This is a genomic window from Sphingobacterium pedocola (assembly GCF_015209965.1).
Taxonomy (GTDB): domain Bacteria; phylum Bacteroidota; class Bacteroidia; order Sphingobacteriales; family Sphingobacteriaceae; genus Sphingobacterium; species Sphingobacterium pedocola.
In genome coordinates this window covers 420,837-536,179 of sequence record NZ_MU158691.1, presented here as the reverse complement: position 1 = coordinate 536,179, position 115,343 = coordinate 420,837, and the positions used below count along the sequence as shown (strand labels likewise).

106 protein-coding genes (2 of these 106 cut by a window edge) are annotated in these 115,343 nt (G+C 39.1%); 55 read left to right on the top strand and 51 right to left on the bottom strand.

Annotated features, from left to right (window positions below; translation table 11 throughout):
- Window positions 1-303 carry the 5' portion of a DUF3276 family protein gene (locus C4F40_RS18240; RefSeq protein WP_196940844.1) on the bottom strand. It extends 36 nt beyond the left edge of the window, so 303 of the gene's 339 nt are visible here — the first part of the coding sequence; its start codon is at window positions 301-303; its stop codon lies off the left edge, out of view.
- Between the two features lie 245 nt (window positions 304-548).
- Between C4F40_RS18240 and C4F40_RS18235 the strand changes: the two genes are divergently transcribed.
- The 7 genes from C4F40_RS18235 to C4F40_RS18205 all read left to right on the top strand — a co-directional run bounded on the left by C4F40_RS18235 (window position 549) and on the right by C4F40_RS18205 (window position 8,290).
- Window positions 549-1,427, top strand: coding sequence for a LiaF transmembrane domain-containing protein (locus C4F40_RS18235; RefSeq protein ID WP_196940843.1), 879 nt, complete (start codon window positions 549-551; stop codon window positions 1,425-1,427).
- A gap of 275 nt (window positions 1,428-1,702) precedes the next feature.
- Window positions 1,703-2,485: a sensor histidine kinase gene (locus tag C4F40_RS18230; RefSeq protein WP_231390124.1), complete on the top strand. Its 783-nt coding sequence runs from the start codon at window positions 1,703-1,705 to the stop codon at window positions 2,483-2,485.
- Window positions 2,478-3,215, top strand: a complete 738-nt coding sequence (locus C4F40_RS18225) for a LytR/AlgR family response regulator transcription factor (RefSeq protein ID WP_196940841.1) — start codon at window positions 2,478-2,480, stop codon at window positions 3,213-3,215. The genes C4F40_RS18230 and C4F40_RS18225 overlap by 8 nt, the downstream gene beginning before the upstream one ends.
- 25 nt (window positions 3,216-3,240) lie before the next feature.
- Window positions 3,241-4,671 (top strand): serine hydrolase domain-containing protein, encoded by a 1,431-nt coding sequence (locus tag C4F40_RS18220; RefSeq protein ID WP_196940840.1) that lies wholly within the window; start codon window positions 3,241-3,243, stop codon window positions 4,669-4,671.
- 140 nt (window positions 4,672-4,811) lie between these two features.
- On the top strand, window positions 4,812-5,387 hold the full coding sequence (gene purN / locus C4F40_RS18215) for a phosphoribosylglycinamide formyltransferase (protein ID WP_196940839.1): 576 nt from the start codon (window positions 4,812-4,814) through the stop codon (window positions 5,385-5,387).
- Window positions 5,388-5,500: 113 nt separating this feature from the next.
- The gene (gene purH / locus C4F40_RS18210; RefSeq protein WP_196940838.1) at window positions 5,501-7,027 is read left to right on the top strand and encodes a bifunctional phosphoribosylaminoimidazolecarboxamide formyltransferase/IMP cyclohydrolase; all 1,527 of its coding nucleotides are present in this window, start codon (window positions 5,501-5,503) and stop codon (window positions 7,025-7,027) included.
- A gap of 189 nt (window positions 7,028-7,216) precedes the next feature.
- Complete coding sequence (locus C4F40_RS18205; RefSeq protein WP_196940837.1) at window positions 7,217-8,290, top strand: fatty acid desaturase family protein; 1,074 nt, start codon at window positions 7,217-7,219, stop codon at window positions 8,288-8,290.
- Window positions 8,291-8,383: 93 nt separating this feature from the next.
- Here C4F40_RS18205 and C4F40_RS18200 read toward each other — a convergent pair whose 3' ends face one another.
- Window positions 8,384-8,812 carry a cold-shock protein gene (locus C4F40_RS18200; RefSeq protein WP_231390123.1) on the bottom strand — a complete coding sequence of 143 codons (429 nt, stop codon included), beginning with the start codon at window positions 8,810-8,812 and terminating at the stop codon, window positions 8,384-8,386.
- Between the two features lie 263 nt (window positions 8,813-9,075).
- Here C4F40_RS18200 and C4F40_RS18195 point away from each other — a divergent pair, with 263 nt between their 5' ends.
- A complete protein-coding gene (locus C4F40_RS18195) occupies window positions 9,076-9,267 on the top strand; it encodes a cold-shock protein (protein WP_136821091.1) in 192 nt (63 codons plus the stop codon).
- A gap of 622 nt (window positions 9,268-9,889) precedes the next feature.
- On the opposite strand, the gene C4F40_RS18190 is transcribed toward C4F40_RS18195, so the two are convergent.
- Entirely contained in the window at window positions 9,890-11,377 is a 1,488-nt protein-coding gene (locus C4F40_RS18190) for an alanine/glycine:cation symporter family protein (RefSeq protein ID WP_196940836.1), read from the bottom strand.
- A gap of 148 nt (window positions 11,378-11,525) precedes the next feature.
- Here C4F40_RS18190 and C4F40_RS18185 point away from each other — a divergent pair, with 148 nt between their 5' ends.
- The gene (locus C4F40_RS18185; RefSeq protein ID WP_196940835.1) at window positions 11,526-13,157 is read left to right on the top strand and encodes an ABC-F family ATP-binding cassette domain-containing protein; all 1,632 of its coding nucleotides are present in this window, start codon (window positions 11,526-11,528) and stop codon (window positions 13,155-13,157) included.
- A gap of 235 nt (window positions 13,158-13,392) precedes the next feature.
- Complete coding sequence (locus C4F40_RS18180; protein ID WP_196940834.1) at window positions 13,393-13,926, top strand: YceI family protein; 534 nt, start codon at window positions 13,393-13,395, stop codon at window positions 13,924-13,926.
- A 26-nt stretch (window positions 13,927-13,952) separates the two neighbouring features.
- On the opposite strand, the gene C4F40_RS18175 is transcribed toward C4F40_RS18180, so the two are convergent.
- The 3 genes from C4F40_RS18175 to C4F40_RS18165 form a co-directional block, all read right to left on the bottom strand.
- Complete coding sequence (locus C4F40_RS18175; protein WP_196940833.1) at window positions 13,953-15,275, bottom strand: hypothetical protein; 1,323 nt, start codon at window positions 15,273-15,275, stop codon at window positions 13,953-13,955.
- 14 nt (window positions 15,276-15,289) lie between these two features.
- Complete coding sequence (locus C4F40_RS18170; protein ID WP_196940832.1) at window positions 15,290-17,329, bottom strand: hypothetical protein; 2,040 nt, start codon at window positions 17,327-17,329, stop codon at window positions 15,290-15,292.
- A gap of 142 nt (window positions 17,330-17,471) precedes the next feature.
- Entirely contained in the window at window positions 17,472-18,146 is a 675-nt protein-coding gene (locus tag C4F40_RS18165; protein ID WP_196940831.1) for a hypothetical protein, read from the bottom strand.
- A gap of 202 nt (window positions 18,147-18,348) precedes the next feature.
- On the opposite strand from C4F40_RS18165, the gene C4F40_RS18160 reads away from it, so the two are divergent.
- The 3 genes from C4F40_RS18160 (at window position 18,349) to C4F40_RS18150 (ending at window position 21,366) form a co-directional block, all read left to right on the top strand.
- Entirely contained in the window at window positions 18,349-19,098 is a 750-nt protein-coding gene (locus C4F40_RS18160; protein ID WP_196940830.1) for a 5'-nucleotidase C-terminal domain-containing protein, read from the top strand.
- Window positions 19,073-20,035: a bifunctional metallophosphatase/5'-nucleotidase gene (locus C4F40_RS18155; protein WP_196940829.1), complete on the top strand. Its 963-nt coding sequence runs from the start codon at window positions 19,073-19,075 to the stop codon at window positions 20,033-20,035. The genes C4F40_RS18160 and C4F40_RS18155 overlap by 26 nt, the downstream gene beginning before the upstream one ends.
- Window positions 20,036-20,151: 116 nt before the next feature.
- Window positions 20,152-21,366 carry an MFS transporter gene (locus tag C4F40_RS18150; RefSeq protein ID WP_196940828.1) on the top strand — a complete coding sequence of 405 codons (1,215 nt, stop codon included), beginning with the start codon at window positions 20,152-20,154 and terminating at the stop codon, window positions 21,364-21,366.
- 12 nt (window positions 21,367-21,378) lie between these two features.
- Here the strand turns inward: C4F40_RS18150 and recR are convergent, their stop codons facing one another.
- The gene (gene recR, locus C4F40_RS18145) at window positions 21,379-21,993 is read right to left on the bottom strand and encodes a recombination mediator RecR (RefSeq protein ID WP_196940827.1); all 615 of its coding nucleotides are present in this window, start codon (window positions 21,991-21,993) and stop codon (window positions 21,379-21,381) included.
- A 124-nt stretch (window positions 21,994-22,117) separates the two neighbouring features.
- Here recR and C4F40_RS18140 point away from each other — a divergent pair, with 124 nt between their 5' ends.
- Together C4F40_RS18140 and C4F40_RS18135 are read left to right on the top strand one after the other, a co-directional pair.
- Entirely contained in the window at window positions 22,118-22,822 is a 705-nt protein-coding gene (locus C4F40_RS18140; RefSeq protein ID WP_196940826.1) for an LOG family protein, read from the top strand.
- A 148-nt stretch (window positions 22,823-22,970) separates the two neighbouring features.
- Entirely contained in the window at window positions 22,971-23,195 is a 225-nt protein-coding gene (locus tag C4F40_RS18135; RefSeq protein WP_196940825.1) for a hypothetical protein, read from the top strand.
- A gap of 183 nt (window positions 23,196-23,378) precedes the next feature.
- On the opposite strand, the gene C4F40_RS18130 is transcribed toward C4F40_RS18135, so the two are convergent.
- The 4 genes from C4F40_RS18130 to C4F40_RS18115 all read right to left on the bottom strand — a co-directional run bounded on the left by C4F40_RS18130 (window position 23,379) and on the right by C4F40_RS18115 (window position 30,126).
- Entirely contained in the window at window positions 23,379-26,051 is a 2,673-nt protein-coding gene (locus C4F40_RS18130; RefSeq protein ID WP_196940824.1) for a TonB-dependent receptor, read from the bottom strand.
- Between the two features lie 247 nt (window positions 26,052-26,298).
- Window positions 26,299-26,940 (bottom strand): MgtC/SapB family protein, encoded by a 642-nt coding sequence (locus tag C4F40_RS18125; protein WP_196940823.1) that lies wholly within the window; start codon window positions 26,938-26,940, stop codon window positions 26,299-26,301.
- Between the two features lie 11 nt (window positions 26,941-26,951).
- Window positions 26,952-29,333, bottom strand: coding sequence for an endonuclease MutS2 (locus tag C4F40_RS18120; RefSeq protein ID WP_196940822.1), 2,382 nt, complete (start codon window positions 29,331-29,333; stop codon window positions 26,952-26,954).
- Between the two features lie 4 nt (window positions 29,334-29,337).
- A complete protein-coding gene (locus C4F40_RS18115; RefSeq protein WP_262894835.1) occupies window positions 29,338-30,126 on the bottom strand; it encodes a DUF4296 domain-containing protein in 789 nt (262 codons plus the stop codon).
- On the opposite strand from C4F40_RS18115, the gene C4F40_RS18110 reads away from it, so the two are divergent.
- The 9 genes from C4F40_RS18110 to C4F40_RS18070 all read left to right on the top strand — a co-directional run bounded on the left by C4F40_RS18110 (window position 30,038) and on the right by C4F40_RS18070 (window position 40,218).
- Window positions 30,038-30,247 carry a hypothetical protein gene (locus tag C4F40_RS18110; protein WP_196940820.1) on the top strand — a complete coding sequence of 70 codons (210 nt, stop codon included), beginning with the start codon at window positions 30,038-30,040 and terminating at the stop codon, window positions 30,245-30,247. The two genes, C4F40_RS18115 and C4F40_RS18110, sit on opposite strands and share 89 nt — an antisense overlap.
- A gap of 74 nt (window positions 30,248-30,321) precedes the next feature.
- Window positions 30,322-31,011, top strand: a complete 690-nt coding sequence (locus tag C4F40_RS18105; protein WP_196940819.1) for a YggS family pyridoxal phosphate-dependent enzyme — start codon at window positions 30,322-30,324, stop codon at window positions 31,009-31,011.
- The gene (locus tag C4F40_RS18100; protein ID WP_196940818.1) at window positions 31,012-31,836 is read left to right on the top strand and encodes an RsiV family protein; all 825 of its coding nucleotides are present in this window, start codon (window positions 31,012-31,014) and stop codon (window positions 31,834-31,836) included.
- A gap of 30 nt (window positions 31,837-31,866) precedes the next feature.
- The gene (locus tag C4F40_RS18095; RefSeq protein WP_196940817.1) at window positions 31,867-33,135 is read left to right on the top strand and encodes an aspartate kinase; all 1,269 of its coding nucleotides are present in this window, start codon (window positions 31,867-31,869) and stop codon (window positions 33,133-33,135) included.
- Window positions 33,128-34,312: a THUMP-like domain-containing protein gene (locus C4F40_RS18090; protein ID WP_196940816.1), complete on the top strand. Its 1,185-nt coding sequence runs from the start codon at window positions 33,128-33,130 to the stop codon at window positions 34,310-34,312. The genes C4F40_RS18095 and C4F40_RS18090 overlap by 8 nt, the downstream gene beginning before the upstream one ends.
- Window positions 34,313-34,462: 150 nt before the next feature.
- A complete protein-coding gene (locus C4F40_RS18085; RefSeq protein WP_196940815.1) occupies window positions 34,463-35,458 on the top strand; it encodes an LLM class flavin-dependent oxidoreductase in 996 nt (331 codons plus the stop codon).
- A 578-nt stretch (window positions 35,459-36,036) separates the two neighbouring features.
- Window positions 36,037-37,017, top strand: a complete 981-nt coding sequence (gene sbnA / locus C4F40_RS18080; RefSeq protein WP_196940814.1) for a 2,3-diaminopropionate biosynthesis protein SbnA — start codon at window positions 36,037-36,039, stop codon at window positions 37,015-37,017.
- A complete protein-coding gene (locus C4F40_RS18075) occupies window positions 37,014-38,825 on the top strand; it encodes an FAD/NAD(P)-binding protein (protein WP_196940813.1) in 1,812 nt (603 codons plus the stop codon). Before sbnA ends, C4F40_RS18075 begins: the two co-directional genes overlap by 4 nt.
- Window positions 38,806-40,218, top strand: coding sequence for a type III PLP-dependent enzyme domain-containing protein (locus C4F40_RS18070; RefSeq protein WP_196940812.1), 1,413 nt, complete (start codon window positions 38,806-38,808; stop codon window positions 40,216-40,218). Before C4F40_RS18075 ends, C4F40_RS18070 begins: the two co-directional genes overlap by 20 nt.
- A 6-nt stretch (window positions 40,219-40,224) precedes the next feature.
- Here the strand turns inward: C4F40_RS18070 and C4F40_RS18065 are convergent, their stop codons facing one another.
- The 3 genes from C4F40_RS18065 to C4F40_RS18055 form a co-directional block, all read right to left on the bottom strand.
- On the bottom strand, window positions 40,225-41,304 hold the full coding sequence (locus C4F40_RS18065; RefSeq protein ID WP_196940811.1) for an acyl-CoA dehydrogenase family protein: 1,080 nt from the start codon (window positions 41,302-41,304) through the stop codon (window positions 40,225-40,227).
- Window positions 41,305-41,310: 6 nt separating this feature from the next.
- Entirely contained in the window at window positions 41,311-41,916 is a 606-nt protein-coding gene (pnuC, locus tag C4F40_RS18060; RefSeq protein ID WP_196940810.1) for a nicotinamide riboside transporter PnuC, read from the bottom strand.
- A 173-nt stretch (window positions 41,917-42,089) separates the two neighbouring features.
- Window positions 42,090-43,583: a malate:quinone oxidoreductase gene (locus C4F40_RS18055; protein ID WP_196940809.1), complete on the bottom strand. Its 1,494-nt coding sequence runs from the start codon at window positions 43,581-43,583 to the stop codon at window positions 42,090-42,092.
- Between the two features lie 274 nt (window positions 43,584-43,857).
- Between C4F40_RS18055 and fabG the strand changes: the two genes are divergently transcribed.
- On the top strand, window positions 43,858-44,601 hold the full coding sequence (gene fabG, locus C4F40_RS18050) for a 3-oxoacyl-[acyl-carrier-protein] reductase (RefSeq protein ID WP_196940808.1): 744 nt from the start codon (window positions 43,858-43,860) through the stop codon (window positions 44,599-44,601).
- Window positions 44,602-44,662: 61 nt separating this feature from the next.
- Window positions 44,663-45,637 carry a LuxE/PaaK family acyltransferase gene (locus C4F40_RS18045; protein ID WP_196940807.1) on the top strand — a complete coding sequence of 325 codons (975 nt, stop codon included), beginning with the start codon at window positions 44,663-44,665 and terminating at the stop codon, window positions 45,635-45,637.
- Window positions 45,638-45,667: 30 nt separating this feature from the next.
- Here C4F40_RS18045 and ypfJ read toward each other — a convergent pair whose 3' ends face one another.
- Window positions 45,668-46,534, bottom strand: coding sequence for a KPN_02809 family neutral zinc metallopeptidase (ypfJ, locus tag C4F40_RS18040; RefSeq protein WP_196940806.1), 867 nt, complete (start codon window positions 46,532-46,534; stop codon window positions 45,668-45,670).
- A 647-nt stretch (window positions 46,535-47,181) separates the two neighbouring features.
- On the opposite strand from ypfJ, the gene C4F40_RS18035 reads away from it, so the two are divergent.
- Window positions 47,182-47,760 (top strand): PhnA domain-containing protein, encoded by a 579-nt coding sequence (locus tag C4F40_RS18035; protein WP_196940805.1) that lies wholly within the window; start codon window positions 47,182-47,184, stop codon window positions 47,758-47,760.
- A 39-nt stretch (window positions 47,761-47,799) separates the two neighbouring features.
- Here the strand turns inward: C4F40_RS18035 and C4F40_RS18030 are convergent, their stop codons facing one another.
- Window positions 47,800-48,795: a polysaccharide deacetylase family protein gene (locus C4F40_RS18030; RefSeq protein WP_231390122.1), complete on the bottom strand. Its 996-nt coding sequence runs from the start codon at window positions 48,793-48,795 to the stop codon at window positions 47,800-47,802.
- 328 nt (window positions 48,796-49,123) lie between these two features.
- On the opposite strand from C4F40_RS18030, the gene C4F40_RS18025 reads away from it, so the two are divergent.
- The 3 genes from C4F40_RS18025 to metQ are packed head-to-tail and all read left to right on the top strand — an operon-like array spanning window position 49,124 to window position 51,413.
- The gene (locus tag C4F40_RS18025; RefSeq protein ID WP_196940804.1) at window positions 49,124-49,870 is read left to right on the top strand and encodes a methionine ABC transporter ATP-binding protein; all 747 of its coding nucleotides are present in this window, start codon (window positions 49,124-49,126) and stop codon (window positions 49,868-49,870) included.
- A gap of 20 nt (window positions 49,871-49,890) precedes the next feature.
- Window positions 49,891-50,547, top strand: coding sequence for a methionine ABC transporter permease MetI (locus C4F40_RS18020; RefSeq protein ID WP_196940803.1), 657 nt, complete (start codon window positions 49,891-49,893; stop codon window positions 50,545-50,547).
- A 59-nt stretch (window positions 50,548-50,606) separates the two neighbouring features.
- Window positions 50,607-51,413 carry a methionine ABC transporter substrate-binding lipoprotein MetQ gene (gene metQ / locus C4F40_RS18015; protein ID WP_196940802.1) on the top strand — a complete coding sequence of 269 codons (807 nt, stop codon included), beginning with the start codon at window positions 50,607-50,609 and terminating at the stop codon, window positions 51,411-51,413.
- 586 nt (window positions 51,414-51,999) lie between these two features.
- On the opposite strand, the gene C4F40_RS18010 is transcribed toward metQ, so the two are convergent.
- The 5 genes from C4F40_RS18010 to C4F40_RS17995 form a co-directional block, all read right to left on the bottom strand.
- Window positions 52,000-53,112, bottom strand: coding sequence for a Gfo/Idh/MocA family protein (locus tag C4F40_RS18010; protein ID WP_196940801.1), 1,113 nt, complete (start codon window positions 53,110-53,112; stop codon window positions 52,000-52,002).
- Window positions 53,113-53,249: 137 nt separating this feature from the next.
- Window positions 53,250-55,130, bottom strand: a complete 1,881-nt coding sequence (locus C4F40_RS18005; protein ID WP_449325345.1) for an alpha-glucuronidase — start codon at window positions 55,128-55,130, stop codon at window positions 53,250-53,252.
- A 64-nt stretch (window positions 55,131-55,194) separates the two neighbouring features.
- Entirely contained in the window at window positions 55,195-55,302 is a 108-nt protein-coding gene (locus C4F40_RS21820) for a hypothetical protein (protein ID WP_390881659.1), read from the bottom strand.
- Between the two features lie 31 nt (window positions 55,303-55,333).
- Window positions 55,334-56,737: an MFS transporter gene (locus C4F40_RS18000; protein WP_196940799.1), complete on the bottom strand. Its 1,404-nt coding sequence runs from the start codon at window positions 56,735-56,737 to the stop codon at window positions 55,334-55,336.
- A 54-nt stretch (window positions 56,738-56,791) separates the two neighbouring features.
- Entirely contained in the window at window positions 56,792-59,284 is a 2,493-nt protein-coding gene (locus C4F40_RS17995) for a glycosyl hydrolase 115 family protein (protein WP_196940798.1), read from the bottom strand.
- Window positions 59,285-59,629: 345 nt separating this feature from the next.
- On the opposite strand from C4F40_RS17995, the gene C4F40_RS17990 reads away from it, so the two are divergent.
- Window positions 59,630-60,796 (top strand): BaiN/RdsA family NAD(P)/FAD-dependent oxidoreductase, encoded by a 1,167-nt coding sequence (locus C4F40_RS17990; protein WP_196940797.1) that lies wholly within the window; start codon window positions 59,630-59,632, stop codon window positions 60,794-60,796.
- A 77-nt stretch (window positions 60,797-60,873) separates the two neighbouring features.
- Complete coding sequence (locus C4F40_RS17985; protein ID WP_196940796.1) at window positions 60,874-61,182, top strand: DUF4342 domain-containing protein; 309 nt, start codon at window positions 60,874-60,876, stop codon at window positions 61,180-61,182.
- A gap of 67 nt (window positions 61,183-61,249) precedes the next feature.
- Here the strand turns inward: C4F40_RS17985 and C4F40_RS17980 are convergent, their stop codons facing one another.
- The 4 genes from C4F40_RS17980 to C4F40_RS17965 all read right to left on the bottom strand — a co-directional run bounded on the left by C4F40_RS17980 (window position 61,250) and on the right by C4F40_RS17965 (window position 64,100).
- Entirely contained in the window at window positions 61,250-62,053 is an 804-nt protein-coding gene (locus C4F40_RS17980; RefSeq protein ID WP_196940795.1) for a M48 family metallopeptidase, read from the bottom strand.
- 62 nt (window positions 62,054-62,115) lie between these two features.
- Window positions 62,116-62,766, bottom strand: coding sequence for a glycerol-3-phosphate 1-O-acyltransferase PlsY (plsY, locus tag C4F40_RS17975; protein ID WP_196940794.1), 651 nt, complete (start codon window positions 62,764-62,766; stop codon window positions 62,116-62,118).
- A gap of 16 nt (window positions 62,767-62,782) precedes the next feature.
- Entirely contained in the window at window positions 62,783-63,640 is an 858-nt protein-coding gene (nadC, locus tag C4F40_RS17970) for a carboxylating nicotinate-nucleotide diphosphorylase (protein ID WP_196940793.1), read from the bottom strand.
- A gap of 79 nt (window positions 63,641-63,719) precedes the next feature.
- Complete coding sequence (locus C4F40_RS17965) at window positions 63,720-64,100, bottom strand: DUF4783 domain-containing protein (RefSeq protein ID WP_196940792.1); 381 nt, start codon at window positions 64,098-64,100, stop codon at window positions 63,720-63,722.
- Between the two features lie 176 nt (window positions 64,101-64,276).
- On the opposite strand from C4F40_RS17965, the gene gpmI reads away from it, so the two are divergent.
- On the top strand, window positions 64,277-65,812 hold the full coding sequence (gene gpmI, locus C4F40_RS17960; RefSeq protein WP_231390121.1) for a 2,3-bisphosphoglycerate-independent phosphoglycerate mutase: 1,536 nt from the start codon (window positions 64,277-64,279) through the stop codon (window positions 65,810-65,812).
- Window positions 65,813-65,828: 16 nt separating this feature from the next.
- Complete coding sequence (locus tag C4F40_RS17955; RefSeq protein ID WP_196940790.1) at window positions 65,829-66,353, top strand: hypothetical protein; 525 nt, start codon at window positions 65,829-65,831, stop codon at window positions 66,351-66,353.
- 35 nt (window positions 66,354-66,388) lie between these two features.
- Here C4F40_RS17955 and C4F40_RS17950 read toward each other — a convergent pair whose 3' ends face one another.
- The 3 genes from C4F40_RS17950 to C4F40_RS17940 all read right to left on the bottom strand — a co-directional run bounded on the left by C4F40_RS17950 (window position 66,389) and on the right by C4F40_RS17940 (window position 68,693).
- Window positions 66,389-67,156, bottom strand: a complete 768-nt coding sequence (locus tag C4F40_RS17950) for a TerC family protein (protein WP_196940789.1) — start codon at window positions 67,154-67,156, stop codon at window positions 66,389-66,391.
- 83 nt (window positions 67,157-67,239) lie between these two features.
- Window positions 67,240-67,770: an adenine phosphoribosyltransferase gene (locus tag C4F40_RS17945; protein WP_196940788.1), complete on the bottom strand. Its 531-nt coding sequence runs from the start codon at window positions 67,768-67,770 to the stop codon at window positions 67,240-67,242.
- 8 nt (window positions 67,771-67,778) lie between these two features.
- Window positions 67,779-68,693: a ComEA family DNA-binding protein gene (locus C4F40_RS17940; RefSeq protein ID WP_196940787.1), complete on the bottom strand. Its 915-nt coding sequence runs from the start codon at window positions 68,691-68,693 to the stop codon at window positions 67,779-67,781.
- A 93-nt stretch (window positions 68,694-68,786) separates the two neighbouring features.
- Here C4F40_RS17940 and C4F40_RS17935 point away from each other — a divergent pair, with 93 nt between their 5' ends.
- Complete coding sequence (locus tag C4F40_RS17935) at window positions 68,787-69,395, top strand: polysaccharide deacetylase family protein (protein ID WP_196940786.1); 609 nt, start codon at window positions 68,787-68,789, stop codon at window positions 69,393-69,395.
- Here C4F40_RS17935 and C4F40_RS17930 read toward each other — a convergent pair.
- The 6 genes from C4F40_RS17930 to C4F40_RS17905 all read right to left on the bottom strand — a co-directional run bounded on the left by C4F40_RS17930 (window position 69,390) and on the right by C4F40_RS17905 (window position 77,948).
- Window positions 69,390-70,178: a DUF4249 domain-containing protein gene (locus C4F40_RS17930; RefSeq protein WP_196940785.1), complete on the bottom strand. Its 789-nt coding sequence runs from the start codon at window positions 70,176-70,178 to the stop codon at window positions 69,390-69,392. The genes C4F40_RS17935 and C4F40_RS17930 overlap by 6 nt on opposite strands.
- A gap of 3 nt (window positions 70,179-70,181) precedes the next feature.
- Window positions 70,182-72,500, bottom strand: coding sequence for a TonB-dependent receptor (locus tag C4F40_RS17925; RefSeq protein ID WP_196940784.1), 2,319 nt, complete (start codon window positions 72,498-72,500; stop codon window positions 70,182-70,184).
- Window positions 72,501-72,534: 34 nt separating this feature from the next.
- Entirely contained in the window at window positions 72,535-73,341 is an 807-nt protein-coding gene (locus C4F40_RS17920; RefSeq protein WP_196940783.1) for an alpha/beta hydrolase, read from the bottom strand.
- A 68-nt stretch (window positions 73,342-73,409) separates the two neighbouring features.
- Window positions 73,410-74,282 carry a hypothetical protein gene (locus C4F40_RS17915; RefSeq protein ID WP_196940782.1) on the bottom strand — a complete coding sequence of 291 codons (873 nt, stop codon included), beginning with the start codon at window positions 74,280-74,282 and terminating at the stop codon, window positions 73,410-73,412.
- Window positions 74,283-74,354: 72 nt separating this feature from the next.
- Window positions 74,355-74,981, bottom strand: coding sequence for a hypothetical protein (locus C4F40_RS17910; RefSeq protein WP_196940781.1), 627 nt, complete (start codon window positions 74,979-74,981; stop codon window positions 74,355-74,357).
- Window positions 74,982-75,026: 45 nt separating this feature from the next.
- Complete coding sequence (locus tag C4F40_RS17905; RefSeq protein ID WP_313785823.1) at window positions 75,027-77,948, bottom strand: FAD-binding and (Fe-S)-binding domain-containing protein; 2,922 nt, start codon at window positions 77,946-77,948, stop codon at window positions 75,027-75,029.
- Window positions 77,949-78,206: 258 nt separating this feature from the next.
- Between C4F40_RS17905 and C4F40_RS17900 the strand changes: the two genes are divergently transcribed.
- Window positions 78,207-78,686, top strand: a complete 480-nt coding sequence (locus C4F40_RS17900) for an Lrp/AsnC family transcriptional regulator (RefSeq protein WP_196940780.1) — start codon at window positions 78,207-78,209, stop codon at window positions 78,684-78,686.
- Between the two features lies 1 nt (window position 78,687).
- A complete protein-coding gene (locus C4F40_RS17895; protein WP_196940779.1) occupies window positions 78,688-79,761 on the top strand; it encodes an EamA family transporter in 1,074 nt (357 codons plus the stop codon).
- 2 nt (window positions 79,762-79,763) lie between these two features.
- Here C4F40_RS17895 and C4F40_RS17890 read toward each other — a convergent pair whose 3' ends face one another.
- From C4F40_RS17890 to C4F40_RS17875, 4 genes are all read right to left on the bottom strand, one after another.
- Window positions 79,764-80,285: a hypothetical protein gene (locus tag C4F40_RS17890; protein WP_231390120.1), complete on the bottom strand. Its 522-nt coding sequence runs from the start codon at window positions 80,283-80,285 to the stop codon at window positions 79,764-79,766.
- Window positions 80,286-80,420: 135 nt separating this feature from the next.
- A complete protein-coding gene (locus C4F40_RS17885; RefSeq protein WP_231390119.1) occupies window positions 80,421-81,587 on the bottom strand; it encodes a serine hydrolase domain-containing protein in 1,167 nt (388 codons plus the stop codon).
- Window positions 81,588-81,596: 9 nt separating this feature from the next.
- Complete coding sequence (locus tag C4F40_RS17880; RefSeq protein WP_196940777.1) at window positions 81,597-82,325, bottom strand: DUF3307 domain-containing protein; 729 nt, start codon at window positions 82,323-82,325, stop codon at window positions 81,597-81,599.
- Window positions 82,319-82,924: a hypothetical protein gene (locus C4F40_RS17875; RefSeq protein ID WP_196940776.1), complete on the bottom strand. Its 606-nt coding sequence runs from the start codon at window positions 82,922-82,924 to the stop codon at window positions 82,319-82,321. Before C4F40_RS17875 ends, C4F40_RS17880 begins: the two co-directional genes overlap by 7 nt.
- 158 nt (window positions 82,925-83,082) lie before the next feature.
- Between C4F40_RS17875 and C4F40_RS17870 the strand changes: the two genes are divergently transcribed.
- Window positions 83,083-83,961 carry a PPK2 family polyphosphate kinase gene (locus C4F40_RS17870; RefSeq protein ID WP_196940775.1) on the top strand — a complete coding sequence of 293 codons (879 nt, stop codon included), beginning with the start codon at window positions 83,083-83,085 and terminating at the stop codon, window positions 83,959-83,961.
- 52 nt (window positions 83,962-84,013) lie between these two features.
- Here the strand turns inward: C4F40_RS17870 and C4F40_RS17865 are convergent, their stop codons facing one another.
- Window positions 84,014-85,045 (bottom strand): quinone-dependent dihydroorotate dehydrogenase, encoded by a 1,032-nt coding sequence (locus tag C4F40_RS17865; RefSeq protein ID WP_196940774.1) that lies wholly within the window; start codon window positions 85,043-85,045, stop codon window positions 84,014-84,016.
- A 51-nt stretch (window positions 85,046-85,096) separates the two neighbouring features.
- Between C4F40_RS17865 and C4F40_RS17860 the strand changes: the two genes are divergently transcribed.
- Window positions 85,097-87,010: an ABC-F family ATP-binding cassette domain-containing protein gene (locus C4F40_RS17860; RefSeq protein ID WP_196940773.1), complete on the top strand. Its 1,914-nt coding sequence runs from the start codon at window positions 85,097-85,099 to the stop codon at window positions 87,008-87,010.
- A 48-nt stretch (window positions 87,011-87,058) separates the two neighbouring features.
- On the opposite strand, the gene C4F40_RS17855 is transcribed toward C4F40_RS17860, so the two are convergent.
- Window positions 87,059-88,414 carry an NfeD family protein gene (locus C4F40_RS17855; protein WP_196940772.1) on the bottom strand — a complete coding sequence of 452 codons (1,356 nt, stop codon included), beginning with the start codon at window positions 88,412-88,414 and terminating at the stop codon, window positions 87,059-87,061.
- A gap of 17 nt (window positions 88,415-88,431) precedes the next feature.
- Here C4F40_RS17855 and C4F40_RS17850 point away from each other — a divergent pair, with 17 nt between their 5' ends.
- The 3 genes from C4F40_RS17850 to C4F40_RS17840 all read left to right on the top strand — a co-directional run bounded on the left by C4F40_RS17850 (window position 88,432) and on the right by C4F40_RS17840 (window position 90,984).
- The gene (locus tag C4F40_RS17850; RefSeq protein ID WP_196940771.1) at window positions 88,432-89,184 is read left to right on the top strand and encodes a hypothetical protein; all 753 of its coding nucleotides are present in this window, start codon (window positions 88,432-88,434) and stop codon (window positions 89,182-89,184) included.
- A 232-nt stretch (window positions 89,185-89,416) separates the two neighbouring features.
- Window positions 89,417-90,334 carry a DPBB and LysM peptidoglycan-binding domain-containing protein gene (locus C4F40_RS17845; protein ID WP_196940770.1) on the top strand — a complete coding sequence of 306 codons (918 nt, stop codon included), beginning with the start codon at window positions 89,417-89,419 and terminating at the stop codon, window positions 90,332-90,334.
- A gap of 14 nt (window positions 90,335-90,348) precedes the next feature.
- Complete coding sequence (locus tag C4F40_RS17840) at window positions 90,349-90,984, top strand: uridine kinase family protein (protein ID WP_196940769.1); 636 nt, start codon at window positions 90,349-90,351, stop codon at window positions 90,982-90,984.
- A 205-nt stretch (window positions 90,985-91,189) separates the two neighbouring features.
- Here C4F40_RS17840 and C4F40_RS17835 read toward each other — a convergent pair whose 3' ends face one another.
- Window positions 91,190-92,413, bottom strand: coding sequence for an MFS transporter (locus tag C4F40_RS17835; RefSeq protein ID WP_390881656.1), 1,224 nt, complete (start codon window positions 92,411-92,413; stop codon window positions 91,190-91,192).
- Between the two features lie 85 nt (window positions 92,414-92,498).
- On the opposite strand from C4F40_RS17835, the gene C4F40_RS17830 reads away from it, so the two are divergent.
- The 8 genes from C4F40_RS17830 (at window position 92,499) to C4F40_RS17795 (ending at window position 101,410) form a co-directional block, all read left to right on the top strand.
- Entirely contained in the window at window positions 92,499-92,996 is a 498-nt protein-coding gene (locus C4F40_RS17830) for a DUF4442 domain-containing protein (RefSeq protein WP_196940768.1), read from the top strand.
- Window positions 92,997-93,119: 123 nt separating this feature from the next.
- Window positions 93,120-93,551, top strand: coding sequence for a transposase (locus C4F40_RS17825; RefSeq protein ID WP_196940767.1), 432 nt, complete (start codon window positions 93,120-93,122; stop codon window positions 93,549-93,551).
- Window positions 93,552-93,557: 6 nt separating this feature from the next.
- Window positions 93,558-94,193 carry an SCO family protein gene (locus tag C4F40_RS17820; RefSeq protein WP_196940766.1) on the top strand — a complete coding sequence of 212 codons (636 nt, stop codon included), beginning with the start codon at window positions 93,558-93,560 and terminating at the stop codon, window positions 94,191-94,193.
- Window positions 94,194-94,224: 31 nt separating this feature from the next.
- A complete protein-coding gene (locus C4F40_RS17815; protein WP_231390118.1) occupies window positions 94,225-94,623 on the top strand; it encodes a c-type cytochrome in 399 nt (132 codons plus the stop codon).
- A 335-nt stretch (window positions 94,624-94,958) separates the two neighbouring features.
- Window positions 94,959-95,543, top strand: a complete 585-nt coding sequence (locus C4F40_RS17810) for a TetR/AcrR family transcriptional regulator (protein ID WP_196940764.1) — start codon at window positions 94,959-94,961, stop codon at window positions 95,541-95,543.
- Between the two features lie 175 nt (window positions 95,544-95,718).
- Window positions 95,719-97,056 (top strand): TolC family protein, encoded by a 1,338-nt coding sequence (locus tag C4F40_RS17805; protein ID WP_196940763.1) that lies wholly within the window; start codon window positions 95,719-95,721, stop codon window positions 97,054-97,056.
- 33 nt (window positions 97,057-97,089) lie between these two features.
- Window positions 97,090-98,211, top strand: coding sequence for an efflux RND transporter periplasmic adaptor subunit (locus tag C4F40_RS17800; RefSeq protein ID WP_196940762.1), 1,122 nt, complete (start codon window positions 97,090-97,092; stop codon window positions 98,209-98,211).
- Window positions 98,212-98,239: 28 nt separating this feature from the next.
- Window positions 98,240-101,410, top strand: coding sequence for an efflux RND transporter permease subunit (locus C4F40_RS17795; protein ID WP_196940761.1), 3,171 nt, complete (start codon window positions 98,240-98,242; stop codon window positions 101,408-101,410).
- 73 nt (window positions 101,411-101,483) lie between these two features.
- Here the strand turns inward: C4F40_RS17795 and pdeM are convergent, their stop codons facing one another.
- The 5 genes from pdeM to C4F40_RS17770 are packed head-to-tail and all read right to left on the bottom strand — an operon-like array spanning window position 101,484 to window position 107,661.
- On the bottom strand, window positions 101,484-102,131 hold the full coding sequence (gene pdeM / locus C4F40_RS17790; protein WP_196940760.1) for a ligase-associated DNA damage response endonuclease PdeM: 648 nt from the start codon (window positions 102,129-102,131) through the stop codon (window positions 101,484-101,486).
- Window positions 102,124-104,559 carry a ligase-associated DNA damage response DEXH box helicase gene (locus C4F40_RS17785; RefSeq protein WP_196940759.1) on the bottom strand — a complete coding sequence of 812 codons (2,436 nt, stop codon included), beginning with the start codon at window positions 104,557-104,559 and terminating at the stop codon, window positions 102,124-102,126. Before C4F40_RS17785 ends, pdeM begins: the two co-directional genes overlap by 8 nt.
- A complete protein-coding gene (locus C4F40_RS17780) occupies window positions 104,543-106,147 on the bottom strand; it encodes an ATP-dependent DNA ligase (RefSeq protein ID WP_196940758.1) in 1,605 nt (534 codons plus the stop codon). The genes C4F40_RS17785 and C4F40_RS17780 overlap by 17 nt, the downstream gene beginning before the upstream one ends.
- Window positions 106,144-107,148 carry a ligase-associated DNA damage response exonuclease gene (locus C4F40_RS17775; protein WP_196940757.1) on the bottom strand — a complete coding sequence of 335 codons (1,005 nt, stop codon included), beginning with the start codon at window positions 107,146-107,148 and terminating at the stop codon, window positions 106,144-106,146. The genes C4F40_RS17780 and C4F40_RS17775 overlap by 4 nt, the downstream gene beginning before the upstream one ends.
- Window positions 107,149-107,157: 9 nt before the next feature.
- On the bottom strand, window positions 107,158-107,661 hold the full coding sequence (locus tag C4F40_RS17770; protein ID WP_196940756.1) for a pyridoxamine 5'-phosphate oxidase family protein: 504 nt from the start codon (window positions 107,659-107,661) through the stop codon (window positions 107,158-107,160).
- A 135-nt stretch (window positions 107,662-107,796) separates the two neighbouring features.
- On the opposite strand from C4F40_RS17770, the gene C4F40_RS17765 reads away from it, so the two are divergent.
- The 5 genes from C4F40_RS17765 to C4F40_RS17745 all read left to right on the top strand — a co-directional run bounded on the left by C4F40_RS17765 (window position 107,797) and on the right by C4F40_RS17745 (window position 111,271).
- On the top strand, window positions 107,797-108,456 hold the full coding sequence (locus tag C4F40_RS17765) for an HAD family hydrolase (RefSeq protein ID WP_196940755.1): 660 nt from the start codon (window positions 107,797-107,799) through the stop codon (window positions 108,454-108,456).
- Window positions 108,456-109,223 (top strand): sulfite exporter TauE/SafE family protein, encoded by a 768-nt coding sequence (locus C4F40_RS17760; protein WP_196940754.1) that lies wholly within the window; start codon window positions 108,456-108,458, stop codon window positions 109,221-109,223. The genes C4F40_RS17765 and C4F40_RS17760 overlap by 1 nt, the downstream gene beginning before the upstream one ends.
- Window positions 109,224-109,289: 66 nt before the next feature.
- Complete coding sequence (mqnC, locus tag C4F40_RS17755) at window positions 109,290-110,414, top strand: cyclic dehypoxanthinyl futalosine synthase (RefSeq protein WP_196940753.1); 1,125 nt, start codon at window positions 109,290-109,292, stop codon at window positions 110,412-110,414.
- 2 nt (window positions 110,415-110,416) lie between these two features.
- Window positions 110,417-110,977 (top strand): SMC-Scp complex subunit ScpB, encoded by a 561-nt coding sequence (scpB, locus tag C4F40_RS17750; RefSeq protein WP_196940752.1) that lies wholly within the window; start codon window positions 110,417-110,419, stop codon window positions 110,975-110,977.
- 132 nt (window positions 110,978-111,109) lie between these two features.
- Window positions 111,110-111,271, top strand: a complete 162-nt coding sequence (locus C4F40_RS17745) for a hypothetical protein (RefSeq protein ID WP_196940751.1) — start codon at window positions 111,110-111,112, stop codon at window positions 111,269-111,271.
- A gap of 183 nt (window positions 111,272-111,454) precedes the next feature.
- Here the strand turns inward: C4F40_RS17745 and C4F40_RS17740 are convergent, their stop codons facing one another.
- The 5 genes from C4F40_RS17740 to C4F40_RS17720 form a co-directional block, all read right to left on the bottom strand.
- Window positions 111,455-111,784 carry a helix-turn-helix domain-containing protein gene (locus tag C4F40_RS17740; RefSeq protein ID WP_196940750.1) on the bottom strand — a complete coding sequence of 110 codons (330 nt, stop codon included), beginning with the start codon at window positions 111,782-111,784 and terminating at the stop codon, window positions 111,455-111,457.
- Between the two features lie 69 nt (window positions 111,785-111,853).
- Window positions 111,854-113,227, bottom strand: coding sequence for a Mur ligase family protein (locus C4F40_RS17735; protein ID WP_196940749.1), 1,374 nt, complete (start codon window positions 113,225-113,227; stop codon window positions 111,854-111,856).
- Window positions 113,228-113,230: 3 nt separating this feature from the next.
- Window positions 113,231-114,070, bottom strand: a complete 840-nt coding sequence (gene prmA, locus C4F40_RS17730) for a 50S ribosomal protein L11 methyltransferase (protein ID WP_196940748.1) — start codon at window positions 114,068-114,070, stop codon at window positions 113,231-113,233.
- 1 nt (window position 114,071) lies between these two features.
- Complete coding sequence (gene tpiA, locus C4F40_RS17725; RefSeq protein WP_196940747.1) at window positions 114,072-114,839, bottom strand: triose-phosphate isomerase; 768 nt, start codon at window positions 114,837-114,839, stop codon at window positions 114,072-114,074.
- A gap of 2 nt (window positions 114,840-114,841) precedes the next feature.
- A protein-coding gene (locus C4F40_RS17720) for a putative sugar nucleotidyl transferase (RefSeq protein ID WP_231390128.1) crosses the window boundary here: on the bottom strand, window positions 114,842-115,343 show its 3' end. Its footprint extends 716 nt past the window's final position; only the last 502 of its 1,218 coding nucleotides appear in the window; the start codon falls outside the window, past its right edge; the stop codon is at window positions 114,842-114,844.

The following is a 115,343-nucleotide window of genomic DNA, read 5'->3' as shown; positions in this document are numbered from 1 at the left end:
ATTACTTTCATAGGCAGAATCATCTTGACTAGGCTCATATCTCTTCTCAACCACTTCTTGATTAGATTTGATGTACGCTACTACGTCGGTTAGTCCTTCTGCAAATTTCTCAAAATCTTCTTTGTATAAGAAAATTTTGTGTTTAATAAACTGTCCATCCTCAAAACGTTTTTTACTTTCTGTGATTGTCACATAATAATCGTTTGATCGCGTCGCTTTTACATCAAAAAAATAAGTACGTTTACCCGCTCTCACCTTTTTTGAAAATACCTCTTCACGCTCTTTGTTTTCAAAATCTCCCATTAGTCTAGTAAGTATTTAAGTTTAAATCCTATATTTTATGTTATAAATATATAATATTTAATTTCAAACGCCCAAATTTTATCCAAAAAAAGTGTTTTTTTTATTTACATATTTTAAATACAAAAGAAGTGTGTTATTTTCACCGATGTTTTTAGGTCATTTACCGAAGTATAAATGAGGTATACCTAAATGCTATTAGTCATATCTGTAGCTATTTCTACATTTGGACTATAAACAACGAACAAATGAAAACAAAGAGAAATTATCAAACACCTCCTCCCCCTCCAAATAATAGCAAAAGTGCGACCATTGTGGGGGCCTTCATCGTGTTATTTGGTGCATTTTTATTATTGAAGAACTTGAATTTAGGTTTTTTTATCCCTTCCTGGTTGTTCGGGTTCCATTCGATATTAATTATAGTTGGACTTGTAATAGGTATTAATTCAAAATTTGAAAAGAAATCATCGTATATATTGATCACTATCGGGGTCATTTTCTTATTGAAAAATTGGATGGATTTCTCAACGGGGAAGGTGCTTATACCACTACTGGCGATCGTATTGGGGATTTATTTGATCCAACGAAACAGAAAACTGCCATCTGTACCAGATGGTTCTGTAACTCCGCCACCACCTTCCGCTTCACCCTTCAGGGATGAATTCGACTGGGATAAAAGGGTTGATGAGAGCGATCCGATAAACGTTAATAATCGCGATCAAACAACGGATTCAAACCCTTTTACTCATACCAATGAGCAAAAAGGGTATTCGAATAATAGATATGCAGAAAATTATCTTAAAGTAGATTCCATATTTGGAAGTTCGAAAAAAATTATTCTATCGAAAAACTTCTTAGGGGGAAGCATGACCAATATATTTGGCAGCACAGAAATAAATTTACTTCAGGCTGATCTTAACCAACCGGTAGTCATCGATGTTTTTCAACTGTTTGGAAGCACCAAAATTATTGTTCCACCACACTGGATGGTTTCGGTAAGTATTTCGTCAATTTTAAGTGAAAACGACGACCGCCGGGTCATTATAAGCCATCCATTTGATGAAAATAAAAACTTGTATATCACCGGAACATCGATACTAGGAAACGTAACAATAAAAAACAGTTAATACGCAAAATGTCAAATTCTACTGAGGTATTAAAAATAAATAAAAAGCGCCTTATCCATTTGAGTTCATGGATAATTTTTGTGCTATACTTCGTTGTTTCTTATATGTTACTTTGGCTAGAGCACCGGTCCAAAGAGATAACCATTTATGAGCCGCTTTTTGGTGCTTTATGCATAACAATTTGTTCATACCTCATATTCAGTTCGTTACAATTCTATTTACCTCGAAAGAATCAATACCTCAAAATACTATTCATCTGTTTGTTTTTGACGGTAATGAGTGTTTTTCTGCCCCTGTATCTTATCAATCAAATCTCAGATACGTTTTCCATAGCACATTACTATAAGATACTTCCCTACCGTACAATTATCAATTTTTTACTTTTATTCTGTATTCTGATAATCAACATCACTTGGAACATACAAGAAGAATATGAAGAAAATAAAACGCGTAAAGAAGAATCTGAGCGTCTGGTACGTGAAGCGGAGCTTTACAACCTTCGCCAACAATTACAACCTCATTTTTTGTTTAATAGCTTAAATTCAATTATTGCATTGATTGGTGCAAAACCAGATATGGCGAAGAAAATGACTTTTCAGTTGTCGGATTTCCTAAGAGGCACTATGCGAAAAGACGACAAACAACTTATTTCCCTTTCGGATGAAATCAAACACCTTGAACTCTATCTTGAAATTGAAAAGGTTAGATTTGGCCATAGATTGAATACAGCTTTACACTATGACGACGAGGTATTGCAGGCAAGAGTGCCTAGCATGATCGTCCAACCCCTCATGGAAAATGCGATTAAACATGGCTTGTATAATGTAACGGGCGATGTATTAATAGAAACTCACATTGTACTGGAAAATAATATCTTGACCATTGGCATCTCAAACCCTTTTGAAGCTGATCAGTACCAAAATAAAAAAGGGAATGGTTTCGGACTAACCAGTATACACAGAAGATTATTTTTAATTTACGGTCGTACAGACCTTTTGAGTATCAGTAAAACAGAAACTAAATTTATTGCCCGTATAAAAATCCCTCAAAATGATTAAAGTAATAATAATAGACGATGAGCCTCTTGCTCGGATGATCATCCGCGATTATTTAGAACAAGAAAGTGATATAGAAGTCATCATGGAATGTGGCGACGGCTTTGAAGGGGCCAAAGCCATTCAGCAACACAAACCCGATCTGATATTTCTAGACATTCAAATGCCAAAATTAACAGGGTTCGAAATGCTTGAGATTATTGACGAGCTTCCACATGTTATATTTACGACAGCTTTTGAGGAGTTTGCGATACGCGCTTTTGAAAAGAGTGCCGTAGACTATCTCCTGAAACCCATTAATCAGGAGCGTTTTTCAAAGGCCTTAGAAAAGCTCAGGAATATCCATGGCAACCAGCAACCAAAACAAAGCCTTCAACAATTAAAGACAGATATTGAAGAAGAGACTTTGGAACGAATCGTTGTAAAAAACGGAACTCAGATTAAACTGATTCCAACGCAGCAGATTATCTTTTTAGAAGCTTATGATGATTATGTTAAAATCCATACGCAAAATGGTATGTTCCTCAAAAACAAAACCATGTCATCTTTTGAAAAACAATTAGATAGTAAGCAATTTGTACGTGTACACCGATCATTTATCATAAAAGTAGACCAGCTTGCTAAAATAGAACCTATGGAAAAAGAAAGCTATCGCGGGATATTGCTGAACGGCGAAAAAGTAAGCATTTCCAAATCTGGATATGCGCGACTAAAACGAACGATTGGTTTATAGTACATTGTTTTTGTACTTTTGTATTATGAAACGAATAGTCAGTACACTGCTGTGTATAGTGGGATTTACTATATTAATAAAAGCGCAATCGATCGAAGAGAGACAGAACAGAGCCGTTTACAATCAAATTGAATATTTATTCAATACAAAGCAAATGGACTCCATCTATAATATGGCCGACGAAAATTTTAAAAAGACCATATCTTCTGTTCAGTTAAATGGGATATTAAACCAATTATATTCGTTAGGTACAATAAAAAATGCAACCCCTAAAAAATATAAAAATGGTATAGCGGGTTATAAAATAGAGATTGGAGACCAAGAATTACTGTTCATATTGGGTGTAGATAGCAATTTCAACTATCACACGCTCGCTTTTCAGCCTTATGAAGAAAAAGTAGAAGAAAAAAAAGAACAGGTAATATCCAAAGTGGAGGTGCTAAATCCGTTGGATATTTTTATCGACTCTGTAGCGCGTACATACATCCAAAAAAGAAATGCGCAGTCGTTGGCCATTGGCGTAATTCATAAAAGCAGGGTAAGCACATTTTTTTACGGTGAAACTGAAAAAGATAATAATACGCTCCCTACTGCGACCACCTTATATGAACTGGGATCGATTACGAAAACTTTTACCGCTACGCTCCTAGCTGATTTGGTAGAAAAGAATGTGATCGGTCTGGATGATAGTATCGCTAAATTTTTGCCCGATTCAGTAAGGTCTAATACCGACATCCAAAAAATAACCTTTAAATCGCTAGCAAATCATACCTCCGGATTGCCGCGTATGGCTTTAAACTGGAATACAAGCAGCAAATTAGTAGAAAATGATCCCTATGCACATTATGATCAGGCCGAGTTATTCAGTTTCCTGAAAAATTTTAAAGCGACCAAAGAAGTTGGCGAAGAATACGAGTACAGCAACGTTGGGTATGGCTTATTAGGTGAGTTAATTTCTATTATTACCAAAAAAACGTATGCACAAAATATCGAAGAGATTATCACTAAGCCGTTAAATATGATAAACACGGTAGAAAAGGCGGATAGCAAAGCGCAACAGCTTGCCAAGGTATACAATGTAAAAGGAGATTCCGTGCCTACATGGAACTTTATTTCTCTTGCGGCAGCTGGTTCTTTAAAATCGACAATTCAGGATATGTTGTTGTATGTCCGATCTCAATTCAAAATGCCTCTATCCCCATTGGAAAAAGCAATGGCCTTGACCAAACAATTCACATTTTTCATACCGCCAAATACCGATATTGGGCTTGCCTGGCATATGTCTATGGTAGACGATATCATTTATTACAATCATAACGGGGGAACCGCGGGGAGCAGCTCCTTTATTGGCATTGCTCCCGATGCCAAGTCGGCTGTAATTGTTCTGTCAAATTCGGCGGCCCCGGTGGAGGTTATCAGTGAAGAAATACTAAAAAAGTTAATTTTAACTGATTAATCGCTATCCATTTAGGAATAAATTACGAATTGTGTTTCTTTTCCAACATATCTGCACTCACTGTGTTAGGCTTGCGAATGCAAAGCATTTTATCTAAGTTTGGTCAGGAAAGTTTTAATCTGAATAAAATCGAATAACGAGTGAAAAAACGTATAGCTATTTTTGCTTCCGGTTCCGGATCCAATGCACAAAAAATAATGGAACATTTCAAGTATTCCCATGAAGTGGAAGTGGCTCTGATATTAAGCAACAATCCCGACGCCTATGTACTGCAGCGCGCTGATAATTTCGAGATTCCCTCACATGTTTTTGACAAGAACGATTTTTATCAAACAACTGAGATCGTAGATCTTTTAAAGCGATTAGATATTGATCTCGTTGTATTAGCGGGCTTTTTATGGTTGATACCGCAAAACTTATTGAAGGCTTTTCCCAATAAGATTATTAACATACATCCGGCACTTCTTCCTAAGCATGGCGGCAAAGGCATGTACGGCGACCGCGTACATCAGGCTGTCCTCAATGCAGGAGACGACGAACACGGAATCACTATCCATTTTGTAAATGAAAATTTTGATGAAGGCGAAGTGATTTATCAAGCTCGATTTAAAGTTGAACCGGATGACACATTAGAAGTGATAAAATTTAACGGCCAACAACTAGAGCATTTACACTATCCCAAAGTGATCGAAAATCTATTGAAGAAGTACGGTTAGTTATTCTACTAAATATGGTTGGGTATTCGAATCAGTTAATTATTAATTTGATTGAGAAAATGCAGTACAGGTTGCGTGAATTTTAGTATCTTTGCGGCTCCAAATAAAGAATAATGAATCATCCTGTTAAGATTAAAAATGCACTGGTTTCTGTTTACTATAAAGACAACCTTGCCCCTCTTATTCAACTTCTAAATAAATACGGAGTTACTTTCTACTCGACAGGCGGTACGGAAGCCTTCATCCGTGATTTAGATATCGACGTAGTACGTGTTGAAGATCTAACGAGCTATCCCTCTATTTTAGGTGGGCGGGTCAAAACGCTGCATCCAAAGATATTTGGCGGTATCCTTTCCCGCCGTCCACTAGAAAGTGACCAACAACAATTAGCGCAATATGAAATTCCGGAAATTGACTTGGTTATCGTAGATCTATACCCATTTGAAGCAACAGTGGCTTCCGGAGCTTCCGAACAAGATATTATTGAAAAAATCGATATAGGTGGCATTTCGCTAATCCGTGCCGCGGCAAAAAATTTCAACGATGTTGTCATCATTTCTTCGAAGACAGATTACACCGAGTTAGAACAAATTTTGGCATCTCAAGACGGTGTAACCACACTGGAACAACGTAAGTCTTTTGCCAAGCGGGCTTTCAATACCTCTTCTCATTACGATACTGCTATCTTTAACTATTTCAACCAAGAAGAGCCATTAACCGTCTTTAAACAATCCCAACAAAAATCGCAGGTATTACGCTATGGAGAAAATCCACATCAAAAGGGAGTTTTCTTTGGGGATCTAGATGCCATGTTTGATAAATTAAACGGGAAAGAATTATCATACAACAATTTAGTAGATGTAGACGCAGCAGTCGCTATCATAGATGAATTTGAAGAGCCCACATTTGCGATCTTAAAACACACCAATGCCTGTGGTGTAGCTTCTCGCCCAACTGTAAAGCAAGCATGGATAGATGCACTAGCATGTGATCCTGTATCCGCTTTTGGAGGCGTATTAATTACAAATCAGGAATTAGATGCCGAGACTGCTGAGGAAATCAACAAATTATTTTTCGAAGTATTGATTGCTCCGTCATATAGCGAGCAAGCTAAATCAATACTTACTGCTAAAAAAAATAGAATCATCTTGGTCCGAAAAGAAGTTAATCTACCTGCGGATCAATTCAAGACATTATTGAATGGCGTAATTCTCCAAGATAAAGATCATACGGTGGAAGGACCAGAATTGATGACAGCGGTAACGGATATAAAACCGACCGCAGAGCAGCTGGAAGATCTTTATTTTGCCAATAAAATTGTAAAACACACAAAATCAAATACGATTGTGTTTGCGAAAAGCGGAACATTGATTGCCTCCGGAGTAGGTCAAACTTCCAGGGTGGATGCCTTGAAACAAGCCATTGAAAAAGCACATGCATTTGGTTTTGACTTAAAAGGGAGTGCGATGGCTTCCGACGCTTTCTTCCCCTTTCCAGACTGTGTAGAAATTGCAGGCGAAGCTGGAATAGCGGCGGTGTTACAACCGGGCGGTTCCATTAAAGATCAATTGTCTATAGATATGGCCAATGAAAAAGGATTAGCGATGGTCATTACTGGCGTACGGCACTTTAAACATTAAAATTTAATAGTGCGAAATAAAAAAGGAATTTTGAAGATTTAAGTTCCTTTTTTTATTTAACTAAACTTAACATCCTTGCTCTCAATAATATTCCCTATCTTTAAAACAGAATAACGTTACTTATATTCGATTTATAGATAAATAATAAAAATTAAACCCACTCCTAGTAACAGAGTATTACAACTCTTAATGAAATCGACAATTAAATTCAACAACGCCAACACATTATTTTCCAAAGCGCTAAAGGAGAAAATAAATACATATTTTAAAAATAACAATCTCAATAAAACTGGGGGTCGTAAAATTTTGGCTAAAGGAATTATTCTTTTCGCTAGCTTTTTAGGGATTTACAGTACATTGCTCTTAGTACAGCCACATTGGGCGATCGGCATTATTCTATGTGCTTTATTTGGCGCAAATCTTGCCGCAATTGGCTTTAATGTAATGCACGACGCAGGTCACGATACGTTTTCTAAAAACAAGAAGTTCAACAACATTCTGTCTTATAGCGCCAACTTGATGGGTGCAAATATCTATTTTTGGAAATTAAAGCACAACATAGCACATCATACCTTCACAAATATCGAAGGTGAAGACCATGATATAGATGTTAAATTCATGCGTTTACATAAAGAACAAAAGTATCAGAAACATCATAAATTTCAACAATATTATTTCCTCGCACTCTATGGTATCTCCTATCTTGCCTGGATTTTCTATCAAGATTATGAAAAGTACTTTAAAGCCGCACTAGGAAAGAATAATAATGCTTTCAGTTTTCCGGTACGTGAAAAAGTTATTTTTTGGATAAGCAAAGCTATTAATCTGATTCTATTCATTATTTTGCCTATCATTTTTGTAGGTCCGATTAAGACACTAATTGGTTTATTAATTGTAGGTGTAGTCTGCGGGCTGATGTTAGCTATTGTATTCCAACTGGCGCATGTGGTTTCCGAAACAAGCTTTAATATCGTAGAAGATGATAATCGGAAAATAGAAAATGAATGGATGATTCACCAATTGAATTCTACCGCAAACTTTGCTACGAAAAACAAGTTTTTGACTTGGTTATTAGGAGGATTAAATTTTCAGGTTGAACATCACTTATTTCCAAAAATAAGCCATATCCACTATCCAGCGATCAACAAGATTATTCGTCAGACCTGTGTGGAGTACAAAATTAACTATATCGAGTTCCCAACATTTGCAAAAGCCTTCAATTCACATGTCAATGTAATAAAGGAAATGGCCTCGAATAAATAACAAAAGGAAAGAATCATATAAAAACAAGGAAGCCAGTCTATAAATGTAGACTGGCTTCCTTGTTTTTATATGATAGTAGGCAAATCAAAATAATTACGGTTCCAAAATAACTTCTGAGACCTGATTTCCTTGTTTAGAACTTCTATATTTATACTTGACCTTTTGATCAATTTTCAGTACAAATCCAACTAAATTGTCATTAAAATATACTGTTTGTCTTGATAGATTATCGCGAATAAACCCATAATGTCCTTGATCATTATAATACGATACTTTTCCGTAATTGTATTCGTCTTCTACTTCTGGTCGTAACAAATCTTCTTCTTTAAATTCGTATTTCTTTAAAGGAGGGGTATCTGATATATTACCATACTCGTCAACATACGCAAACATTTCTTCAAAGGACTTTCCTTTGTCGTTATTTTGTTTGTTGAACTCTTTTTTCTCTTGCTTGTGTTGCTTTTTTAATTGCTTTTTCTTTGCTTGTTCTTTTTTTCTGAATGTAATTTGGCTTTGCCCCATTAAACGTGTATAATGTAAATGAATAAATTAAAATATGTCTTAGCGACCAACGGGCTTTATGAAACTTGTTGAAAGACAGTTAAAGCGAGGTGATGTATAAGGCTTTCATACAAAGATACGAAATGAAATTGAAAAATCGAAATTTTGCGCTCTTATGATGGTAGAATCTAAAAGTTTTGTCATATGAAAATACTTTTAACATGAAAAGAGCGGATTACGAATAATTATACCTATCCTTGCCTTAATACTAATAAAAAAATATAATGAATACAGGAACTGTAAAGTTTTTTAATGAAACTAAAGGATTTGGTTTTATTACTCCAGAAAATGGTGGCGCTGACGTGTTTGTACACACTTCAGGATTAAAAAACCAAGTTAGAGAAGGTGATACCGTAACTTACGAAGTTGAGCGTACGCCTAAAGGTCTAAATGCTATTAATGTGAAATTGAGCTAATCGAATTTATATTTAATACTAAAAGCAACGGCTACCTATACGGGTAGCCGTTGTTATTTTGTATCATTTTTACCTTTCTAAGCACTCTCCTTTGGATACATTGTGTTCAAAATAGTATCAACAAAAACTGCAACGCAGTTTTATTGTTTTATATTAAATCGCAATCCCACTCGTTAATCTACTACAACAAACTTCTAAGTTGACGGACATCATACGAGAAATGTTTTGTCTTGATTTTAATCCATCAGACTTGAATGATCTTCTCAAAAAAATATGCCCTCCGTAATCAACAGGTGATTTTTGTATATCTTAAAGAAAAAAAATGTCTTTTAAAAACAAAGTAACATTAAATTTACTATAAAAAGGGCGTTTTTTTGTTTAAGGCACGTCATTTGTGTTGGTGTTACTTAAAACAAACTCAACAATTAAAAGAATTATGAGAAGAACACCTTACACCACTTTTCTTGTCTTGCTGGTCATAACCTTTGTTCTGATTTTCGCAACGACGTGCGCTGGGGCTTTTTAACACTTGTATTGCGCACCACCTATCATTTCAATCACACTGATTTTCGGAACTAACATACGGATAATATAAAACCGTTTGTATTATCCATATGTTAGTTTATTGTCCGCGGTTTTCCCAGAAATCAGCATTCTTTATGCCGAGCTCCTTAGGATTAAAATCTGGGTTCAACATTCCCATTTTGCGCTTGGTCACATAATCATTCCACACTTTCATTGCAGTTTTGCTCATTAACAGTATTGCAATTAGATTGACCCATGCCATTAGACCAACGCCGATATCTCCGAGATCCCAAGCCAAATTTGCACTTCTAACAGTGCCAAAGTAAGTTGCAGCTAAAAATAAAACACGAAGTGCCCAAATAAAAATTTTCGCACGTGCACCCTTAAATATATACGCAACATTTGTTTCCGCATAGTAATAATAGGCCATGATAGTGGTAAAAGCAAAGAAAAACAGCGCTAAAGCCACAAATTGATTTCCGATAGTCGGAAAGTGATGTGATACAGCTGCCTGCGTAAATCCGTCTGGATTTACCCCCGGAATATTGTTAACGATGTAAGCTGTCGCATTCCCTGCGCTATCAAATGTCCCCCCCACATTATACATCCCTGTAAACAAAATCATCAGCGCAGTGGCTGTACATACGAATAATGTATCTACATAGACGGAAAAGGCTTGAACCAACCCCTGTTGGGCAGGATGCTTCACTGCCGCCGCTGCTGCCGCGTGAGGTGCTGTACCTTGACCCGCTTCATTAGAATATATACCTCTTTTCACTCCCCAAGCAATAGCCATTCCCATAATACCACCAAATGTAGCATCTACACTAAACGCCGAGCTAAAGATCAGTCGAAAAACAGCCGGAACCTGCGCAATATTGATGGTAATAATCACAATCGCCATCAATATATAGGCACCTGCCATGAAGGGTACAATAAATTCTGATGCTTGTCCCAACCGTTTTACCCCTCCTATAATAATCACCGCCAACAACGCAACGATTCCCAGACCTACCCAACTTAAGGTAAATTCAATATTTCCAATTTCCAAAATTGGATTCGCGAGATTGAATGCATTAGAAAGGGTACTGCTTATTGCATTACTCTGTACCCCTGGCAATAATAACCCAGTACTGATAATTGTTACTATTGCAAAAATAACGGCATACCATTTCACACCCAATCCCTTTTCGATATAGTAAGCAGGTCCTCCTCTAAATTCCTCGCCATCTTTCTGCTTATAAACCTGAGCAAGTGCAGACTCTACATAAGCAGATGCAGACCCGAAGAAAGCAATGGTCCACATCCAAAATACAGCACCTGGTCCCCCCATAAAAATTGCTGTAGCCACACCCACAATATTCCCAGTTCCTACCCTTCCAGAAATAGCTAAGGCAAATGCCTGGAAAGAAGAGATACCTTTATCAGATACTTTTTTTGCAAACAGCAGTCTAAGCATGTCCCGTAAATAGGTAACTTGTAGAAACCTCGTACGTATAGAAAAATATACACCAGTGAATAAGCATAGAAAGATAAAAACATCACTCCACACCAAATTTGAAATCGATTTAACAATATTTTCCATTATTTCGGTTATATATCAAGTAGAATTACATAATTACTGTAAAGAAACTGTTTTTTTAACGTAAATCATAAATAATAATTAGAGCATCTCTACAAGCAAACGATTTGCTATCGTTCCATAATTAGAGAATAAAGCTTATCTTTGCAACATGATTAATGTATCTAATTTATCGCTTCGCTTCGGCAAACGTGTGCTATTCGAAGACGTAAACTTAAAATTTACTACAGGAAATTGTTATGGTATTATCGGTGCAAATGGAGCTGGAAAATCTACATTCCTAAAAATTATATCCGGCGAAGTAGATCCCAGCACGGGATCGGTTGCTTTCACTCCTGGTGAACGTATGTCTGTGCTTAACCAAAATCACTATCAATTTGATGAATTCTCGGTTATTGAAACCGTAATGATGGGAAATCAGGAGTTATATAAGGTGATGAAAGAAAAAGACGCCATCTACATGAAAGAGGACTTCTCTGATGCAGATGGCGAACGCGCTGGAGAACTAGAGAGCTTGTTTGCCGAAATGGATGGATGGAACGCCGAAAGTAATGCTGCTACCCTTTTAAGTAATTTAGGAATTAAAGAGGGTCTCCACTACAAATTGGTGAAGGAATTAGACGGTAACGAAAAAGTTCGTGTTTTATTAGCGCAGGCTTTGTTTGGAAAACCAGATATCTTAATTTTGGATGAGCCGACCAACGATTTGGACATTAATACCATTGCTTGGTTAGAGGATTTTTTAGCGAGCTATGAGGCAATCGTTCTTGTTGTGTCCCATGATCGTCACTTCTTAGATGCAGTATGTACACATATCGTCGATATTGATTTTAGCAAAATGTCGATCTACTCGGGTAACTACACATTCTGGTATGAATCTTCTCAGTTAGCCCTGAAACAACGTACGGATCAGAATAAGAAAATGGAGGATAAGGTCAAAGAACTACAAGAATTTATTCGTCGTTTTTCGGCCAATGCTTCTAAATCGAAACAAGCCACTTCACGTAAGAAAGCATTAGATAAGATTAACATCGATGACATCAAACCTTCCAATAGGAAGTATCCAGCGATTATGTTTAACACCATGGATCGAGATCCGGGGGATCAAATTTTACAAGTTGTAGGGTTGGGTAAAACTATAAATGGCGAAGTCTATTTCAAGGACATTAGTTTTATGGTCAATAAAGGCGATAAAATTGCTGTTCTTTCAGAAAATTCACTTGTTACTTCTGCTTTTTACGATATACTTGCCGGCCGCGACCAAGATTATAAAGGAGAGTTTAAATGGGGTATAACCATTACGCCCGCAGATATGCCCATCGAAAATGCGAGCTTTTTTGATGGGAAAACGGATAATTTAATCGATTGGCTGCGTGATTACACGACTAAACCAGATGCTGATGAGCAATTTATCCGCGGGTTTTTGGGCAAAATGTTATTTTCGGGTGAAGAAGTACTGAAAAAATGTTCGGTATTATCCGGAGGCGAAAAAATGCGTTGCATGTTTTCGAGAATGATGCTACAAGGAGCAAATTTCTTGTTATTTGATGAGCCTACCAATCACTTGGATTTGGAATCCATCACCGCTCTAAATAATGGCATGAAAGATTTTAAAGGATCGATGTTATTTACTTCTCGTGACCACGAATTAACAGAAACAGTAGCAAACCGTATTATCGAACTAACTCCAAACGGCATCATCGATAAGCTGATGACCTACGACGAATATATCAATTCTGACGTGGTAAAAGCGCAACGCGAAGAATTATATGCAAAAAAATAGTTTTAGTTAACGAGTTCGATTAGGTAAAAATGACAAAAGCCTCGCTGAAAAGATCCCAGTGAGGCTTTCTTGCAAATAGATCAAGCGTATATACCATTAAAACTTGCGAAAGAACGATTAACTATCTAATTGTTAAGCTCGTATTTTAGTTTTTGGTCATGTTCATACAACTAGTTAGTGAATTAAATTTATATTTGTTACAGCTTAATAGCGCTAAAAACAAAAGAACAGAAAGATGAAAACAACCAAACGCCTCACCTTCGGTGTACTACTCTTTATCCTCAGTACTTCGGCCATGTATTCCATCATCGGTTGGAAAATCAACGAAAACGACTACATCATCAAATTTGAAACGAAAAAAGCAAGTGGAACTATCGGCGGATTAAAGGGAGCACTTCATTTTGATCCAGATAATCTTGGTGGAGCCGATATGGACCTCAGCGTTGATGTCAACACGTTGAATCTTGGAAACGATCTAAAAACTAAACATGCCAAAGCAGATGATTTCTTCGATGTGGAACAATACCCTACTATTTATTTCAAATCGACCGAATTCAAAAAAGTGACTGATGGCTATGAAGTCAGCGGTAATCTAACCATCAAATCCACGACAAAACCTATAAGTATATTATTCACTTTTGACGCTAACGCATCTACGCCTATTTTTTTAGGTGATTTTGAACTAAACAGATTAGATTATGGATTGACGGGCAAAAGTAGTGTCGGTGAAATTTTAAAGATCAACATAAAAGTACCTGTTAGTAAATAGTTCATTTCTTAACAGGTACTAAGTGTTTATCTCATCAATTGATACAAACTATGTATCTTTGATTGCGTGAAGACAATCTCGCCCGATATAGAAGATACATGAGGTGCTACATACGTAGCACCCAATTCTATTTTCTGAATATGCTCCAGTATAGAAAGCCAGTCCAAAAGCAGTTTTTCATCTTTCATATTCTGCATCACAAAGGAAAAATAAGTATCATTATCCATTAATTGCTCGTCTAATTCGAAGTCTGTAGATGTGGCAAGTCCGATCATATCCAGTTTTGTTTTTTTTGTGAATTTATAAAAAATCTTTTCAGGTATATAACCAGCTAAATGAGGAGAGGCCTTAACCGTGATTTGTAGATTTGGCACCCATTCTTCCCTTAATTCTTTTTTCTCACTCATCTCAAAATTTTCGTCCATTTCGTAGGCAATTATGGTATCCGTTTGTGCCACATTACCTTGTTTCCATTGTATATCTATATATCCGCCGAAATAACGTCGCAAAGTATCAACTGGAATTCTGAGATTTGCCAAGGTCGATTCGTATTTTTGCATGAGTGGACTTAAATCTGCGTCTAGTGTCACATTCAAGATATTACTTTCGTGCAGGATACCTTTTCTCGCTTTGGGATTAGCTTTCCACAATGTGGAATAAAGCACTCCTTCCGCCTGCATTCTTCCGTTCTCAAAATCAATCTTTAACATGGTGCCATCATGGAGATTAGCATATAGTATATCCGATTTGGTTTCGAGGAAATCCGTGCTAGCAATAGCACCGATCTGCACTAAATCCCCATTATCATTTGTCAGTAGATGCTCCATACGTTCTCTTCGATCACTTGAACTAACGCCGACGGAAAGAATAAAATTGTGTTCATCGCTGAGCAACGCGATCCTTTTATTTTTGGACACCAAATACAACAGGTCGGTCGGGTCGAGAAGCGAATCCACATTAATGTCCAGAGTTTGGAGCGCAAACTTGCGAAAACGTTCAACATCGCTTATTTTCTGCAGGCTATAAAATACAGCAGAGTCTTCAGGAGTCGAGAAAAATATAAGTCGCGCTGGTACAGTCCATCCTGCCTGCCAGATCTTAATCCGCTCTGTCGCCCCATCTCCCATTCGCTCCGAGGTATCTTTTTCAAAATACGTAAAAGGGTGCATTATGGCATTTGTAGCTATTTCTCTCAACAATTGATCGACAGATACCTGAATCAGCACGTCGCTATCTTTATGCACCTCTACATCCAACGACTCTGTTGCACGCACACTAAAAAAAATCCAAACCCCTCCAATGAGAAGAAGTATAACAATTAGGAGCCCAAAGAAAAATTTCCGCATCATACTTTCCTTAGTTCTTATCTAGTAACCGCCAATCGTTCGATTAAATCCATCAAAAAGTATAGTGCGTTTTTATCCTTGTCTGGGAATTCTATCCCGAGTTCACCTTGGAAACTATTTCCCTTCATACCAGGAGATATCACATAAAAATCACCATACTGTGCGAGATCAGCCGTGAGACTATCTAAGTCTCTCGATACCGGAAGATCCAATTCTTCTATCAATGTCGGTATCTTGTTTACATGGAATAAAGCTGCAAAGCGATTCTTCTTCGCTATCTTCATACTAGCGCCATCTACATTGGGCTTGTATGTATTATTTTTTATAGCAGTGATCTGATTTTCATCGTTGCCTAAGAAAACGATACCATCTTTCATTAACACATAGAAATTACTGAATTGACGAGATATTTTTCCAATTTTATAGATCCCGTTCTCCAACAAAACCTCTTCCTGATTCACACCTAGCTCCAATAACTGTTCAAAGAGACGCATGTCATCTGAAGAAAACATCCACAAAAACTGTGGAATCTCATCCATTTTAGTTTTTTCAATTTGTTTGTAATTATAATCCTCGTCGTATTCGTAATCGGTATAGGTAATTTCCTGTTTCGTTACACCATTAAGCACAAATAGATTATCACCTTTGAACACTTTTGCTACTGCTTTTTCATCCACGATAATGTCGAACAGCATGGCACCGACCGAGAAAGCTTCTTGATACCGCGGTACAAAAGCTCCATAATATTTTTGAATGTACTGCGGAATATATTTCAAATAAGCTTCCGAATTAATACTTAAAGATAAAAAACCCAATGCATCTTTATCGAGGTATTTATACATTTTAGGATTGAGCTTTTTGTCGTAAATTTTCTTAAATATTTTGGATGTTTCCTGATCCAGATTCAATGCCCCGTGCAACTTCAGTTTATTTTTGTCCACATCAAACGACAAATTCGCTTGCTCGTAACCATATTTTAATTTAGAAAGTGAACCTATTCCAAATGCCTGTTCTATAATACCTGTGGGCATAAAATTCTGATACAGTTCGTCCACACTCTTTATCCAATAATGTGCAACCGTATTCTTATTGGATTTTCCGGTGAATCCTTTCGGCACTACAAAGGATTTATAATTCCCTGTAATGATATTAGTCATCTCGGCGTCAATCCATTCACTTACAATCAGGTCCTTTATAGAGTCAGTTTGTGCCAGCCATCTATAATATGCCGTATTGCTTTCATCCTGATAAACATCCTCCTCATTCTCATAGATCGAATACCCAATGGAATCCAACATATCATTATCGGTAATCGTATCATAATCATCATATGAATCTATCATTATTAAATTACTATCACTAACTACATCATAGTCGTCATATTCTATCGCAATAGCTGCTGTATCTTCAATCCCTGCATAGAATGCGTCCGCACTATCCATCACCGTATCTACATAATCGTATTCATATGTGGCGTCTGCCACCGCTTCAATACTATCTACCATTACATCGTCCGTACCATAATAATCGTAATACGGATTCTCTGCCAAGCCATAGCGTTCTTTGACATCTTCCCTATCCAAGTAACTGTCTTTGAGCACGCCGGTCATCACATAAGCCGTATTTTCATCCCAACTAATTCGAATGCTACGATCTACTGAATAAATAGTCTGCAAGCCGTCTACGACCTGTATTTTCTTGTGGGTAGGAATAAATGCTTGAAAGCGTTTAACATCCGAAAGTGGAATCAATGCACCAATAAATGTAATACTATCGGCTAGACGGGTAAACACATATGATTTAGACGCAAGGTTGATACCCAGATCCTCAATCTGATGAATATCCTGCGATAGTGAATCGCTTAATTTTTTAAAAAAATCCAATTTGTTCAATGTGGCGTTGACATCTTTCGTATCCATTAATTGAAACAAATTTTTCGTATCGAAAGTAGCTAGAAAATTGATATCAGCTGGCAGTTTTTTAAAATGGTTTTGCGCATTGGCCCGCGATAGCCCCATCAAAAGTAAAAGTGCAGCAAAAATAAGTTTTGTATTCATCCGTTTATGTTATTTTAATTGATATTATTCATTATTTCTCACCCTATTTAAGCTCACCAGCTTATGATACCGGGGTGTATACGGCAAATCTTGACATCATTATTGCCATCTCAGTGGATTCTGCCTAGAGATTTTTCAAAGTTTAATTAAGTGCTATCGTATTGGAGAGGTTTGTAGTGCCGTTGATGAGTTCCAGCATACCCGTTTTGAGCATCACCGCTTTCCGATTGGATGAAATACTAGCCTTGCTGTTTTGTTGGCTTTTTACCGGTTCAGCAAATCGATATATACTCGTAAAATAAGCATCGTTAAAAGCCTTTTGATTTTCTCCTTTTAATTTCGTAAACTCTTTTTTCGCATCTTGCGACGCATTATATTTCCGAACAAACACCTTATTTGACGCATCGTAAGCATAAGTAGTGTATCCAGATATATTTGTTTTAAATTTAGTCGATAGCGTCTTAGTAAATGTATTTAAGGCCGCTACGTTGCTAAAATTACATTCCAGCGTCGCGATATAATTATTGAAATCCAAACTAGAATTTACCTGACTTATCCCCTTTGTTTGCTTAAGGATCCCTACAATATCATTTAACTCCTTTTGGATTGTCGTCTTACTTGGCACCTTTATACCATTCACACTATCCAAGAGCATCAATGAAGCAACTTTGGTCTTACTTTTACTCAAATTTAAGGTTGCTTTTATCTTTCCAGCACCATTGGATTGAAAATTGATTTCTTCGACGATATCGAAACAGCTGCTGAGCGAAAATACAAGTATAATAGCCACACTACTGAATAAAATTCTCTTTAACATCTATGATTTAGTTTAACTAGTGAAGACAATCTACATGCCAAATTATCCCCAGAATTATTTCCCCCCAAAGATAGAAAATAAAACACTTCAATTATTGAAGTATCTGTCGTCCAACATTACGATAACATTACAATATTTTAATCTGTTTGTCTTTGTTGCGACTGAGTTTCTTCTTAGCTTCGTAAGTTGAAATACAAGTTCTATGCGTAACGTACATTTTTTATCGACTTTGGTTGCAGTGTTGTTTTTCGTTGGTTGCAAGAGCACTTATCTTGTCGGCGGTAACCGGTCGATTACCTATTCCGTTAATGCAGATTTGCCCGCAGACACTTCAATTGTAAATTATTATACCCCTTTCAAGACAGCTATGGAAGGCGAGATGAACCGTGAAATAGGTTTTTCAGAAAAATTCTTAAATAAAAGTCGTACAGAACCTGAATTTTTAATAGGAAATTTCTTTGCCGATGCACTATTGGAAATTGGAAAAAAAGTGGACCCTACTGTGGAAATTTCATTTTCAACAAAAGGAGGTATCCGTTCAGAATTAAAAAAAGGTCCTGTCACTGTAGGTTCTTTATTCGAACTCATGCCTTTCGAAAATACGATCACCATATTAGAGATGAAAGGCTCAGATCTATTGATATTAGCCAATTTCATCGCCAATACAGGTGGCCAACCTATAGGAGGTTTTGTTATGACCATAAAAAACAATCAAGTTGCAAATCTCATGCTCAATGGGAAAACCATCGATCCAGAGAAATCATATAAGTTGGTCACATATGACTATTTGGCGAACGGAGGAGATAATGTAAAGGGCCTGAACAATCCATTAAATCGAATTAATACACCTATCCTAGTGCGTGAAGGTTTAATTGAGTATGTAGAGCAGTTAACAAAAGAGAATAAAAAAATAAACACACAGCTTGATGGTAGAATCACAATCATTCAATAGAAGATCATTTATTCGGAAAATGTCGGCATTAGGAGCACTTTGTGCCTTTAATTCATATACCAACAAGATTGAAGCAAGCTCCAGGAGAGAAGTAAAGATTACCATTCTTCACACAAATGATGTGCACAGCCGTATAGAGCCATTCCCTATGGACGGTTCGAAAGTTCAAGGTCTAGGAGGAGTCGCCCGCCGGAGCACTCTGATACAAAAAATCCGGCAAGAGGAGAAAAATGTGTTGCTATTGGATGCAGGAGATATGTTTCAAGGTACACCTTATTTTAATTTATTTGAAGGTAAAGTCGAATTAGCGTTAATGTCAAAACTCCAGTACGACGCAGGAACGTTTGGCAACCACGAATTTGACAATGGGATAAGTGGTATACTCAAGCACTTTGATAGCGCTAACTTTCCTTTCATCACATCGAATTATGATTTCTCCAATACGGCACTCGCTGGAAAAACTAAAGAGCACATCACCTTTGTAAAAGACGGCATAAAAATAGGTTTATTTGGATTAGGCGTAAATACGGAAGGCCTAGTAGATCCTAACAATTATGTAGGAATGCGTTATCTAGACCCCTTGGAGGTGGCAACCCGTCTCACGCACAAACTAAAAAACGAATTAAAATGCGATCTGGTAATTTGCTTATCACACTTGGGATATGCATATCAAGATGATACGATATCGGATTTAAAATTAGCCGCTAGCACTAAAGATATAGATTTAATTGTTGGCGGTCATACCCACACTTTTCTGGATAAACCTACCGAAATCAAAAATATGGATGGTAAGATAACATTAGTTAATCAAGCGGGTTTCGGTGGTGCCAATCTAGGGCGTATCGATTTCATATTTAACCCCGCTACAAAAAGCAAACGCACCGTATTTAATAATTACACCATATCCTCCGAAATGGATCGGCAAATCGTAGCGTAATATACAATAAAAGTACTATCTTCACACTCTTTTAAATTTATTTTCGGGATGAGCCGCACGTCTTAAAAAACTGCCTTTCGCAGGCAGCCGTGCCGATGAGTTAGAATTATTTGCGCATGAACACTATAGTCCGGTTATATATTAAATCTTACAACGGTCTATCTCCAGCCGCGTGGTTACTGGCATTAGTCATGTTAATCAATCGTACTGGATCGATGGTAATCCCTTTTCTAGGGATTTATATGTCATCTGAATTAAATTTCAGTAAAACCCAGGTGGGATTAGTGTTAGGTTGCTTTGGTTTGGGTTCCGTGTGCGGGTCATGGCTGGGGGGTTGGCTTACAGATCGTTTTGGCAATTTCAAGGTACAGACCTGGAGTTTAATGCTCACCATCCCGTTATTTCTGATTACCCCTCATTTCCGAACATTCGAAAGTTTGTCGTTGATGATATTTATACTAACATTGGTGGCGGATATTTTCAGACCAGCTAACTCAGTGTCTGTAGCCAAATATGCCAAGCCTGAAAATATAACCAAAGCCTATTCGTTAAATCGTATGGCTGTAAATCTGGGTTTTTCTATAGGTCCGGCTTTAGGTGGTTTCTTAGCGACCTTTTCTTACGACTGGATATTTTACGGAAATGCGATGGCAGCAGGTGTCGCCGCAATCGTTTTTATCTATTTTTTTAAGGATAAGGAAGGGAATAAAAAAATTGACCAATCGGTGAGAGCAGAAATACCAACCAACAAGCCTGCTAAAAGTGCCTATACCGATAGCTTATTTATATTATTTAATATCCTCTGCTGTCTTTTTTCAATGGCTTTTTTTCAGCTTTTGAGCACCTTACCCCTATTCTACAAAGACGTTTATGCGATGGATGCAAGCCAGATAGGACTCATTTTAGGATTTAGCGGCTTTGTTATCGTATTATTTGAAATGGTGTTAGTCCATCTCGTAGAACACCGTTTTAGCGTAAAACAGATCATGTTTTGGGGAACGGCTATTGCCGGTTTCTCCTACTGGATGCTGAACTTGGATTTCGGAATTTTGTGGCTTTACCTCGCGATGTTTTTCCTATCCGTGGGTGAAATGCTGACCTTACCTTTTACCGCTACCATTGCAATACAACGAGCTTCATTACAAAATCAAGGTGCCTATATGGGATTCAATTCTTTGGCGTTTGCAGCGGCAAATATTGTATCTCCTTTTCTTGGGACATTTACGGCAGAACATTTCGGTTACAATACACTATGGACTATCACCGGTTGTGTTCTTATATGTACGAGTTTTGGATTCATCTGGGTCATTACAAAAATGAAGAGTGCTTAAAATATCTTATTCTTAGCCTACATTTCGTTCATAAGGCACACGCGTCGCGATAGATCTACCCAATGTAATTTCGTCCACATACTCCAGTTCACCGCCGAAAGCAATACCTCGTGCAATTGTACTGACTTGAACATTGAATTCCTTTAGTTTACGATACAGATAGAATATCGTCGTGTCGCCCTCCATCGTAGCGCTTAAGGCTAAAATAACCTCACTGATCTCTCCATTTCTTAGCCGATCGATAAGCCCCTCTATCTTAAGATCGGCAGGCCCTATCCCATCCATCGGAGAAATAAGTCCTCCAAGCACATGGTACACTCCTTGGTATTGATTTGTATTTTCAATAGCCATCACATCACGCGTATCTTCTACCACGCATATCGTTAATTTATCTCGCTTTAACGACTGGCAGATTTCACACGTAGCCTCATCTGATATGTTGAAGCAAGTGCTACAGTATTTAATATTTTCTTTAAGATTATTTAGAGACTGTGTAAAGCGGGATACCTCCGTATTCGATTGCTTTAACAAATGCAAAACCAACCGCAATGCTGTCTTCCTTCCAATCCCTGGCAGCCTACCAAACTCATCAACAGCTTGCTCTAATAATTTTGACGAGAAATTCATGCTGTAAAAGTAAATAGTAAAAACTCAAAAATCAAAAGTAAAAAATAAAAAGCGCAACTTTATTCATCGCTTCATCAATTCAGCAAAATTTATTATATTGTGAGGATAACATTATTTACAAAGAATGGCTAAAGAAGATAGAATAAGGAATTCATTTGCTAATAAAACGTGGCAAGAAATAAAAGTAAAAGACTCTTGGCAGATTTTCAAAATCATGTCGGAATTTGTTGATGGTTTTGAAAAATTGGCTAAAATAGGCCCCTGCGTATCAATATTCGGATCCGCACGTACGGCCGACGAAAATAAATATTATGAGATGACGGTGGAGATAGCCCGATTATTAGCGGAAAAGGGGTATGGTGTTATTTCGGGCGGTGGCCCAGGGATTATGGAAGCAGCCAATAAAGGCGCCTACAATGCAGGAGGTAAATCAGTAGGTCTGAATATTGACTTACCTTTCGAACAATTTCACAACAAATACATCGACCGAGATAAATTATTGGAATTCAATTATTTTTTCGTGCGTAAAGTCATGTTTATGAAGTATTCGCAGGGATATATTGTTATGCCAGGCGGCTTTGGTACTATGGACGAACTATTTGAAGCTATTACATTAATCCAAACCGGAAAGATTGCCCGATTTCCCATTGTATTGGTTGGAAAAGCATACTGGGGTGGGCTCATCGATTGGATTAAAAACACCATGCTTACCGAAAAGAATATAAGCGAAGAAGATCTAAATCTCTACCGGTTGGTTGACACGCCTGAAGAAGCCGTGGAACATATTTTCCGCTTCTATGATAAATATTTGTTAAAGCCAAATTTTTAGTCGCTTCAGGTAACAGCTTATAGGTAGCATCGACCTTCGGTCTAAAGACGAAGAATTCAAAAAATCTAAACAAGATCGGTTTTAAAATGTTGACTCGTTAACATCGAAGATGGAAACATAATTTTAAAACGTTAAAACGAGGATTATTATGAATACGCAAGAGAACGAAAAAGATCTGGAGAAAGCGGAAGAATTGAAGCGATTGAAAGCTGAACAAGAAGCGCAAAAAAAACAAGAAGAAGAGGATAATGAAACAAGTGAGGAAAGAAAGGGAGATGGGTACGTTCCACCGGCGCCTGAAATCCCCTCCGCGAGAAATACAAGAGAGCACGGCGGTCCCATTATAGATCGAGAGCCGGGCGGGTTACGGTAGTTTTATCCAGCCGGTTCACGAAGTTAGTATTAACGCTTAGCCCCCCTTACCTTTCAAAAGATTCGTGGGCTTAATCGTAGGGATATTGATGTTTCCGGCAACGGAAGATATAAAAAAGAATGCCCTGCTCTTGATGAAGAGCAGGGCATTTTATCAGAAAAGTGATAAATCCTTAAATATATGTTAGAAGCTATATGTTAATCCCGCATTCCATGTCGTTCCTAGACCGTAGACATATCCGTTTGCATCAGCCCTTGCAAAATACTTTTCGTTAAAAATATTTTTCACATTTCCCCTAAACTTGATACTCTGACCATCGCGCAACTTGAAGGAATAGCTCAAACCACCGTCAACTGTCTTAAAGCCATCTAATTCTTCCGGCTGATAAACTGAGCCTGCAAGTGATGATTCAATAACGTCTTCAATATCTACATTTGCGTAAAGTCTTGCATAGTAATTGAAATCGGCATCAATCGAAAAGTTAGGGAGAATGAAATACTTCGCTCCTAAACCAGCAGTAGTCTGAGCAGCATTTCCGACCCTTACACCCGTCAAGTCCTGCCCATTAGCATCTTCAAATATAATATCAAAAGAATCGGCATCACGCACACGATAAGGAGACGAACCATCATATTTCCAATCACCGATAGATGCGAAACCTCTTAAGTTTAGGGTGGGGAGCAACTTAGCGTCAAAATCTAATTCTATCCCTTTGTGCAATTGCCCAATACCTGTAAACAAGAAAGTGACATCATCGTACTCGGTATTTCCAACTGCATAATCTTGCGAAAAATAATCAGTAAACCGATTATCCCAGGAGGTGTAATATGCATTAAGATTAGCCCTCAAAAAACTGTTTGTAAATTTGTACCCAGCCTCTAAACCAAAAATCTCCTCATTATCAACTGATGGATCGGCAAAATCAACAGTATTTGAAATGAAAACATTGTCCAAGTAAGGTTGACGAGAATACTTTCCTACATTTGCAAAAAGTGTATGAGCACCATCAAAAGTATAAGAAGTTCCTCCTTTAATATTGTATCCAAATTTATTATCAAACTCCGATTTGGTTAAACCAGCTTCGTAATTCCATCTATTGATCTTTTGATAACCTTGGTTGGATAAAGATCCTTGTATAAAAGCAGTAAAACCGTCCTTGCTAAATTCAGCTTGACCGAAAACTCCCTGATAATTTATTTTTTCCGCGTTGTCATATCCTACCCGTTCGCCTTCCTTTGCATTATTGAACAAAGAAGACCATGGATTTGTTGAGAAAGTCTTCGACACGAGATGACCGTCTGCATCACTTGCTGGCCTCGCGAGCACGCCTTTTGCGCCAATAAGGTTAACAAGTTGTTGGAAGTGATCACCTTGGTACATTCTAATATCAGCTCCAACGTTAAATGTCCAATACTTTTTCGTATCAAAATTGTAGTTCGTTACCAAGCCATACCAAAAATGATTATTAACAGAAGCTCTTAATACAGCTCCGGTGGAACTCGTACCACTCACGCCGTCAGCTAAAATGGCATTATTCTGTGCAACGGCGGCCCAGTTTGCAGAGCCATCACTTAAGTATCCCCCACCGTAAGGTTCATATCCCGTATGAAATAAGCCTCTACCTAGTGGTCCAGTACCACCGCCACGACCAACTGACGCATAAAGAACAGTTGACAAAGATGATTTTTCGTTAATTGTCCAGTCCCAGTTTAAGTTAGAAACCGGCTTATGATAAAAATTCGTTCTAGCAGAAAAGCCTTCTCCATCGTAACGTCCATAATTTGAATTACCTTTTATACCCGTAATATCCCATCCAGGAGTATTTATCGAAGTTGGCTGATTATCTGTCTCATTATACCTCGTCATTAACGGTTTTGAGAAGTTCTGGTCATGCCATTGTGGTGCACCAAAGATCATAAAGTTAAAATTGTGATTTTCATTTGGCTTAAACCCAACAGATACAAAGTAATTCTGTCCAGCACCTGCAGTACCTCTTGCAAATTTACGATCAGCTCTCCAACCGTCAAGCATAAAGGATACACCCCATTTCCCAATCATTCCAGTATTATAACCAATAGTAGCTTTCGCGTATCCATCATTACCGGTCATCATACGTGCATAGCCGCCTTTATTAAGTTCAGTAGCTTTGGTTATGATATTTACCGTACCACCAACTGATGAAATTGCCAACTTTGATGAGCCTAATCCTCTCTGTACCTGAATAACGTTTGCCACATCTGCCATCGCAGACCAATTTGACCAATACATATTTCCATCTTCCATTCCATTAATCGGTTGCCCGTTGAGTAAGAAAGCAGTATTTGACTGATCGAAACCACGAACAAACATCTTTGCATCTCCAAAACCACTCGCTTGATCTGCGATATATACAGAAGGTGTATGTTTCATTATTTCAGGAAATTCCACATTACCTGCAGACTTTTCCTGAATCTCAAGTAATTTAATAGTTGATACAGCTATAGGAGTTTGTCTATCTTCAGCGATATCAATAATACCTCTACCAACCACAATTACTTCTTCCAAATTCTCAGATCCACTAGACGTCAACACGATGTTTCCAATATCAGTGGTAGCATCTGTAAACCTTATTTGTGCTGTGAGATATCCAATATATTTCACTAATACAACACCACTTGCCTCTCCAACAGATAATGTAAAATTACCTCTTGCATCAGTCGACGTCCCTGCTGTTCCTCCTTTTATGGACACAGATGCGCCGGCAATTGGAGAATTACCATCCGTCACAGTTCCTTTAAGCAACCGCTGTGCTAAAGAAACGTTACAAATTAACATCAATACAAATATTGCTGCCAGTTGAGTAAAGATTTTTTTCATATTTCTTTTAAATAGTTAAATCGAAAGCAAAATTAAGAAGAGATTTTGCAATATAAGTGACTTAACGTAAACTTAATATGAAATTAACTTCGGTTTAAAGATAAATTTTTTCAAAAATCGCTTAATTCGTTTTATAAATTTAAAAAACCATCAATAAAATTGAAGTTTTTTACACTTTTATCAGTATAATTAATAGAAAATTTAAATTTTAACAAATTTTAACAATTGTGAATTGTGGAAAAGTTTTTTAAAGATTTCGGAAATGCTCTACGTAATCCAGTGCTACAATTTCATTGCAGGCTTTACGGATGTTCATTCGACTACCTGTCACCTCATATACGACAGTCAAATGTTCGCCATTCTTTTCGAGTCCTTTGCGGTTCAATTTGACGTTATTCGTTAGCATAAATTTTTCAAACTCATCCAGGTAGTCGATCTTGATATCTCTAAATGTTACATGTATCGTCCTGAGGTGATAGATATTGGCCATATACAGTTCCAATTTTTGGAACAGTGAAAGAATAATAACCATACAAATGGTCAGTGCTATACCAAATTGAAATTCTCCAAACCCGACAATCATTCCTATCGAAGCCATGGTCCATATCACCGCTGCCGTCGTTAACCCCTGCACACTAAACTTACCCTGGTAAATAACACCCGCACCTAAAAACCCTATACCCGTAATGATATTAGCTGCAATCCGATCATCTGAAATGTTACCCATTCTAGAAAGCAAGGTAAAAATCGTCGATCCGAAGCAGATCAAGATTACTGTTCTGAAACCAGCGGATTTATTTTTAAATTCCCGCTCAAATCCTATTATGCTCCCACAGAGAATAGATACTAAAATAGCTTGAGTATTACCATTGAATGTCCAGTCAAACATATCTTTTAATTTTAATTGATATACGCATAGGTGATTCCATCTCCTCCCCGGTCAGCATGTTCATCTTCAAATCTATTTACATGACTATACTTTCGCAAATAATCCCGAATAAACTTTCGCAATATACCATCGCCTTTGCCATGTACTATTTTTAGCGTCGGATACCCTATCATTACCGCACGATCCAACACCAATTCGATCTTTTGCAACGCGTCCTCTGTACGCATACCGCGTACGTCGATCTCTGGTTGAAAATCAGCTACCGAATCCGTAGAGAGATTACTCTGTCGTTTGATGGCTTTTGATTTCTCCTTGCTTCGTAGTTTCGTAACCCGATTCTTTTTCACCACAGTACGAAGTTCTCCTAAAGCAATAATCAAACTACTGCCTTTTGTGATTTCTAAAATCTCTCCCTCTGAACCGGAATCTTCAATCCGCACCCAATCTCCTATCTGCAGTTCGATATTTTCACCATTTACAGGTTTGGGTTTGGCAACTTTTTGATCTAAATCTGACGTATGTTTATCTAATTCCTGATTTAATTTAGAACGGATTTGTTTCGTTTTGTCTTTCTCCGCCTGAGCCGATTTTATTTCAGAAATTGTATTCTCCACCAGCTTATTGGCATCTTTCAAAATAGATTTTGCTTCTTCCTTCGCCTTTCGGATAATCTCTTTTTTATTCTCCTCCATATAAGCCTGTAATGACTCATATCTGGTTTTTAATTCCTCCAGTTCTTTTTCCCTTCGGTTTACGGCCTTCTTCGTGTCGTATATTTCCTGCTTATCCCGCTCTAAATCTACTAAAAGGGTATCAACTTTTTTCTGCTGAACACCGATCTTCTGCTTAGCAGATTGGAGGATTTCCCTTGGTAAACCAATTTTTTGAGCGATCTCAAACGCATACGAACTCCCGGGTTTGCCTGTCTGGAGAATGTACAGCGGTTTCATCTGCTGGTTGTCAAACAGCATAGACGCGTTCTCTAATCCTTCAGCATGGCTAGCGAACAATTTTAAGTTCGAATAATGTGTGGTAATTACCCCTCTTATCCCCTTTTTATTCAGTTGTTCCAACACCGCTTCTGCTATCGGCCCGCCAAATTGTGGATCCGTACCTGTTCCGAATTCATCTATAAGCACCAGTGTCCGGGCAGTGGCAAAATTAGCAAAGTGTTTCATTTTAGACAGGTGTGCACTGTATGTACTCAAATCGCTTTCAATAGATTGATCATCGCCGATATCCGCAAAAATTTGCTTGAATATACCTATCGACGTGGTTTCATCTGCTGGGATTAAAAGACCCGATTGCAGCATCAGCTGCAATAGTCCTACTGTCTTCATACAGACAGACTTTCCTCCAGCATTAGGTCCAGAGACAAGAATAATACGATCTGTACTATCAATTTTAATATTTAAAGGTACTACCTGATGTTGGCTGTCTTTTTTAGCGTTTAGGAATAACAAGGGATGCCGGGCATTGACTAAGTTGACATCTGCTTCTTTCGAAAGAAGAGGCATTACCGCTTCAATGTCTATCGCAAATAGTGCCTTAGCGCGTACAAAATCCAGCTTAGTGAGCAAGCTGTGGTATGCTAGTAAAAGCGGCACGTGCGGACGTAATTCGGTCGTTAAATCGGTCAGGATACGGACAACCTCCCGTCGTCGTTCAAACTCTAAATCTCTCACCTTATTATTCAGGTGAAATACCTCTTCTGGCTCAATATAAGCAGTTTGACCCGTTGCCGATTCATCGTGAATCAGGCCTTTTAACTTACGTTTATTTTCGGCAAGAATAGGTATACAAAACCGTCCATCTCGTATCGTCAACCCACCGTCGGCCGTCCAGCCGTTGCTTTGCGCCTGCTTAAAAACCGTATCCAAGCGTTTACGCGCTTCCTGCTCACTTTTTGCAATCTGCTGGCTTAGATCCAACAGTGCACGCGAAGCATTGTCTTTCATCTTGCCCCGTTCATCCAACACCATCTCGATAGACCTTAAAATCGACTTTTCTATCGGAAGATGTTCAAACAACAATTCGAGATGGGCGTATTGGCCTTCTCTTTCATTGAAGTATCGAATAATGGCATATACCGTACGAAGTGAAAGTAACATTCGGTACAATTCCTCTTCCAGCAGAAAACTGCCTTCTATCTTTGCCTTCTCTGCCAACGGTTTAATTGGGTAGATATGATCTACGGGCAAAGGGGCATCATGTTGTATGATATTTTTAAATTCTTGAGTTTGACGCAGGAAACGATCTATTTGATCTATTTTTACTTGAGGCTGAATTTTCTCCACCATCAATTTTCCAGCTTCACTTAGACATTTTTCTTTTATTAAATTCCGAATATCTGTAAAGCCCAACTTATCTATTGTGTTTTGAGGATAAATCATACTACTACAATAATTTAGGTCGTTGTAAAGGCCTCAACGTATTTGGAACGGAACGCAGAACATTTTTACCGGTATCCGTCCAGGGCCGTAATGTCTCCGGATGCATCTCAACTGGCAATTTCTCTACAGGAGATTGTTCGACGGACTGATCGCTACTAATCGGGGGTATTGTATCGGTGGACGGCACCTGAGGCACTTCTACAACAGGTGAAATGTGAACACCGTACACTTGGATAGCAAGACCAAAATAATCATAAAACATCCTCGTAGATTCTGCGAATGTCATATCGGTCGTGTCCAATACCACATTGGAAATAAGATTTTTCATGTCATCCGCATTTTTTTGCAAGCGATATACGCGATTGATACTATCTTGCATATAGGCATTTTTAAGCGAGTCCTTAGTTTGAATCTCCCTGTTGTATCCCTCCAGCTTTTTCTTCACGTTTCCATATATTTTTTCAATTAGATCCGGATTCCCCATATAATGCTTCAGGTTTTCAGCGAAAGTAGCCGAATCTAATCCATACTTCTTGAAAACGTCCTCATACATTACCGGCAACACCTTCACCGCACTATCCTTGTTCAACGAGGAAAGATAACCATCGATTAGATGTACCTCTGTCATCAATTCGGTCATTTTCCGTTCAGACAATCGATCGTCAGATCCTTGCCTATTACAGGAAACAATTAGAAATGACGTTATGATTAGTAGCAGTGCCGACAGCCCAGAAAATCTCACGCAGCCTTTTGATGATGATTTCAGACATATCCTTTCTGAAAACACCTTCATGACTCTAGGTAATGCCAACAACCACGACAACCTCATGAAGGTTGTTGAAGACCATCGGATACCAACACTCCCTGAAAAAAACGAAGATATTATAACAAATAATAAGCGTTGCATTTTGTAAATTTGTACAAAAATACGAAAAGGCATTGTAATCATTGCTTTTAGATAAATCATTCCCAAAATATTATTACATATATGAGCATCACGACGAATATCGAAGAAATACGACAAGAACTGGCACCACTAGGCGTCGTACTGGTTGCTATTTCCAAAACAAAACCAAATGAGGATATATTGGAAGCGTACAACGCTGGGCAGCGAATATTTGGAGAAAACATGGTTCAAGAGCTCGTAGACAAGCACGAATCACTTCCAAAAGACATCGAATGGCATTTAGTGGGTCATCTTCAGACCAATAAAGTAAAGTACATTGCACCTTTCGTTTCATTGATTCATTCAGTAGACTCTTTCAAATTATTAAAGGAAATCAATAAACATGCGGCCAAGAACAACCGTATAATTGATTGTCTTTTACAGGTATTTATCGCTGAGGAGGAAACCAAATACGGCTTTGATCATGCTGAATTGATCGAAATGTTTCAGGAGCAGGAATTTGATCAGCTCAAAAATGTTCGTATCAGAGGTTTAATGGGTATTGCAACAAATACCGATAAAGAGAAAGAAATTAAGGAAGAATTTTATGAATTAAAAATGCTTTTTGACGGCGTGAAAGTGAGCTATTACCGTAAGGAAGATACGTTCGATATACTTTCTATGGGCATGTCGTCGGATTACAAATTGGCAATAGAGCGAGGTAGCAATATGGTGCGGTTAGGAAGCACGATATTCGGCAAGCGGGTCATCAAACATTTCAAAACAGTATAAATGGTTATTCAATGGGTACATAGTCCCATCTATATATGTTCACTTATTTTTATCTGGGCCTGTGGTATCGAAAACAACGATAAATCCGCAACGGCCGAGAATAACCGTCTCTTTTTGGAGGATACTTTACAATATAGCTATGTAGACTTCAAAGAAGTGAGTCCCTATTTTGCCCTGTTTAATGACACCATCGACACGACATTTTACGCCATTCGATATCCCCAACTTGATATCCAGAAATACAACGACCTATTAAAATCCTATATATTCATTGAAGGTGAAAACACGCCTCAAGAGGCGGCGAGTAACTTCATTATGGGATACAATGAATTTGTCGAAGACGAAGCTACAAGACAACTTCACTTTGCCTGGTATCGCAAAATTGAATGTCTGATTGCTACGAATACACCGTTATTCTTTTCCATGAAAAATAAGCTCTCGGAATATACAGGAGGAGCACATGGAAATAATTACGTATTTTGGACCAATTTTGATGTTGTAAAAGCGAAAAAAATTGAGTTGGCTGATGTTTTGGCAAAGAATAAACAAGAAGAATTAACTAAAATTGCAGAACACTATTTTAGAGAGGTCGAATCCATCCAAGATACTGCATCCTTGGACAGTTCATATTTCTTTGAAGGAGGTAAATTTAAACTGAATGATAATTTTGGTTTCACAGAAAAGCATCTTGTCATGTATTACAATGAATATGAGATAAAGCCATATTCCGAAGGTACAACGGAAATCCGTATTCCATATGAGAAAATACATGGCTTGTTAAACATTCGAGGCAAGCAGTATATTGAAAGTATTAAAATAAATTAGAAAAACACAACCTATTACATTTAAGAATTAATGCAAGTATTCAAGTTTGGTGGCGCATCAGTGAAAGACGCAGAAAGCATAAAAAATGTAGCTGCTATCATTTCAAAATATAAAGATCAAGAACTTCTTGTAGTCGTATCTGCTATCGGAAAAACGACCGATAAATTGGAGGAGGTAACTAAAAATTATGTAGGCCAAACCGGCGATGCTTTTATTCACCTAAATACCGTCAAAAATTATCATTTCAATATATTAAAGCAATTATTCGAAACGGAAAATCATCCGATATTCGATGAAATTGCGAATTGTTTTGTCGAAGTAGAATGGATTTTAGAAGAAGAACCACAAGATTCTTTTGACTATTTATTTGATCAAATTGTTTCACTGGGCGAAATCCTTTCATCTAAAATATTAACAGCCTACTGTCGGTTTATCGATATCGACACAAAATGGGTAGATGCTCGGGACTACATTCTTACCGACAACACCTACACAGAGGCAAATGTAGATTGGGGAAAAACGGAGGATAAAATCCGTATGGATATTCCATCTATATTAGATAATCAAGTTATTATTACACAAGGTTTTATTGGGTCTACATCTGAAAATTTTACCACAACGTTGGGTCGGGAGGGCTCGGATTATTCAGCGGCCATTTTTGCATCTTGCTTAAATGTAGAAGATATTACCATCTGGAAAGACGTTCCGGGGGTTCTTAATGCAGACCCTAAATGGTTTGATCAAACTGAATTAATCCCCGAGTTATCCTATACCGATGCGATCGAATTAACGTACTACGGTGCCACTGTAATTCATCCAAAAACAATAAAGCCATTACAAAACAAAAAAATCACGTTAAATGTACGTTCTTTTATCAATCCGGAAAAAAATGGAACGAAGATTCGTACTACTAATCAAACTCTACCCGTACCTTCTTTCATTTTTAAAGTCAATCAGGTATTCGTCAACATTCAGCCACGGGATTTTTCCTTCATCGTCGAAGACAATTTAAGTCATATTTTTAATCTATTCCACCAAAACCGTATCAAAATAAATATGATGCATAATAGTGCGATCAGTTTTTCAGTGAGCGTAGACGATACCGGCGAAAATGTATGGAAATTATTGGAAGATCTCGAAAAACGCTATAAAGTAAGTGTAGCCTCGGGGCTAGAATTGATCACCATTCGCTATTACAATCAACAAACCTTGGATAGGGTATTGGTAAATAAGGAAATAATTCGCGAACTTAAGGACAGCTACACCTGCCAAATGCTAGTGAAAAACATAGATGAATAAACGCATTTTAGATAAGGATATACAGCAGTTCATCAAAGCAAATAGAGAGAAATCACCTTCTATTATTGCTTTGAAGAAAAGTCCTTTTCCGGATGTCAGTTCTTCAGAATTAGCAGCCCAGATCGATGGCTGGCAGCGTAGCGTTCGTAAATTACCGACCTGGGCTTTTTCCGCTCCTATTTATTATCCTGATAAGATCAACCTTGAACAATGTTCCTCCGAACACACTGCGCTCGTAAAACAAACCCTTATCAAAAAAGGCGCACGCGTTGTCGATATTACGGGTGGGTTTGGGGTAGATAGCTGTTACATGGCACAAGAAGCCGAAGTTGTCATTCATTGCGAGCTCAATGAGAACCTATCCGAGATCGTAAAGCAGAATGCAATAGAACTTGGTGTTCCAAATCTGATATGTATCGCTACAGACGGCGTAGCATATGTAGACCAACAAAAAGATAATTCGCTAGATTATATATTCATCGATCCTTCCCGTCGGGTGAACCACGCAAAAGTTTTTTTACTGGAAGACTGTGAACCCAATATTGTGGGACTACAAAATGTATTTTTTCAAAAATCCCATATCATTATTAGCAAACTATCCCCGTTACTGGACATATCAGCAGCCTTACAGAAATTGCGGCATATTAAACGGATATACGTAATCAGTGTAGATGGAGATTGCAAAGAATTATTATTCGTGCAAGAACGGAATTATGAAGGAGAAGCGGTTGTTTCGGCAATACGAATCTTCCAAGACCAATTACAGAGCCATTCATTTACGATACAGGAAGAAAAAGTAACATTAATTCGTGCCTCAGATCCACTACACTATCTGTATGACCCAGATGTATCCATTACCAAAGCCGGTGCGTTCAAAACCATAGCTAAGCGCTTCGATCTATATAAATTGCATCAGCACACCCATCTATATACCGCTGATAACATAAAAGACCATTTCCCCGGGCGTATATTTGAAATCCAAGAGGTATACACGCTCTCCAATTTCAAGAAAAAAAACGAAATTTATCAAGCAAATGTCGCTACCAAAAATTTCCCGGTCAAAGTAGCCGATATCCGCAAAAAATTTAAAATAAAAGACGGGGGGAAAGACTTCCTTTACTTTACCACCGATATGACAGGTAATCACATTGTCATACATGCGCTCCGAACACGATAAAAGACAGTAAAATTACAAAACGTATCGTGATTCATTGTATCTTTAAATTATGCACTATTCACCTCTCTAATCGAGGTTAATAAAAGAGAATATTACATATAGCTATGAAGTCAAATCGGGCTTTTGCGCTCAAGAAGCAACAATATACGTATGAATCATATTAAATTATCCGCACTAGAATTAGCTACCGTTAGCAAAGGGAGTACCATCACCGAAGCCATTGAACGATCGGTTGTCGGCGCCCAACATATCGAAAAATTAGGATACCATCGGATCTGGTTTGCCGAACACCACAACATGCCACATATCGCAAGTTCGGCCACTTCGGTATTAATAGGGCATGTAGCTGGCCACACCAGCACTATCCGGGTGGGATCAGGTGGAATTATGCTACCCAACCACTCTCCGCTCGTCATTGCCGAACAATTTGGCACATTAGAAAGCATCTATCCCAATCGTATCGATCTGGGACTCGGCAGAGCCCCCGGCACGGATCAGGTGACCGCGATGGCCTTACGCCGGAATAACCTAAATACATCGTTTTATTTCAAGGATGATGTATTGGCACTTCAACAGTACTTTGATGAGAACAATGTTCAGGCTAAAGTGCGTGCTTTTCCGGGGGAGGGACAGCATATTCCTATTTATATATTAGGATCTAGCACGGATAGTGCTTATCTCGCTGCAGAATTAGGACTTCCTTATGCATTTGCGGCTCATTTTGCTCCTGCCATGTTATCCCAGGCCACCGAAATATATCAAAAGAATTTTAAGCCGTCAGTACAGCTACACGAACCATATACGATGGTTTGTGTAAATATCGTAGCTGCAGATTCGCATGAGGAAGCAACATACCTTTCCACGAGTTTATTCAACATGTTTGCTGGCATTCTCACCAATCGACGAATGCCCTTATCCCCGCCTACCGAGAAACCCATTTACGATGGCATAGCTGAAATCGAACAAGCGGTTCAAAGCATGGTATCCTGTACCTTTATCGGTACCGAAAAGGATATTCGCTCGGAAGTAAGAGATTTTATAGCCCGTTATCAGGTTGATGAGATCATCACTACAAATTATATCTTCGACGATGTTAAACGCCTGCGTTCTTTTGATATTACAGCTCGTGCGTTGTTAACGAAATAGGTTAAAATGAAGGTTTATTTTAATTATTTTTCTTTTGTCGCTTGGACCGCGACAGGTCGACACTTTTGACCGCAAAAGTGTCCAAAACTCGTCGCTGTGCCGGCTCGACACGACGGTGCACCATTCCTGCTATTGTCGACCCGCCAAGGCGACATTTGTCGGGTATGAAAGGATCGTGCTTTATCCTTAAATATTATTTTATACTTCCGCTGAACCGAAAAGGACGACCTAGGTCGATGTAGCGTTAAGAAAGCTTTTGGATTTGCGTTAAGAACAGATCCCCCAAGTGAAACGGCTTGGAGCTGTTTAGTAAATCCAAAAGCTTTTAGCGTAACATTGACCAAGTCTTGATTTCTTTGTTTCTTTATTCATCAAGGAATAAAGAAAGCCCCGTCGCGGCGAGCGACAAACTAATTAAAATAAACCTTCCTTTTTTTTACACTGAACCCTACCGTCAGAATGCTATACATTCAAAACCAAATGTATTACGCCCTCAAACGATACACTATAAGCGCGTACTAGCCAGCGAAACAAAACCTACTCTCAAATTGTTATTAAGTAGCATTAGCACTTAATATATGATCAAAAATAAGACGATGGAAGGGATACTATCCCTAATTGGAAACACACCTTTAGTACATTTAGAAAATATATTTGCAGAATACAATTTCGACTTTTACGGTAAAATGGAGATGCAGAACCCTGGGGGAAGCATTAAAGACAGGACATCTTACCGAATAATTACACATGCATTCCAGGAAGGAAAAATAAGCAGTGATACGGTGATTATTGAATCCACCTCCGGTAATATGGGGATTGGTTTAGCACAGGTCTGTTTATATTATGGACTGAAATTGATACTGGTGGTAGACCCTCATATCAATGCTCAGGCCACTAGGTTATTGGAAACATATGGCGCTGAATTTGTCGTTGTCACCGAACATGATGGCAAGGGAGGATACCTCAAAACCCGCTTGAAAAAGGTAGAAGAATTATTGGCTAAATACCCCAACTCTTTCAACCCCAACCAATATCACAATCACGACAATCCCCTCGCTCATCGACATACTGTAAATGAAATTCACGAATCCCTAGGTTACTTTCCCGACTATATATTGATTCCCACGAGCACCTGCGGTACCTTAATGGGATTTGCGAAAGAACTGCATCGTCAAAAAGCAAAAACAAAAGTAATAGCAGTAGACTCCGTCGGATCGGTAATTTTTGATGATATACCGCAGTTACGCCGTATTCCAGGAATGGGATCCAGTCAACATTCACATTTTCTAGATCAGAATTTGATAGATCAGGTGATACACATCCACGATGAAGAATGCATTACCGGATGTCATGAACTCCTAAAAAAAGAAAGTATTCTAGCAGGAGGCTCCTCCGGTGCGATCATTTCCGCTATTGAAAAAATAGCAAACAAAATCGAGCGAAAAGCATCGGTTGTCGGCATATTCGCTGATCGAGGCGAAAGATACCTCGATACAATATATAATAAGGAATGGATAAGTCGCTATTTCCCCCATACCGTAAAAATAAAAAATGTATGATTTGGCGATCAGAACATATTGCAAAACATGTCTTACAATCAGAGAAAAAAACAATTTATAAGACACTTGATATCAATAATATAAATACACATGATGAAACAATCCATATCGCTATAATAGGTGGAGGGCCCAAGGGATTTTATGCACTGGAACGACTTTTAGCAACCCTAAAAGATGTGGATATGACTACAGAGCTGGAAATTCATGTTTTCAACAGCAATTCCTTTTTTGCATGTGGCCAAAACTATCGTCCCGATCAACCCGACAACTTACTCATCAACTATGCAATCGGCAACATCGACGCATGGGAAGTACAGCCAGCACCTCAAATCGTACAAAAACGATTGGATCTGACAGATTGGATCAAGTGCAATAAAGTTTCGCACAGCCCTGAAGTTAACCCCCGGGATTTTGCTTCACGCGAACTGGTGGGCTATTATTTGATAGACTGCTTCCAACAGGTATTGCATGCTGCTCCTGAAAAAATATCAATCCGTCTGATTACCCAGCAAATTAACAATATCACGGAGTTAGGTGCTACCTATAGATTACACAGCGATGAAGAAATATTTCCATTTGTTTACCAGTCGGTTATGCTAGTTACGGGAAACAGTTACATTAACCCATATTTAGATCGTGCTCGGCAATATCCCCACGTCACCTGTTTTAATTCCGCCTATCCGATCCGCGATTTAGATCGCATACCTGATCAAGCAGAAGTAGCTATACAAGGATACGGACTTACGTTTACAGATGTGGCACTTCACCTTACCGAAGGCCGCGGCGGACGTTTTGAGGCCCATAATAATGAGCTTGTCTACATCCCTTCGGGAAGAGAACCTTTGCTTTATCCCTACTCCAGAAACAATTTAACGATGGTGCCACGCAGTGGAATGTTACCCGAAGAACAATATGAGCTGTTGTTTTTTACAGATGAGTACTTAGAAAGTATACAAAAGCGCAGTCCAGAGAATAAGATATCCTTTAAGAAAGATATTTTGCCGATCCTGAAGAAAGAAATTCAATATGCCTATAACAGACTGGCACGTGAGGATGACGGCCTAACAGAAATGGAAGTAATCGATAGGCTCTTCTTTCCCAACAAATACATCAGTGGCACGCAGCTTGAGGACTATCACCAGTACATGGTAGACCATACCCGCTATATTCAAGAAGAAGCCGACAGAGGGATTTCCAAAAGTCCGCTGATGCTTGCCGTACACGCTTGCCGGGCATGCCTCCTTCAAATGACGAAAGTTTATAACTTTTCTGGAATGGATGGCAAATCCCAAGAATATTTTGACAAGCACTGGATAGGCAATATGAATAGACTTAGTTTCGGTCCTCCAACAACAAACAGTAAAAAGATACACGCATTGCTAAAAGCAGGATACATCCGAAGCAAATTTGGTACGCTTCCTACTGTACAATTCAATACGGAGGGTTTACAACTTACCAACGGTTACTATACAAAGACGTTTAACTACCATATCGATGGTCGCATTGCCAAGCCTAATTTGACCCAAGGCAATCATCCTTTGTACAGTAATCTATTTAAAAGCGGATTGGCAAAGGAGCTTATCAACGATAATTACCGCACTGGATCTATAGCGATCCATCCAGACGGAAGACTTGCCGGAAAAGAAAAATCAATGATATATGTGTACGGAACGCCCACCGAGGGCAATGTACTGGATAATGACACCCTTTCTCGCAAATCATATAATTTTGGTAATACCTGGGCACAGAAGATTGCTAATTTAGTCACCATCAAGTACGAAAAAGAATATGAACACAGCAGCCGATAAACACACCCCGTTAACACCGATAACCGCACCCTGGGTACACGAGATCGTGCGTAATAAGAAATTATTAAACGAGGCGATAGCACACCATCATTCTCCAATTAATATCCATGATGTACGCAGTTTCGAAGAAAACATAGCCGGATTTAAAAGTGTCTTTCAAAAATACGAACTCAAACATCAGGTATTTTTCGCCAGGAAAGCGAATAAGGCACTCGCTTTTGTGAAATCCGCCAAACGGATTGGTGCCGGAATAGATACCGCTAGTTTCCGCGAATTAGATCAGGTCTTACACGAAGGGGTTCCCGCAACTCAGATTGTGCTTACAGCCGCTGTAAAAAACAGCAGACTTCTTGAATTAGCCATCAAAAATCAAATACCTATTACCATCGATAATATAGATGAATGTAATCTTATCCATGAGACCTGTGAAAAACTGAATACCCAGGCCCAGATATTGGTACGGGTAAGTGGATTTGAATTTATGGGACATCAGATGCAGAGCAGATTTGGCTTTGCTATCGATATCGCAAAAGACTTGATTAGTCAAACCTTAGCTTCCCTATTCCCCCGATTTAATTACATTGGACTTCATTTTCATTTAAACGGTTACTCCATTCCCCAGCGTGCAGAAGCGTTGCTTCAATGCCTTGTATTAAGTGATAGCCTTCGCACCGAAGGCATCGACACGCAGGTCATCGATATAGGCGGAGGCTACCTGATCAACTACTTATCCTCCCGGCAAGAGTGGGATTTATTTATAGCAGAATTAAAATCGTCGGTACTCCACCAACGCTCTGCAGTCACCTATGACCGGGATCCACTTGGAATGACCATTTTGGACGGACGTATCTATGGAGAACCTGCTGTATACCCCTATTACAATGAGGTAAACAAGGCACAGTTTTTAGAAGAAATCTTAGTATATAAAAATAGCGACGGTATTCCCATACATCAACTCATTCACGACCGTAGCATAGAAATTAGGATAGAACCAGGTCGTAGCACACTCGACCAGGCAGGCATTACGGTTGCGAAAGTAGCCTTTCGAAAACCCGATACCAATGGTGAGCTATTGATCGGATTAGAAATGAACCGCACGCAATTGAGGAGTTCAAGCGCAGATTTCTTGTCAGATCCGATCCATCTTTCAACGGCAGCGCACAGCGAGGAAGAAGAATATTATGGGTATTTAGTTGGCGCCTATTGCTTAGAACAGGAATTTATTCTAAAGCGTAAGATTAAATTCAACACATTCCCTCAGGTTGGCGATTTAATTTTATTCGTCAACACGGCGGGCTATATGATGCATTTTTATGAGTCTGAAGCGCATCTATTTGAGCTAGCCACAAACTTAGTGTACGATGCAGACAAACAGCACCTGATAGAAGATTAACGACGGTTAATCTTCTATATTTAACAAACTATGTTGACTGGCCGTAAATAAATTCCGAAATACGATATTCAACTCGCTGTCCCGTTGGGCCGCGTAAATTCCCGCCAAGGGGTACAATTCCACCACACTGCTTCTAATCTCGCTTACGATTGCATGTGATTTCAAATGGATCTGATCAAAAATATGTTCATTCAAAACAGGATCCTCTATAACATTCTCCCACGATTCAACGGTAAGTTCCCGTACGATATGCATTTCCTGCTCTAAATACGTACGCTTACGATCGATCAGCTTAAAGCGATTCTTAGCATATTTATCTGCCCAGGCGTCACTTTTTGATTTTTCAAAAAAATACTTCTCCATTAAATCCAAAAATCTACGGTACATTCCCGCATAGTTGGCCAATAAGGTGATTTCTGCAAACGGCAAGAAAGGATAATTATATAAGTGGCCCGATGAAAGACGGTGCGCAGGCGAAATCGTAAAAGAGTTTGATACAGGCACCACTAATTTAGCTATGGAAAAACTATGGCTGGCTGTGCATTCCAATCCGATGGTATCCCAATCGTAATGAATCAAAACACTGTCCCGCTCCACGAAGAACGAGCGTACAACCGGATTCTGTTCATCATCCAATTGCGGCACACCATCCTCAAGGATAAAACAATTTAAGGTGAAATGCGTAAGATGCGGTGCTCCCGTAGCATATTGCCATTCTCCGCTAATTTCATACATGCCTTGCCTAAGATTAGCTACTCCTCCTACCCGTCCGCTGCCTCCCCAACATACCTTCCGCTGCGAAAATATTGCTTTAGCATTGCCCGGTTCCAGGTATCCGGCAAACATATTGGCTCCAGAACATAGTGTAACCGTCCATCCCAATCCCCCATCCAGATAAGCTAATTCTTCCAGCAATGAAAAACCTTCAACGAGGCTGAGCTCCAATCCGCCATAATTTCGCGGTACCCATATATTAAACCAGTTTTCTTCATATATCATTTCCAACTGCTCGACGACTAGTCCTTTATGTTGTATGGACGGCGTTTGATAGTCTTTTATTAGTGCCTTATTTTTAAGAGATATCATAGCAAATTAGTTAAGTTGAAGACGCATGATTCTCTTCCATTTTAGAAATCCAAATATCGCTACGATGAACAAAAACGAAGTAAGTGCCGCAAAAAGATAAAGATCTTTATGGATCAAAAGAGGAACAGCGAAAAAGTTACTGATATTTAGCAATATCCAATTCTCAATTTTTCGTTTAGCTAATAACCACATCCCTGCCCACGCTGTAGCGGTTACCCAAGCATCCCACATGGGCACGTCAGAATCGGTGATTCCCTTTAAAATAAAATAGAAAAGAAAAAAGCCGCCGAAAACAATCCCGCCTACTACCTGCCATTCCTTTTTACTGCAGCTGCTGATCGGTCGGTCTTTAGCCTCCTTGTTAGTCGTCCAGTACCACCACCCATATATACTCATGATTAGGTAGTACATATTGAGTGCAATTTCGGCATACAATTTTGCACCAAACAGGACATACATGCTCAATGTAACGGAGAGTATCCCAAAAAAATAATTCGATACTTTGTTGTTTTTGGATAACAGTACCTGGATGATTCCAAATATAACAGCTAATCTTTCCAACCAGGAGGTTTGCTGGAAAGCAGTCACGATATGTTCAATTATTATTTCCATTGAAGTGAGTTAAAAGTAACTACACTTACGGAACTGCCTTAAGACGTGATCTAGAAATTAATCCCTACGCCGGCATTATCCGGATCAGGTTCCTACCTGTTACAGGTATTGGGTATAATCTCAGCCTTTTAATAGAGTCGTCTCTATCTTAGCACCCCATAAGTTTGTTTAACTTATTTTAGTTTTAATACGGTATGCGTTTTTTCACGTGTGTATGCACACAACTGTTGGTCATCGTTTAATGACTTTCCCCAAGAAGGGATCATTTCCCTTAATTTCTTACGGTATTCATCTGATTTCGCACGCTCTGGAAAACATTTTTTCAACAGCTGAATCATGATCGCCACCGAAGTCGAAGCGCCTGGCGAAGCACCCAGCAATGCAGCAATAGAACCGTCTGCACTCGACACCACTTCTGTGCCAAACTCTAATACCCCACCGTGTTTAGGGTCCTTTTTGATGACCTGCACACGTTGTCCCGCCTTTTCAATAGCCCAGTCTTCTAACTTGGCCGTTGGCATAAATTGTTTCAACGCGTCCAACTTGTCCTTCGGATTTTTCATTACTTCGGTTATCAAATACTTCGTTAATGGCAAATTATCTAATCCTGCAGAAAGCATAGGTTTGATATTCGACAGTTTGATGGAGGCAGGAAGATCGAAATACGATCCTTTTTTTAAGAATTTGGTTGAAAATCCCGCATATGGGCCAAACAACAACGCCTGTTTTCCATCTATGTAACGCGTGTCCAAATGTGGTACCGACATAGGTGGAGCTCCCACTGAAGCCTTACCATATACTTTGGAGTGATGTTGGTTGATGATCTCTTCATTCATACAGCGTAACCATTGCCCACCTACCGGAAAACCACCATATCCTTTTGCTTCCGGAATACCGGATTTTTCCAGCAACAGTAACGAATGGCCTCCAGCACCGATAAAGACAAATTTGGCAATAATCTCACGCTTCTCACCCGTTATTAAATCTTTGACCTCCACTTCCCAACGTCCATCATCCTCACGTTCTATATCTTTTACCTCCTGATTCAAAGAAAGTTTAATATTATCTTTTTGATCGAGGTGGTTTATCAAATCTTGGGTGAGCACGCCAAAATTAACGTCTGTACCAATCTCCATCTTAGTCGCAGCGATAGCTTCATTCGGATCGCGGCCTTCCATCATCAGTGGAATCCATTCCTCTAGAAGCGTCTTTTCCTCCGTATATTCCATTCCCTTGAACAGATTCTCCTTCGTCAATGTTTCAAAGCGGGTTTTTAAGAAATTTACATCTTTCTCTCCAAATACCGCACTCATATGTGGCACTTGTCGTATAAACTGTTCAGGATTGGTAATTACGCCTTTTTCAACTAGATAGGACCAAAATTGTTTTGATACTTCAAACTGCTCTGCTATTTTAATCGCTTTATCGATTTCAACAGAACCATCAGGGCGTTGGGGCGTGTAATTCAGTTCACATAGGGCAGAGTGTCCTGTTCCCGCATTATTCCATGCATCCGAACTTTCTGCGGCAACAACATCTAAACGTTCTAATATCTCAATATTGACAGCTGGATTTAATTCATTGATAAGTGTACCCAACGTAGCACTCATTATACCACCTCCAATAAGAACTACGTCAACTTCAGTTTTTTGTTTTTTCTTGCCCATGTCTATCTAATTGGGTGCAAAATTAACATTCAGAATCGGTTATTTCGAATGGTTTTGTCAAAATTCTTTCATTTCCCTAATGAAATTGTAAAAAACAGCATTTCAATTACACTTTTAAAAACACTTGGCCCCTCTAAATAATTGCCAGCTATATTAATATAAGTTTATTTTTGGATTACAAGTAGAATTTAACACTTTTGTGGTGAGGATGAATAACATGCGGAAACGCGGGGGAAGGATAAAAGACAACAATGCAACAACAACTAGATTACATATGAAATTACTTGAGGGAAAAACAGCTTTAATAACAGGAGCTTCAAAAGGGATAGGTCGTAAAATTGCTGAAGTATTTGCCCAACAAGGGGCTAATGTAGCATTTACTTATTTATCTTCAGTAGAAAAAGGGCAAGCATTGGAACAAGAGTTACAAGCGTTTGGAACGCAAGTTAAAGGTTATCGCTCAGACGCTTCAAAATTCGATGAAGCCGAGAAGTTGATAGACAGCGTAGTAGCCGACTTCGGAACCATAGATATCGTTGTGAATAATGCAGGTATTACAAAGGATGGCCTATTGATGCGGATGACCGAAGAAAACTGGGATGACGTCATTAACATCAATCTGAAGTCTATCTTCAACGTATCTAAAGCCGTTTCCAAAGTAATGATGAAAAATCGTAAGGGAAGTATTATCAATATGAGTTCGGTAGTAGGGGTACAAGGTAACGCCGGGCAGGCGAATTATGCTGCTTCTAAAGCAGGTATCATTGGTTTTTCAAAGTCCCTCGCCAAAGAGCTCGGATCTCGTAATATCCGTACCAACGTTGTTGCTCCAGGATTCATCCGTACCGAGATGACAGAAGTATTGGATCCCAAAGTGGTTGCAGGATGGGAAGCTAATATTCCGTTAAAACGTGCCGGCGAAGCAGAGGATGTGGCCAACGCATGCCTATTCTTAGCCTCAGACCTTTCCGGATATATCAACGGCCAAGTATTACCTGTCTGCGGCGGTATGTTATAAGAAATACAATACACGCTGCCAGTGGCTGGCAGCGTGTATTGTTATATCACCTGTTTGGAAAATGGTAACACATCTATTTGATATTTCAGATAATCATCAATTTAATGCGGCAGCATTGGCTACATTCCGCTATCAATATGAACATACCTTAGTCTACCGCCAATATGTAACCCATCTCGGGGTTCAACCCGACCAAGTTGATCATTATACAAAAATTCCGTTTCTACCGATTCAGTTTTTCAAAACGCAAGCAATTATTGTAAAAGGCACCACTCCTGAAATTACGTTTACCAGTTCGGGTACCACAGGTATGGTGACGAGCCGGCATCCCGTAGCCAATCTACAGGTATACGAAATGAGTTTTCGAAAAGCTTTTAAACTGTTTTATGGTGATATAGAAAACACGGCTATACTCGCCCTCCTTCCGTCCTATCTAGAGCGATCGGGATCGAGCCTTATTTATATGGTAGATGATTTGATAAAATCTTCCTGTCAAGAAGAAAGCAATTATTTTCTTTATAATCATGAAGATCTATATCAGGTATTACAAAAATTGCACATCAAGGGCACAAAAACTATTCTCATCGGTGTTACATATGCCTTATTGGATTTTATTGAAAAATACACAATCGACTTTCCTGATCTCATTGTGATGGAAACAGGTGGCATGAAGGGCCAACGGAGGGAGATGGTTCGCCATGAACTGCACGAATTGTTGTGTAAGGGATTTGGAACTTCCACCATTCATTCCGAATACGGTATGACAGAACTACTATCACAAGGGTATTCCTACGGGCGCGGGCTGTTTAAAACACCTCCGTGGATGAAGATATTGATTCGTGACACCAACGATCCACTGACGCTGCTAGACAACAGAAAAACAGGGGCTATAAATGTCATTGACCTGGCAAATTATTATTCCTGCTCGTTTATTGCTACGCAGGATTTGGGTAGATGCCACGAAAATCATGATTTCGAGATCCTCGGCCGCTTTGACAATGCCGATATTCGCGGTTGTAATTTATTGGTTCAATAGCGTTTACCTTAAAACATTCTTGATTGATTGTTATTGCAAACTCGGATCATTAAATGTATTACCCGCATTCATATCTCCGGTATCATATCCTTTTTTAAACCAATATGCCCGTTGTTCTGAGGTACCGTGCGTAAAGGATTCGGGATTAGCATGCCCTGTGGCCTGCTCTTGAAGGTGGTCGTCGCCAACCGCTGCTGCAGCACGCATGCCGTCTACAATATCATCGTAGGTCAATTCAATGTCCGTTAGTTTGTTGACATGATGAGCCCATACACCAGCATAAAAATCCGCTTGCAACTCCGTCATAACCGAAATTTTATTGTAGTCCCGTTCGCTCATCTGCGCCCGCATGGCATTGGTCTTGTCCATTACACCAAATACATTCTGAATATGATGTCCCACTTCATGGGCAATTACATACGCTAAGGCAAATTCGCCTTTAGCGCCAAATTTCTCAGACAGCTCTCTATTAAATCCCAGGTCGAGATACACTTTATTATCTGCAGGGCAATAAAAAGGTCCAAAGTGAGACTGTCCGTAACCGCAGCCTTCGGTTGCAGTACCTTCAGTATATATCACCATCGCCGGCGTTGGATAGGTTTTCCCTGCCTGCTTAAATAAATTAGACCATACATCATCTGTACTAGCCAGCACGACATCGGCAAAATCCAATAGTCGATCCTCTTCGGGAGTAGACTGATACTCCCCTTGCTGGGTTGCATTAACTGCACTACCACCACCCATCTGATCCAATATCTGCGCAGGATCTCCGCCCAACAATAAACTAACCACCAGTACAATCACTCCACCAATACCACCAAGCGTCAGTTTCTGCCCACCAGACATTCCTCTTCTATCCTCAATGTTTCCGCCTCTACGGCCTCCTTGCCATTTCATAATTCAGCTATTTAATGATTAACATTTTTTTTCTAATCAATGATACAAAATCTTTGCCATAACTTTCTTATCGCATAAGTAAAGTTGAAGGGAAGTGAAAAAGGAAGGTTTATTTTAATCAATTTTCTTTTGTCGCTTGGACCGCGACAGGTCGACACTTTTGACCGCAAAAGTGTCCAAAACTCGTCGCTGTGCCGGCTCGACACGACGGTGCACCATTCCTGCTATTGTCGACCCGCCAAGGCGACATTTGTCGGGTATAAAAGGATGGTGCTTTATCCTTAAATATTATTTTATACTTCAGCTGAAGTTAGAAAGGACGACCTAGGTCGATGTAGCGTAAAGAAAGCTTTTGGATTTGCGTTAAGAACACATCCCCAAAGTGAAACGGCTTGGAGCTGTTTAGTAAATCCAAAAGCTTTTAGCGTAACATTGACCAAGTCTTGATTTTTTGCTTCGTTTTTTATCAAGAAAAAATGAAGGCCCTGTCGTGGCAACGACGGAAAGGTAATGCGGTGGGCAAAAAAGATGATTAAAATAAACCTTCTTTAACATCAACAATAAAAAACACTCCACTGATACCTTCAAATTAGCTAATACGCTTCAAAAAGATTTTAATTTCGTATTTTCGCGCAAAATCAAATCAGATGAATCTCGAGAAACAACTTATAACGCGCAGCGGAGGAATATGTGAATTATGTACAGCTACAGAAAACCTTTCCATATATGAAGTACCCCCTATTTCTGTAGCAACGAGTGACAATAGTATTTTGCTCTGTCAGATTTGTTTGGGACAGATTGAAAAAAAAGAACAATTAAATCCAGAACATTGGAAAGTGCTGTCGGACAGCATGTGGTCTGAGTATCCTGCTGTACAAGTAGTTGCTTGGCGAATACTAAGCCGATTGAGAAATGAAAGCTGGGCATCGGATAATCTGGAAATTCTTTATTTAGCCGAGGAAAATTTAGAATGGGCAAAGAAAACCGGTGATCACGAACAGGACGGCACCGTAGAATTTCATCAGGATTCCAATGGTACGCGATTATATGAAGGAGATACAGTCGTTCTTACCAAAACGTTAGACGTTAAGGGATCCTCATTAAGTGCTAAACTGGGTACAGTAGTTAAGAATATAAAATTAGTTGCCGACAATACCGATCAAATAGAAGGAAAAGTAGAAGGTCAGACGATTGTAATTCTCACCAAATATCTACGCAAAGGATAAAAAACGGGCTGTTAAAATTTAGCAGCCCGTTTTTTAAGCCTAGTACCTCTTCGGGTAATCTTCTATAAAATCAAATTGGTAATCTTCGCGTTTAAGACTGTCGATAAGGGCTGTCAGCAGCAATTGTCCCTTCTTATTCTGAAACATATCGTCGTGCATCAGTAAAACCACATTATTAGGCGTAAGCGAACTCTTATTATTCATGAAGTTCCGGATTCGATGATATATCTCCCCTACCGACTGTATCGGTTTGCCGGTCAAGCCATGAATTCTCCACTCAACATCCCACCCGTAGATCTTGTACCCATTGGTATACAGTAAATCCGCTGTACTCGATCCACTTTGCAGATCTATCTTCCGCACGTCATCATATATCCAGATATTTCGGCCAGGCAGACGAATGATCTTATGCGTTAGAGCCAGATCAATTTCATTCTTTTCAAAATCAGCAAATGCCGTGTTCGGGTTGCTGTAAAACGCACTGAATTTGTTCATTCCATGCGTATACGAATGGTTGTAGCACCCTACCCGCGGATTTGACCGGTATTTTTCAAGATCTCGCTTCAGACGCTTGCTCATATTAGCATGTCGTCCGACCAAAAAAGCATTTATTTTTATATCCTTCGCAGTTGCAATGGAATCAATTGCTGCACTACCGATCAACGGACCATCATCGAATGTCAAGTATACATGTTTCGGTTTGGAATCAAATTCCCGTCGCAAAGAATCCTTCAAATGTCTTTTCTGCAGCTTGATATCGACAGGATTGATACTGTCTACGTGGAATTTAATTAGATTCTTTTGTAAAGAATCCCATTTTGTAATCAGTAACGGGCTTTTTTTTGATTCCGACTGTACGAGTGCCGAATCAACGACATCAAGAGCAGTTGTATCCGCTGCCCCAACATAACCCAAGGTAGTGCTAGAGCTATGCTGGCATGATGTAAATTCCAATAAAATTACAATTGATAATATGGACAGCATATTCCCTCTCCCGATCTTGGCCATTTTATACCACAAAATTAAAGTGTGCATTATTTTAACGCAAAAATAGCTTTTTTCACTAGACAAAACCAATCTCAATTAAAGTATTTTCCACAAACACCTTAAATAGCAGAAAATTTTTATTGCGACACGCACAAACATTTTCTAAAAGAGAATCTCGCTTCCCTATTTCACGCTCCGGTAAAAGAGCGGACTTGCTTCAAACCGAACAACATACCTCAATAATATAGACCAATCTGATAGATTTTATTATATATAATAAATTAAACACCTTATCTTAGCCCCATAAAACTATATTGTTGAAAAAAAACATTCATCACAGGCTATCGGTATATGATGGATACTTTCGCAAAAGTATATGATTCATTTAGACAAAGTAAGTAAGGTATTTCATAAAAAAAATGGTCGGGTAGACGCCTTAAAAGAGGTTACGCTACACATCGAAAAAGGAGATATCTTTGGCATCATAGGTTCATCCGGCGCAGGCAAGAGTACATTGATCCGTACCGTTAACCTACTTGAAAGACCAACCTCAGGACATATTTTCTGGGATAAGGTTGATTTGGCTAAGTTGGGAGATAAGGCACTTATTCAAGTCCGACGTAAGATTGGGATGATATTCCAACAATTTAACCTCCTCTCTTCCCGTTCCGTATATGACAATATTGCGTTACCACTCGAACTCATCGGCACACGTAAAGAAGTGATCCGCAGCAAAGTAGAGCGGTTACTTGAACTAGTGGATCTCCTCGATAAAAAAGATGAGTATCCCGCAAATTTATCCGGCGGACAAAAACAGCGGGTCGCCATCGGGAGAGCCTTGGCATCAGATCCGGAAATACTGCTTTGTGATGAAGCAACCAGTGCGCTCGACCCCCATACCACGCGGTCGATACTCGCTCTGTTAAGAAAAATAAACCGCGAATTGGGCATCACCATCATCCTGATCACACATGAGATGGAGGTTGTACGCGCAATCTGCAACCGGGTAGCGGTAATTGCACATGGTGAGATCATTGAGCAGAATGATGTGGAATCGCTATTTCTGAATCCACAAACACAGGTTACCAAAGATCTACTCAACCCGTCTCTACGAATCGATTAACTTAAACAACCGTAATACGTATGTCTGAAGGAATATTTTGGTTACTATTAAAAGGCACTTGGGAAACTATTTTTATGACCTTTACATCTGGATTTTTCAGTTTTTGTATCGGTTTGCCCTTAGGGATCTTTTTATTTGTTACCCGTCCCGGCCAATTAATGGAAAACCGTTCGCTATACCGCACGACGGCCTTCTTTGTGAACGTGTTCCGTTCGATCCCATTTATTATTCTTATCGTATGGATGATTCCGTTTACCCGCATGCTGGTCGGCACTTCCATCGGTATGCAGGCTGCTATCGTACCGCTCAGCATTGGTGCAGCTCCCTTTGTCGCCCGACTTGTCGAAAATTGCTTATTGGAGATACCGCATGGTCTTATTGAGGCGGCCCGTGCTATGGGCGCTACGCCCATACAGGTGGTGCGTAAAGTACTTATCCCCGAAGCTTTACCAGCATTGATCAACAGTGCTTCGGTCACATTGATTACACTGGTCGGTTACTCCGCTATGGGGGGCGCGGTAGGTGCAGGCGGACTAGGACACATCGGTTATCAATACGGATACGTCGGGTATGATGCGCTGATTATGAATACGGTGCTAGTTCTGCTCGTCGGTATTGTCTTTCTTATCCAATTCGCGGGCGACAGGCTGTCCAAACGCGTAGACCACCGCAAATAATAAGGTCTGCTGGCCTTCTCCGAGATATTAATTAGGTTTATACATTTAAAAAACATATTATGCATACAGCTTTCAAATCAATAATAGGTCTTATGGCTATCGCCATTACCCTATCCTGTTCTTCCAATTCCAATAACGAGAATATACTGAAGGTCGGCGTACAATCCGGACCGGAGTATGTATTGGCCGAAACAGCAAAAAAAGTAGCAAAGGAAAAATACAATCTGGATGTCGAACTCGTCACATTTAATGATTATGTGATGCCCAATGAAGCGCTGCGGCAAAAAGATATCGATGCCAATGTATTTCAGAACAAACCCTATCTCGATGTGCAAGCGAAGAACAGAGGGTACGACTTTGCCATATTAGGCAATACATTTGTCTATCCAATGGCGGGCTATTCCAAAAAAATAACATCCATCGACCAGCTTAAAAATGAAGATACCGTTGTTATCCCGAATGACCCCACTAACCTGGGGAGAGCCTTGCTATTGCTGCAGGAAGTGGGACTTATCAAGCTAAAGGAAGGCAACAATTTACTTCCTACATTACAGGATATTACGGAGAATAAGAAAAACCTGCGTATTCTGGAACTAGAAGCACCCCAGTTGCCACGTACATTGGACGATGACAAGGTAGCGGTAGCAGTAATCAACAATAATTTTGCGGCAAGCCACCAGCTCACGGCCAAAAAAGACGGCATTTTTGTAGAAAGTGGTAAATCGCCATATGTCAACGTTATCGTTAGCCGCAAAGACAACAAGGACGACGTAAAACTAGCCGATTTTGTAAAATCATATCAATCCGAGGAAGTTGTACAAGCTGCAGAAGAAGCCTTTAAAGGTGGTGCTATCAAAGGCTGGTAAAAATAGATAATATTATTTCTCGATCTTACTACGTTGATGGCGACTCTATAGATTGAGTTACTTTTTTAACCAAAAATTTTGACTATTTCACTTTAGCAAATACCCAAGATGAGATAAAGCATTATATTCAGGAGGTCCATCTAACAAATAAAACCCAAACAGCGGGAAGTTTTATAAGAAGTCGTTACCCGAACTTGTTCTAATGCTTCCCACTTATTGAAGCTAATTTGTATAGCCTTCTTTATATTTATTAAAAACAGATCCAACCAATACACTGTAGCAAAACTTATAAAATAAGATAAGCTTCAGTCTCGTGTTTTTTTCCCTGCACAAATAATATTCAACGCTATAAATCGAACAACAAGAAATGTAAGCCTTTGCTAAGAAGCATACACTCCGTATAGGATGACCACACCCTAAATAAAATGAGGCACGTCTAATCAATGAAATATATGCCAAAGTAGGATTTTTTTGGTAGTATCCCATATTTACAAAATTATTTAAGAGAGTGTCTCGCCATAAAAAAGATCTACTGCTTCTTATTGTACCAAATTGAACGTTCCTCTTGTATGCCATTTATTCAGTTTCACAAACTCAAATCAACAACCTTCCCTGTTCTTGCACTTTCGCGTGCAGCATCAAGGATCTCGATAACAATCAGGTTATTTTCCAGGGAAGAGAGATCTTCAGCTGACACGTCTGCTGTTTTATGAATGGCAGCTGAAAAATAGCTAAAGGGATTGTCAAACGGGATGGAATCTGAAGAAAGACGCGCTTGTGTGGCACTTTTTTCATTTTTTAAACGGTAGGATATATTATTCCCGTCCAGTGCTTTTATATATCCATGTACGCCATAGGCTTCCATGTCCTTGCGCGAAAATGGCCAGTTCCATGAACCCTGAATGATGGCCTGTGCCTTTGGATATTTGACCACGATAGTGGCTTCGTCGTCGACATGTGGATAAATGTGAGGCTTAATTTGATTTAATGTGGCCGAAACGGAGAGTGGTCGTTCGTTTTTCATAAGCCATGTCATAAGATTGGCACCATAACAGCCGAAATCGATAACAGCTCCTCCTCCATTCTGCACCGGATCAGTCAGCCACGCGAGAAACTCCTCGTTACAGCCTATCTCCTTCGGCCCTTCATGTCCGTCGCAGATGACAACTTTGCGCAGCTCGCCAATGGCATTATCTTTTTCAACCATATGATATAATTTCTGATTGCTGGCATACCAGGTTGTTTCGTAATTGGTCAATAACAGGATATTATGTGCTCGCGCTAATGTCGCCATCTCTGTAGCGTGGTTCATATTCACCGCAAGTGGTTTTTCGACCATGACGTGAATACCGCGGGGTGCACAAGCCTTAACCGTACTCAAATGCTGATAGATAGAATTGAACGCCATCACGCCCTCTGGTTTTGTTTTTTCGACCATCTCTTCAACCGAATCGTATACGATGTTCATATCAAACCCATATTGTGTAGCCAACCGTTTAGCTAAGTCTCTATTCGGCTCTGCTATGCCGACAATTTGAATTGCTGCATTTGATTTTCCTATATGCTGTAAGGCGCCATGTACATGACTATGGGTAAGTCCGTCAATACCGATGCGCGCCTGTTTTGACTGAGCGAAGGCCATGAATAGCAGTAAAGAGCAGCAAGCGGTTAACAATGTTTTTCTGATGATTGTTCTCATACTTGATTTTCTATATTTCATCTATCGTACCTCGCTTTTGGGTAATTTATTTGTGATTAAGGATTTATAAAGATAAATTTAAAGAATTAATAATATGAAAAAAATCGAATAGTATCTTTTACTTGCTTTCTAAGCCTTTAATTATGATGGATTAAATTTAATTTAATTTTCTTCAGGTCTTCTAACTCGTGTACAGGCCGTTCAATATCATATGGAATGGGCTGACGGGCGAACGTCTTAAAATAGAGCAGACAGGCGTCTTTCCACCAGACGGCGTCTTTCGCTTGGATCTTGAGCTTCGACTGTACCGCTGCGAAGCGTTGACTATCGACCTGGTGCTCTAATCTATCCCAAGCTTTTTGCAATTCGCGTACCTGTTGTACACCCGCATCGTACCGGTAACACAGCTCCTCCCACATTGTACGGCCACTCTTCATTCGGTGTGTCCAAGACACATGATGAAACCACAGCAAAAGACTGTCCGGACAGGAGGTAATATCACCGTATATCTCATCAAGAGGTGGGAAATATTGGGATACGGCATCGCTTCCGCTTGCGGTACGATCGAACCCCATGCCTACCGTATCGGCATTATGATAATACCAGGGCATCCAGTCTGCCCGACCACCTTTTCGATCGCCCCAGGGTTCTGGTCCGTAATGATGATCGAAAGCAAATATATGGTGTAGCCCCAATGGCATCATGTAATTCACCACCGCTTCTCTTGATGTCATCATGATTTCCTTTACAGCATGGACCAGTTGTTCTTCCCGTGAGAATGTCAGGCTAATCCATTCTTCTGCTATTTGTTCAGACGAAAGCTGATGATCCCATGCGAGCCGCCCAAAGGCGTACCAATTAGCCTGTGCAAAGTGATGCCCGGTCCAATTGGTATCTTCACCAATATTTGCTACGGCAGAGATTGCCGTTTTTTTCGCAGGCCTTAATGTGCCGTCCGTCAACTTTGCAATGGTGCTTCCTTTGCCATCGGAATAGGTGTCGCTATCCAATGTCTCCTTGAACAGGGGGGCGAGGTAAACTAAGTGATTTGAAAACCCAAGATACTCTTGTGTTATCTGGAATTCGACCATCTCGCTGCTCTTCCGCAATGCGCCAAATAACGGATTAAACGGTTCTCTTGGCTGAAAATCTATCGGTCCGTTTTTGATCTGGATGATTACATTTTCGCTAAATTTTCCATCAAGCGGCACAAACTCCTGATAGGCCTGCTTCGCACGATCTTCTGTCGTTGGATTGTAAACGAAGGCTCGCCACATCACCAGACCATCATAAGGCTTTAATGCATCAGCAAGCATATTTGCCCCATCGGCATGCGTTCGTCCATAATCTTGCGGGCCGGGCTGTCCTTCTGAGTTGGCTTTCACTAAAAAACCACCAAAATCGGGAATCGTCCGATAAATTTCTTTCACTTTATTCTTCCACCAGGTGCTGACATCGGGATTCAACGGGTCCGAATCCTTGACACCGCCTATTATCTTCGGCGACGAAAAGTTGATCGAAAGATATACTTGTATGCCGTACGGCCGAAAAATATCAGCCAGTGCTTTTACTTTGAGCAGATAATCCGGACGAAGGATGTCTGGCGAAGCATTGACGTTATTTAACACGACGGCATTAATTCCTATGGAAGCATTCGCACGTGCATAGGCTGCATACCGGGGAGATATCTGGGTAGGAAGCTCCAGCCATTTCCACAGCGATCGGCCAGCATAACCCCGTTCTATTGTGCCATCTAGGTTATCCCAGTGATTGAGAATACGTATATCATATGCTGGAATTTCTGTTAGATCGACTCCCCGCAGGTCTTTACCTTCGCCCTGCAAACGTAGCAGATGATAGGCTCCATACAATAGGCCTCTATCCTGTTGGGCGAGTATCTGCAAACCGCTTCCGGTCCATTTAATCTGATAGCCCTCTCCGTATTCCCTTTTCTTTTTATCAATCACCAATTCAACCGCCGGTCCACGCCAATAGTCGTCCAACTCGGCCTTAGCCATAAGCGCTACGGGGCCGCTCGATGTCGATCTGATTTGACGCCTGCCCGCCTCGGCAGCTGTTACCTTATCGTAGCGTAACCACAATTGACTTCCGTCCGCTGCTGCTAGCACAAGCGGTGAAAGAAGAATACAGCATAAAAAAAGTTGTAGCTTGTTTGATAGCATGTCGTATTGTTATTGATCGGTTTACTCGTATTAACTTTCTATCTCGCTCCGATCTCTAGATTAATTTTGTCGATTACCTCATCCGTTAACTTGTATTTCGAGATGATAAACATTGCAGCAATCAACAATAAAGCTGGAACTACGGCAACAAGCCATAAAATCCCCCGTTCGGCAAAAGCGGACTGCGTGACGTTGTTTTTTTCATCAAATCCTACGTAGGCCAGCACAAGGCCGGGAACGATGCCACCAAGAGCCATCCCTGCCTTGTAGAAAATACCGGTTAAGGCATTTACAATACCCGAAATACGTTTACCTGTAGCGCGCTCTCCGTAGGAGATTACTTCGGGAACTAAGGCCCACATATAGCCCGTAGCGACGATAACTCCAGTTGATTTAACAAACTGCGCGACGAATACCAACCAAATCTGTGTTTTCAGCGCAGGTACAATAGAAATGATATACAGCATAGCCATGCCTGCAATAGCGATGCTCAAAAATACGTAAAACATCTGCTTTTTTCCGATCGCCCGTTTAATGGCAGGCACCAGCGGCATAAAAATAAATGCGGGGATAGATCCTAATGCCATAAAGTAAGGCAACATTTCGGGAGCTTGTACGTTGTAAATCATATAATATGAGCCTGCCGAATTTCCTATCGCCATCATCGCAAACGCGGTAATAAAGAAGAAAGCAAGCACGCGCAAGGGGCCATTGTGTTTAAATTCGGTCCATAAATCTGAAACTTTAACATTTTCGGTTTCCTTTTCATCCATTACCACGCGCTCTTTGGTCTGTGTATAGCAAAACACCAGCATTGCCAGACCAGCAAGTGCATAAATAGTCATCGTAATAAACCAGGCTTCTCCCGACTCTTTCGAGTTTATTTTGCCATCGGGAGAAAAATATTGAACAACAATGGGCACGCCATAACCAACAGCCAACCCGCCAAGGTTTGCCATAAACATCCTGACCGCTGTTAACTTGGTAATTTCATCTGTATCACGTGTCAATGAAGCGTTCAATGCGCCATAAGGAACATTGATCAACGTGTACAGCATAGAAAGACCTACGTACGTACTATACGCGTAAAACAAGGAACCCGAAAAGCCATTCCAAAAACAGAGAATAGCAAAACCGGTAAGCGGTATACCTCCTAAAATAAGGTAAGAACGATATTTACCCATTTTGGGATTACGCTTGTCGACGAATGTGCCTACTATGGGATCCCAGATGACATCTACTATCCGTACCACTAAAAACATAACTCCTGCCGATGCTGCAGATATCCCAAATACATTGGTATAAAAAATAAGCAGGTACATCGAGACCGTTTGGTAAATCAGGTTTTGAGCCAAATCGCCCGAACCGAATCCGATGCGTTGCACTTGCGAAAGTTTATAGAACCCTTTGGATTCATTGGTTAATTTCTTTTCAGCGTTCATGATATCATTAAGTAACTTCTATACGAATTATTAAATTGTCTGGCACCTATTCTACTATCTATGTGCACTTTGTGGTGGCCCTAGATAGGAAGGCTTTAATCCCCCCAGATCGAGGATCACTTTTTGTATCACAATACCATGCTCCAACGGACGTATGCGGATACGATATTCACCCGTCGATTTGAATTCATGATCTGTTGTACTTGCTATAATACGATTGGCTTGCCAAGCACCCAGCTCTCCTTTATAATGTCCGTTGAGATTAACAACCTGCTCAACACCATCGTTGATAGAAACGGCATAGCGTAATCCCTTATTGCCATTAAAATTTAAGGTGGGCGAGACGAGCAAAATAAGCTTTCCCTTTCCAGGTGTTTCGACCGATACCTTGTACTCAATATAGACCTCTTCCGTGAGCGGTGCGGTTACCGGCATGGTTGTTAACGCGGATTGGGTCTTACCTAAATTAGGGATCTCCGTCCATTTCACATCTTGTGAATTGCTGGCATTTGCATAGTTCATCACCTCTATAGATACATAACCATCTTTTTCCAGAAATACGTTTACATCGTCCGCGGCGGCACTGGATTCGACATACGTTACGCCTGGCATAATAGCTTTAGGGGGATTGTTCCAACTCGTATATCCGATTCTTACCTGATCCATCATGTGTTTCCATTTTCCATCTACGATGGTATTAAAATGCTGTGTGAGCAACGAATCGCGTACAAAACCTTCTTTTACCTTATCTGCCCAAAAATTCGCCTGACTATCCTTCATGGAAGCGTAATATTCGTTTTGTGCCTTGGCATAATACATGTCATATAGATTTGACATACCATTGATGGGAAATAACACCAATTGGTCAAAAGAATCCTTCAAGTGGGCCGGCATTAGATTATAGAGGCGCATTGCACGAACGAGTAGATCGCGATAGTCGTTTACTACGGTTTCGAATTCCTTATAGTTTGTTAGGCTAAATGTGCTATGGTTTAGCAGTTCCGGTGTAACACGGTGATTATACTTTGTATAGGTATCGATAAGATGTGCGGCTTCTTGCGCATATGCCTCCCCAAACTGTTGTGCACACCACGTTTCCGTATGTGCCAATAAATTGATGGCATTAAATTGATTCGGATTCCACGCCATATCCAGAAAAAACGAAATCGGATACTCCATAGGTTTTAAATCACCCACATTGACCACCCATATGCGATCTACTCCATGCTGATAGGTTAAATTCATCTGTTCCCATACCCGCTGTACCTGACTGACGTTTAACCACTTCGTGTTACGCGGGGCTCCAACGTAATCAAAGTGATAATACATGCCGTATCCGCCCTTCCGCTTTTTCCCATTTAAATCTGGCAGTTTTCGTACATTACCCCAGTTATCATCGCAGAAGAGCAAGGTTACATCATCGGGCACGCGCATTCCAGCATCATAATAATCTTGTACTTCCTTATATAAAGCCCATACTTGCGGTGTGTGTTCTGCCTTTTTACCTGTTACTTCTTCGATTATCTTCCGTTGGTCTTTTACAATTTTCTCCAGCAGACCCATATTCTGGTCTTCACTCATCGGCTCGTCTCCATCTCCCCGCATGGCAATGGTGATCAGGCTTTCCCAGTTTTTGGTGCGTTGCATACCTCCTCGCCAAAATTCTTGCAACCCTTTTTCGTTTTTACTGTAGTCCCAAGCACCGCCATTTCCATACCTCTTCCACTCTTGCTGCGCACGCCCCATAGGTTCATGATGGGAGGTACTCATCACAATCCCCATTTCGTCTGCCAGTTCGCCATTACGCGGATCATCGTCGTAAAACGCATTTCCCCACATCGCGGGCCATAAAAAATTGGCTTTTAGCCGCAGCAGGAGTTCGAATACCTTTTCGTAGAACTCTTGGTTGTATCCTCCAAAGGTAGCCCGTGCCCAACCACTAAGCGCAGGCGCCTCGTCGTTTAGGAAAATTCCACGGTAGCGTACAGCGGGTTCGCCCTGTGTATAGACACCTAGCCTAGCGTACAGTTCGGTCCGCTTTTCAACAGGCACATCTGCCCAATAGTACCAGGGGGATACACCGATTTGTGCCGACAACTCGTAGATACCGAATATAGTCCCACGTTTATCGCTGCCTGCAATGATCAAGGCGGAATCAACTCCGGGAGTTGGGTTTACAACAAGTTGAATAATAAATTTTTCATTTTTCCCTTGTAATTGATCCCCTGCTATTTTCTTTTCGGTGATGAGTTTATCAATTACTGCAGAGTTTCCGACTGTTCCGATGATAATTTGACATTTATGAGCCGCCTCCGAAGGATAATTGGCCGTTACCCGTTTAAAATCTTCTTTAAGGCTGTGGATCGCTCTAACTACGCCCTTATGATCATTAACGTCATAAGTAATAGGAATGGGGATTCCGGCGCTAACCAGCGTGAAATCGCCTAAGGATGCTACGTCGTGAACAAAAGATGGGATGTGCTGACTATACACACCCACTGTGCTCCATAGAAGAACAAAGGTCCATATTAAACGCTTAAATATCATCTGCAAATTTTCATTAAGGTTTATAGCAAAAGTTTATAATTAATACGGGTATCGCTTATATGCGACATCGTACAGCAGTAAAGGTAGGAAGACATAATTCGGAAAACATGAAACATATGTTTTAGAAACCAGTAAAAATGTTTACAAAAGGATCTGTCGAAGCCTAATTCACATCATTTTCAGTCATAGAGAGAAATCCCTTCGTAGTTACGTAACCTATAACCAATTTTACGCGTTGATAACATGATATGGGCTTGTGCTCTTCGAACATGGATATTACCGACATAAATAAAATAGGAAGCAGATACTGGGGGCGGTCATAAAAGAATTGTCTATTTTTGTCGGATGTCGAAACCACCTGTCGTTATAATTGGAGCGGGAGCTGCCGGATTAATAGCTGCACAACGGCTTGCTATGAATGGATTTGACGTGCATGTGTATGAACAGAATAAAGCAGCGGCACGCAAATTTTTAGTGGCTGGTCATGGTGGTTTTAACCTTACACACAGTGAAGATATTGACACCTTTATTCAACGGTATGATAAGATTGAAATTCAAAAAATCGTACAATATTTTGACAACCAAGCAACTATAACATGGCTAAACAATCTTGGAATTCCTACATTCGTAGGAAGTTCTGGAAAAATATTTCCTGCTAAAGGAATAAAGCCCATACAGGTATTACAAGCTATACTCTCGAGATTAGCCGATTCCGGGGTAAAGATTCATTATGCACATCGCATGATTGATTTTGATGAAGAGTCGGTTACCCTCTCCTATCAGGGCGCATTGCTACGCATCCCTTATCAAAAACTAATTTTGGCTTTGGGTGGCGGTTCTTGGTCAAAAACAGGTTCGGATGCCAGATGGGTAGATCTATTTCTGGAAAAGGACGTTCAAATTAACACACTTCAGCCAGCGAACTCGGGTTTTAATACGAAAAGTGATTTTTCATCACTAGCCGGCCAGGTGTTAAAAAATATTCACTTAAAATTTGCAGAACATAGAAAAACGGGTGAGATAGTATTTACATCGTATGGCATTGAAGGCGCCCCGGTATACTACCTCAATCGTTTCATTCGTATGCAGTCTTTTCCAATCATGCTGTACTTAGATTTAAAACCTAGTTACACAGAAGATACCATCGAGAAGGAGTTGGGAAATAGCACGAATGTGACATACATCCTTAAAAACAGATTAAAACTATCTCAAGCTGCTATTCAATTGTTAAAATTTTTAGACAAAGAGACGTACATTGATCCGCGCAGATTAGCGTATGCTATTAAAAACTTTCCGGTGGAGATCACCTCGTTACGACCTATTGATGAAGTGATCTCTACAGCGGGGGGAGTTTCATTTGAGGAATTATCTGATTCATTGGCACTCAAAAAATATCCGGATATTTTTTGTGTTGGGGAAATGCTGGATTGGGAGGCGCCCACAGGAGGTTATTTGCTGCAGGCTTGTTTTAGTTCGGGTGTATGGGTTGCTGATAATATAACGTTAAAATAACGCGTGTATTTGGTACTTTTTGATAAAAATTAACGAACTTTATAAAAAGAGTATTAACAGTATAAAAGAGAATAATTATGTCATTCAAAGAATCTTTTAACGTCAACGGTGAGAATCTACTCAAAAAGATAAAAGAAATCATTGCAGAGGGTAATGTCCGAAAAATTATAATTTCTGACAAAGCAGGCAAAGAAATACTGAGTTTCCCGGTAACTATAGGAGTTGTGGGAGTAGTATTATTACCCGTTTTTGCTGCAATAGGCGCATTAGCAGCTTTGTTGACGGAGTGTACAATTACAGTAGAACGATCAGACACCCCTAAGGATAACGATCATAGTGACACGCCGCCGCCTACGGAAAACCCAAATACACCGACGGATATCTAATAAATTATGATAGGAAAATAACAAAAAAGAGATAGACGAATCTATCTCTTTTTATCTTTTTTTACCGTTATTTTTTATAGTACTTCATTGCTTCCGGAATATAGCTTTGAAGCTGAGAAATACGTCTTACATCGCTCGGGTGTGTACTCAAGAACTCGGCTGGCGCTTGTCCAGATTTAGCCGAAGACATTCTTTCCCAAAATTTCACTGCTTCATTTGGATCATATCCTGCCATTGCCATAATGATCAAGCCTGCTTTATCAGCCGCCAGCTCATCGTTTCTAGAAAACTTCAGCATACCTAGAGGAGCTCCGATACCATATAACTGATTGATAGCGGATACAGCACGATTATTAGTTGTAGAAGACGCAGCACCGAGTACCTGCGCTCCCAGCTGCAGTGCAATTTGGTTTGAAGCTTGTGCTACCGAGTGCTTTTCAATAGCATGGGCGATCTCATGCCCCATTACGGTAGCCAAGCCTGCCTCATTACCTGTAATAGGGATGATGCCGCTATATACGGCTACTTTCCCTCCGGGCATACACCAGGCATTTACCTCATCACTCTGTACTAAATTAAATTCCCAGTTAAAATCATATTGGTCGGCAACACCTCTTTCTTGCAAAAATCGGTTAGTAGCGGAGGCAATACTATTTCCTACCCGCTTCACCATGGTGGCATTGGAGGTACCCGTGATAACTTTGGTTTCAGACGATGATAGAAACTCCTTGTAAGCCAAAGCTGCTTGGTCATTCAACTGGGATTCATTCACCAAGCTGAGGTATTTTCTTCCCGTGACCGCCGAAGTAGCACAACTTGCCAATATCCCTCCAATCAGAAACATGGCCGTGTAGTTAAATATTCTTTTCATAATATACATTGTTACATTAATCACTCTTTGCATACAATATGCAATTCTAATGCCCAAACAGATTATTTAGGATTCTTTTTTTTAAATAAATATATTTTGGATTCATGCCCTTTCAGCAGGCGTTCAATATTCTTTTGATGCGTGATAAGAATTAATGCACAAATGGCTATCCCATATAACATTACGGAAGGGACGGTGGTTTTAAAGATAAATGCGACACTTATAGGGAAAGTAAACCCTGCCAATATGGAACTCAACGAGACATAATGTGTAACGAGCAAACAAATAATAAAAACTGAAACACAACACAGCGCGGCCGGTGCATGAATAGCTAGTACCATTCCAAATAAAGTCGCTACTCCCTTCCCTCCTCTAAAACCGGCAAATATGGGAAACAAATGTCCTAAAACGGCTATTACGCCGAGGGCCAGCTGAAAATTCACAAAATGCGGTGAATTATGATTTCCCACGATAGAGCTATCTAAAAGATAGGGTAAATTAGTCGCTGTCCAACCTTTAAAAATATCTACAAACATAACAATGGCACCTGCTTTGGGTCCTAACACCCTAAAGGTATTGGTGGCACCTGCATTTCCACTGCCATACTCTCGAACATCGACATTATAAAATGCCTGACCAAACCACACTGCGGTAGGTATCGACCCAAACAAATAAGCTAATATGACAATACCTACTAAATAAATAGAAATCATTAATCGTTCTCTTGTGTTATATTAGTTTGGCCTTTAGACTTAGGTCCATGCTTTTTACTGAATGCGTTAATGCGCCCACAGATATGTAGTCTACTCCGGCTAAGGCATACTCTCCAATGGTATCTAACGTAATACCGCCAGATGCCTCTGTTATCAACCTTCCGTCAACTAATTCTACCGCCTTTTTTACATCCACGGGTGTAAAATTATCAAACATGACCCTTTCTACCCCTTCACATGCCAAAACCTGGTTCAATTCTTCAAAACTCCGAACCTCTACCTCGATTGGTATATCTACTCCAAACTCTTTTTTATAACTTGTTGCATTCTGAATCGCATTAGAAATACCGCCCGCATAATCTACGTGATTATCTTTAATAAGTATCATATCATATAGACCAAAACGGTGATTTTCCCCTCCACCGATTTTTACTGCTTGCTTTTCTAGAAAACGTAGAAGTGGTGTAGTTTTACGGGTATCCAAAACCTTCGTATTGGTTTCCTTCAGTAAATCGACATAAGTAGCAGTACGTGTTGCAATGCCCGACATCCGTTGCATCACATTTAACACTAATCTTTCAGCCTTTAAAATACTATGTATACTTCCTCTTACGACTAATATAATATCGCCATACACCACACGAGAACCATCTTTAATAAGTACCTCTACTTGTAGAGCGGAATCGATTTGATTAAATATTTCCAAAGCCACATCGACACCAGCAATTAACCCATCTTCTTTCACCAGAAGTTTTGCTTCTCCATGTTTACCTTTACCAATAGTAGACATGGAGGTATGATCACCTTCGCCAACGTCCTCTATTAGAGCAAGTTTCACAAACTCAATTAATTTCTCTTTAACATCTTGATTCATTCCAAACTATAAAATATTAGGCTAAGATGAATAAAATATATTTTATTCTAAAAATTATTGCTTACAAATTATCAACAACTCATTCTATTCGCAATTCTGAAATATTAAATTCCCCTCTATTATCGATCAACTTCACAAAGACGCGGTAAGATTTTTTAGCGGTTTTTAAATTGTAAATCAAATGTTTACTAATCGAATTTCCGCTTACCTTTTGCACTTGTTTTAATTCTACTGTTTTATTCATTCTAAAGAAATCACTTAACAATAATTCGGCCTGAAATTTAGAATACACACTTTCTTCTTTATTTATGGATAAACTTAAAGTAGTCGCAAAATGTTGGGACAGGGCTTTGCTATTGTTGTTTTTTAAACCGTTATAGATATCCACATGAATATCGCCCACGACAAATGATTGTAGGGTTATAACCACGATGAATATAAACACTTTCAGCAAGCCCATTACTATATATCTAATTGTTTAATAGTCGTGCGAAAACTATCTTGCTATATAAAGTTAAAAATCATGCCACAGTTACTCGGGGGCAAGAAACCGATTGTATATAGAAAGAGATGACGAATTTGTGCCTTTTTCTATTGGGTGTTCGTGAATGCAAAGCATTTTATCTAAATTTGTGTGTGGACAATTTAAATCAAAAAAAAGTTGCATTACTTATCCTGGATGGATTAGGTTATGGAAAAGAAGATAATTCAAACGCAGTAATCGCTGCAGATACTCCTTATTTAGATTATTTATTATCAACATATCCAAATTCAAGACTTGAAGCTTCAGGTGAAGCCGTAGGACTCCCCGAGGGTCAGATGGGGAATTCCGAAGTAGGACATATGAACTTGGGTGCCGGTCGGGTTGTTTACCAGGAGTTGGGTCGCGTCAATAAGGCCGCACAGGAGGGGCAATTCATGACACATCAGGTTATCCAAAATGCATTTCAATACGCGAGAGATAACGCGAAAAAAGTTCATTTTATCGGACTTTTATCGGATGGTGGTGTTCATGCACATATCGAACACTTAAAAGCGCTATGTGACGCCGCTCAGCAAGCTGGCTTAACAAATGACGACGTCTTTATTCACTCTTTTTTGGATGGGCGTGATACAGATCCAAATGGTGGTATTGATTATGTAAGGAGTCTTCAGAATCACTTGGCGCACTCTACCGGAACAATTGCTTCTGCAATCGGCCGTTATTACGCCATGGATCGCGACAACCGATGGGAGCGGGTAAAACAAGCCTACGATTTATTAACAAAAGGAATTGGGATACGCTCTACAGATTTAATTGCTTCAATTCAAGATTCGTATGATGCAAATATTACGGATGAGTTCATCCAGCCCATTGTAATGGTAGATGCTAACGGCTCTCCTCTTGCTACAATTGAAGATGGAGATGTTGTATTTTGTTATAATTTTCGGACAGATAGAGGCCGCGAAATCACTATCGCGTTAACGCAAGAAGCATTTCCAGCATATGAGATGCAACCATTAAACTTGTATTATGTGACCATGACTTCTTACGACGACACCTTCAAGAACGTGAATGTGGTATTTCAAAAAGATAATCTAACAAATACGTTAGGAGAGGCGCTTACTAGTCAAGGAAAAACACAGGTTCGCATTGCCGAAACCGAAAAATATCCACACGTAACGTTCTTTTTCTCAGGAGGACGCGAAGATGAATTCAACGGTGAGCGACGCTTATTAATTCCTTCTCCGAAGGTAGCAACATACGATTTGCAACCAGAAATGAGTGCGTATGGCATCGCGGAAGCCATCTGTAATGATATGGAAACCAATAAACCGGATTTTATCTGTCTTAATTTTGCAAATCCCGATATGGTAGGCCACACTGGTGTATTTGATGCTGTGGTAAAGGCTGTTGAAACGGTTGACAAATGCACCCAAAAAGTTGTAGATACGGGATTAGCTAACGGATATTCGTTTATCATCCTGGCTGATCATGGAAATTCTGAATTTATGGTCAATAACGATGGATCGGTTAACACCGCACACACTACGAATTTGGTACCCTGTATTTTAATAGATAAAAATTACCATGCTATCGCAGACGGTAAGTTGGGCGATATAGCACCGACGGTTTTGCGGTTACTGAACTTGCAAATTCCAACTGAAATGAACGGAAATGTTTTGGTATAAACGTCATAAATATAGCGTGTTTAGAACAATAATAACGTTAGCTCTTTCCTCCGCTTTGTTTTCTTGTGTGTCTACTGATACTGCAACAAAGGATCAGGTTAAATTATTTGACCTCCCTTCCTTTTTTCAGTCTGAAATTAAAAGATTAGCAGCAACAAATCCTACAATTACCAAAACAGTTAGAAAAGACAGCATCTCTGAAGTGAAGCAGATTAAAATTGAAAACTGGGAGACGGAACTATCAAGTTTCGTAACAATAGATATCAATAAGCCTGCTTACGATGGCTATGTGGATGTTGATAGTATAAACCACTTGGTTACCTATACGGTTACGAACCCTGATCTCGACCTTTCCTGTATTCAAATACAATATGAAAATGGAAAAGCAAATGCTATCGTTATCGAAAGAAAGGTAAAAAATTCACTTTATAACACGACGGAGTTTTTGGAATACCGAAAAAACGATAGTTACACGGTTGAAAAGAATCAGTCCGTAAAAGCTGTGGGAGAAAATTATTACAAGATAGAAGGAAAATTTTAATAAAAAAGATCGGTTCTCTGAACCGATCTTTTTTATTAATCTTGCTTTTCAAGCTTCTTTAAAGCTTTTTTCTCCGATCTAATATTTAAGTACTCTACTAACACGGAAAATGCCATTGCAAAATAAATGTATCCTTTAGGAATATGCTGATCGAATGCTTCTGCAGTTAATGATACCCCGATTAACAATAGGAAAGCTAATGCTAACATTTTGACCGATGGATAATCATTTACAAACCTACTAATAGACTCTGCAGAGATTAACATAACTATTACTGCGACAATAACAGCAGCAATCATTACACCTATTTGATCGACCATACCTACCGCTGTTATTACAGAGTCTAAGGAGAACACAATATCAAGAATCAGAATCTGGATGATAACATTGGTGAACGTGATTGGCTTACTTTTACTGTTTGCTATCTCTACGTGACCTTCCACTTTATGATGAATTTCGGTCGTGGATTTGTAAATTAAAAATAAACCACCGATAAACAAAATCAAATCTCTACCCGATAACACTAAATATGGGACAATCTTTTCATTGGTAATACTAAAAAGTTCCGCAAAATTAACCAATGGTGCAGTAAGCCCCATTACCCACTTGATGGAGAACAACAATCCAACGCGCATTACAAGCGCTAGAATTAAACCTAATTGACGCGCTTTCTTCTGCTGTTCTAAGGGTAATTTAGCACTTTGAATCGATATAAATACAATATTATCTATACCTAATACGATTTCTAAAACCGTAAGTGTCAAAAAAGAAATCCACACCTGAGGATCCAATAACCATTCCATATACTTTGTTTTATGTTTTTATTTGTTGTTAAACTTAAATAAATTTGTCTATTATAACGGAAAAAATTTTAATCTAATTCCCTTTACGAATAATGAACCAGTGAAATAATACGATCACTGAAACGCGTCAAGCGGCCGTGACTTTGCAAAAAATCCAAACTGATCACAAAAGAGTATCCTACGATCTTCCCGTCCAACTTTTCAATAAGTTTCGATGCAGCCACAACTGTGCCCCCGGTAGCTAACAGGTCGTCGTGGATCAGAATATTTTGTCCTTTCTCAAATGCATCTTCATGAATTTCAATCGTAGCCTGACCGTATTCCAATTTATACGATTCTGAGATGGTCTTATAAGGGAGTTTTCCTTGTTTACGTATGGGTACAAATGGTATGTCCAAATGGTTAGCCAACATCATCCCAAATAAAAAACCCCTGCTTTCAATTCCTGCTATTACGTCTATTTTAATACCTTCCAGACGTCTTGCGAATTCAAACACGATCTCCTTGCACAGCCTTTGATCTTTCAAAATTGGTGTGATATCTTTAAAAACTATACCTGGTTGAGGGAAATCCGGGATATCGCGGATGACATCTTTAAGTTCTTTTTCTAGCATATTATATTTTAGAATTGTAAATATGGCTCAATTTTACGGAAAAAATTTTCATTTAAAACAGGTATTTCTTTTAAATCATCAACCCCTTGATAATCCCCGTGCTGTTCTCGATAGCTAACAATCAGATCAGCTTCCTTGTTTGAAATATACGGGTGTCTTACTAAATCGCTTTTTGTTGTTTGATTGACATTTAGCTTTTGTAGCGCAGGGGATTCGAGAAATATTTTATCTACCATCTCTTCATAAAGCTCGGTCGTGATACCATATACTTCTCCAATTTGTGCGATGCAACAAAATCCTCCTAAAGCGTTTCGGTATTTTACGATGCGAGCAGATAAGACCGGTCCTATCCCTTTCAACTTTTTGAGCTCACTGGTATCCGCTTGGTTTATTTCGATCCTTAAAGGGGCGGCAGAGATTAAACTATCCGATTTTGCACGATTTGTAGCAACATATTCAAATTTATTTCTCTCTTTTTTCTGAATTTTAATATACGGTTCTATACGTCTATAATCGCGATCAGATATCGAGTATATCTTTGCCAAATCCTCCTTCACATAAAATCGTCCTCCTTTGGATTCATAATTTTTGATAACTGAGATTTGCTTGTCGGAAAAGCCTAACTTTTGCCACTCTTCTATCGAAAGTGCATTCGGATCGAAATCAAAATATGTAATTTGTTCGTCCGATGTCCGGGTAGATAATGGAGCAGAATAAACCTCTTCAACAGGCGTATCCCTCACTTCCTTATTTTCTTTATTTTCATCCTGAAAGTATGCGATTGAGGATTCGGGAATATCATTCTTCCGAATAACACTATACGTAAATGGAAAGAATACAATAATCACAATTGATATCATGAAAACAAAAAAGCCACGTTGTTCCGCTTGGGTGAGGCCAAAATACCGAAAAAATTCCTTCATAAGTACATTTTAAGTAATTAGTTAGGGCTATAAGCACGCGCTTAAATTTCAATTCTTTACTTAAATTTGCAATTTTATTTCTAATATTACAACATGTATTTTGTCAATGCTCCTATTTTTCTAAGATGGTACTATCCTAATGTCACATGGAATAGATCAAGGAATGAGAAAAATTTATATTTGACATTCGACGACGGTCCCATTCCAGAGATCACCCCTTGGATACTAGACACCTTACGTGATTTTAATGTAAAGGCTACGTTTTTCTGCGTGGGCGAGAATATTGAAAAGAATCCTGAAATTTTTGAAAGAATAGTTAAAAATGGGCACCAGGTGGGAAATCACACGTATAACCATTTGAAAGGTTGGAACCATAGCGATGAGGCCTATATCATGAATGTTATGAAGTGCCACCGCTTGACGAAATCTTATTTATTTCGACCTCCTTACGCAAGAGCGAAAAAATCGCAGATAGCTTTACTAAAAAACCAATTTGAGATGATCTACTGGGATGTACTTAGTGGGGATTTTGATGTGGGTCTGTCACCTCAAAACTGTCTGAAAAACGTATTGAAATACACTCAGAATGGTTCTATAATCGTTTTTCACGATAATATTAAAGCAATATCCCGTGTGCAATATGCCCTTCCTAAGGCCATTGAACACTTTTTAAAGCAAGGTTATACGTTTAAAACCTTATAACACTTCAATACGTATCCCGTACTCCTTGGCCGCGGTGACACTAAAATAGCCAAAGGCACCATTGGAAATATTTGATTTTGGATTTGAGGGTGCCGCATTACCGGGGTTAGCGAACTGAATCTCATTCCAGTAATTGTATACATCTTTGCTTACGCATTGTCTTCTTACGACTACAGAATCTCCCATTGCCAGCGAATTATCACTGTTGGCTATTTGGTGCGTAACATATAATCCGTCATTAAATTTATCGCTAAACGCCGAAGAAAATTTAAAAGGACTTCCGTTTACAGAGGTGGAGTACCGATAGTAATTGGGGGTATCTACAGGATCATTAAATTTAAATAATACAAAATAATAGGATTCGTTAAAAACACGTTCTTCAATCACGCCCATAGAATCGATTGGCACGAAATCTTCTAATTTAGACGTAGCTTCAAACAGTTCGTTATCAATATTAACGGATAGATTATAGACGACATTCTCTCGGGGTTTTAAGTTTTCAACAACGTAATATCCTTGGCCCTGATGCGCAAAATTAAAAACCTCCCCTTTTGAATTTGAAACATCAACTCGGGCATTTTCAATAGGCTTGCTCGGAACATCTGCATTGAAAGGTACCGTTTGCGTCACTCGGATAACCTGATCGGAAGATAAAGACGTTAAATCGGCTTCTATAACATACTTAGGATCGCCCTCATTTAAGTTTACCTCAATAATTTCTTCACACGAAAAGGTTATTGATGCAATACACACGTTTATAAACAAATAAATATATCTTCTCATTTCCTAAAATTTAAAATTCCAAGTTACCGACGGGATTATACCAAAAAGGGCAACTTTGTAAGCCTCGGTAACATTCGCATTTTGTTCATTTTCTCTAAAATCTATGATGTAGGCATTCCTTCGATTGTAGGCATTATATAGTCCAAACGACCAACTCGAATGAAAACGTTTATTTTCTTTTCGCGGCTCGTAGGTAGCCGATAAATCTAATCGATGGTAATCAGGCATGCGGTATCCATTACGCTCGGTATAATAAAACAATGTACGCCCGTCCACTTGATATTTTCCGCTAGGAAAAGTGATTGCATTTCCGGTATAGTACAAGAATGTAGCGCCCAAAGACCATTTTTTAGAAAGTTCGTACATACCCACTATGGAAATATCATGTGTGCGATCTTGTCTCGCATTAAACCACTCTCCATCATTGATCTGTTCGAATTGCCTTTCGCTTTTTGCTAACGTGTAACTTATCCAACCGTTCAGTTTACCTTTTGATTTACGTAAATACCATTCTAACCCATATGACCGGCCAATACCGTAAAGTAATTCGCCTTCCAGATATATATTGGCCTGCAAATCCGCACCATTTCGAAAATCAATCTGATTGCCCATATATTTATAGTAAGCTTCCATAGAAAACTCGTAAGCGTTATTATTGAAATTTCGGAAGTAGCCTAATGCGGCCTGATCGGCATATTGCGGTTTAATGTTAATACTGCTCACTACATATTGGTCGGTGGGCAAAGAGGAAGTTGTATTGGTTAATTGGTGCAGGTTTTGTACGATTCTATTATAAGATGCTTTAACACTATGTTCCTGGCTGAGAATAGCTGATAGTGATAATCGCGGTTCTAGATTAAAATAATGTTTTATAACGCCTCCGTCAAACGACTGTTCTCCCACTGGGTCACCCTCCTCATCATAATTGTAAAACGTACCCGGCCCCTGCACCATGAAGTCGGTCGCACGCAATCCGTATATCATAGAAAGCCAGCTTGACGGTTTCCATTCGTGAGAAATATAAGCCGCAGCTTCTACGCCACTTCTACTTTCAATATCTATCGAATTCACAGCAGACTCCCCCCTAGCACTTAGGCTAGCGGGTGAAATTTTCTGACGCAATAAATTTAAACCAAAACGAAGGGTGTTTTTATTGTCTGCGTAATACGATAGATCTTCCTTTAGGTTAAAGTTTTCAATTTTGGAAGCGATGGTAAAGTCACTTTCATCATTCGATACATTTACATTGTACGTAAAATCACTGTAGATCAACGAGGTATTGCTGAATAATTTTTCATTAAAAATATGATTCCAGCGCACTGTGGCAGTGGCATTTCCCCAGTCAAAGCTAAACAAGTCTCCATATCCTAAATCATCTTTCCCAAAATACCCTGAAGCGTACAGCGTATTTTTATCATTAAACCTGTAATTTACTTTTGCATTTAGATCGTAAAAGTAGAGTTTACTCTGGTTTACCGTCTCATCGTTGGATAGCTTCAGAAAGAGGTCGGCATAGGTGCGTCTCCCGCTAACCATGAATGATCCTTTGTCTCTTACAATAGGACCTTCCAGTTTCAACCGAGAGGCAATAAGTCCTAAACCTCCCTCGGCGGCAAATTTTTTATTATTACCGTCGACCATATTTATGTCCATCACAGATGATATACGCCCGCCGTATTGTGCTGGGATGCCCCCTTTATATAATTCTACATCTTTAATCGCGTCCGAATTAAATGTCGAAAAGAAACCCAATAGATGCGCAGCATTATATACAGTCGCTTCATCCAATAAGATTAAATTTTGATCGGCTCCACCCCCTCTAACATAAAAATTGGAAGAACCTTCTCCACCCTTTCCAATTCCCGGAAGGAGTTGAATAGTCTTTAAGATATCTCTTTCACCAAATACGACGGGAATATTCTTCACTTCTTCCATCGTGAAATTAAATGCGCCCATCTGCGCTTTTGTGACATTATCATTTTGCTTTTTCACGGAAACGACAACTTCTTCTAGCTGATTATCCGACGAAATGAGTTCAAAATTATAACGCTTATTCTCAGATGCGTTAATGGTTTGCTCCAAAAATTGATACCCTACAAAAGAGACGATTAATTCGGTATTAGGATCTGAGATCTGCAAGGCATAATAACCATAGCTATTCGTGCTTGTCGCGTTTTGCGTATCTTTTATTTGAACGACGGCGCCTATTAATACCTCGCCCGAAGCAGCATCCCTGACATAACCACTAATGGTTGTTTTGTCTTGTGCAATTAATGAAACGGAAGAGAATAAACTAGCGAGTATGATAAGGAAATAAGGCATGAATATCAAATTTGTACTAGAGTGTTAAAAATAACTAACTGCGAAAAAAATCATCAAAATATGCCATTTGTACTTGAATGGATTTTGCCCAATAATCAAAATTATGCTTCCCGGGCATTGATATAAAAGTGTGCGGGATATTCATATAGGTAAGTTGCTCGTGAAATTTCACATTAACATCATAAAAAAAGTCGCCCGTACCGCAATCAATTATAAGCTGTAAATTCCCCGGCTGAATAAGATGGATCAGCTCAATTACGGTGTGTTTATCCCAAGCTTCTCTATTATTAGCATAAGTACCCAGCCTATCCGCCATATCCCAATTATTAGGAAATGGTCTAATATCAATACCACCTGCTGTACTTCCCGCCGCGCCAAAAACATCTTGGTGACGAATTGCTAAGTACAATGCACCGTGGCCCCCCATACTTAATCCGGTAATTGCACGCGCCTCCCGGCCGGCACGCACTGAATAATTTTTTTCCACAAATTCGACAAGTTCTTTGCTTATAAACGTTTCATATTGATAATTGTTATCTCCGTCAATGTCCCAATACCAACTGTTGAAACCGCCATCCGGACACACTACATTATAGCCGTAAAAATCAACTAATTTTTTTATATAGGGGGCATTATTCACCCAATTCGAGTAGTTTCCCGAATATCCGTGTAATAGATAAAGTGTTGGAGCTGGGCCGCTATTTACCTCAGGCCGGATGATTACGGTTTTAATATTTTTACGCATAGCGGCAGAATGCACTTCCACGGTATCTACTTTGGCTGAAAATACATTCGTACTCAGACCAGCAATAAATAAAATTAATAACGTAACATTTTTCATCCGTATATAAATTATTTTTTAAAGGTGATGAAGCTATCATGATTATACAAATCGTGATGGTTTCATTTTCATTTCATTTTGTACCTATAAAGGTAAGAATCCAATCCTAAAGGACGTTCACTTATTGTATAAAAATCGGCATTATTCGGGTCGAACGCGATCGCCTCTCCTTGAGGCTCTACTTGATAAGGAATAACAACGGGAGAAACCTTTAATGCCTCAATAATACTACTATTCGAATCTCTATCCCATTGATAAATGTGGGTCAATGTCTTGATTAATACTTGATGACCATCGCGTGATATATCAGCCGCGGTAACGAATGTAAAGGGCAATGTCAACTTCACATCTAGTGTTAAAAGATCTGTAGACAGGGGAATTCTAAAATTAAATACATTTACATGTAGATCGCGCTTAGATATTATATAAACTTGATTATCCGCAGGATCGACAAATACAGCTTCTGCATCTCTTCTTTTATCAGCATACCTAATTTTTATTTCCCTGATAGCGGAACTCGCAACCGTAGCAGCGACTTGACCTTCTGAAAAATTCGGTTCTTCGAAGAGATAAAATGACAGCACCTCTCTGTCTCTTTTGTTATTTCCAATATCAGCCAACAGTATATACGGCTTATCATCGATCGTTAGCCATGCAATATCTTCAATGTCTACAGCTTTAATATTTTCAAGACTAAACTGACATCTTAAATGGCACAACGTATCTACTAAATAAACAATAGCCTCATCTCCGCTATCGTTATGTACCCAAAAATGACCGGGATGGTTAACAGAAGGAATTATTCCAGAAATCTCCCCCAATTTTGAATCTGAAACTTTCCCCAGTGCTTTTCTTTCATAGTTACGCTCCTGTCCTACAACACAATAGTGCATAGCAAAGCAGAGGGAAAACAAGAAAAGTTTTGTGCTAAATTTTATCATCCGTGAATCTGACAAAAATAAGGGTTAGTACAAAAAGTACTAACCCTGTTAGATAAATTAGTAGAATTTAATCTATTGTCCTTCAAATGCTGAAATGATATGTGTTCTGAATGTAGAATCTTTTTCGGACATCTCAAACGACTTACGGTAGGTATCTAACACTGCAAATAACTCCGCCTCGGTACCAACCGAGTTATCCAAAAACAACTTAAAACTATATGTACTTTGCTTTGCTAGATCCACAGACTCTCTATTTGACGAAAAAACTAGCGGATCAATCGTCTGGTTAGTCATTTTCCCGGTAGAAGGTAACTTAAAAATGGTACCCAAAGCTTTAACTAAATTATCAGAGTAAACTCCTATTGACGATAATTTAATGGATCCTTTTACGAATCCGTTGCTCTCATCAATTTTACCATCAGAAGTTACACCGGCTTGGATATCTTTCAAAATTTCAACCTTTAAACCGACTGTATCATCCTCAAAAACCGATTTTGCATTATAAATCACAGATGAATCTGTTTGCTGCTCGTCTACCAATCTTAAGAAAAACTGCTGTTTGGCTGCATTAACATCGTTTGTAAATACTTCCAATGTACGTTCAGACTTCTCTTGCTTGCCAGTAGATGAATTATTATTACAACTCACCAACATTAGCGTTACCAAACTTAACCCGACAATAGAATATATCGTTTTCATAATCTTTCAATTTTATTGTAAAACAGTTAAATGTAAAGATTGTTTTTATTTTAACAAAGCATTATATAATATTTCGACGGGATGATAAGATTGTTTTTTCACACCATCTTTGATCTGGTGCCGGCAGGATGTCCCCGGAGCGGCTATTAATACCTCCTCAGCTGATTCACGTACAGCCGGTAATAATACCAGCTCGGCTACTTTCATGGATACTTCATAATGTTCTTTTTCGTAACCGAATGAACCGGCCATTCCACAGCATCCCGAGGGAATAATATCGACCTTATAATTGATCGGTAGTGAAAGTAGCTTTTCCGTATAACCTACCAGGTGAAAAGCCTTCTGATAACAATGTCCATGAAGTTTTATAGTACGTGACTCAGCGGTAAACTGTTCCGCGTGGATAAATCCCTTTTGCATTTCAGACACCAAAAATTCGTCGATCATCAATGCATTTTTAGCAATTTTTTCTGCAGCTTGACGTTGATCTTCACCTACCAATGTTAAATATTCGTCGCGGAAAGTTAATATTGCGGAGGGTTCAATACCCAAGAGAGGTGTATCTTCCGTAACGAGGTTCTGCAACAATTCTACGTTCTTTTCGGCCAATTTTTTCGCTTCTTTAACAAATCCCTTCGAAAGATACGTTCTTCCACTTTCTTTATGCGGAGGAACAAGCACCTGGTACCCCAAGGCTGTTAACAGTTTGTAAGCAATTTTTCCAATCTCTGTATCGTTGTAATTCGTAAATTCATCGCAGAAAAGATATACCTGACGCTGTTTTAGAATCGGCGCTTGTTTTTTTACCCAATCTTTCAACGTCGTAAAATGAACTTTAGGTAAGGATCGTTGTGGTGCAAACCCGACAATTCGTTTAATGATACCCGAAAAGAAGTCGCTTTGTGAAAAAAAGTTATATAATGGTGCTACGTAAGACCCTAACTGCTGGCTCTTCGTAAAGTTAGCAATCAACTTGGACCGAAATGGAGCACCATTCGCATCATAATAATGTTGAAGAAATTCGGCTTTCATTTTTGCTACGTCCACACTCGAAGGGCATTCAGTTTTACATCCTTTACAACTAAGGCATAAATCCATTACTTCTTTTATTTCTTCATGATCAAAGCGATTCGCTTTGGTCGAATTGGTTAAAAACTGGCGCAGCATATTTGCTCGAGCTCGGGTGGTATCTTTTTCGTCGCGTGTAGCCATAAAAGACGGACACATTGTTCCTCCTGAAATTTCAGATTTACGACAATCCCCCGAACCAGAACATTTTTCCGCTAAACGCAGAATGCTTTCGTCTTTCGTAAAGTCAAAATATGTTTTTATGGCACTGCCATCTGTTACAGTATCATAACGCAAAGAAGTATCCATGGGAGGAGTATTTACGATTTTATTCGCATTGAAAATTCCGCTTGGATCAAAAATATTTTTTACTTCTTTTAATAAATCATACACCTTATCTCCAAGCACTTTACTGATGAATTCACCTCTAAGACGACCATCTCCGTGTTCACCACTTAATGATCCATTATATTTTAGCACCAAATCTGTGGTCTGTTCTAAAATTGAACGAAACATCCGTTTTCCTTCGGGTGTCTTTAAATTGATAAAAGGTTCAATATGTAATTCCCCTGCTCCGGCATGTGCATAATAAGAAGCACGCACCCCCTCCTTTTTTAAAAGAAGCTGCACATCCGCCACATACCGAGGTAGATCTTCAGGTGACACCGCACAATCTTCTATTAAATTGACCGGTTGATTATCACCGGGAAGATTACGGATTAAGCCCAATCCTGCTTTTCGTACATCCCACACCAAATTTGTATCACGTGTGCCCGTAACCCAGGAATAAGCATAACCTAATCCGCTCTTCATCAAGTCCTCCTTAAGCGCAGTCGCCTTCTGCTCTATTTCGTGTAACGTGTTCCCTCTAAATTCTATAATTAATAACGCCTGCGGATCCCCTTGTATGAAAAAACGGTTATATTGGTAAGTTGGATGCCCTACCGTAAAATCCAATATATATTTGTCCACCAGTTCGGAAGCCTCTGGCTGGTGTTGCAAGGCGATTATATTCCCGTGCATACATTCTACCATATCGGCAAAATGTACACAAAGAAGTCCTATTTCACTTGGTGGTAACGGTATAAGATTTAATTTTGCTTCAGTGACAATGCCGATGGTTCCTTCAGATCCAGCTAATAAATGGCAGAGATTAAATGGTTGAGATGTATCTACAAAAAAATCTAACGCATATCCGGTATTCCGACGTGTCAATGTTTTTTTTGGATATCCCGACTTTATTGTTTCTATATTTTCTTTATCCGTTAATATTTCATTTAAACGACGGTAAATATCTCCTTCTCTTGATTTTAATGTTAATTTATTAAAATAATTTATCTCATCGAGCGCTTCAAAAACGACTTCAGTACCGTCATTAAGAAGTACATTTGCCGACACCAAATTTTGACGTGTATCCCCCCAGACTATAGAATGTAAGCCAGAGGAATTATTTCCGATCATCCCGCCTACCATTGCTCTACTAGCAGTCGAAGTTTCGGGACCAAACATTAATCCGTGAGTTTTTAAAAAGGCATTCAAATCATCGCGTATCACTCCAGGCTCGACCCTTATCCATTTATCTTCGATGTTGACCTCTAGTATTTTATTAAAAAACTTAGAAACGTCAACGATAATTCCTGAGCCCACAACCTGCCCAGCTAAGGACGTCCCAGCTGTACGTGGAATTAATGTGAGCTGATGCAGTTCTGCGAACTTTATCAGCGTCTGTAAATCCATTTTATGGTGCGGGATAGAAACTGCTAAAGGTAATTCCTGATATACTGAAGCATCTGTAGCATACGCTAAGCGCATCATTTGATGTTTTGAATCGTTGGCATCAAAAAATAAATCACCTGATAAGGTTTCAGCTAAATTCTCTAAAGATAATTGTATCGACACTTTTTATGGTTTTAATAGACAAATCTAATTAAAGTAAGTTGTTTTTTGTGTATATTACAAGGAATAAATACTATTTCATGACCGATTGTTGCATCGAAAACGCAAAAAAACGCAACTCTCCTTCTCATTTCCTGAGGGTATCACACATTCTTTGATTAGCACGACAAATTTCCTAAAATAGTTAACCAAAAGAATAATATCCATTTATTCAATAAAATAATTGAATATTATTCTAAAAATAACTAAATTTGCAGAACTATGGCAAAATTAGAATACAATCTGGATCACATTGATTATCAAATTTTACGCATTATGCAAAATAATGCACGCACAAATAATGCGGATATTGCGAGAGAGTTAGGTATGGCTCCATCCGCAATACTAGAACGCGTAAAAAAATTAGAACAAAAAGAAATTATCCTTCAATATAATGCTAAGATAAACCCACATGCGTTAGATCAAAATCTGCTATCCTTTATCTTTATCAAGACGTCGGATATCATCGGAGAACAGGGCGTGGCTTACCTTTTAGCAGAAATGCCTGAAGTACAAGAAGTACATGACATAGCTGGAGATGATGGATATTTAATAAAAGTTCGAACAAATGACTCTTCGGGCTTAGTAGATCTTATGCGTAATACGCTAGGAAAGATTGAAGGCATATTATCTACACGTACGACCATCGTATTGGAGACCATCAAAGAAGAACAAAAATTAGTCATTCCAACGAAAGAATAAAATGGAGGAAAAAAATCCATCTACGGGCAACATTGTTTTTGCCTATCTAGTCGTTTACATTGTTTGGGGGTCTACGTTCTTTTTTATAGAAAAGGCGTTACATTCTTTCCCTCCCTTCGTACTGGGCTCTATACGCTTTATTATCGCCGGCGCATTGTTAATGGGTTATTGTGTATTGAAAGGATATCGGATTATCAACTGGACAGATATAAAACAGGCGGTATTTATCGGCTTTCTATTGTTATTCTTAGACATGGCTGCCATCATTTGGGCCGAACAATACATTTCCTCCGGTATTGTGGCCATACTCTCGGCAGCTACAGCAATTTGGTTTATCATATTTGACAGACCAAAGTGGAAAGAAAATTTCTCGAGCCTGCCCATCGTCTTAGGGTTGTTATTCGGCTTCGGAGGCGTTGTAATGCTATTTGCAGAACAGATTTTCATCCAGGGCGATCAAGCTGAGAAATCTCAAAATTTGCTCGCGATGGCTGTTCTCACCTGTGGCACAATTGCTTGGACAATCGGATCCTTATTCTCAAAATATAACCAAAAAAGCAAACCCATTACCAAAAAGAGACACCCCTCTTTAAATGTGATGGTAAAGACGGCGTGGCAAATGGTGACCGCAGGCGTTGCGTTTACAATGGTTGCCCTTATTAACGGCGAGTACTCCTCATTTAATGCCGATGAAGTTCCATTGGAAAGTTGGGGGTTTATGGCTTATCTTGCGTTGATGGGATCCATATTAGCATTCAGCTCATACATATGGTTGCTGCAAGTAAGACCGGCTACTGAAGTAAGTACATATGCTTATGTGAACCCGATCGTAGCGCTGATACTCGTTCACTTCTTCACGAACCATAACGTAACAGCATTGCAGATTGCAGGATTGGTGATTGTGTTATTTTCGGTACTATTGATGAATTGGAACTTGTATAAAAACAATAGGACCTTCCGAGCAATAAAACACCGCAAGAAACTTAAACGCCTTAAACACATGGCTCCCAAGAGCAGTATACCACGAATTATAGAAGTAGCGGACTTCAATGAAAAAGAGAAAAATAAAAATTAAATCTATCTTCCCAAAAGTGCTAACTCGTCGTCACTGTACATCTTCGCTCCCTTCAGGTAGTTATATATGAGGTCTTTGGTATTTTCATCCGGCATCTTATATAGATTGTTCATAACAAAAATTTTATCTTCTTTAACATTTGAATTGTATCCCAAATAACCTGGAACATAATATTGAATGCACAATCGAATAAAACGAAGTTCTACATTATTGGGATTATTTGTAATCTGTTTCTCCAACAACTTTTTACCCCCATTAAAATAGCTCATTTTCTTGATAGGATTAGAAGTATGTTTAGCCATAAACATATGAAATGCAGCTTCGTATCCTTTTTCCACGGGGGTATCAGCTTCCTTTTCCAGTGTTTTATGATATTTTTCGCACAAATCTTCGTTTTTCACCCCCTTGTTAAAATCTCTTCTAACATCATTTAAATTCAGACCCTGAGCCTGAACATATGTTGTCATTAATGTCGTAACGACACAAACAGCAATTCTTTTCATACGTACTCTTGGATATTTCATACAAATGATATTTAAGCTGGTTTAACTGTATGTAATTTACAAAAAATAAGCCAATATTTTCAAACATCGGTGTCAACCTTTATTTACATCCGGATATTTTTTATTTTGATGGGTGAAAAAACTTGCATGAGCTGATTATTTACCTCCTTTTTTAAGCGGTAGCTCTTGCGGATTTTCAATTAAGGAGTTATACAGAAAATTAGACACTTCTTTGGTTATTGCGACCTGCCCGTTATCGTATTTCAAAACCGCACCATTTGTAATTACAACAATTCCGAACTTCTCCTCTGGGCTGAAAAACATCGAACTGTAAAGTCCATAAGCCGACCCTGTATGTCCTATTAGTTTTTTATCTCTTATAAAATTATTCACTTCGCATAATGCAAGTCCATACCCTTCCTTATTAGCCACCTTGGTTTGCATGGTTTTTGCACTCTTTCTTTGTAGTATACGTTTACCAGCGTATTTACCATAATTAAGGTGCATAATCATGTACTTTGCAAGATCTGTTACGGATATTTTCATACCTCCGGTAGGTGAAAATACTGGTGTAGAATACCCCAATTCGTAATTGCTAATTTCCTCAGAACGCGGATTGTAAGCAGCAGACCGTATCGCAAAGTGGTCTAACTCACTATCGTATTCATATATCTGGGCAAATTTATCCGTGTCTAACGAATCTACACAATATCCTGCGTCAAGATTTAGTGGATTTAAAATTTGTTGTTTAATATATTGATCAAAGCGTTTACCCGTTAGGCGTTCTAATACCGCTCCCGCCATATTAAAATTCAGATTGCAATATTGGTACTGTGTACCTGGACTATAGTTATTATAGCTTTTTTTCCAGTCCAAACTCTTACTCGGATTGATAACATCTAAGTTAAAATACCCGTTCGCGTCATTAATACTCGATGTATGCGAAAGTATCATCCTCAGCGTAATCACTTTATCGGCAAATGCGGGATTACGAACAGGAAAACCAATTAAATCTCCAAAATCGTCGTCTAGCGAAATTCTTCCTTTTTCCACAAGCTGCATTAACGCAGTCGCTGTAAATGATTTTGAGATGGATGCGATCCGAAATAAATTTTCCGAATCCAAAGGTTCGTTGGTCTCTAAATTTTTATAGCCGATAGCACCTGTTTTAATAATTTCACCCTTTTTCACAACGGCATATGCTACGCCTACAGCTTTGTATTTTTTTGCAATAAGCTTTACCCCGTCATTTACTAGATCCTGAGCGATAGATAAATGCCCCAAAAGAATGAGCAAAGAAATTAACGTTATTTTATTTTTCATTGATGACATTTAAACAAATTGTAAACAAATTCTTAAGCCGTAACCGATAGTTATTGCTATCACGAAACTCGCAAGTGTACCTACTAATATATATTCTGTAAATTTAGTATCCTTTGCATTGGTCAAATCTCCAAAACGAAAGATGGATTTCGCGGCCAGCAAAAAACCAATTCCGGAAAGAAAACCGACCTGAATAAACAATACGATGATTAATCTCTCCATGATGCCTATCAACATCCCTGCGTCCATTAAGGTATCTTTTCGCTTCGTATAAAAATCGCTTTCCTTATTCCATTTGCTAAAAAAGACGCGTAGGAAAATAGGGCTTACCGCCGTCACTAAAAGAAAAGCGATTAGATAGAGAAGCGATTTGTCCGTGAAAAGCAGTTGTATCCATTGATCTGGAACACCATATACGCGTAAAATAACTGCAATTAATAACGTGATATGCAAAATTTGATCACCAATAAATAAAAGTACGGGCTTGTAAGGCCACATGCGCTCCCACCAGATCTTCAAGCTATCTATTGCTAAATGCCCGAAGGTAATAAACAGTATGTTGCGCCACCAATTTGCTAAATCGTTACTAAAAAAAACAACGAGCAAAGACATATGTATAGCTACATGTAAAAACAAATATCCTATTCTATCTTTACGCCGAGCCACCCACGACTTTGGTTGCAGAACAAAGTCTCCCAATATATGGCAAAGTAATAATTTTAAAAATACGGTCAACATTGCTTTAATAGTTCATGAGTACAATATTCAATTACTTTCTTGATTTTCATAAAGCTAGCTTTATTCAATTCGGTGCTAACCTGACTTTGATATTTCCGATGTAGTATGTTAGCTAATTGCTGTTGATTTGCTAACGGGTTTTCGAATGTTGCGGCTACGCTTTCAGCCATATTTTCAGTCCACTTATTGGCTAATTCGGTTGATAATTGCAACATTAAATTGACCGGAATATCCCACTCCCGCCAAGGGGATTGCATATTTATCAATTCTTTTTTTAATTCATCAAATGCTTCTCCTGAATTTATAAATGCTTCTCCAGTAGAATTTTTAATATGTTTATCTAAATTCTCAATGCTACCATAACCTAATCCAAACCGCACATCAAGCTGACTTATGCTCTTAATTTTAGCTTTAATATAAAACAATATTTCGAAACTTTTTTCTAATTCGACTTCCGCTTGAAAACTATCTCCTCTAAATATATCAAAATTAGTGGCGTATTCTTTCAGTGAATTCTCCAATACAGGCAGCCACACTTTGGCGTTGTGATTTCTCGAATTGACCAGATCACCGGTCACTATAGCGTATATTTTTCTCATCTCTTATTTAATATTATTATCAAATATAGTGATAATGTGTAATATCATCAAAATTAATAATAATCAAAGTTATCACTAATTTTAATCATATAGACACCAGAGATAAATTTCAAAATTTAACACAAAAACAATACCTTGTAACATCAAGTTATAACATTATGAGCGGATTAAAAAGACAACTAACGGCGGATAGTAAATTTAAAATGGAAAACTATCCGACAGATATCAGTCATTCCATAGCACCTGAAGAAGCAAAAAAAGAGTTAAAACGTATACGGAAAGAACTTGCTCAGTTACAAGATGTGATGTACGCGCATAATCGATACGGTGTACTAATCTGCCTTCAAGGTATGGATACGGCAGGTAAAGACTCACTTATCAGGGAAGTATTTGAAAAATTCAATGCACGAGGAGTAGTGGTGAGCAGTTTTAAAACACCTAGCAATAAGGAACTGCAGCACGACTACCTATGGCGACATATAATAGCATTACCTGAAAAGGGAAAATTCGGTGTATTCAACCGTACACATTATGAAAATGTATTAGTGACTCGTGTACACCCGCAATATCTTTTAAGTGAAAATATACCTGAAATAAAAAAAACAAAAGACCTACCTAAAGATTTCTGGAAAAAGAGATACCAGCAAATCAACAATTTTGAAGAACATATATCTGCAAATGGGACGATAATTTTCAAGTTTTATTTACACCTCAGTAAGGGAGAACAGAAAAAAAGATTATTACGAAGATTAGAAAAAGAAGATCACAATTGGAAATTTTCACCTGGAGATCTAGAAGAACGTGAACTTTGGGAAAAGTATATGGAAAGCTATCAAGAAGCCATTCAGCACACATCAAAGTCGAATGCTCCATGGTATATAATCCCTGCTGACAACAAAGACATCAGTCGTTACTTAGTCGCCAAAACAGTCTTGGAAGAGCTTAAAAACTACAAAGACATTCAATACCCCGAACTAGCCGAAGATATTGAAAAACATATACATACCTACAGAAAACAATTAGAATCCGAAAAATAGACGTCATTTCTCTAATTAATATCAAGGGCATCAATGTGCGATGCCCTCGATATTAATAATTTTTTATCAATTGTTTACAGATATCTCCGATCAATCCTGGGCCTTCGTAAATAAATCCAGTATATAACTGAACTAAAGAAGCACCTGCATTCAGTTTTTCGATAGCATCCGCAGCAGAATGGATTCCACCAACACCAACAATAGGAAAGGCTTTGTTGGATTTTGTAGAAAGATAACGGATCACCTCCGTAGCTCGCTTTGTCAAAGGTTTACCGCTTACCCCCCCCATTTCAGCTACCAAGGTTGGGTCGCTTTTTAATCCATCACGAGATATGGTTGTATTTGTAGCTATTACTCCCGCAATCTTTGTTTCCAATACAATCTCCACGATATCATCCAATTGGCTCTCCGTCAAATCGGGAGCTATTTTCAATAAAATTGGTTTTGGCTTTTCTTTTCTATTATTTAAATCCTGCAAGGTATTTAAAATACGTTTTAACGGTTCTTTTTCCTGCAAATCCCGTAAGCCCGGAGTATTCGGAGAACTCACATTCACTACAAAATAATCTACAACATCATACAACGCGTGAAAACAATAAATATAGTCGTTTATTGCGTCTTCATTAGGTGTAGCCTTATTCTTACCAATATTACCACCTATAAGTACGCCGTCCTTATTTTTCAAATATTTCAATCTACCAGCTGCAACATCAGCGCCTTGATTGTTAAATCCCATTCTATTGATCAACGCTTTATCTGTCACCAAACGAAACATTCGAGGCTTATCATTTCCCGGCTGAGGCTTGGGCGTTACCGTGCCTATTTCGATAAAACCAAAACCAAACTTAGCCATATCTTCAATGTACTCAGCGTTTTTATCAAAACCTGCAGCCAGCCCAACTGGATTTTTAAACTTCAGGCCAAAAACCTCTCTCTCCAGTCTCGGATCTTCTACTGCATATATGTTTTTCAATAAAGCTTTGGAACCCCAAATTTTTGAAAACGTTTTTAATCCTCCAGTAACCATGTGATGCGCCTTTTCGGGGTTCATCGTGAAGAATAAAGGTTTAACTAATTTATACATATGTGCAAAGGTAGCCAAAGAAGAAGAAATTTCATTACTTTTGCATCCGAAATGATATCAATAAATAACTTAACATTTGAAATTGGGTCTCGGGCATTATATGATGAGGCAAACTGGCATATTAAACCGGGAGACAAGGTAGGACTAATAGGTGCTAATGGCACCGGCAAATCAACCTTATTAAGGCTGATAGTCGGTCAATATACTCCTACATCGGGCACTATATCTATGGCTAAAGATCTAAAAATCGGGTATCTAAACCAAGATTTATTGTCTTACCATTCTGATAAGAACATTTTGCATGTAGCGATGGAGGCATTTGAGCGTCAAAATCAGTTACATTCCGAAATTGAAAATCTCCTTAAAAAACTAGAGACAGACTATTCAGATGACATTCTAAACAAGCTAAGCGATAAGCAAATGGAATTTGAAGCGCTTGATGGTTATAGCATCGAATTCCGTGCACACGAGATTTTGGCGGGTCTAGGCTTTTCGGACGAAGATCAAAAAAGACCTCTAGCTACATTTTCTGGAGGTTGGCGAATGCGGGTCATGTTAGCCAGAATATTACTCCAAACCCCTGACATACTTCTGCTAGATGAACCTACCAATCACATGGATCTACCGTCCATCAAATGGTTAGAAAATTATCTCCAAGCTTTTGAGGGTGCGATTGTTATTGTTTCACATGATAGGTATTTCTTAGACCGTATTATTAAGAAAACCGTAGAATCACGCAAAGGGAAATTAACACTCTATGCAGGAAATTATAGCTTTTATCTAGAAGAAAAAGCACTAAGGGGTGAAATTCAATCTAATCAATTCAAAAATCAACAAGCTAAGATCAAACAAGAAGAGCGCCTGATTGAACGTTTCCGCGCAAAAGCTTCTAAAGCAAAGATGGCGCAGTCGCGTATCAAAGCGTTAGATAAAATGGAGCGAGTAGAGGACGTAGATGACGATAATCCTACCGTAAATTTCAGTTTTAAGTTTTCAAAACCTTCTGGAAGACACGTGGTTACACTAGAAAATATATCAAAGTCATACCCTAATTTAGAAATTCTAAGGAATACGGGGGGAATAATTGAAAAAGGTGATAAAATTGCTTTAATCGGCGCAAATGGCAAAGGTAAATCCACTCTATTGCGAATAGTAGCGAATGCTGATTCAGAATATGAAGGAAAATCAGAGCATGGTCATAATGTATCTCAAACATTCTTTGCACAGCATCAATTGGAGGCACTTCACTTAGAAAACACCATTATCGGAGAATTGCAGGCCTTTGCTCCCAAAAATACCGAGACAGAACTTCGTTCGATCTTAGGCTGTTTTCTGTTTTCAGGTGACGATGCTTTTAAAAAGATAAAAGTACTTTCAGGGGGAGAAAAATCGCGGGTAGCACTAGCAAAGGCCTTAACTGCAGATGCTAATTTCCTGGCACTCGACGAGCCTACCAATCACTTAGATATGCAATCTGTAAATATCCTGATTCAGGCATTACAACAATATGAAGGTACGTTGATTGTCGTATCCCACGATCGTTATTTCCTAGATAATGTAGCTAACAAAATTTGGTTTATTGAAGATAAAGAAATCAAAGAATATCCAGGTACCTACCAAGAATACGAAGAATGGAATGCGAAACGTGATATCAAACCTTCCAATAAGACAGAAAAAAAAGTAGTAAAAGAAGAACCTAAGAAACAAAAAATTGTTCCTTCTGAAGATAATACGAAGCTTCTGCAAAAGAAAAATAAAGAGCTTGCTGCACTAGAAAACGAAATCAGTTCGAGGAATCAAGAAGTAAAGGATTTGGAACTATTACTAGCAAAGGAAGAAATCTATTCAGATGCTTTAAAATTGCAGGAAAACACACGAAAATATAATTCTACTAAAGCAGAATATGATCAGCTCCAAAAAAAGTGGGAGCAACTTGCTGAAGAAATAATGGATCTGGAATCTTAAATTTTCAAAACAAAGAAGCGGCTTAAAAATAATAAAGCCGCTTCTTTGTTAAACTAGTGGTTTATCTTCAAGCTTCCTTACAAACAAATTGTAATTTTCATGTTTTTCAACATAAATCTGTTCTCCAACGTCAATAAAACCATCTAGGGCAACAGCGTCATACCATACGCCATCAATTTCGATTTTACCGGATGGGCGCAATACAGTTTTAGCGAGACCGTGCTTATTAAGCAGATTTACTTTGGGCACAGATGAGGTGTATCCCGACTCTGCAGTTTGTTCGTCCTCCAATACCAAACGCTTGAACACAGACGAACGCATGATATTTTTACCGAAAATAACCAATAGTGCAACTGAAAATATCATCGCACTTACAACAATCAAAAATGAGTTCACTAATAATCCAGGTTTAGAAATTTTAAAATCCAAAAAATCATTGGCCAACATTGAAAAGGCCAATCCACATAACACAAATACAATACCGAGTACACCGGCTATTCCAAATCCAGGTATGACAAATATTTCTAGCACCAGCAGCAATACACCGATCACAAATAACGCTATTTCCCAATGATCCGCTAATCCCTGTAAATACAGCGGTGCAAAAAACAGGGTCGCACAAAGAAGTGCCAATACCAACGCAAAACCAATTCCCGGGGTTTGCAATTCGAAATAAATCCCTCCTATTATCCCCATAATGAGCAAACCGCTAATCATCGGATTAATTAAAAATCCAATAATCCGATCTACAAATGTTAATTCGTGGGTAGTCACCTGCGGTAAGGAAATGGATAAATCTGTAAAAATTTCGTTCATATCTTTTACCTGTGCCTTGGCTAGGTTAGCTTTTACGGCTTCTAAAGCGGTGAACGTCAAAACCTGACCATCCTCCTTCCATTTCGGTAAAGAAACATTCGGATCGACAAAAGCTTCTGCCATTTTGGAGTCCCGCCCCTTAGCCTCGGCTGTGGCCCGCATCAATCCCCTCATGTAAGATTGGTACTTTTCCGGCATGATTTCCCCCTGCTGATTTACCACGCTAGCGGCACCTAAAGAAGCTCCGTTATGCATATAGATATAATCCGATGCCAGCGATATCAAAGTGCCGGCAGACGCAGCATTATTATTTACGAATACGATCGTTTTCATATTTGCGTTTAGCAATAACGTACGGATGGAATCGGCAAAATTAACCGCTCCGCCAAAAGTATTCATCTCGATCAAAAAATAATCCGCTTTCTCCAGCCTTGCCTGTTTATACGAATTTTTGATAACCCGCCAAGAATTAGGACCCACATCTTCTTTTAAATCCGTTTTGTAAATCTTCTGTGCAAAGGAAGCATTTATACTTAAACCAATAAAAAGAAGAATCAACAGAAAGGTTTTCGTAAATTTGTTTAGCATAGTTTGTCTTTACAATAATGACTAAATATACGATTAATAAAGCATTCGAAAAATATTTTCCTTATCCAATATGGAAAATCGAGATAGATTGCACTAAAAAATGCTTAGCCATAGAATATCGGAACCCAGAGAACACGTTACCTACGTTTGCCGTTTTTGATTTTTCGGGTCGGGATTTACTACGTTCATATGAAGAACAAGAAAAAGAATGGACGCTAGAAGCCGTACAGGGTGATTATCTAATATTAAAACAATTTGGGAGCAATACCCCCATTAAAGAAGGCATCAAAATCATTCATGTTCCCTCAAAAAGCATTATCTATACAGGCATGGAATATATATTACACGATGTGTTTCAGGGTTATATAAAAGCTACACATCGGTCCATTCCGTCTGGTTTAAATTTTTACATCAATATACATACCGGTGAAATCCAGAATCGCATCAATACCCCACTAAACTACCCCTTAATCCATGTACACTACCCTCCTCCTTATACCGGGAAATTACCGCAGTTTATTGAAAATCTTCCGGTTGTGGACACGATTTGGCTACAACCCCTCAAAAACAACTTTATATGGGCATATCATACAAAAGCGAATGAATCTTACAATCTTAATTTATGTATTTCTTCTCGTACAGAAATTTTTGATACAAAAATAATTTTAAATAATCTAACAAGACTAATCCCTCAGCCCTACTTTCAAGTCGAAGAATATATTTTCTTTTTATCAAATACTAAACAAAAAATTGTAGCGTATTTAGTATAATTGCAAAAAATGAAGCCTGCATGAATTGCCACTCGTAAAGGAAATAAAAAAAAGAAATAGATAAACAGTCATAAAGGCTTCAGTACCGTTTGAAATTTAGCAACCGCCGAAGCAACTGCGAAGCAAACTGAATTCATTGATGCCGCTAACATACAAACAACATTAAAAAACAAGAGCGTAACGTACTCAATTTATATCCTTGAATTCTTGCGCTCAAAAATAATTTATTTGAATGAAAAAAAACAAAACACTTAAAACGTTTCATAAAATAACATTTTTACTCTTATTTAGTACGGTTAGCTTCGGGCAAATTCAAGCGGAAGAGCTTCCGGATATCCATTCTTCATCTCCTGATTCCGTTAGTACCGAAATAATTAACGGGCATCGTTATGTTATTCATAAACTTAATCCTAAGGACACCTACTATCAGTTAGGACGGCAGTATAACGTAATAGTAAAGGATATCATGGATGCGAATAACAAAAAGAACCTTCGCGTAGGAGATACGGTAAAAATACCCCGAGGCCGAGCTACTTCTGTAACCTCTGCCGCGGGCGTGGCGGTGCCCTCAGCTAACAAGGATGACTCCAACCCAGCATCAACCGATCCACGAGATATCTTGACTGAATACAAAGTAGGTAAAAGCGAAACATTATATGCTATTGCAAGACGATTTGGCACGAATGTTAATGATATCAAAAGAATTAATAATCTTACTTCTGATAGTCTGCGTGAAGGACAAATGTTAAAAATACCTAACGGGGATCTACCTGAGCCTATTGTTGAAAAACCGATAGAAGTTCCTATTATTATAGAGCAGCATCAGCCAATTGACGATTCCGATTTCAAACCTAACAAATATGGTATTCGCGAGAAGCAGGAAAAAGGAATCGGTGTGTGGATGGAAAATTTAGAGTCAGATGGGCAGAGTAATCTTGCATTACATAAGACCGCGCCGATAGGTACAGTTCTAAAAATCACGAATCCGATGACGCGAAATGTTACCTTTGCAAAGGTGGTGGGTAAATTTGCAGACAATGCAGATACCCAGGATGCCATTGTTGTATTATCCAAATCGGCAGCATCTTTTATTGGCGCATTAGATAGAAAATTTCAAATAGAAATTACATACGGTATCCCGTTAGAATAAAATTCGGATAATTCATGAACAAACCTTATGTAATTGGTATTGCCGGTAGTAGTGGATCCGGCAAAACATTCTTTTTAAAGAACTTTTTGAATCATTTTAGGGCAGAAGAGATCACCTTAATTTCCCAAGATGATTATTATATACCAGCTAATACAAAAACTAGAGAGGAAAACCGCTTATACAACTTTGACTTGCCCACATCCATAGATCGGGAAGCATTCTTCCAGGACATAAAAGATCTCTTTGATGGCAAAACTATCTTCAAAGAAGAATATACCTTTAACAATCCGAACATCAAACCTAACACACTGGAAATCAAACCCGCACCGATTTTAATCGTTGAGGGACTATTTATTTTCCATTATACTGAGATTAATGAGCTACTGGATTATCGCATCTTTATAGATGCCGAAGAATCTGTTGCCTTAAAACGTCGCTTAAAAAGGGATCTTATTGAAAGAGGGTATGACAAAGATGATGTAATGTACAAATGGATAGAACATGTTGTCCCTTCCTATAATCAATATTTACTTCCCTATAAGGGAATTTGTGACAACGTATTAATAAATAATACCGATGACCCTATTCTAATCCATCAAGCGATAAATATAATTTCTGACCACCTAAGAGAAAAGTTACAATTATTATAATTTAAATCAATTCTAAATAATTAACTTTGTAGCATGAATTTGTTGCACGATTTAGAATCTACTGTTCTTACGGTGGGTATTACCGAATCATCAAAAGGACTAAACCCCTTTGGTGATTTCTCCTGTTGCATTTTAAAAAAGTGCTGTAAAAAATACAAAAAAGGAAAACGTTGCAGTAAATGCCCTAACCGTTAACGGTAGATTTTTACTCTTCTATATAATTTAAATCTTTATCAAAGCTCTCTTTCAGCTGTGTTAACGCAAATATTGCAATGGCAGAAAGCATCAAAATCATTACTGTAGCCGCCGCAATAATTCCCCATAGACTCACGAAGTAACCATATAACATTGTTGAAGGGATCAATGCTCCCCGCACAAAATTGGGTGCAGTTGTCGCAACTGTAGCGCGTAGGTTAGTCCCAAACTGTTCCGCGGAAATCGTTACAAAAGTTGCCCAATACCCCACCCCTAGTCCCATAAGGAAAGCCAACCACATAAATTTCCCGTCTGTAATACCCGTACTATTCAGGTACCACAACGAAGAAAGAATAATTAGCACTTGACAAACAAATACGACTTTCTTTCTCGATTTAAGCCACTGCGCCAATAGACCTGCAAAAAAATCACCAAGTGAAATCCCCAGATAGGTAAATAGTACTCCTTTACCGGCGCTAAGAACAGTCTCCGCCCCCAAAGCCCTTCCAATTTCAGGTGCTTGAGTAACCAATACGCCCACGACAAACCATATCGGTAATCCAATGCATAAACAACAGATGTAGCGTAAGAAACGTTCTTTATTCGAAAATAACATACCTAAACTTCCTTTTACAACCGCGTGACTACTCGCTTGTTTGAAAAGATTCGATTCAAAAGTTCCCACTCTTAACAGAAGTAGCATCACCCCCATACCTCCACCTACAAAGTAAGCAGTCCGCCAGCTATACCACTCTGAAATATAATAGGCTAATATCGCACCTAACACACCGACACCGGCCACAATCATGGTACCATATCCTCTATTCCGTCTGTCCATACTTTCGCTAACTAGCGTAATACCTGCCCCTAGCTCTCCCGCCAAACCGATTCCCGCTACAAACCGAATAATACCATATGAGGTCACATCCTGCACAAATCCATTATAAATATTAGCTAAAGAGTATAACAATATAGATCCAAATAAAACTCGAAGTCTACCGAATTTATCACCAATCACACCCCAGAATACACCGCCGATTAACAGCCCCCCCATTTGCATATTCAGCACATACTCGCCTTTAGAGCGCATTAACTCATCGGGTACGCCGATATCCTGAAAAGATTTTATCCGCACGATAGAGAAAATGATTAAATCGTAGATATCTACAAAATATCCCAGTGCAGCCACAAACACCAAAAGTCCTACATTTTTAGGTTGATTATTGTTCATCATTTGATTAAAAGGATGAATTTAGGATAGATTTTTAATTAATGCAAAGCTTCTCCTTAAAAACTTTTGAAAGTCGTACTTTTGTATCATGAAATTTTCGCCCACATCACTTAAATGGATATTAAGAACCTATCCTCCTTTTTTATTCCAGAGAATATGGATCAAGAAAGTGGAAGAAGGCTTTCGTGGCATAGAGGTTAAGATTTACAAAAGCTTTTTAAATATTAACTCTAATCGCACCGTCTTTGGCGGCACTATTTTTTCTGCTTTAGATCCGCTATATCCTATTCTGCTAGATCAGATTTTTCAGGCAAATGGTCTCAAAAAGACCGTAGCTTGGTTGAAATCCGCAAAAATAGAGTACCGAAAACCCGGAAAAATGAACTTGGGATTTTCAGTCCGCTTAGCGGATAATGATATAAAAGAAGCGTTTACGACGATACGAAATTGTGGTAAGGTGGTCAAAACTTTTAAAACCAATGTCTATGACACTGATGGTGCATTGATCGCAGTATCCTATAATGAAATATATATCAGAGACTTAACTTTCCCGATTCCAAAACGAAATTTATCTCAACCGCATTAGGAAGACAATTAATTATTCTGATACACGCAATTTCAAAAAAGAATCAGGAATAGTCACACACAAATAAATATAAATAGTTAAAATATACAACCGAGCTTGGGAGCTCATGAAAATTATATACATATGAAAAAGTCATTTTTTATTGCTCTTGGAGCAAGTTTAGTATTGGCGTCATGCCAGCAAAATTCTACAAAAACTAAAGTAGTCGATCAAAAATTAACGGAAGAAGCTATCGCTATTCATGATGAGATTATGCCTCAGATCGCATTGTTCGATAGAAATACGGTGAAAATTGACTCCCTATTGGCCAATCTTTCCGAGATAAAAAAGACAAACTCACTAATCGATACCGCTGCATTGAAGGGTGAATTAACTACATTAAAGAGTAATCTTGAAGATGCAACAGATAATATGATGACCTGGATGAAAGATTATAATCCGGATAGTACGGATATAGATTATCAAAAAGCAGAAGTTGAAAAGATCCGCACAATGAAAAAACAATTTGAAGATGTATCGACCGAAAGCAGTAAAAAACTATCCGTCATCAAATAGAAAGCCATGCATAAATTATTTTTCATTGGAATGATGGTCTGCATTGCTTTCACGGCTTGTCAGTCAAATTCCAATACCCTTCCCATTATTGGACAACGGGACGCCGTACAAAAAGAAGTTGACGGCAAGACGGTGACAGATACCATCTACCATAGTATTCCGGCGTTCTCTCTGCTAAATCAGGACAGTGTGCTGATCAGCGACAAAAATTTTGATCAAAAAATATATGTCGCTAATTTCTTTTTTACACATTGCCCAAGCATTTGTCCGACCATGCAACGCAATTTGCTAAAAGCATACGAGAAATATAAAAACGATGAGCGAATTTCGTTTTTGTCGCACAGTATCGACTTTAAGTATGATCAACCACACGTTTTAAAAGAATATGCAACAAATCTGGGCGTGGATAACGAGCAATGGCAATTCGTAACAGGAAGCAAAGCAGATATCTACAGCTTAGCTGATCAATATTTTGTATACACAAAGGAAGATTCTACCGTACCGGGTGGATATGACCACTCCGGATACCTGGTACTCGTAGATCATAATAAACATGTACGTGGTGCATACGAGGGTACCAATGATGAACAAGTTTCACAATTGCTAAAGGACATCGATATCCTTCTGAAGGTGTATGAATAGTTCGCATAAGATCATTTTAACATTTATTGGCATGTTGGTAATACTTCTTCTGTATTTATCATCATGCCAATCGAATATCAGTATCCAGACTGCTCAATATGCTGTCAATGGAAAAAAGCTGTATGTGAGTCATTGCCAAAATTGCCATGGTACCAAAGGCGAAGGCCTGGCACAACTCTATCCTCCCCTTACTGACCATGAATTCTTCGAGCAAAATCGCGCAAAACTAAGCTGCATTGTACGTTATGGCATGAAGGAAAGTATTCTCGTCCACGGAAAAACTTACAAAAATCAAATGCCGGCAAATCCAAAATTAACTGAGCTAGATATTGCTTATATACTCACTTATATCACGACTAATTTCGGTAAGGGTGATAGTATTTATCACCACGAAGAAGTAAAACAAGCGTTGAAGCGCTGCGATATATAATAACTTACGTGATTAGCTAGTAACTGCAACAGTTATGCGAAAGTTCTCGGTGTCTACGGAATATACACAGGCGTCTTTAAAATAAAAAAGGTTTTCAAACGGGGAGAATGAAAACCTTTACTAACCAATTATAAACCTAAATTATGATACCACAAAGATAAGTGTAAAAAATACACCCGTCAAGCCTTTTCATAAAACTTAACAATTTATTAACACAAGATTTTACTGTATTCCCTGTAGACAGCGTCTCTAATTATTGATCGTTTAAAAATCGTTTATTATATAACAATAATTTGACATTAAAAACAATTTAAGATAATTACTTTTGTAACCGAATGAACGTTCAATTGACAGAAAAAATAGAGGTTATATTTAAAAGCACATTGGAGTTAATCTGTGAAAATGGTTTCCATGGAACACCGATGAGCCAAATCGCAAAAAAGTCCGATGTAGCTATTGGTACGATATATCATTATTTTCCCTCGAAAGACAAATTGATTATCGAATTGTTTTGCTACTGTAAACGAAAAATAAATGCATACATATTTGCGGAATGGGATTCCAGTCTCAGCTACAAATCCCGCTTTTTTATTGTAATGCAGAAGTTTTGTGTCTTCTACCTCGAAAATACAGACATGTTTAGTTTTATGGAGCAATTTCATAATTCGCCTTACTTAGAGATGTCAAAAAATTCATGGGAAAAACAATTGAATGAGGAAAATAATATTATGGCCTTTTTATACGAGGGTATGCGTATGGCGGAATTACGCTCCATTAACATCCATATCTTAACCTCTTCATGTTTAGGAGTTGCAACCTCGTTTGCAAAAAAAATCATCTATGGCCCTTTAGAATTTACAGACGATAATTTAAATGAAATGATAGAAATAATTTGGAACGGTGTAAAACAACAGGATTAATTGAATGTTCAAGTCTCCAAAGCGGAATGTAAAGAGTTCATTGATGCAAATTAAAACAGACAACTATCAACACATGATCACGCAGTAACCTGAGTGCATAAAAAAAACGGACAAAACATGACAATATTGCCTGCGGTAGGCAGGCAATGATAACTTAAAAACACATTATATATATATGAATTTTAACTTTAAGCCTCTAATTGCTTTTGTATTTTTAGCAGTAGCTACCACCACCGGAGTACATAGCCAGACCGCACAGCAAAATGGGTTGAACAGCAATGCTAGCTTAGACGAACTTATCGACTACGCACTGCGCAATAAAATCGAATTAAAGCAAGCTGGAATTGATCAAGAAATTGGAGAAAGAGAAATCGCGTCCGCTCTCTCAGGTTGGTTTCCTCAAATCAGTGCTACGGGTAGTTTAAGCCATAACATTATAGTACCTATCGCCAATATCGGGGGGCAGAATATTCGTATGGGACAGGCCAACAACAGTGCTTTAACTTTCCAGGCTGATCAAGCAATTTTGAGTCCGGAACTGTTTCAGGCATCAAAGGCTGCACGTTATGTCCGTCAGCAGAATAACCTCAATGTAGAAGACACTAAAATTAACACTGTTGTAGATATCAGTAAAGCTTATTATGATATTCTGACCAGCGAGGAGCAGATTAACATTATTGACGAAAATATCCTCCGCTTACAGCGGCAATATAGCGAAGCAAAGGCGCGTTATGAAACGGGATTAGTCGATAAAACTGATTTCAAACGAGCACAGATTTCCCTTAACAATGCCAATGCTGAATTAAAATCCGCCAAGGAAATGCGTAAGTATAAATACGACTACATAAAATTGTTGCTCAGCATGCCGCAAGATGAGCAAATCACGCTCTCTTTTACCAATCAGAATATGGAATCCAATATCCTATTGGATACGACAGAATTGCTCCAGGTAGCTAAGCGTGTGGAATTCCAACAATTACAAACCCTTCAGGAAATCCAACGATTAAATACACAATATCAAAAATGGAATTATTTACCACGTTTGAGTGCATATGGCAACTATGGATTAAATTACCGTAATGATGGTTTCACCAATTTGTACTCTAACAATTTTCCTGCTTCGACCATAGGATTAAATTTAACGATCCCTATTTTTCAAGGAACCAAACGTGTACAGGAAATTAAAAAATCTCAATTACAGGAAGAGCGTCTAAAGCTAGATATGGAAAATTTAGAGAACCAGATCAGCACAGAATACTCTGCCGCCATGGCGTCTTACAGAGCCAATATGAACGAGTGGCGCAATGCAAGAGAAAATATGGACCTCTCCGAAGAAGTGTACAATACCATCAAATTACAGTATGATGCAGGAGTAAAGACTTATCTTGAACTTATGACAGCAGAAACGGATTTAAAGACTGCACAATTAAATTACCTCAATGTGCTGTATGCTGTGCTATCCAGCAAACTGGATATCCAAAAAGCATTAGGCACTGTTAATACAATAAATTAAAACGTTAAACCTCAACAAGAAATACACCATACAATGAATAAGAATCTATTATTTACGTCTTTACTTATTAGTTCAGGATTACTTTGGCAATCTTGTGGATCCAATGAACAAAAAGGTACGCCAACACAGCAAGGAGAGATGGCTGTGCCTGTAAGTACTGCGGTTGTCCAAAAAGAAATCGTCTCCGGTACACGTAATTATCCGGCCAATGTAGTGCCTTTGCAGGAAACGGAAATCCGCGCAGAAGTAACGGGTTATATCACCAATATTTACGTAAGTGATGGATCATACGTAAATAAAGGACAACGATTATACGAAATCGATCGTGTGCGTTATCAAGCCGCTGTGGATCAAGCCAAAGCGAATCTGGAGATAGCTAAGGCTAATCTCGAAAGAGTACAGAAGGATTTGCAACGTTATCAGACCTTGTCCGATCAAGATGCTATTGCAAAACAAACTTTGGACTACGCCTTCACCGACGTTAACAACCAGAAAGCACAGGTACAAGCTGCCGAAGCGGCACTAACCACAGCACGTACCAATTTGCAACGTTCGGTTATTATAGCGCCTTTCTCAGGTAGCGTTGGTATTTCTCAGGTACGTAACGGTGCGTTGGTCAGTGCGGGAACAACCTTGCTGAATACCATTAGTTCGACTAATCCGATAGCGGTAGAATTTCCGATCAGTGAGAAAGATATTACCGAATTCACCAAACTGCAAACAGGCAGCGCAAATACGGAAATATACGTCACCCTACCCGACGGAACGAAATACGACTCTCCAGGAAAAATCTCGACTATTGATCGGGCCGTGGATAGTCAAACCGGAACGTTAAAAGTAAGAGCTTCCTTTGCAAATGGCAATAATTTATTACGTGCGGGTATGAATGCAACCCTTAATGTACAAAGCCGGTCTGTAACTGAAGAGCTTGTAATTCCGTATAAAGCTATTTTTGAACAGTTGGGTACTTTCAACGTGTACACCGTAAACGACAGTAGTAAAGTAGAACTTAAACAAGTCGTGTTAGGTAACAAAATAGGCGAAAAAGTGGTTATCACGCAAGGCTTAGAAATAGGCCAAAAGATCGTAGTAGATGGCACTACAACGCTAAGACCTGGCGCTAAAATAACAGACAATACAGAAAACAAAAAATAGTATTTGCTAGCATCCAAATTAAAAAATAATGATTTCAGAAGTATTCATAAGAAGACCGGTCACAGCGATCGTGATATCTATCCTGATCTCCGTGCTCGGATTGATATCCATTACGACGCTGCCGATTAGTCAATATCCATCTATCGCCCCTCCCACGGTAACCGTAACGGCAAACTATACAGGTGCCGATGCGCAGACTGTCGAGCAGACTGTTACTACGCCCATAGAGAGTCAGATCAACGGTACACCCGGCATGATCTACATGTCGTCCAATAGTACATCCAATGGTCAATCACAAATTACGGTGACCTTTGAAGTAGGAACAGATATAGACATTGCCACCTTAGACGTACAAAATCGTGTAGGTATTGCCGAACCATCTTTACCCGAAGCGGTGCGCCGGTTAGGCGTTACAACACGTAAGGCTAATACAGACATTTTAATGCTCGTCTCTTTGGTGTCGCCCAAAGGCACGCGCGATGATAAATTTCTTTCTAATTATGCCAACCTTTACGTGAAAGACGCCTTAATGCGCGTAACGGGTGTAGGAGATGTAACAGCATTTGGACAACCCTTCTCTATGCGTGTATGGCTTGATGCCAACAAATTGGCAAATCTGAATATGTCCCCTGCGGATATCTCCACAGCAATTGGCGAGCAAAATATACGTGTACCGGGCGGTAGTGTTGGTGGACGGCCACAGGAATCCAGTACCGTATTCGAATATCCGGTAATCACCGATAGCGACCTATCCGATGTAGACGATTTTGAAAATATCGTGGTAAAAACCAACATAGATGGCTCCATTGTATTGTTAAAAGACGTAGCCCGCGTCGAATTAGGTCAATTTAGTTACGGAACCAGTACAAAAGTAAACGGCATGACCTCTACTGGTATGATGATCAATCAGACACCAGGGGGTAATGCAGTACAAACAGCAGAAGGCATCTATGCGACCCTCGACAAATTACAAGAGTCGTTTCCACAGGATGTTGAATACGTCGTCGGATATGAAACCGTATCTGTCGTCAATGCATCTATCGAGTCGGTGATACACACGTTGATCGAAGCTCTTATTCTCGTTACCATAGTTGTATTTTTCTTCCTACAAAGCTGGCGAGCAACACTTATCCCTGTATTGGCTATACCCGTATCCATAGTCGGTACCTTCATTTTCTTTACTTTATTTGGTTTCTCCATCAATAACCTAACCATGCTGGCCTTCGTATTAGCTATTGGTATTGTAGTGGATGATGCCATTGTCGTCGTGGAGGCTGTTCAGCATTATATAGATCACTATAAGCTGAGTGCTAAGGAAGCTACAGTACGGGCGATGAAAGACATTACGGCTCCCGTTATTGCCATCGCCTTAATACTGGCAGCCGTATTTGTACCGGTTGGTTTTATACCGGGCATGGTCGGTCAGTTGTATCAGCAATTTGCAATTACCATTGCCGTTTCTGTGATGTTGTCAGCCTTTATCGCCCTTTCATTAACGCCGGCACTATGTTCTTTGCTATTGAAACCGACCAGCGTAAAAAAGGAATCCAGGGGATTGAATAAGTTTTTCTACAAATTTAACCTTTGGTTTGATAAGGTCACGTACAGATATTCCAAAGGTGTTAAGAAAGCGATCAAAGCTGCTCCCCTTGCGCTTATTCTTCTTTTATGTATTTTTATAGGTACCGGTTGGATGTTTCAGATCAAACCCACAGGTTTTATTCCATCTGAGGATGGAGGAATGTTTTTCGCAGGCGTCACATTACCGGAAGGATCATCCTCTAGCCGGACCGACTCGGTGTTGACTGAGCTCGAAACAGAACTTCGAAAAGATTTTCCTGAAATAAATTACATCACTGCAATATCAGGTATTAATATTCTAAACCGTGCTTTCAAGCCTAACGGTGCGACCCTATTCGTTTCACTAAAACATTGGAACGAACGTAAACGTACTGCCGGTGAAATTACCGGAGCGATCATGGGTAAATTTAGTCAATATCCTAAAGCGCGTATTCTAGCGGTAACACCTCCCGCCATTCCCGGTCTAGGTACTTCTGGTGGTTTCTCAATGTTACTGCAAGATTTACAAACCGTAGATATCAAAGAATTCGAAGCCACCGTTGGTAAATTCCTAATGGCAGCCAATCAGCGCCCCGAACTAGGGATGGCATATACCCTATTTAACTCTAACTCCCCTAACTACAAATTAGAAGTCAACCGAGAACAGGCCAAACGTATGGGTGTGCCTATCTCCAGTATTTATGCTACCATATCCTCCTATTTAGGAAGTAGCTATGTCAATGATTTCACCAAATACGGACGTAACTTCCGTGTAGTAACGCAAGCGGACGTACAGTACCGTATGAATATAGACGACATCAATAAGCTCTACGTAAATAACGTACAGGGTAATCCTGTTCCTATGGGATCTTTGGTAAGCTATGAACTTGTCACTATGCCATCGATTATCAATCACTACAATATTTTCCGTAGTATTGAGATTAGCGGAAGTGCTGCTCCGGGTTATAGCTCGGGAGATGCACTGAAAGCCTTAGAAGAAGTTGCGGCAGAAAATTTACCGGATGGATATGATTATCAGTTTTCCGGGTTATCGTTGCAGGAAAAGCAATCTGGATCGAAGACAATACAGATATTTGCATTGTGTATTTTATTTGTATTCTTGCTTTTGGCATCCTTGTACGAAAGTTGGTCGGTACCGTTTTCCATTCTGTTATCTGTGCCTTTGGGTGTATTTGGCGCCATTTTGGCGTTAACGTTATTACCGCAGCTTGATAATAATATATTCGCACAAATTGGTTTGGTCACTATCATCGGTTTAGCAGCCAAAAATGCCATTTTAATCGTCGAATTTGCTAAAGAAAGAGTGGATATCGGTATGAACCTTATTGATGCTACCCTCGATGCTGTTAAACTACGGCTTAGACCTATCATCATGACATCTTTGGCATTCATATTAGGTATCATTCCTTTGATGCTTTCAACTGGCGCTGGTGCTGTATCGCGTCAAACTATTGGGTGGACAGTATTCGGTGGTATGACTGCCGCTACATTCTTAGCTATTTTCTTCGTACCTGTTCTTTTTGTGGTCATCACTAGACTGGCCTACGGAAAGAAAAAATTAGCCGAGTTAGAAGCTAATTTTGACGAAGAAAAGAAAAAGAGCCTAAGCGCACATTAATAAATTACTATATTTTACTACTCAAGAGCCAACTGATTTAGTTGGCTCTTGTTGCTTATAGGGTAAAAATCCATTAAATTTCAATGACCGCATCGTTTACAATAGCAAAAATCTGTGTATCGACATCTTTGACTAAAATGTGCAGCCCGGTATATTTTCCAAAGGCAGGAAGTACGAGCCGCTTATCTTTTAGATGAAAACAGGGCAATCTAAAACTTTGTCGTCCTTTTGTTTCTATAACACATCCGGGATGGATGTGCCCGACCAGGTTAAACATATGCTCAGGTAAATCCGCTATAGGCTCATGCGATAAAACAACACCTTCGGTTAATATTAGCAGATCTTTTTGTTGGATTACTGTTGATTTTTGCCATATTTCATCCGGTAATATATCGTGGTTACCTTTGGTGAGTACAAACTCTATATGTGGAAAATTGCTCAGGTAATTAACCAATTCAGTCCAGTCTGCATTCCAATCGGAGTGAAAAAGATCGCCTAGGAAGACCACCTTTTTAGTCGGCACCTCTTGCATCAATTCACCTAACAGATCGAGTTCATGCCGGATTTGTGGAGGAGGAACAAAAAGTCCCTCTTTACGGAAATGTGTTAATTTACCGAGATGCCAGTCCGACACGATAAGAAGCGCGTACTTGGGTATATAGACTGCCTTTTGTGGCAATAGGAATATTTCGAGGGTATTTAATGTCAATTTTTTAGCCATCTAGTAGTTGTCCTTTTAATTTTTCCAATCGACTTTGCCAATCTTCATTGCTATACCGTTCTCGGAATGATTCCGAGAATATAGGAAAAGAAAAAGGCGTCAGTTTTATCGGTTTTGCGAGCACAATTCGATGGTGCGCGATCCGTTCGAATGCCTGCTGCATTCGCCCCTCTTCCAACTGGAAGTCAAAAACCTCGTCATAGGCTTCCCGCAAAAGTAAATTATTCGGATCATAATCTTCAAACACAGAAAAGAATAATCCCGAATTAGCCTGAAGATGCTTGCTTTTCATCTGCTTGCCCGGATAGCCCTGAAATACTAAACCGGCTATACCTGCTATATCCCTAAATCGCCGACGTGCCATCTCCTGCACGTTAATTCCGGAGGAAATATCGGCATGTAGATTACGCGGTGTCAATAAGTCCATTAAAAATGGAACATCTATTTCGTATTCCGTATCCGTTAGCAACTCTATGCCGTATTCATTGGTCGCAATACTAAAGGTTGCCGGTTTTATTTTCCCTAATCGGTAGGCAATTACCTGAGCCATGCCTTCATGTACTAATTTTCCATCAAAGGGATACAGGAAAAGATGAAATCCGTATTTAGTCTGCATGTACTCCGCGAGCAGTTCGTCTTCCTTCGGAAGTATGGAACGGTTTGATTGCTCCGCAAATAAAGGTCGAAGAAACTCGATTTCGGGGCTACAGATCTTATCATTATGTATATTTGAGAAGCTATGACGGATGGCCGTTCCTAAATCAGGAGAGATGGCAAAACGCCCGCCCATCCAAGAAGGGATGACACCTTTTTTCTTTTCCGAGGGTTTGACAATGGCGTCATTAGCACGTACCTGAATCAATTCCAGCTGCCGCCCCGAAAACCAGAATACATCACCGTTATTTAATTTGGAAATAAAGGACTCTTCAATAGAACCCAAGTATTTTCCGGACATAAACTTAACACGCATCATTATGTCAGATACTATTGCTCCAATGCTTAGGCGATGCCGTAAGGCCAGTTTACGTGAAGTTACTTTGTAAAGATTATCGACCAATTCTAGGCGATGAAAATCATCATAGGCAGAAAGTGCGGTACCTCCATACAGCAACAGGGCCATACATTGATCAAACTCTTCTTGAGAAATAGAGGCAAAGCAATGAGTATCCTTTAATTCAGAAAATAATTGTACAGCGTCAAATCCGTCGCCTACAGCGAGCGTCATCAAATATTGTACGAGCACATCGAAAGATCGGATATAAGGAATTCGCTGCTCGATAATATTTTCTTTCACCGCGTATTTTAGTGAATCTCCTTCTATTATTTCTAAAGAATTCGTTGGAAGGTAATAAATATAGGAAGTTTCACCCGGACGATGTCCGGACCGCCCGGCGCGTTGCAGGAACCTGGCAACACCTTTTGGGGAGCCGATTTGAATCACACAATCTACCGGTCTGAAATCCACTCCCAAATCCAGGCTACTGGTACACACAACAGCTTTAAGTTTCCCCTCATGCAAAGCATCTTCTACCCACAGGCGGATTTCGTCGGATAAAGACCCATGATGTATAGCAAGCAATCCTGCAAATTCAGGATAGAATGTAATAATCTGCTGGTACCATATTTCGGCCTGCGACCGTGTATTGGTAAAAATCAGCGTGGAATGATATTTTCGAATAATATCCACGACCTTATCCAAAAGACGCACACCAAGATGCCCCGCCCAAGGAAATTTTTCCAAACTGTCCGGAAGGATAGTTTCAATCTGTATATTCTTTTTCAAGTTGGCTTTTACCATCACACCCCTATGATGCTGCCCCAATAAAATCTGCTGTGCTTCCGGAAGGTTTCCGATCGTCGCTGAGATTCCCCATATCTTCAACGTTGGGTTAATTGCTTTTAATCGGCTAAGCGCCAATTCTATCAATACGCCCCGTTTACTTCCGAGCAATTCATGCCACTCGTCTACCACCACAAATTCAAGTTGCTTAAAATAATCCGTCGATCCCTTTGACGCCAATAACAGATGAACGCTTTCGGGGGTTGTGATAAGCGCCTGAGGAGGATTTTTACGTTGTTTTTGGCGATCGCTAGTAGAGGTATCCCCTGTCCGCAATTCAATTTTGTAATCCAGTTCTAAATCCGCGCTTACTTGCGTCGTAGCCTTATAGATTTCTTTAGACAGAGCACGCAACGGAGTGATCCAAAGGGCATGCAATTGTGTCTTTTTTGTTTTTTTTCTCTGAAACGGGGGATAGTTATAATAATGGTCCAATATACCGAACCAGATTCCAAAGGTTTTACCAAAACCTGTGGGCGCATTCAACAAACCCGAGTTTCCCTTAGATATAACTTTCCAGGCTTCTTTTTGAAAGGCATGTGGTTTCCACCCTTGATTGAAAAACCAAACATCAGCGAGTTGATTCATGTTTAGCGTTTATCAGATATAATAAATCTTCCTTTGTATTTGCTTCCAATGCCGGCTTGTCCCTACGCCACCGTACAATCCTGGGAAACCGTAAAGCGACCCCGGATTTATGCCTGCTGCTGAGGTTAATACCCTCAAAGGCCAGTTCAAAAACGAGTTCAGGTTTGACGGATCTGACAGGGCCGAACTTGTCGATTGTATTCCGTTTAATCCAATTATCTATCGTAATAAGCTCTTTGTCGGTAAGTCCGGAATACGCTTTTGTAAACGGTACCAACGCGCCATTGTCCCAGACTGCGAAGGTGTAATCTGTAAACAAATTTGCTCGTCTGCCATGTCCCGACTGTGCATAGATCAGCACACCATCTATTCTCATTGCGTCCGTTTTCCATTTCCACCATTTGCCGCGCTTTCTCCCGACTTCATAAGGACTATTTCTATTTTTAATCATGAGCCCTTCAGAAAAGTATTGTCGCGCTTGATTTCGATATAATTCCGCTTCTTCCCAATTATTAAAAATTTTTTCTTCGGATAGCAAAAGGATACCGTTTACCGGATACGTAGCTAATATTTCCACCAGTAACTGTCGCCTCTTTACTAAAGGCCAATCGCGTATATCATTACCTTGCCATTCCAATACATCATAGCAGATCATTACCAACGGTATGTCTTCCAATATCTTCTTCGAAAGATTCTTCCTTCCAATGCGCGTCTGCATGAGCTGAAAATCTAACGGACGATTACTTTTCCAAGGGATTACTTCTCCATCCAATACGGTACCGTTTGGCAAGATATCCTTAAGAGCTAGAAATTCAACAAACTTTTCGTTCATCAGATCCTCTCCTCTACTCCATACAAATATTTCATCTTCACGCACGATCAGTTGTCCACGGATACCGTCCAACTTTGCTTCCAATATCCAATCTTTTAAATCGCCTAACTCCTGAGGGTCATCCTCTAACGCATAGGCCAAATAGAATGGATAGGGCAAAAAGTGCTTTCCTTCGAAATGTTCTTCTGCAAATAAGGTATCCATGGTCTCTTCAAACGGGTTCCATTTTCCCATTAACCGATGTTCTATAACTGCGTCATCGTAATTCAGATACTTAGCTATCGCTTTCACGACTAATTTTTTAGAGACACCGACCCTAAAATTGCCAGTCAAGAATTTATTAAAAACAAAAAGGGAACTACCGCTTAATGCTGACCAATACGAGTGGATCTTCTCCTGCTGTACAGCTGGCTGGTCCGTTCGTAAAACAATAATGTCTTCGAAAATCTCTTTTAAGGAAAAATCCATTTGCGTTTTGGACGGCGGGACAATCAAGGTGATGGTTTCCGCTAAATCACCAACGACATAATAACTTTCTTCCAGTAACCATAACGGGGTGTCCGACACTTCAGAAGCCCAAAGCCTAAGATCTGTTGTTTTAATCGGTCTCCTAGGTTTATTTCCAGTTAAAATGGCTATTGCAAAAACTTTGTCCTCCTCACCCGCTACCTGCAAATAGCGCAGCATAGCATCAACCTTCTGATTGGTTTTGGTCGTGCTGTCGATTGCCTCAATTAGCTCAACAAATTTTCTCATACTTCAGATTCCTCCTCCTCGTCGTTATAAACCGTTTTAAGTACAGAGGCAGGAATTCCATAATGATTCGTTACCCATTTCGAAAAAATGCTTTCATAGCCATGTGTTACATATACATGTTTAGCACCCGTTTGTCGAATAGCTTGATTCAATTGATCCCAATCGCAGTGGTCCGACAGCGCAAAACCTTTATCAACACCTTTTCTTCTGCGGGCGCCGCGAAGTTGCATCCAACCGCTGCACATCGCAATACGGTAAGGCTTGAGTTTCCTCAACCAAGGTGTGTCAGTGGCGGAGGGCGGGGCTACTATTAAAGCAGATCGCACTGCTGATCGATCGATATCGGCGCTAATATATTTCCCTGGAAAGTGATAGCCTATTTCGGCAAGCGCATTATTGGTATTTGCCACCGCTCCGTGCAGATATACTTCACTAATTGATGGATCAATGTGTGCGAGAATATTTTGGGACTTCCCGAGCGAATATGCTAATAACACCGTATTATAGCCTTCTGCTGCATTCTCTCGCCACCATGAATTAATGTCCTTGTAAATTAACTCGGGTGGTTGGAAATGGTAGATAGGGAGACCAAATGTACTCTCTGTTATAAAATGATCACATTTCACGAGTTCATAAGGTGTGCTTACGCCGTCTTTTGCGATCTTGTAATCGCCTGTAAAAAGCCAAACTTCATCCTGAAATTCCAAACGTATCTGAGATGAACCAATAATATGACCGGCGGGGTGAAAGGATATTTTAACACCATTGATTTCGAATATCTCTCCATAAGCCACTCCCTGACTAGAATTTCCAGTCCCCAACCGTAGCTTTAAAATAGGCAATGTGTGATGATGACAAATATAATGCTGCATCCCCCATCGCATATGATCACTATGTCCGTGGCTTATCAGTGCAGTTTTGACAGGCTTCCAAGGATCAATATAGAAATCACCCTGTTTACAGTAGAGCCCGCTGTCATTTACAGAAAGTAACCTGTTCATGCATTTGCATTATATTTCAATATTGCCTTCTCTTCCGGTATCTGTTTTATCTCCGGTTACCGAAGTCCAAAGTACTTTAGCCATCGAAATTATCTTATTATCCTTTGTTTCCCAATAGCGGATATCATGTGGCATAACTTTAATCAATACGATATCCGGGTCTTCTCTGCCCTTTTCAAACCAGCCTTCTACCATTTTATTCCAGTATTTATCAATCCGTGTCTGGTCTTCCGAAAAAGTACCGGTACCATATATACTTAGATATGTAAAGTCACTGTTTTTAGAAAAAAACAATTGAACATTCCCATCTTGCAATATATCTGTATACTTATCACTCGATTTGCTGCCTAAAAACCAAATATCCCCATTATCGTCTACTTCCTGTACACTCATGGGTGAGGCATTAATGGGTCTTAACGACAAACTACTGCAAAACATACAGAAATCTATACCTTCGGCAAGGTTTTTCAACTTGTCAATCCCTTCTTGACCAATATAATGTAATTCGCTCATAACATATAAATCTAGTTACATAAACAACAAAACCTATTCTAAATAGTTTTCGCTAGATTTCATCTGCTATAAATTGCTGTTATATTCAATGCGATTATAATTGTGTTTGAAAGCAAATATCTCTAAGTTTGCGCTATGAATAATTATGCGGTAATCTTTGATATGGACGGCGTAATCGCACATACGAATCCATACCATGCTAAAGCCTTTGAAGCCTTCTTCGACAAGTACAAAATTCCTTATAGCGATTTAGAATTTGAGCATCACATGTATGGCAAACATAATTCCTATATTATGAGTCATTTTTTCAAAAAACCTATTGCAGGTGAAGAACTTTTACAACTGGAGAACGAAAAAGAAGGACTATTTAGGGAAATATATAAATCTCAGATAAAATCTATTCCCCATTATGTACCTTTTTTGGATGATCTAAAAGCAAACGGATTCAAAACCGGTGTAGCCACTTCTGCTCCAAGAGCCAATATGGATCTTGTTATTGACGGATTGGGTATCCGTCCTAAAATGGAATCGTTATTGGCCAGTGAAAATGTTGCTAAGCATAAACCTGATCCGGAAGTATACCTAATATCTGCTCAAAAACTGGGAATCGATCCTAGCCGTTGTGTTATCTTTGAAGACTCGTTTTCTGGAGTATCTGCAGCGATCAATGCCAACATGAAAGTTGTGGGTGTATTAAGCTCACATACAAAAGAACAGCTTCCTCCCTGTGATTTTTATATTGAAGATTACACAGAAATAGACGTTTCAAAAATTTTAACCATACTGACCAAGTAATGTTTGAAGAAGCGTTAGCCCTTCTACCAAATACGTCGAGTTGGGTGCTTTATTGTACATGTGCGCTACTAATAGGCATGTCCAAAACGGGGATTCAAAATATAGGTTCGCTAGCCGTGCCTCTATTTGCTATACTCTTTGGTGCAAAATACTCAACCGGTATCGTACTCATATTGCTCGCATTAGCGGACTTGATGGGCGTAATATACTATCGAAAGCAACTGGTATGGTCTGAAGTTCTTAAATTGCTCCCGATGGCATTGGTCGGGTTAGCTGCGGCCCTCATTATCGGAAAATATATTGACGACACCACCTTCAAAATAATAATGGGCGCTTGCATTATCTTGGGGATAGGTATTATGTTTTGGATGGAAAAGCTTGGCAAGACCAAACAACTTACCATCACAAATGGGAAATGGTATTCACCACTTTTCGGTTTTATTATGGGATTTTCGACGATGATAGGCAATGCCGCAGGACCTGCACTGTCCGTTTATCTATTGACCAAGAACTTAAATAAATACGCTTTTGTAGCCACCGGTGCCTGGTTTATCATGATCTTAAACTACATCAAAATTCCCTTACAGATCTTTGTGTGGCAAAATGTAAGTTGGGCGGGTGTGTTATTAAATTTTATGGCACTTCCATTCATTATATTAGGAGGAGTACTTGGGATAAAACTCGTTAAAATATTACCTGAAAAAGAGTTCCGTATCATTATTACGGGGATGGTCATCATTTCCTGTGTATTGATGACGTTGATATAGCTATCGCATTCGCACTCTTGTATACGATAGTTAAAATTAACAAAAAAACTGTGTATCTTTGTTCTAATGGATGTAAATTCTTTATTGGAACGCGCTTTAAACTTTGATTTCTTATCAAAAGAAGAAGGTATTTACTTATATCATCATGCAGCTACTGCTGATCTGAGTTACGTGGCTAACGAACTTCGCAAAGTTCAAGTTCCGCATGGTAAAGTCACCTGGCAGATTGACCGGAATGTGAACACAACAAATGTATGTATTGCGAACTGCAAATTCTGTAATTTTTTCAGACGCCCGGGACATGAAGAAAGTTATATTACAGATATAGAGACGTACAAACAAAAAATTGAGGAAACGTTTAAATATGGAGGTGATCAACTTCTATTACAGGGAGGGCATCATCCGGATTTAGGCATCGAATTCTATGCTTCGTTATTCAAACAGTTAAAGGATTTGTATCCTACCCTTAAACTGCATTCGCTTGGTCCACCCGAAATTGCACACGTTGCCAAATTAGAAGGTATGAGTCATCTTGATGTGCTTGCCACCCTCAAGGAAGCGGGATTAGATTCCTTACCCGGTGCCGGTGCTGAAATATTAAACGATCGCGTACGCCGTTTGATTTCTAAAGGTAAATGTGGTGGTCAGGAATGGTTGGACGTAATGCGTGCAGCACATAAAATCAATCTTCCAACTTCGGCTACGATGATGTTTGGTCATATCGAAACCATCGAAGAACGTTTCGAACATTTGGTTTGGATACGAGAGGTGCAAGATGAAAAGCCAGAAGGTCATCACGGATTTATCGCCTTTATTCCTTGGCCATTTCAAGACGATGGAACCCTCTTAAAGCGTTTACGCGGTATTACCAATGATGTCACAGGAGATGAATACCTACGAATGATTGCATTAAGCCGCATCATGTTGCCTAATATCAAAAATATTCAGGCATCCTGGCTCACTATTGGCAAACGAGTAGCCCAGCTCTGTCTGCATGGCGGAGCAAATGATTTTGGCTCCATTATGATTGAAGAAAATGTGGTTTCTGCGGCAGGAGCTCCTCATCGCTTCACTTCGCAAACCATCCAAGATGCAATTGTAGAAGCCGGTTTCGAACCCCAGCTCCGTACCCAAACATATCAATTCAGAGAAATCCCCGAATCGATGGTAGAACAGGTAATTAATTATTAGAATTGAAAGATATCATTTTAAATATTGAAGCGTTGATCTTTGCTTCCGAAGAAGGAATATCCGTTAACGATATTAAGCAAGTATTACAAGAAGCACTTGCTATTGAAATCAACAAAGAGGAGATTTTAAACCTTTTAGGTACGATAAAATTAAAATATGAAAGTGACGACATGGTGTTTTCACTTTCTTTAATCAATAATCAATACCAGTTTTTGACTAAGGAATTCTATCATGAAGCCATCAATCATTTACAGGCCCATCGCGACAGAAAAAAACTAAGTCAGTCTGCTCTTGAAACATTAGCGATCATAGCGTACAGGCAACCTATTACAAAAATAGAGGTGGAACAGATTAGAGGAGTGAATTGCGATTATTCCATCCAACGTCTTTTGGAGAAAGATTTAGTCAAAATTGCAGGAAAAGCCGAAAGCATTGGCAAACCACTGCTTTACGCCACGAGTGACCAGTTTATGAATCACTTTGGCATTAACAGTGTTAAAGATCTACCGCAGTTAAAAGACATAGTAGCTGAAGAAAACAGCATAGGGGACACGGTAGAATAAAATTCCCTTTGCAAAGTTTTCCCTTTTTCAACACCTTGAAAAACAACACTATATTTTTTAAAAAAAGTTTATAGTTTCAAATATCTTCTCTAATTTTACGTTTGATTTAACAACAGTAAGAACACTATAGCTATGATTAACAAGACTGTGATAACTAGTAAAATTGATGAGCATTTAATCAATTTTAACGGTCCTGAAGATGATTCAGAAGATGTTTATGATGATGATTTTGATTTAGAAATTGATTCGGTAAGCGGATTTGATGATTTTGATGAAGATGACGAGGATTTTTAGGAATAATACTGTTAATCTAATCAACCTACATCACCTTTAAAACGTCACAAGAAAAGGCAGCGTGAAATAAACACCTGCCTTTCTTTTTTCTGAATTTCCGGTTATTGTTTTCCAGCGGAATCAATAAAATCTCTTGCCTAAGCGAGATAGGTTTCATTGAATATCAAGAACATTCATGAATATTTATTTCTTGTGAAGTTGTTCGTAAAGATCAATTACTTTTTTTTGTAGTTCGATAACTTCAGTTTCACGTTGTTGAAGTTTTTTGTTGAGTTCATTTACTTCATCAACTTTAGCTTTATCTTCTTCAGAATCCGAAGTTGATAATAATTGGACTAATGTTAAACCAAATAACTTTGAAATTTGATTCAAACGAGACAAATTCACATCTGTGATACCTGTTTCAATTTTAGAAAATGCAGGGATTGATATATCTAATCGCTTTGCTACATCTTCTTGACTCCACCCCTTTTGGTGTCTAAGTAATCTAATTCTTTTTCCTAATGCATTCATCGGTAAAATGTATGTTATTATTTCAAAAGTAAAAAAAATATATTAAAGAAAACAATATTTAATGAATGTTTAGGTGTTTTTTTGAAGAAATTTATCTGCAAAACTTAATAAATTTAAACCCGTATAATTATTTGAACTCATAAAAAGCATGTTAACACCTTCACTATCAAACTTTTCCAACGTATCATACAATCCCTCTAATTCGGTAATGATGTGCAAACTAGGATGATTAAAGACCTGTATAACTTTACTAACAATATTACTCAATAATATATTTTTCTCCTTTATGCTATTTTTATTAATGAATACTATAGAAAAATCAGATTCATCTAAACTTCCGCTGTACTGTATGACTTTAGAATCATCGACGGCTTCGTACGGATTTAATTCGATTACGGTTAACAATTTTGAATTGGAAAATTGTTCCTTGATCGCATAGATACTGGATCGCAATTTGGAAGGTGTGTGTGCAAAATCCTGATAGACAACACTTCCATTCTCACTCGCAACAAATTCCAAATAGCGAATAGAACTTTTAAAATCCTTAATGGCATCGTAAAAATCGTCCCGTTTTATACCTAACCACTCACAAACGGTAAAGGCGCCCGCAATATTAGATAAGTTATGTTTCCCGATCACTTCCAGTGGAATTTCGCGTTCACCGATTTGTAAAAATGTAACTCCTTTGTTGATGGTATGTGTCGGTAATTTGTATCCATGGCGATTTATTTTACAGTCCATGGTTTCTTCAACAATCTTCCGAAGGTTGTGATCGTCCTTATTATAAATCAAAGTTCCTTTAGCGACAATAGTATCAATAAAAGTTTCAAATTGTTTATAATACTCCTCTTCTGAAATCAGCGCTTTAAAATTGTCCCAATAAATATTACTAATAAGGGCAATATTAGGATGATAGTAGTGGAATTTGGATTGATGATCTATTGACGACGCAAAGAACTCATCGCCTTCAATAATGATAATCGGGGCAGAAGGTGTAAGCTTTATCAAGGAATCGAAACCTTCTAATTTGGCACCTACCAGATAATCAAACTCCTTACCTATTTTTTTCAACACATGCATTATCATACTGGTTATGGTCGTTTTCCCATAACTACCGGCTATTACCACACGTGTTTTCTCTATACTCTGTTCATAGACAAACTCTGGAAAGGAGTAGATTTTAATATTTAGTTCTTGCGCTTTTAGAAGTTCCGGATTATCCGCAGACGCATGTTTTCCTAAAATAATAGCATCAAAATCAGCAGTTATCGCTTCAGGGTGCCAGCCCAATTCTTTCGGTAACAGTCCCGATTGACGTAGTCGGGATTTAGAGGGCTCTACAACCTGATCATCAGAGCCAGAGACTTGATGGCCTGACTTGGCCAAGCTAATCGCCAAATTGTGCATTACACTGCCACCTATTGCTATAAAATGAATACGCATAAACTATTTCTTAATAAATTTTGCAGAACACCAAGTATCCAACTTCTTACTTTCTTTAAAGAATAAGTTTAAACTTTCACATTTTTTCTGAATAATTCTCAAATCTTCTTCGTAGTAGAACCCACTCAAATACAGTTCCCCCTTCTCGTCCATAGCATTTGCATACACATCTAGCTGATCTAAGAGAATATTACGATTGATATTTGCCAATATAGTCTCAAAGGAATTATTCCCGATGATTTCCTTTGACCCCAAATATGATGCAATATTTGAAATACCGTTCAACTTTTTATTCTCCTCCACACTTTCGATACAAATAGAATCGAAATCTACTGCCATGATCGACTTAGCTCCCTTCTTAGACGCCAAAATAGCGAGTATCCCGGTACCACATCCCATATCTAAAACCCGTTTACCTTCAAAATTGTTTTCCAAAATAAAAGAAAGCATCATGGATGTTGTCTGGTGATGACCGGTACCAAACGACATTTTAGGATCTATAACGATTTCGTACGCATACTCGGGGTGCGGTTCGTGAAACGTAGCACGCACATAACACTGATCATCTACAACTATGGGATTAAAATTGCTCTCCCAAAGCAAATTCCAATTCTGCTCCTCTAACTCAATAATTTCATAGTTTATATGAAATCTATCCCCCTGCGCCAAAATAAGTGTTTCCAACGCTTGAACATCAAGATTAGCAGAAGGTATGTAGGCTATAAAACCATTTTCAGCATCTTCAAAGGTATCAAAACCGATTTCACCTAATCCGGAAATAAACAAATCCTTCTGCCAATCTTCTATATCAGAAGAACTAAAAACTACTGAAGCATACTTCATTTTATTGATTAAAAACTTTTACAATCTCCAGGAAATCACGTGATTTCAACGAAGCGCCCCCGATTAAACCACCATCGATATCAGCTTGTGAGAATAGAGTACCAGCATTGGAAGGATTACAACTTCCACCGTAAAGTATAGTCGTATTATCGGCAATTTCCTGATTATATTGATTAGCCACCGTTTCACGAATAAAAGCGTGAACTTCTTGCGCTTGTTCTGGAGAAGCGGTCAATCCTGTACCAATCGCCCAAACCGGTTCGTAAGCCAATACCACTTTAGCGAATTCTTGGTTTGACAAGTGAAATAATCCTTTTTCCAGTTGAGCTTTTATTACGTCAAAAAAGCGATCAGACTCACGTTCCTCTTTCGTTTCTCCGATACAGAAGATAGGCACCAAATTGTGTTTCAATGCTACATTTACCTTCTCTGCCAAAAGTTCGTCTGTCTCTCCAAAATAAGCACGACGCTCAGAGTGGCCTAAAATTACATGGGAAACCCCAATAGACTTCACCTGAGAAGCCGATATCTCGCCTGTATAAGCTCCTGATTCTGCTTGATGAATATTTTGTGCCCCTATCGTTACATTAGATGACATAGACGCTAATTTTCCTAAACTAGACAAGTGGATAGCCGGACTACATACAACCACTTCCTGAGCACCTATTACCTCGTCCTTTACCATATTAACGATTTCGGAAAAAAGGCTTACGCCTTCTTCGTAATTCAGATTCATTTTCCAGTTTCCCGCAACAATGTTTTTACGCATGATTATTTATTTTTAGTATTGATTATTCTATTTCTTAATTCCCAGGTATCATCAAATACCTGTCGATAACATTTTTTATCTACGGACGTTATGTGTTCGTGTTTGACAGCCGCTTTTCGTTCTAGCATCATGTCAAATTCTTCAAATCTGTAAGCCGCGATTTGCGTATCCGTAAGCCACAAAAAGTCTGGTACAAATTTGGGAATAAATTTCGAAACTGCAACCTGCACCCCTACCCCGATGACAGTTCCGGTGTTAATTTTAGATTGGATGCCCAACATACTTTGATCTCCAATGACAACTCCACATTTCAATAAAGCCGTATCCCGCAAATCATCACGAACGTAGTCATACATCTTTACACTCTTCCAATCGTTCTTCAGATTCGAATTCGTAGTTCCCGCACCCAAATTACACCCTTCGCCGATTACCGCGCAACCAAGATACCCTTCGTGTCCTTTTGCAGAATTACCCCAGATAACACTATTGTTGATTTCTCCACCC

Coding starts and splice junctions, on each gene's coding strand:
- ypfJ (WP_196940806.1), bottom strand. CDS start 46,534: ATGAAATGGCAAGGAGGCCGTAGAGGCGGAAACATTGAGGATAGAAGA.
- C4F40_RS18125 (WP_196940823.1), bottom strand. CDS start 26,940: ATGTTTGACTGGACATTCAATGGTAATACTCAAGCTATTTTAGTATCT.
- C4F40_RS17900 (WP_196940780.1), top strand. CDS start 78,207: ATGGCAAAATTAGAATACAATCTGGATCACATTGATTATCAAATTTTA.
- C4F40_RS18100 (WP_196940818.1), top strand. CDS start 31,012: ATGGTTATTCAATGGGTACATAGTCCCATCTATATATGTTCACTTATT.
- C4F40_RS18190 (WP_196940836.1), bottom strand. CDS start 11,377: ATGGAAAATATTGTTAAATCGATTTCAAATTTGGTGTGGAGTGATGTT.
- C4F40_RS18220 (WP_196940840.1), top strand. CDS start 3,241: ATGAAACGAATAGTCAGTACACTGCTGTGTATAGTGGGATTTACTATA.
- nadC (WP_196940793.1), bottom strand. CDS start 63,640: ATGAATCAAGATGTTAAAGAGAAATTAATTGAGTTTGTGAAACTTGCT.
- C4F40_RS18175 (WP_196940833.1), bottom strand. CDS start 15,275: ATGATGCGGAAATTTTTCTTTGGGCTCCTAATTGTTATACTTCTTCTC.
- C4F40_RS17890 (WP_231390120.1), bottom strand. CDS start 80,285: ATGAAATATCCAAGAGTACGTATGAAAAGAATTGCTGTTTGTGTCGTT.
- C4F40_RS17915 (WP_196940782.1), bottom strand. CDS start 74,282: ATGATAAAATTTAGCACAAAACTTTTCTTGTTTTCCCTCTGCTTTGCT.
- recR (WP_196940827.1), bottom strand. CDS start 21,993: ATGAATTTCTCGTCAAAATTATTAGAGCAAGCTGTTGATGAGTTTGGT.
- C4F40_RS17940 (WP_196940787.1), bottom strand. CDS start 68,693: ATGAAGGAATTTTTTCGGTATTTTGGCCTCACCCAAGCGGAACAACGT.
- C4F40_RS17860 (WP_196940773.1), top strand. CDS start 85,097: ATGATATCAATAAATAACTTAACATTTGAAATTGGGTCTCGGGCATTA.
- C4F40_RS18000 (WP_196940799.1), bottom strand. CDS start 56,737: ATGAACGCTGAAAAGAAATTAACCAATGAATCCAAAGGGTTCTATAAA.
- C4F40_RS17805 (WP_196940763.1), top strand. CDS start 95,719: ATGAATTTTAACTTTAAGCCTCTAATTGCTTTTGTATTTTTAGCAGTA.
- C4F40_RS18150 (WP_196940828.1), top strand. CDS start 20,152: ATGAACACTATAGTCCGGTTATATATTAAATCTTACAACGGTCTATCT.
- sbnA (WP_196940814.1), top strand. CDS start 36,037: ATGATCAAAAATAAGACGATGGAAGGGATACTATCCCTAATTGGAAAC.
- C4F40_RS18115 (WP_262894835.1), bottom strand. CDS start 30,126: ATGAAGGTGTTTTCAGAAAGGATATGTCTGAAATCATCATCAAAAGGC.
- C4F40_RS17875 (WP_196940776.1), bottom strand. CDS start 82,924: ATGAGAAAAATATACGCTATAGTGACCGGTGATCTGGTCAATTCGAGA.
- C4F40_RS17745 (WP_196940751.1), top strand. CDS start 111,110: ATGATTAACAAGACTGTGATAACTAGTAAAATTGATGAGCATTTAATC.
- C4F40_RS18230 (WP_231390124.1), top strand. CDS start 1,703: ATGAGTGTTTTTCTGCCCCTGTATCTTATCAATCAAATCTCAGATACG.
- pnuC (WP_196940810.1), bottom strand. CDS start 41,916: ATGGAAATAATAATTGAACATATCGTGACTGCTTTCCAGCAAACCTCC.
- C4F40_RS17980 (WP_196940795.1), bottom strand. CDS start 62,053: ATGAAAAGAATATTTAACTACACGGCCATGTTTCTGATTGGAGGGATA.
- C4F40_RS18185 (WP_196940835.1), top strand. CDS start 11,526: ATGATTAATGTATCTAATTTATCGCTTCGCTTCGGCAAACGTGTGCTA.
- C4F40_RS18165 (WP_196940831.1), bottom strand. CDS start 18,146: ATGTTAAAGAGAATTTTATTCAGTAGTGTGGCTATTATACTTGTATTT.
- C4F40_RS18105 (WP_196940819.1), top strand. CDS start 30,322: ATGAGCATCACGACGAATATCGAAGAAATACGACAAGAACTGGCACCA.
- C4F40_RS17845 (WP_196940770.1), top strand. CDS start 89,417: ATGAAAAAAAACAAAACACTTAAAACGTTTCATAAAATAACATTTTTA.
- C4F40_RS17785 (WP_196940759.1), bottom strand. CDS start 104,559: ATGAATCAACTCGCTGATGTTTGGTTTTTCAATCAAGGGTGGAAACCA.
- C4F40_RS18205 (WP_196940837.1), top strand. CDS start 7,217: ATGAAATCGACAATTAAATTCAACAACGCCAACACATTATTTTCCAAA.
- C4F40_RS18170 (WP_196940832.1), bottom strand. CDS start 17,329: ATGAATACAAAACTTATTTTTGCTGCACTTTTACTTTTGATGGGGCTA.
- C4F40_RS18005 (WP_449325345.1), bottom strand. CDS start 55,130: ATGGCTAAGGCCGAGTTGGACGACTATTGGCGTGGACCGGCGGTTGAA.
- C4F40_RS17840 (WP_196940769.1), top strand. CDS start 90,349: ATGAACAAACCTTATGTAATTGGTATTGCCGGTAGTAGTGGATCCGGC.
- C4F40_RS18055 (WP_196940809.1), bottom strand. CDS start 43,583: ATGGGCAAGAAAAAACAAAAAACTGAAGTTGACGTAGTTCTTATTGGA.
- C4F40_RS17820 (WP_196940766.1), top strand. CDS start 93,558: ATGCATAAATTATTTTTCATTGGAATGATGGTCTGCATTGCTTTCACG.
- prmA (WP_196940748.1), bottom strand. CDS start 114,070: ATGAAGTATGCTTCAGTAGTTTTTAGTTCTTCTGATATAGAAGATTGG.
- C4F40_RS17770 (WP_196940756.1), bottom strand. CDS start 107,661: ATGAGCGAATTACATTATATTGGTCAAGAAGGGATTGACAAGTTGAAA.
- fabG (WP_196940808.1), top strand. CDS start 43,858: ATGAAATTACTTGAGGGAAAAACAGCTTTAATAACAGGAGCTTCAAAA.
- C4F40_RS17765 (WP_196940755.1), top strand. CDS start 107,797: ATGAATAATTATGCGGTAATCTTTGATATGGACGGCGTAATCGCACAT.
- C4F40_RS18130 (WP_196940824.1), bottom strand. CDS start 26,051: ATGAAAAAAATCTTTACTCAACTGGCAGCAATATTTGTATTGATGTTA.
- C4F40_RS18030 (WP_231390122.1), bottom strand. CDS start 48,795: ATGCACACTTTAATTTTGTGGTATAAAATGGCCAAGATCGGGAGAGGG.
- C4F40_RS18025 (WP_196940804.1), top strand. CDS start 49,124: ATGATTCATTTAGACAAAGTAAGTAAGGTATTTCATAAAAAAAATGGT.
- C4F40_RS17825 (WP_196940767.1), top strand. CDS start 93,120: ATGAAAAAGTCATTTTTTATTGCTCTTGGAGCAAGTTTAGTATTGGCG.
- C4F40_RS17930 (WP_196940785.1), bottom strand. CDS start 70,178: ATGAGAAGATATATTTATTTGTTTATAAACGTGTGTATTGCATCAATA.
- C4F40_RS18020 (WP_196940803.1), top strand. CDS start 49,891: ATGTCTGAAGGAATATTTTGGTTACTATTAAAAGGCACTTGGGAAACT.
- C4F40_RS17925 (WP_196940784.1), bottom strand. CDS start 72,500: ATGCCTTATTTCCTTATCATACTCGCTAGTTTATTCTCTTCCGTTTCA.
- C4F40_RS17895 (WP_196940779.1), top strand. CDS start 78,688: ATGGAGGAAAAAAATCCATCTACGGGCAACATTGTTTTTGCCTATCTA.
- C4F40_RS17965 (WP_196940792.1), bottom strand. CDS start 64,100: ATGGGCTTGCTGAAAGTGTTTATATTCATCGTGGTTATAACCCTACAA.
- C4F40_RS17995 (WP_196940798.1), bottom strand. CDS start 59,284: ATGATATTTAAGCGTTTAATATGGACCTTTGTTCTTCTATGGAGCACA.
- C4F40_RS18045 (WP_196940807.1), top strand. CDS start 44,663: ATGGTAACACATCTATTTGATATTTCAGATAATCATCAATTTAATGCG.
- C4F40_RS17935 (WP_196940786.1), top strand. CDS start 68,787: ATGTATTTTGTCAATGCTCCTATTTTTCTAAGATGGTACTATCCTAAT.
- C4F40_RS18075 (WP_196940813.1), top strand. CDS start 37,014: ATGATTTGGCGATCAGAACATATTGCAAAACATGTCTTACAATCAGAG.
- C4F40_RS18140 (WP_196940826.1), top strand. CDS start 22,118: ATGGCTAAAGAAGATAGAATAAGGAATTCATTTGCTAATAAAACGTGG.
- C4F40_RS17920 (WP_196940783.1), bottom strand. CDS start 73,341: ATGAAAAATGTTACGTTATTAATTTTATTTATTGCTGGTCTGAGTACG.
- mqnC (WP_196940753.1), top strand. CDS start 109,290: ATGGATGTAAATTCTTTATTGGAACGCGCTTTAAACTTTGATTTCTTA.
- C4F40_RS18065 (WP_196940811.1), bottom strand. CDS start 41,304: ATGATATCTCTTAAAAATAAGGCACTAATAAAAGACTATCAAACGCCG.
- C4F40_RS17775 (WP_196940757.1), bottom strand. CDS start 107,148: ATGAACAGGTTACTTTCTGTAAATGACAGCGGGCTCTACTGTAAACAG.
- pdeM (WP_196940760.1), bottom strand. CDS start 102,131: ATGGCTAAAAAATTGACATTAAATACCCTCGAAATATTCCTATTGCCA.
- C4F40_RS17950 (WP_196940789.1), bottom strand. CDS start 67,156: ATGGAATGGTTATTGGATCCTCAGGTGTGGATTTCTTTTTTGACACTT.
- C4F40_RS17880 (WP_196940777.1), bottom strand. CDS start 82,325: ATGTTGACCGTATTTTTAAAATTATTACTTTGCCATATATTGGGAGAC.
- C4F40_RS17735 (WP_196940749.1), bottom strand. CDS start 113,227: ATGCGTATTCATTTTATAGCAATAGGTGGCAGTGTAATGCACAATTTG.
- C4F40_RS18070 (WP_196940812.1), top strand. CDS start 38,806: ATGAACACAGCAGCCGATAAACACACCCCGTTAACACCGATAACCGCA.
- C4F40_RS18135 (WP_196940825.1), top strand. CDS start 22,971: ATGAATACGCAAGAGAACGAAAAAGATCTGGAGAAAGCGGAAGAATTG.
- purH (WP_196940838.1), top strand. CDS start 5,501: ATGAATCATCCTGTTAAGATTAAAAATGCACTGGTTTCTGTTTACTAT.
- C4F40_RS17850 (WP_196940771.1), top strand. CDS start 88,432: ATGACTAAATATACGATTAATAAAGCATTCGAAAAATATTTTCCTTAT.
- C4F40_RS17835 (WP_390881656.1), bottom strand. CDS start 92,413: ATGATGAACAATAATCAACCTAAAAATGTAGGACTTTTGGTGTTTGTG.
- C4F40_RS18235 (WP_196940843.1), top strand. CDS start 549: ATGAAAACAAAGAGAAATTATCAAACACCTCCTCCCCCTCCAAATAAT.
- C4F40_RS17780 (WP_196940758.1), bottom strand. CDS start 106,147: ATGAGAAAATTTGTTGAGCTAATTGAGGCAATCGACAGCACGACCAAA.
- C4F40_RS17830 (WP_196940768.1), top strand. CDS start 92,499: ATGAAATTTTCGCCCACATCACTTAAATGGATATTAAGAACCTATCCT.
- C4F40_RS17855 (WP_196940772.1), bottom strand. CDS start 88,414: ATGCTAAACAAATTTACGAAAACCTTTCTGTTGATTCTTCTTTTTATT.
- C4F40_RS18200 (WP_231390123.1), bottom strand. CDS start 8,812: ATGGGGCAAAGCCAAATTACATTCAGAAAAAAAGAACAAGCAAAGAAA.
- C4F40_RS17910 (WP_196940781.1), bottom strand. CDS start 74,981: ATGAAAACGATATATTCTATTGTCGGGTTAAGTTTGGTAACGCTAATG.
- tpiA (WP_196940747.1), bottom strand. CDS start 114,839: ATGCGTAAAAACATTGTTGCGGGAAACTGGAAAATGAATCTGAATTAC.
- C4F40_RS17990 (WP_196940797.1), top strand. CDS start 59,630: ATGTCGAAACCACCTGTCGTTATAATTGGAGCGGGAGCTGCCGGATTA.
- C4F40_RS17800 (WP_196940762.1), top strand. CDS start 97,090: ATGAATAAGAATCTATTATTTACGTCTTTACTTATTAGTTCAGGATTA.
- C4F40_RS18160 (WP_196940830.1), top strand. CDS start 18,349: ATGCGTAACGTACATTTTTTATCGACTTTGGTTGCAGTGTTGTTTTTC.
- C4F40_RS17810 (WP_196940764.1), top strand. CDS start 94,959: ATGAACGTTCAATTGACAGAAAAAATAGAGGTTATATTTAAAAGCACA.
- C4F40_RS18155 (WP_196940829.1), top strand. CDS start 19,073: ATGGTAGAATCACAATCATTCAATAGAAGATCATTTATTCGGAAAATG.
- C4F40_RS18120 (WP_196940822.1), bottom strand. CDS start 29,333: ATGATTTATCCTCAAAACACAATAGATAAGTTGGGCTTTACAGATATT.
- C4F40_RS18195 (WP_136821091.1), top strand. CDS start 9,076: ATGAATACAGGAACTGTAAAGTTTTTTAATGAAACTAAAGGATTTGGT.
- C4F40_RS18085 (WP_196940815.1), top strand. CDS start 34,463: ATGAATCATATTAAATTATCCGCACTAGAATTAGCTACCGTTAGCAAA.
- C4F40_RS18110 (WP_196940820.1), top strand. CDS start 30,038: ATGATTAGTAGCAGTGCCGACAGCCCAGAAAATCTCACGCAGCCTTTT.
- C4F40_RS17740 (WP_196940750.1), bottom strand. CDS start 111,784: ATGAATGCATTAGGAAAAAGAATTAGATTACTTAGACACCAAAAGGGG.
- C4F40_RS17815 (WP_231390118.1), top strand. CDS start 94,225: ATGTTGGTAATACTTCTTCTGTATTTATCATCATGCCAATCGAATATC.
- C4F40_RS17870 (WP_196940775.1), top strand. CDS start 83,083: ATGAGCGGATTAAAAAGACAACTAACGGCGGATAGTAAATTTAAAATG.
- C4F40_RS17985 (WP_196940796.1), top strand. CDS start 60,874: ATGTCATTCAAAGAATCTTTTAACGTCAACGGTGAGAATCTACTCAAA.
- C4F40_RS18180 (WP_196940834.1), top strand. CDS start 13,393: ATGAAAACAACCAAACGCCTCACCTTCGGTGTACTACTCTTTATCCTC.
- C4F40_RS17760 (WP_196940754.1), top strand. CDS start 108,456: ATGTTTGAAGAAGCGTTAGCCCTTCTACCAAATACGTCGAGTTGGGTG.
- C4F40_RS18225 (WP_196940841.1), top strand. CDS start 2,478: ATGATTAAAGTAATAATAATAGACGATGAGCCTCTTGCTCGGATGATC.
- C4F40_RS17865 (WP_196940774.1), bottom strand. CDS start 85,045: ATGTATAAATTAGTTAAACCTTTATTCTTCACGATGAACCCCGAAAAG.
- metQ (WP_196940802.1), top strand. CDS start 50,607: ATGCATACAGCTTTCAAATCAATAATAGGTCTTATGGCTATCGCCATT.
- plsY (WP_196940794.1), bottom strand. CDS start 62,766: ATGATTTCTATTTATTTAGTAGGTATTGTCATATTAGCTTATTTGTTT.
- C4F40_RS18090 (WP_196940816.1), top strand. CDS start 33,128: ATGAATAAACGCATTTTAGATAAGGATATACAGCAGTTCATCAAAGCA.
- C4F40_RS18010 (WP_196940801.1), bottom strand. CDS start 53,112: ATGAGAACAATCATCAGAAAAACATTGTTAACCGCTTGCTGCTCTTTA.
- C4F40_RS18035 (WP_196940805.1), top strand. CDS start 47,182: ATGAATCTCGAGAAACAACTTATAACGCGCAGCGGAGGAATATGTGAA.
- C4F40_RS17885 (WP_231390119.1), bottom strand. CDS start 81,587: ATGAAAAATAAAATAACGTTAATTTCTTTGCTCATTCTTTTGGGGCAT.
- C4F40_RS17795 (WP_196940761.1), top strand. CDS start 98,240: ATGATTTCAGAAGTATTCATAAGAAGACCGGTCACAGCGATCGTGATA.
- C4F40_RS18095 (WP_196940817.1), top strand. CDS start 31,867: ATGCAAGTATTCAAGTTTGGTGGCGCATCAGTGAAAGACGCAGAAAGC.
- C4F40_RS17945 (WP_196940788.1), bottom strand. CDS start 67,770: ATGCTAGAAAAAGAACTTAAAGATGTCATCCGCGATATCCCGGATTTC.